The following is a 92,676-nucleotide window of genomic DNA, read 5'->3' on the forward strand; positions in this document are numbered from 1 at the left end:
CAATTTGCCTCACCATATATCGTAGAATAGTGGAGCTGAAGCGATACTTCATACGGGACAGTAATCCGCACTTTTCCTAGTGATTGATTAATGACAATAATTGATTTCCCTTGTGGTAAAATCGTTTCTGTTGTATCAACTGTAATATCTCCAATGAAGCGTTGAATGTGAATGTCACGCCATTGGTAGCTTTCTGTCGGGATGCCCGTAGTGCCAATCAATTTATTTTTTCCGGCCGTATCAATTACTTGATTTTTGATTTCTATAATTTTTTCTTTTTTCGTTAAGTATTGGTAGAGTAAAAAAATTAATGAACCGATGATTAATAGGCGTAATGTCCATAGATGAATTACTGCAAAGAATATTAAGATGAGACCGGCCCAGAGTGAGTATTGTTTTTTCTTTTTAAAGCTGTAGAATAATAGAATTGCACCGACAACGAGTAAAAATACACTGCTATTATTGAATAGTGTCAATTCGATCAAAACGACAAGTGCCATACTAATAACGATTATCGTAAGCTGATCTGACGTAATTTTCGGCATATTGCCTCCTCCTAAAACGAGCAAAATGGAGAAAGCACGACGCCTTCTCCTTTAAAACATTATAGCATTATTTTGGTTGTTCAATGAGCTTTTGTTCTTTTTCCAACTGAGCTAAACGGGATTCAAATGATGTCACTTCATATTTGCGCTCGATATTTTGAGAGAGCTCATCGATATATATCGAAAGTTCATCGAAGTTTTCATTGTTATTGGAAGTTAACACTTTGTCCATCTGATGGTTGGCACGTACAACATTTTCTTTCCCCATTAACTGAAGTTGGCGTACTTTCATATCTTTAATTTTATGCTTCATTGTTTCAAACTTGCGTTCCAAAGCAAAGTATTCCTCGTTTGCTGCATCAATGCTTGTCAGCAATGTGTGCTTACGTGCAGTATAGGCAGCAACTTCTTCCTGTGCAAAAGTAATGAGTTCTACTTCCTCGCTAGCCTGTGCTAAGTGTAGTTGCTTTTCTCGTTTTTCCAGCATCTCTACTGTTTGAGATAGCTGTAACTCCAATTCTTTTTTTAGATGTGCCTGACGTGCAAGCAGTTTGCCAGTTTGCTCCGTTTGTTTTTCTGCTTCACGAATGTAATGATTTAACATCTTAATTGGATTTTTTTCTACTTTTTTATCAAATAAATCATGTAAGTCCGCTTGAATCGAGTATTTAAATTTTGTGAATAAATTTTTCATTATGTTTCGCCCCTTATTTGTTTAAATTTGCCCATTCGCGTTCAAAGTTCATAAATGGATCCTCTTCTTTATTGCTTGTAAAAATTTCGACTTTCTCATTTTTACGTGATTTGTAAATATAAAAAATAATTCCAATTGCCACTAGACCAATAAAACCAGGAATGTTTGAAATTGCACTAACTAATCCTACAAATGCAACAACTAAACTCATTACTTTCCCAAATGTAGATGTGCTTTCCGTGTAATAATGTAGACCGGCTGCTAAAAGTGCACCTGATATTAATAGTGCGACTACTGGTGCCAATAGGCATAGTGCAATAATTGCTGCGACGAAACCAGCAGAATATAAGAAAAACTTTTTCATGTGTGTTCCTCCTTGTATTTGATAACTTAATGTTACTTTAATTACTAAAACTAAATAACGACCTGCAACTGTATTTTCATCTAGGTCTGGAGGCTGATTGGAACTCAGACATATAACTCAAATTAAATATATAGAAACGTAATAACTTTTATTGTATAATGCTTGTTGGAGAGTTTTTCTCGGTACATATGTAATGGAGGAGGTAGTTTAGTTATGACATGGGCATGGATTTTAGGTATTGTAGTTGCATTAATCGCTGGTGTAGCAATAGGTTTCTACGCGGCTCGTCAATATATGTTTAAGTATTTGAAAGAGAACCCGCCAATTAATGAACAAATGATTCGCGTTATGATGGCGCAAATGGGACGTAAACCGTCGGAAAAACAAGTACGTCAAATGATGTCTCAAATGAACAAGTTCCAAGATAAATAATAAATTAAGCTACCTTTTGCATTCTTAAGAGTGATGGAGGTAGTTTTTGTTTTGTGAAAATTTGGTGCTTCATTAAATTAGAGTTAAAAATCTGAATATTCTATTGATTTGGATATGATTCTAGTCTATCCTTATAAGGATTGTAAGTATTGGAGGGACAAAAAGATGACAACAGAAAAAACGAATGTAGAGAGCTTCGATTTAGATCATACGAAAGTGGTTGCACCATATGTACGTTTGGCAGGAACAAAAGAGGGGGCTAAAGGAGATGTCGTGACAAAATACGATATTCGCTTTAAACAGCCGAATAAAGAACATATGGAAATGCCTGCATTGCATTCATTGGAGCATTTAATGGCAGACCGGATCCGCAACCATAGTGATGCAGTAGTCGATATTTCACCTATGGGTTGTCAAACAGGTTTTTATGTAGCATTTATGAATTATGATGATTATGAAGGTGTGTTAGCGATTTTGGGAAAAACATTGGATGATGTTTTAGCAGCTACATCCGTACCTGCTTGTAACGAAGTGCAATGCGGCTGGGCATCAAGCCATAGCCTGGAAGGTGCACAAGAGCTGGCGAAACAATTTTTGGATAAACGTGATGAATGGCATATCGTTTTTAATGAGCAGTAAACGAAAGACCTTATAATATGCGGAATAGAAATAAAGCAGTTTAAATTTTTACGATTAGTAAAATTTAAACTGCTTTTGATTTTAAAGTGGGTTTTATAAAAATATGACCCAAACTATTTGGCGGATTCTGTATTTTACAGCAGTGTTTCCGTTTCATTACGATATGCGGGTACATAATCATGTAAAAACTTTGCGACTGTTTGTTCATAATCTCCTGGGTTTTCATTGAATGATTTCGCATGTTCTCCTTTGTCAAAAATTTTCATCATTTTTGGCTCGGGTTTTTGTTCAAATAGTTCTTTAGTCATTGACGAAGGAATGAAATCATCCGGTTCACTATGAATAAACAGAACAGGTCGTTCAATTTGCTTTACCGCATCAATGGGCATGATTTCTTTGACAGAATAGCCATCGCGAATTCGCATGAAAAAGTCTGCAAAAGGAAGTGTATATTTTGCATCAATCGGCACGACACTTTCGAAAATTCGTTTTAATAGCTGGGGAAAGTTTGAAAAAGCGCAGTCCGAAATATAAAAGTCCGCATTATCAGCCAGAGTGCCGGCATAAAGTAATGTCGTGGCAGCACCCATTGATTCGCCATGAATACCTAACAAAGCATCTTCTCCTGTAAGTTCCCGGACTTTATCGACTACAGCCTGTAAATCGAATTTTTCATAATGGCCATAACTCGTTGTTTTACCCTGTGACTCTCCATGGCGGCGGTGATCATAAACGACTGCGTTAAAGCCAAGACGTTCAAACATACGTGCATACCGCATTGAGTTGATTTTATTTTCAGTTACCCCATGGCAAATAATTACTGTATTATTCGTTTCCAACGGTTTCAGAAAGATGCCGCTAATTGTATAGCCATTTGGGGAATTAATCGTTAATATTTCTTTTGAACAGCCGTCATACCATGCTTCGTCAAAGCGTTTTGCTGTTATTTCACGCTCCCTAATAAACGCATCATCTTTTTTCTTAATATACATAATGCGATTCGTCATGAAGACACCTGTCACTGTAGTAGCGGCGGCCAGCAAAGTTGTTACGATACTACCTGATAATACTAATGTGCGTTTTTTCATGGAAATCACTCCTTATTTAATTTAATATTCAATGAATTTTTAGGATAAATCAAATATTATGTAGGAAATTGGCGGTAGAATATTTTGTGTGAAAAGTAAGGAATATTTGATAAAATTTTGTTAAGCAACTATATATATTGCCTACAAAGGGATTCACATCAAAAAGGGGGATTTTTTCATGACAGAAGTAGTAATTGTAAGTGCAGTCCGTACACCGATAGGGGCTTTTCAAGGGACATTGAAAGATATTTCGGCTCCAGTATTGGGGAGTATCGTAATAAAAGAAGCATTAAATCGTATACAGTTGGATCCAACGACTATTGATGAAGTAATTATGGGGAATGTACTTGCAGCAGGTTTAGGTCAAAATCCAGCAAGACAGGCAAGCATTGCAGCGGGTGTTCCTTATACAGTTCCTGCCATGACTATTAATAAAGTATGCGGTTCTGGGTTAAAGGCGGTTCATTTAGCAGCCCAGGCAATTATTGCTGGAGATGCAGAAGTTATTGTTGCAGGGGGCTTTGAAAATATGAGTCAAGCACCTTATATTATGCAAAATGCGCGGGAAGGTTTCCGTATGGGCGATCAAAAAATTATCGATACACTCATAAAAGATGGGTTATGGTGTGCTTTTAATGATTACCATATGGGTGTAACGGCGGAAAATCTATGCGATCAGTATGGTATTACTAGGGAAGAACAAGATGAATTTTCGGCTCGCTCACAAGCTCGTGCATCAGAGGCTATCGAGAAAAATAGATTTGTAGAAGAAATTGTTCCTGTCGAAATCCCTCAACGGAAAGGGGAACCAATCGTTTTTGCACAGGATGAATATGTAAAGCATGGCACGACTACGGAAAAATTGAATGGATTGCGCCCGGCCTTCAAAAAGGAAGGCTCTGTAACAGCCGGCAACGCTTCAGGTATTAACGACGGGGCAGCAGCAGTTGTTGTAATGTCGAAACAGCGCGCTTTCGAATTAGGGCTTAAACCAATGGCTACGATTGTTGCAAATGCGAGTGCAGGGGTAGACCCCGCCATTATGGGGGTAGGGCCTGTATCAGCTGTGAAAAAAGCATTAGCAAAGGCAAATGTAACATTAGATAAAATGGACCTGATTGAAGCGAATGAAGCATTTGCTGCCCAGGCAATTGCAGTTGATCGCGAATTAGCGTTCAATCATGATAAACTAAACGTAAACGGTGGGGCAATTGCACTTGGACATCCGATTGGTGCGAGCGGCGCACGTATTTTAGTAACATTGCTCCACGAAATGCAAAAGCAAGATGCAGAATTTGGTCTTGCTACATTATGTATCGGTGGCGGGCAAGGGGTAGCCACTATCGTACAGCGCTAAACGGTGGGGTTCAGAAACGCACTGAAAGGGATGAATGCAGACTACATGCAATGTTCAGTATAAAGCCGAATCAGGATGCAATTACCCAAATCGTAATGGATTATATATAGAAGGTGAAAATTATGGCAAAAAAGAAACAACAAAGAAGTACAAATGAAGAATTTAATGTCCCAAAAGAAAAACCGGCAACTTTAGCCGATCAGCTTGGTGGAGACGTGTTGGCCAAATTAAAGGCAGCAAAGCAGGATATGGTTGCCGATGAAAAAGCAAAAGAAGAAGAGCGTATAGCTAAAGCCGCTTTCGAACGGAAACAACGTGAGAAAAACATGAGCTTTGAAGAACTATTAAATCAATACGGGGATCAAGGTTCCAAATTTTAAGCAAAAAGCTAGTGCAACGTAAAGATTGCGCTAGCTTTTTTTAAATACTGCCTGTCCAATTTTTGTTAGTATTAGCAATGTGATTGCACCACAAGCATCGATTACTACATCTTCTATAAGCCCCCTGCGCCCAGGAATCATACTTTGACGATACTCATCCAGGGATGCAATTACAGTTACTGTGAAAAAAGCAAGTACAGTAGGGAATTTCCATTTCAGCCTACTATAGAAAATATAAAAGATGACCGCGAGTAATCCATAGCCCAAAAAATGGACACCTTTTCGGAACAGGAATTCCAAAAACTTATAGTAGCCTTCAGATTCAACCGATATTATTTTCCCCCAATAAGGAATTTGGAATTGACTTAAAAAGTCTTCAAAAGGTTTATCCTCTAAAACTTCTTTTAATAAGGGAATTATCGTTTGCTGTTCATACCTCATATTGGACATGACTGCAACAATGATAAGACCAATTATTACGAATGATATAGCTTTTTTCATCGATGCTCTGTATACCGTTCAGTTTTCGTCCAATTATGGATGTCAGTAATATTGTGCAATGTTTGAGCTTTTTCGTAGGCATCCAGATTTTGTTCCAACTGTGTGATTGTACGTGCACCAATTAATGTAGAGGCAATCGTATGATATTGCAGATTGAATGCAAGCGCAGCAGCATGGACATCGCTGTACTGTTGTTCAATTTTCTGTAAAATTTCCTCGGCAGTAGATTTCTCATAGCCCATATATGAACCCAATCGTTGGCGCCATTCATTAGTAAGTAGTCCTTTTGCAATGGAGCCACGTGTAACGACTGATGCGTCCGTCTTTTCAATTACCTCAAAAAACTCACTTGCTCGTTCATCAAAAATATTAAACTGCATCATATTGCTGACAGCGTTACTTTTTTGTAGAAAAGGAACGAATACATTCGGTCGAATAGAAGAGATACCGTATTCACGAATCAGTCCTTCTTTTTTTAAGCTTTCAAATGTGTCGATTACTTCTTCCAAATTGTCATCAGTTGTTCCGCCATGCAGCTGGTATAAATCCAAATAATCCGTTTGTAAACGACGCAAACTATCACGAATAGCCGCATTAATATAGTCTGGAGAAGCATCCCATTTCCAGCCGTCTTTTCCTTCCTCCCAACGATTACCTACTTTCGAAGCTAAATAAATATGTTGTCGATGCTTCTTCAATGCTATTCCGACATTTTTTTCATTTTCTCCACGATCATATAAATCTGCTGTATCAAAGTAATTGATGCCTGCATCTATAGCAGCGTATATTATTTCTTTTGCTTCTGATAGATTCAGAGGCAATGACATACAGCCTAAACTCAATTCCGAGATATGCAGATCGCTCGTACCTAATTGTCTTTTTTTCATAAATTATCCCTCCAACATTCGATATTTTAGAAAAGCTCTTACTAATGGTACAATGAATGGAAGTAAGAGAACAAGTGGAGGCGTAGTCATGAAAAAATTTGAAGAAAAAACGATCCATTCTGAATCTATTTTTAAAGGAAAAGTAATCTCACTGAAAGTTGATGATGTTAAGCTCCCGAATGGAGAAACGGGAAAGCGCGAAATTATTAATCATCCCGGTGCTGTTGCTGTAATAGCTATTACAGAAAACAATAAAATTCTGTTTGTTGAGCAATACCGCAAAGCTCTGGAGCGTTCAATTGTAGAAATTCCCGCAGGCAAGATGGAAAAAGGTGAGGAGCCAATTGTGACAGCGCGCAGGGAATTGGAGGAAGAAACAGGTTATACGTCAGAGGATTTGAAATTTGTTCAAGCCTTTGCAACTTCACCTGGGTTTGCAGATGAAGTTATCCATATCTATGTTGCGGAAAAGTTAAAAAAATTGGACATTCCCGTGGACTTAGATGAAGATGAGTTTGTAGACCTAATGGAACTATCATTGGAAGAAGCTGAAGCTATGGTTGCTGATGGAAGAATATTCGATGCGAAAACTGCTTTTGCAGTTTTATGGGTGAAAATGAAAATGAATTTAAAACAGTAAATGTTTACGCATAAGGACAATTTATGTGCATAAGTTGTATGGACAAGGAGGCGTCCAAATGCGTAAATATTTATATATTCAATATACATCTATGATAGTCATATGTTTTATTTGTGGTGTAGCATGTTATCAATTGTTTCAAATTGAGCAAGTACAGCAAATTATTAAATATAGTGATCGAAGACTACTTAATCTGGAAAAACCGGAACTGCTTTGGAGTGTTGTTCCTTTCCTAGTTTCTTTAATTATAGTATTATTCTTTTCGACACATAAATATTTACCACGACTAGCCCTAGTTTTTATTTCTATAAAAGTCACTTTCCTAGGGTTTAGTTCGGTTTATTTACTTGTGCAGCATCAATCTATAAAATTGTATGCATTTTGGTGGTTTCCGTTCCAATTGATCTATTGTGTACTATTGATCGCTCTCTATCAAATTACGAATAACAATAGTGGTAGACGAGCTTTGAAAAATGTAATGCCTTGGAAAAAAGTAATATTTCTGTTAATAATGATGGTAGTTTTTTTCGGACTTGAAAATATAGCAATTACTTATTTATTTAAATAATCATTGTCTTGTAATGAGTTTTACTCATTTGGTATAATGAAAAGAGTTTAGGAGGGCGTCACATATGGAGAGCCGTATTGATAGAATTAAAAAGCAACTGCATAGTGCGAGCTATAAGCTGACGCCACAGCGAGAAGCAACAGTAGCGGTATTACTTGAGCATGAGGAAGATCATTTAAGTGCCGAGGATGTTTACTTATTAGTAAAAGATAAAGCACCTGAGATTGGACTGGCTACTGTATATCGTACACTTGAGCTTTTGACCGAGCTGAAAATTGTCGATAAAATTAATTTTGGTGACGGGGTGTCTCGTTATGATTTACGTCAAGAGGGCGCAAAGCATTTCCACCATCATTTAGTTTGTATCGAGTGTGGCGCAGTAGATGAAATTCAAGAAGATTTATTGGAAGATGTAGAAGAAATTGTGGAGAAACGTTGGAACTTTATAATTAAAGATCACCGCCTGACATTCCATGGCATCTGCTGGCGTTGTCATGATCATGATAACTCTGGAGACAGCAATGCATAATCTATAATCAAAAAAGAAGAACAGCGCAAGTGGCTGTTCTTTTTTTGTTTTCTTATAGAACATAAAAGAGACGATTAGGATTTCCTAATCGTCTCAAGTATTACTATTTAAATTAAGTACGTGGATGATGTGCAATAATAAGGATTTTTCCTGCTTCTAAATCATCTTTAGCAGTAGCATGCTCATGTTCACCTATTCCTAAGTTAGACAGTTGATGATGAAGATCATCAGGCGTCATTTGGAAAAAGTTTTTAATCGCTGCCAAAACCCCTTTATCATTTTTGGTTGTTTCCGCCGTTGCTCCGGCATCTACATTGAAAAATTCTGCGATATCTTCTGCACGCTTATTGCTATTCGCAAAAATATGAATGTGATCACGATCATAGCCTTCTGCAACGAAAGATTCAATTACTGATTTAGCCTGTACACCATTTTCCACTGATTTTAAAATTGCCATTTACATACACTCTCCTTAACTTAAGAATAGTTATATGATTCCCTAACATTAGTTAATTAAAACTTTGGGAAAATACTAGTTCTTTTGGAGGGTTGTGAAGAAATATAGGTTACAGCACTGTTTCAATTAAATCATCTAGCATTTTTATCTCTAAAAATTGAATTTGATGTCCATCGATTTCCTGGATTTTAAATAGATAATTTTCATAAATGAATGAATCCTCAATATTTAAATCTGGCATATTTGTAAAGTACCAGCCACCGATTGTATCGACGTTAGGACTTTCAATATTCAAGAACAGCAACTTTGAAACGTCATCAAGTAATACTTTAGAATAGACTAAATAATGATTTTCGCCAATTTTACGAATATCCGGAATTTCATCGTCATCAAATTCATCGCGAATTTCTCCGACTAACTCTTCCAGAATATCTTCTACAGTAATCATTCCGCTCGTTCCACCGTATTCATCCAATAATATCGCAATATGGATTCTTTTCTTTTGCATAATTTGCAATAAACTTTGAATAGGAGTGGTCTCGATCATATGGATTACGGGATTGATGAAGTCCTCAAGCTTAAATGTAGCGGGATTAATTCGGTTATTCATCCCGAGTGTTAAAAAGTCTTTAATATTTAAAAAACCTAATATATTATCACGGTCGCCCTCATAGACTGGATAACGCGTATAGCGCTCTTCAGATACTTGAGTTAACACTTCTTCAAACGTAGCGGATATATCAAATCCAATAATATCCGTTCGCGGTACCATAATTTCACGTGCAATCTTATCGTCGAATTCAAATACATTGTTTACATATTTCAATTCATTCACGTTAATCTCGCCTGATTTATAACTTTCCGATAAAAGTAATCGTAATTCTTCTTCCGTATGTGATAATTCATGTTCACTCGCTGGTTGCATACCGAACACTTTCAATAATAAACGTGCAGAACCATTTAATAGCCAGATTAAAGGGAACATTAGTTTATAGAAAAATTGAATAGGTTTCGCAAATGCCATAGTTACGGCCTCCGCTTTTTGGATAGCAATTGTTTTAGGTGCCAATTCACCAACTACAACGTGGAAAAACGTTGCCAAAAAGAAAGCTCCGCCTAATGTAAACCAGTGAATATAATCTGTACCAATTCCGATGGATTCGAATAGCGGGTGTAATATAAACTCAAAAGTAGATTCACCAACCATACCAATTCCTAATGCTGTTACGGTAATCCCCAGCTGGCAGGCAGATAAATATTCATCTAAATGTGTTGTTACATTTTTAGCTGAGAGTGAACCAGATTTCCCTTCAGCAACGAGCTGATCAATACGTGATTGACGTACTTTTACGATAGCGAATTCAGTTGCTACGAAAAAGGCGGTTAAAGCGATTAAAACCGAGAAAATTATTAAGTTAATGATTGTGGTCAAACGAGCGTTCTACTCACGAAGTAGAACGTTCACCTCCTAGTTATTTAAAATTAATAAAAGTGACTGCATGAGTGCTACACTTTCAGGCGAAACTTTTTTACGAAGCTTTTGTCGCTCCTTCTCATCTAAATGTTCCATTAATACTGTTACATCATGTTCGAGCTTGCGCATTTGTAAACGAATGTCTTGAATATCGATTTCTTCAGGCTCATTTTCTGTAGGAGCAATTAAACGATGGATTTCATCTAAACATTTACCTTGCTTTTTTTGCTCCTCAATCCAGTGGATGCGATTAATCATTTCTTTATCATAATAGCGATAATTGGATGCCGATCTCTCAACTTTTAAAAGGCCTAAATTTGTATAATAATCAATTGTCCGTTTTGTTACCCCAGTAGCAGTGGCAAGCTCTCCAATTTTTAGTTTTTCGATCCCAAGTTATCACCTCAATCATAACGTTTTACTTTCAAGAATAACGCAGAAAGTACATTTTGTAAACATAATCCATATATAAACAGAAAAACAAATATTAGTAAAAATGTATGGAGGCGCAATTATATCGACTGTCTAAGTAAAATGGTAAAATGAGTTTATATAATGCTAGAGGGGCGATTTTTTATGCAAGCTTTGAAAGATTCAATAGACGATTATCTTCATTTTATTAAGGTTGAACGGCAGCTTTCTGATAATACTTTACAATCGTATAAACGAGATTTAATCGCTTATGCTCGTCATATCCATTATGAACAGCATATTAATGCATTTCATGAAGCTGTTCGTGAACATATTTTGCTTTATTTGGAGAGTTTACGGACAGCAGGTAAGTCTTCGAAAACGATTTCGAGACAAATTTCTTCGATTCGATCCTTTCATCAATTTTTACTTAGAGAAAAGGTAACCGATCAAGATCCTACTGTACATTTGGAAATGCCGAAAAAAGAGCAATCATTACCAAAGGTGTTATCAGTAGAAGAAATTGAGGATCTCATAGCTGCACCTTCCATAGAAAAACCACAGGGTGTTCGGGATATAGCGATTTTAGAGATTATGTACGGCTCCGGAATGCGTATAAGTGAGCTTATTGAATTAAATTTGGAAGATATTCACATTACGATGGGCTTTGTTCGCGTATTTGGTAAAGGTGGAAAGGAACGGATTATTCCGCTTGGTCGAGGAGCACTGAAAGCATGCAGCACATATTTAGAAGAAGCAAGACCAAAGCTATTAGGAAATGCTCCTAAAAATGATGCGTTTTTCATCACGCAAAGAGGGAAACGATTTACTCGACAAGGCTGTTGGAAAATTATAAAAGAACATGCGGAAACGGCAAATATTTCAAAAGAAATAACACCACATGTATTGAGGCACTCATTTGCTACTCATTTAATCGAAAATGGAGCAGATTTACGAGCTGTCCAGGAGCTGCTAGGTCATGCAGACATTTCTACAACACAAATCTATACACATGTAAGCAAAACTCGTTTGTCCGAAGTATATAAACAATTCCATCCACGTGCCTAAAAATAAATTCTATCGAAATCGGATGTCTGACCTTTATTTGTTTAGGCCTTTTATGTAAAATAGAGAGGAAGAATAGGAGTGAAAGCATTATGCAACCGTTTAAAAAGATACATGTAATCGTAATGGACTCTGTAGGTATTGGTGAAGCACCGGACGCACATAATTTTGGCGATGCCGGCTCAAACACATTAGGTCATATAGCAGAAAAAATGAATGGCTTAAACATGCCGAATATGGAAAAGATGGGCTTAGCCAATATACGTGAACTTAAAGGTATTAATAAAGTCGAAACACCTACAGCTTATTTTGGCATGATGCAAGAAGCGTCTGTAGGAAAAGATACGATGACAGGGCACTGGGAAATAATGGGTCTAAATATTGATACCCCATTCAAAGTTTATCCGGAAGGCTTTCCACAAGAACTGATTACTCAATTAGAAACGGCAATAGGGCGCAAAGTGCTTTGCAACATGCCGTATAGTGGAACCGCTGTCATTGATGATTACGGTAAGGAACATATGGAAACAGGCGCAATAATCGTCTATACATCTGCTGACCCTGTTTTACAGATTGCAGCACATGAAGACGTTATTCCTTTGGACGAATTATATAGAATTTGTGAAATTGCACGAGAATTAACTTTAAATCCGGAATTTTTAGTTGGTCGTGTTATTGCACGTCCCTTCGTCGGAGTGCCGGGCAACTTTAAGCGTACGGCCAATCGTCATGACTATGCATTAACACCATTTGGGCGTACAACAATGGCAGAAATGAAAGACTCGAATCTAGAAGTAATTGCAATTGGTAAAATTTCGGATATATTTAATGGTGATGGGGTTACCGAATCAATTCGTACAAAAGACAACAGTGATGGTATGGATAAAATGGCTGAAGTTGTTCGTCGTGACTTCCATGGGATAAGTTTCCTGAACCTTGTTGATTTTGATGCGAACTTCGGACACCGTCGTGATCCATTAGGTTACGGTGAAGCATTAGAGGAATTCGATCGTCGATTACCGGAAGTGTTGGATGCGTTATCAGACGATGATTTACTAATCATTACGGCTGATCACGGAAACGATCCAACATTCCCAGGTACAGACCATACACGTGAATTTGTGCCATTAATTGTTTATTCTCCTCGCTTTAATGGTGGAACACAGCTGCCATTACGTGAAACATTTGCAGATATTGCAGCAACAATTGCTGATAATTTTAAGGTTGCAGCACCACAGTTCGGAAAAAGCTTTTTAGAAGAGCTTAAATAAGGGGGACAATCATCATGAGAATGGTAGATATTATTGAAAAAAAGCGAAATGGCGAAGAATTGACGACAGAGGAAATCCGCTTTTTCGTTGAAGGTTATACAGATGGTACGATTCCTGATTATCAGGCAAGTGCTTTATGTATGGCGATTTACTTTAAAGATATGACGGATCGTGAACGAGCGGACCTTACGATGGCAATGGTGGAATCTGGTGACCAAATTAACCTTTCTTCTATTGAAGGTGTTAAAGTAGACAAGCATTCAACAGGCGGTGTAGGAGATACGACAACTTTACCACTTGCAGCAATGGTAGCGGCTGTCGGTGTACCTGTTGCCAAAATGAGCGGTCGTGGCTTAGGTCATACAGGTGGAACAATTGATAAATTGGAAGCAATTGAAGGCTTCCATGTAGAATTATCAAGTGAAGAATTCTCCAACCAAGTAAATGAAATCGGCATGGCTGTTATCGGTCAATCAGGTAACCTAACGCCGGCAGACAAAAAGCTATATGCACTTCGTGATGTAACAGGAACGGTTTCAAGCATTCCATTAATCGCAGGTTCCATAATGTCCAAAAAAATCGCAGCTGGTGCTGATGCAATCGTTCTTGATGTAAAAACAGGTGACGGTGCGTTTATGAAAACAGTCGAAGATTCGGTTAAACTGGCAGAAGCTATGGTGAAAATCGGAAACAGTGTCGGTCGTAAAACGATGGCAATTATTTCGGATATGAGCCAACCTTTAGGTTATGCAATTGGTAATGCATTGGAAGTACAGGAAGCGATTGATACATTAAAAGGTCAAGGCCCAGCAGATTTAAATGAACTATGCTACACATTAGGTTCCCAAATGGTTGTTTTAGGCGGAAAAGCCGAAACAATCGAGGAAGCACGAAAAATGCTGGAGGAAGTTGTAGCAAATGGCGCGGCATTGGAAGTATTGAAAAAGTTTATCGCTGCTCAAGGTGGCGATGCTTCAGTAGTGGATGATCCATCACGCTTACCTCAAGCAAAATATCAAATTGACGTTCCAGCGAAACAAGCGGGCTATATTTCAAAAATTGAAGCTGATGATATTGGTACAGCAGCTATGTTACTTGGTGCGGGGCGTGCTACTAAGGAGTCTGAAATCGATTTAGCCGTTGGACTTGTCCTGCATAAAAAAGTAGGCGATCAAGTTGCACAAGGTGAATCTTTAATGACAATTCATGCTAATAGCGAAAATATAGAACATGTAATGGAAAAAATCTATGCACATGTATTCATTTCCGCTGAAAAAGTAGAAGCACCGAAGTTAATTGAAGCGATTATAACTCAATAATATAGGTAAAGCTTTTTATTGTCCGAAAGGGTAGTAAAAGGCTTTTTTTATGCTTTTGAAAATACATAAATATGGTAAAATATGAATTAAATTACTGTACTATGTACGATAATAACTATATAAATGAATAAATAGTGAAGAAGGGATTGTATGCAAGTTAAATGGTCAGGTAGATTTGAAGGCTATTCATTCGCCCATTTTAAAAAGGATTTACTGTCAGGGATAATCGTAGGGATTATCGCTGTACCTTTGGCTATGTCCTTTGCGATAGCATCTGGTGTTAACCCAGAATATGGGATTTACACGGCGATTATTGCGGGGATTTTGATATCGATATTTGGTGGCTCAAAATTTCAAATTGGCGGTCCGACTGGTGCATTCGTTCCGATTTTACTTGGAATCGTATTAGTCTACGGGTATGAAAACCTGCTCATTGCAGGATTGATGGCAGGTATTATGCTGGTATTAATGGGAGTTTTCAAACTAGGGACACTCATCAAATATATTCCCAGACCTGTTACTGTTGGATTTACGGCAGGTATTGCCATCATCATTTTTGCAGGACAAATCGGGAATTTTTTAGGTTTGTCGAATATGGAGCAGCATGAAAAATTCCATATGAATATTATAGAGATTGCCTCCAATATAGGAACAATAAACTTCTATAGCGTTCTCATAGCGATCATCAGTTTAACCATGATTATTATTACTCCGAAATTTTTACCTAAAATTCCGGGGGCACTCGTTGGAATTTTAGTTTCCTCTCTTGTTGCAGTGCTTTTTTTACAAGGTCAAGTGACAACAATCGGCTCGACCTATGGAGCAATCCCAAATACATTACCGCAATTTCAAATTCCGGAAATAACAATTGAACGGATTTACATGTTAATAGGTCCAGCCTTTGTTATAGCAATGCTTGGGGGGATTGAGTCCTTACTGTCTGCAGTTGTTGCAGATGGTATGACAAACAGCAAGCATCATAGTAATAGGGAGCTTATTGGGCAAGGGATAGCTAATATTGTTACACCATTCTTTGGAGGAATACCGGCTACAGGGGCAATTGCACGAACAGCTACTAATATTAAAACAGGGGCAACTTCGCCAATGTCAGGTATTATCCACGGGATATTTGTTCTTTTGACACTACTAATCCTGGCGCCGTTTGCTGTACATATTCCACTAGCAAGCTTAGCGCCGGTACTAATGATTGTGGCATGGAATATGAGTGAACGTCATCATTTTTCACATATTCTAAAATTGAAATCCGGGGATTCGCTTGTACTTGTAATTACATTTTTGTTAACGGTGTTTACAAGTTTAACTTTGGCAGTTGAGGTTGGTCTTGTTTTAGCAGTGGTGCTTTTTGCAAAAAGAATGAGTGAAATGCTCGTCGTATCGAAAGTATTACCTAACTTAGAGGAAGATGGTAGTAAACTGAAACCCCAGATGGTGTCGGATTTACATGATTGTCCGCAGATTAGTGTATATACAATAGAAGGTCCCCTCTTTTTCGGTGCAGCACAAACTTTTGAACAATCGATATTAAATACTATTAACTACCGACCTGATGTATTTATTATGCGTTTAGGAAAGGTACCTTATATTGATTCGACAGGGGAAGAATATTTCCGCAGTATCGTAAAAAATTTCAAGTCGAATGGCGGTGAAGTCTTCGTTACGGGGGTTAAGCCTAGTTTAGAGGAAATGCTGAGACGTAGTGGATTATACGACTTAATTGAAGAACGGAATTTTTATCAGAATACAGGGGAAGCAATTACGGCAGCTTTTGATTATATTAACATAAAAAAATGTATTGGCTGCAAGCATTTAGCGTTTAAGGAATGCCAAGTTTTATCACAAGGGGAAGGAGATAAACTTTGATCGTCGAAGGCATAAATTGACAGGGGAGACTGATAGGACAAGTGCTACCCAGAAGTTTGTGCTATGAATATGCAATGAGAGACTAAGCAGAAAGTTTAACTTTCTACTTAGTCTCTTTTTTCGTACTATGAATGATTAAAAATTAATTGTAATACCTATACTAAAATCAGTTGTCGCACGAGCACTACTTTTAACGAATTAACACTAGTTTTGTCAGCTGTAAAGGAAATTATCCGACCTTGCCGAATTTGCATGCAAGAAGGAGGCGATGTAGTTGAATTTTAATTTAACAATGTATCCAAATGATATATTGATTGTCCAACTTTTCGGTGAACTGGATCATCATGAAACAGAAAAAGTGCGAACACATATATCAAAAGCAATTTTACAAGGAAATGTAAAGCTACTCGTTTGGAATTTAGAGCATTTAAATTTTATGGACAGTTCTGGTATTGGGTTAGTGCTTGGCAGAATGCGAGAACTCCGAGCTGTCGATGGGGAAACGATACTCTTAAATCCATCAAAAACAATGCAAAAAATATTTCAATATTCAGGGTTAGGAAATTGCGTACAATTTGCATCTGAACAGCAAGTTATTTTACACAGCGAGGGGGATTGTCAATGGATAACGAAATGACGCTAACTTTTCTAGCGCGTAGTGAAAATGAAGGGTTAGCGCGTATTGCAGTTACAAGCTTTATGGCGCAACTTGATCCGACAATTGAGGAACTATCAGAATGTAAAACCATCGTATCTGAAGCCGTATCAAATGCCATTATTCATGGATATGCAAACAATCCAAATGGGATTGTTACTGTTTATGCGGTAAGGTATGGCGCGGAAATTAGCGTAACAATTAAGGACGAGGGATGCGGCATCGAAAATATCGAAGAAGCACGCGAACCATTATTTACAACAAAACCGGAGCTTGAAAGGTCTGGAATGGGCTTTACGATTATGGAAAGCTTCTCGGATTTTTTACAAGTGGAATCCGTAATTGGACAAGGAACAATCGTTACATTTACAAAGCAAATTATGCCAATACAGACACTCGTGACATAACGAAATAAGGGGATGGGGAACATCGAACAGTCATCTGAAACGTTATTAACACAAGCGTATATGCGCGAGTTAATCGCAAAGTCACAAGAGGGAGATCAACTTGCGAGAAAAACGATGATTGAAGGAAATACTAGACTTGTTTGGTCTATCGTTCAACGCTTTGCATCAAGAGGGGTTGAGCTGGAAGATTTATTTCAAATAGGCTGTATTGGCTTAATGAAATCGATTGATAAATTCGACTTGTCCTATGAAGTAAAGTTTTCTACGTATGCAGTACCGATGATTATTGGAGAGATTCAACGCTTTTTAAGAGATGACGGAATGGTAAAAGTAAGTCGATCCATTCGGGAATTGAATTTTAAAATTCGGCATGCAACGGATGATTATTTAAAGACAAATGAAAAGCCGCCTTCTATCGCGGAGTTAGCGGAAATACTTCAAGTATCACAAGATGATATTTTATTAGCGACAGATGCAATGCGGGACCCGGCAAGTCTGCATGATCAGCTATTTGAAAATGATGGTGATTCCATTACATTGATGGATCAAATGCGAGATGATAAATCTGAGCTGGCATTTGACTATGTACCATTGAAAGATATGCTAAAACGCTTAGGGAAACGAGAGCAGTCGATTATTTACTTCCGTTATTATTTAGATTTAACGCAAACGGAAATCGCCGATCGTCTCGGGATTTCCCAAGTACAAGTTTCGAGATTGGAAAAGAAAATATTGGCCCAATTGAAAACCTGGATGGAACTATCAACTATGAGTAAGCCGGTGAAAAAATGACGAATCAGCTTTTTACATCTAAGGATATTGCAAGAGGTTATTTTGAGTCCCAGTTCGATACAGGAAAAACATTTGATCTTTGTGTTAAGGATATTACGATAAAGAATTTACCCACGCTTATCGTATACGTTAGTGGTCTGGTAAATGGAGAAAGCTTAGCTGAGATGCTTGCAAATACCCAGTGGGATCAAGAAGAGGAAATTGATGACGAACAAGATTACTTCCACTACCATTTCAATTATCATGGTAAAGAAGATGCAACATCAGTTGATGCTTTTATGCTCGGTGTTTTAAGCGGCAATGTAGGATTTGTTACAGAAAGCGGCTATTGCTATTTAGCGGAATTCCGCAATTATCCCGGTCGTAGCCCAGAAGAACCCGATAACGAAAAAGTTATTCGAGGATCCAGGGATGGTTTTTCTGAAAATATTATTACAAATACGGCATTAATCCGTCGTAGAATAAGAAGCGAGAAGCTAAGATTTGAAATGCATCATGTTTCAACTTACGGGCAAACAGATGTTGTTCTTTCCTATATGAGTGATTTGGTTAATGAGTCCCATTTAAAATGGCTTATTGAGCGGCTACAGCAAATTCAGCATGATGGTTTAACAATGAGCGATAAATCGTTGGAAGAATGGCTGTTTAAGCAGAAATTCCATCCATTGCCTTTCGTTCGTTATACTGAGCGTCCTGATATTGTCGCAGCCCATGTATTAGAAGGTCATATCGCGATTATGGTAGATACCTCGCCTTCAGTAATGTTGATTCCTGTAACAATGTTCCATTTGCTGCAGCATGCTGAAGAATATCGGCAGGCACCGTTAGTCGGGACGATGATGCGGTTCCTTCGTTTTGGAGCGGTCATTCTAAGCTTTCTTTTGCTTCCTTTCTGGTATTTACTAGTTACACATCCGGATTTACTCCCCGATAGCTTAGCCTTTATCGGGATAAATGAAAAAGGCCAAATTCCAATATTTCTGCAAATATTATTTGCGGATATCGGAATTGAATATTTGCGGATTGCAGCAATTCATACTCCGACACCGTTATCAACTGCAATGGGTTTAATCGCCGGTATCATCATCGGACAAATTGCAATTGATGTAGGGCTATTTTCAAGTGAAGTAGTATTATATACCGCAGTTACGGCCATCTTTACGTTTGCCATTCCAAACTACGAATTGAGTATTTCCGTTAAAGTATTCCGATTAGCGCTTTTAGCGGCAACCGCATTGTTTGGTGTAAGTGGATTCTTTATAGGTATCTTTATTATTTTCACATATTTATGTTCATTAAAGCCGATGAAAGTGCCATATTTGTGGCCTCTTGTTCCGTTTTTCCCAAAAGCATTTGCTCGGGTCATTATCCGAACACCAATGTCACAGGATGCACTTAGACCGTTTGTAGTAGGTGCAAAACAGCGAAAACGAGCTTGAACACACATTGCATCAGTAAGTCTCCTATGTTAAAGTTCTCATATGATATATTTGATTTTTGAGAATATTAGCTCGAACAGGCTATAGTTAGGGGAGAAAACTATGCATTTATACGGAACACAGCAAATTAATGAACAAGGCCATTTAACAATAGGTGGTATAGATACAATTGAGTTGGCCCAACAATATGGTACACCGCTATTCATTTATGATACAGCGCTTATTCGTAAACGTGCACGTGGCTTTATCCAGACGTTTGAAAATCTTGGTGTAAAAGCGCAGGTTGCATACGCATCAAAAGCATTTGCCTGTGTTGCGGCATATCAGTTAGCAGCTCAGGAAAACCTATCTTTGGATGTTGTATCCGGCGGCGAGCTTTTCACGGCAATTAAAGCAGGTTTCCCAGCAGATCGCATTCATTTCCATGGGAACAATAAATCAATTGCTGAACTTGAGCTAGCGTTTGAAACTGAGATTGGTTGTATTGTTGTGGATAACTTTTATGAAATCTCTTTACTTAAAGAGATGGCAAAACAAAGAAATCAAAAAATGAAAATTCTGTTGCGCGTGACACCAGGTGTTGAAGCACATACTCATGACTTTATTACTACAGGTCAAGCTGACTCTAAATTTGGCTTCGATTTAAATAATGGACAAGCTGATGAGGCATTTAAACAAGTAGTATATGATGAAAATATCGAACTATTGGGTTTACATTGCCACATCGGCTCTCAAATTTTTGAAACAGAAGGCTTCAGTTTGGCGGCGGGTAAAGTAATGCAAAAAATGGGTGCGTGGAAAACACAATATGCTTTCGAAGCACAAGTATTAAATTTAGGTGGCGGCTTTGGAATCCGATATACAGAAGAAGATAAGCCACTGGAACCTCATGAATATGTAGCAGATATGATTCAGACAGTGAAAGCCGAAAGTACAAAACTTAATCTGGCAATGCCTGAAATTTGGATTGAGCCAGGTCGTTCTTTAGTAGGGGATGCGGGTACTTCGCTTTATACAGTAGGATCACAAAAGACAGTACCGGGTGTACGTGAATATATTGCAGTCGATGGTGGTATGAGCGATAATATTCGCCCTGCACTATATGATGCAAAATATGAAGCGGTTATTGCCAACAGAGCTAATGAAACTAAAACAAGTACATATACTGTTGCCGGAAAATTATGTGAGTCAGGCGATAAGTTAATCATTGATGCAACTTTGCAAAAAGCAGAGACAGGCGATATTTTAGCAATGTTCTGTACAGGTGCATATGGCTATTCAATGGCTTCCAACTATAATCGAGTTCCAAGACCAGCAGTAGTATTCGTTGAAAATGGTGTGCATCAACTTGCGATTAAGCGAGAAAGCTATGAAAATCTTGTAGTAAATGATCTGCCGTTAACATTGGTAAAGGGTGAATAATCGTTGAAATTATCGAAGCAAGCGAAATGGGGTTTCGGCCTGTTAATGGGAATTATCATTTGGTCACTCCTTTTCATATATATTATTAGTCCATTTATTTACAAATTCTCAAACTAGTATAAGTGCCTTTTACATTAGACGTTGGAAAATTGTGTTATTGCATTTCCACTGGACTTTTGTTAGGATTTGCAATGGTAGAATTGAGGGAATGTTAAAATGTTAGTTAGATATAAAAAAGCACTTGAAAAGATTGCTATGGGATTGATTTCGTTAATGCCGCAGGAAAAAGACATTAAACGTTTAATGGAAACCATTCACCAATATGAGCAAAATGAAAATTGGACGCTTTTTTTATGGAAAAAAGGTGACGAATATGTGGGAGCAGTAGGAATCGCGGAAGAAAATGATGCCGCAGTAATTCAACATATTACTGTCATCCCATCCTATCGTGGAGAAGGTGTTGCCTTGACCATGCTAAGACAGCTCCAAGAGATGGGATTCAAAAATATTCAACCAAACGAAGACACAAGTGCATTTGTCCAAAAGTGTATAACTATACTAAAAGAAGTCGACTAGTTCAGTCGACTTCTTTTTTTAAATTGTCTTGCTTCAAGTATTTCTGTGCGGTCTCTAAGCATATGTTTATTGAAAATAAAGTGTGAATCCATTGGTGTGCATGTACTTATTTTTTGTTGAACCAAGGATTGTAGCTGCTCATTTTTAAGAGGAAGTGCAAATTTCAGAAACGGTTCATTTGCCTGCATTTTCTGTAATCTATCTTTCAAAATCAAAAGGAGTTGCTTGAAATCAATGTAATCAAAAAACTCGCTTTCTCTATTTTGCTCAAAGTTTAAGACTGCTTTACTCATCATACGTGTTGCACCATTAAAGTTAGCCCGTCTCCAATGGTACATACTTGTCGCAAGTTGTACATAGCCAACAAGCGGATGAAGCTTTTCTTTTGGGGCAATCTCTTTCCAATACTCTTCCAATACTTCGTGACATTCAAAGTAGTCCTCATTGCCATTGAAATATGCACAATAATCGATAAACAGTGGGTGAAACAAAGGATGCATTGTGATCTCCTTTCATCTATACTTAAATAGGTTCTGCTTGTTTTTGTAGAACGATGTCGAATAAAAATAACTAGTAAATGCAAATTTCAATTATAGCTTAATTTACATATTTATGATAAATTTCGATTCAACTTTTCCGGTAATTATTTTTCTTGAAAAGCGATTAAGGCACAATTGATTAGGATAGGTGGTATTTTATGTCTTACGAAGTGAAACTAGATGCCTTTAGTGGGCCACTAGATTTATTATTACATTTAATTCATCGCTTGGAAATTGATATCTATGATATTCCGATGTCGGAGTTAACAGAACAGTATATTGATCATATCCATGCGATGCAAACATTGGAACTAAACGAAGCAAGTGAATATTTAGTAATGGCGGCCACATTATTAGCTATTAAAAGCCGCATGCTTATCCCCATTAATGAAGGTGAAATCGATACAGCTGAACTAGAAGTGGATGAAGCCGATCCACGTGAAGAGCTTGTCGCCCGTTTAATCGAATATAAAAAATATAAGGAAGCAGCTGTACAGCTTCAGGAGCTTGAAACTGAACGCGGGCACGTCTTTACAAAAGCGCCAAGCGATTTATCTGAATTTATACCGGATGAACAGATGGTACTTTTTGATCAAAATGTAAATGTTTATGACATGCTTAGTGCGTTTCAGAAACTAATGCGCCGCAAACAATTGAGAAAACCATTGTCCACTCGAGTAGCTAGGCAGGAGATTTCTGTAAAAGACCAAATGCGCTCTGTTGTAAAAATATTAAAAAATTCAGGCGGAAGAGTAATGTTTACTCAATTGTTTGAAGCAGACGATAAACCAATGCTTGTCTTAACTTTTTTAACATTATTAGAATTGATGAAGCGCCAAATCGTTGTCGTTGAACAACAAAACAACTTCGACGATTTATCGGTATTACTGCAAAAGGAGGACATAGAGGATGAATTCGAACAAATTATTGAGTAGAATCGAGGCACTGTTATTTGTAGCTGGTGATGAAGGTATGACCGTAAAACAATTGACACAATATATAGAAGTGGAACCAATGGATATCGAGGCAGGATTAAGTGAACTCCAATCTCAGTATAATGATGACGAAAAGCGCGGAATAGCTTTAAAACAACTTGCTGGAACTTATCAATTAACAACAAAGCCAGAAGTAAACGACACATTGAAGAAGCTGATTGAAAATCCCACAAATCAAGTATTAACTGCAGCCTCATTGGAGGTATTGGCGATTATAGCCTATAAGCAGCCAATTACACGTGCAGAAGTGGAAAATATACGGGGTGTTAAGAGTGAACGACCGATAGCCAAGCTAGTTTCACGTGCACTTGTACAGGAAGTGGGACGCGCAGAAGGGACAGGGCGTGCAATATTATATGGAACGACAAAAGAGTTTTTAAATTATTTTGGGTTGAAAAGTATTAAAGAATTGCCGCCGTTACCGGAAGAAGTCGATCAGGAAGATGATCAGCCTACAGATTTATTTTTAACGAAGTTCCAGGAAACATTTAATCAAAATTAAAGGAGTGACTTGTTGAAAAAGTGGTTTGTATCTATTGTTATGTTGTTTGTGTTTTTTAGTAGTACCATGCAAATAGAGGCTGCGGGAAATAGCTATGTTGTTATCGATGCAGAAAACGGCCGTACATTAATGGGGGTCAATGAACATGCTCGATTGCCGATAGCCAGTTTAACGAAAATTTGGACTGCGTTAATTGTTTTGGAGAATAGTGAACTTTCCGATGAAGTAGTTATTTCAAAAGAAGCTGCAATGGTCGAAGGCTCCTCCATTTATTTATTGGAAAATGAGACATATACAATTGACTATCTGCTTCACGGCTTAATGATGCAGTCAGGAAATGATGCGGCAACTGCGTTGGCGGAGCATGTGGGTGGATCGGTCGAAGGCTTTGTGAAGCTAATGAATGAAAAGGCTCAGCTTTATCGTCTGCATGAAACGACTTTTACAAATCCTACAGGGTTACACAATGAAGCCCACCTTTCCTCAGCATACGATACGGCAAAAATGCTGCAAATTGCGATGATGAACCCGCAGTTCAAGAAAATTGCATCCACACAAAATTTTTCGGATGGCAGGCAGTGGAAAAATAAACATCGCCTTATGCATGAAAAAATTGGGGCTATTTCTGGAAAAACAGGCTATACAAAAGTTGCAGGGCGCACACTTGCGACATTTTTCGAACGGAAACAAAAATCATTTGTTATCGTTACAATCAATGAAGGAAATGATTGGAATGTTCACCGGAATTTGGCGGACTTTATCGACAAGAATTTTGATCGGGAAACAATTGTAAAAAAAGGGGAATACAAGGCGAATGGATTATCGATAGAACTGGATGAGCCATTACAAATGCTTCTTCATAAGAAGGAAAAACCAAACTTTCAGCATATCGTAAAAATTTCAAGACTTAAGGATTCAAATAGAGGAGTATGGCTTTTGTATGCAGATGATGTATTAGTCGCCTCCAAATTAGTTACGATAAGGTGACCGGATGTATTGTTGGAAAAGCGAAATTTCTTTAATAAGTATTGAAAGTATGCCATAATTTTTATTCGTTAAGGAAATTTATGGCGTACGTAATGTGGATGACGAGTCATAGATTTAATTTACATCAAATTATTTATAGCAATAAAGGAAAAGTGCAAATTCGAATGCTGTAGAAGCGTGCGTCTTTGCAGTTTATCAATCAATGAGGTGAACTTATGGAAAGATTACAGAAAGTAATTGCATATGCAGGCGTTGCATCACGACGTAAAGCAGAGCAATTAATCGTAGAAGGTAAAGTAAAAGTTAATGGAGTAGTGGTAAAAGAGCTTGGAACAAAGGTTTCAAATTCGGACACGATTGAAGTAGAAGGCGTAAAGCTTGAAAAAGAGGATAAAGTATATTTCCTATTATATAAACCACGTGCCTATATTTCAGCTGTTACAGATGATAAAGGACGTAAAACAGTAACGGATATTTTCAAAAAGCATGTTCATCAACGTATATTCCCAGTAGGTCGTTTGGACTATGATACGACAGGCTTATTATTATTGACGAATGACGGGGATTTTTCAAACTTAATGACACACCCGAAATTTAAAATAGACAAAACATATATTGCACGTGTTAAAGGAATACCTACAAAGCAAGGGCTAATGAAGCTTCAAAATGGAATTAAGCTAGAAGACGGGAAAACTGCTCCAGCAAAAGTAAGCATGACAAGTTTTGATGAAAGTGCTGGGAAAGCAATTTGTGAAATTACAATCCATGAAGGGCGTAACCGTCAAGTGCGTCGTATGTTTGAAGCAATTGGGACACCGGTTGTGAAGTTAAAACGTGAGCGCTTTGCATTTTTGGATTTAACAGGATTGTCGCCTGGGGAATATCGTCAGCTAACAAAGCATGAAGTAAAACTATTGCGGGTACTGGCTGAAACAGGAAAAATAGATTACAACAATTAAAATAGTGGAAACGTTCATAAATCATTCATAATTAAAATAATTATCATTTTGTAATTATTTGCTATAATAGGCAACAGTAGTTGCTAAAAGGAAGGAGGTTTTTTGTTTGGAAAAAAAAAGAAAACGTTCTGTGACACGTGGCATTATACTAGCAATTTTAGCAATAGCGATTGGATATACAGTTTATGGTGCTGTAACGAAAGATAAACTAGAGGTAGTAAAGGCAGGGGCACAAGCGCCTGATTTTGAAGTAGTAGATTTGAATGGTGAAAAACATAGATTAAAAGATTACGAAGGAAAAGGTGTCGTTTTAAATTTTTGGGGAACATGGTGTGAACCATGTGAACGAGAATTCCCTGCTATGACACGCCAATATTCAGCATTTGCTAATAAAGGTGTACAAATTATTGCTGTCAATTTTGCACAGTCCGAATTTGAGGTTAAGAAGTATGTTGCCAATATGGGGATGACGTTCCCGGTTGCGATCGACAAAACGAAAAGCGTATTTACAGCCTACAGCATTGGGCCTCTTCCTACATCAATATTTATTAAACCAGATGGTACTATTGACCGTATTATAACTGGTGAAATGAGCGAGGAAAAAATCGCACAGTATATGGAGTCAATAAAGCCGGAATAGGAGTTTTAACGCAATGAATATAATACTTTGTGAATGCGGGCATGAAAATCCTGAAGGTACTAATCTCTGTCAAAAATGTGGATCTCCTTTAACATTGGAGGAAAAAAGCAAAAAAATTGCAGACATGCGGTACGAAGGGACAGCCATTCGTTCAAAAACTTACAACAAATCGATTATTGATAAAATATGGAATTTTTTCTCAAGTGTAAAGGTCGGCATTTCACTTATCATAATAAATTTAGTGGCAGCTTCCATCGGGACGATTTTACCACAGGAATTTTACGTTAGTGTAGCGACGGATGCAGAGAAGGAAAAATACTATTCAGATGTATATGGCTGGTTTGGAGAAATATATTATGCGTTAGGGTTATCGGATCTTTATTCTTCCCTTTGGTTCCAAATACTAGTATTAATGCTGGGCGTTTCTATTATTATTGCGAGTATTGACCGTGGTATCCCATTACATAAATCTTTAAAAAATCAGCGAGTAAAAAGACATACGAGCTTTATGAAGCGTCAACGCATTTATAGTGAAGGCAAGCCGAGTGAGAATACTGACCAAACATTACAGCTTGCTGAACAAACTTTAAAAAATCTAAAATATAATGTACGCCGTGAAGATGACGCGATATTGGCAGAGCGTGGGCGTTTTTCTCGCTATGGCGCTTATATAAACCATGTCGGACTTATCATATTTATAATAGCTGTTATGCTCCATTTAGTTCCTGGCTTCTACGTAGATGAGTCTATCTGGTTACGTGAAGGAGAAACACGGGCAATTCCGGGTATGGATGGTTATTTTTTGAAAAACGACCAATTTATATTGGAAACATACGATAATGATCCACAAGGTGAGCAAATTAAACAAGGAATTAATGTTGTCGCAAAAAATTACCAAACAGATGTTACATTATATAAACAACAGGAAAATGCTGTTCCAGGACAAGCTGAAGATTTGGAAGAAGTGAAGCAGTTTAATATCCGTGTGAATCATCCATTAAAGCATGAAGGTTATGCAGTTTACCAGATGGACTTCAGGCTGAATGAAATTAAAACAATGGTTTTTGACTTAACGCTTAAAGAAACTGAAGAATCACTTGGACAGGTTAGTATAGATTTAACAAATCCTCAAGACGAATACTTATTGGATAATGGAGCAAAAGTAGAATTAATGGGCTTTTATCCTGATTTTTCTGGGTTTAAGGAAGGTGTGCCGCAAACTGCTACACAAACACCGAATAATCCGGCATTTATATTTAAAATGAGTACTCCTGAGAAACCAGAAGGGGAAACAAGTTTTGTAGCTATTCAGCAAACCTTGGAGCCAGAAGGTAACAACATGTACAAAATGAAATTTGCAAATGTTGAAACACGTCATATGTCGGGCTTAATGGTCCGATACGATCGCACAATCCCTCTACTTATAGTCGGAGCGATTATCTTCATGGTCGGTGTAGTGATTGGTTCGTATTGGAATCACCGTCGTATATGGATTGAACAGTTGGAAGACGGTACAGTTCGTTTAGCAGCCCATACAAACAAAAACTGGTTTGGTATGAAGAAAGATTTAGACGTCTTAAAGAAGCATGCCCATATACCACAATACGTAGATCAGCTGGAATCAGAAAATAATGAACATGTTGAAACAGAAAAGGATGGTAAAACCTTATGAGTTTAATAGATTTAAGCGGTTATTTACTGTATGTTGCATTTTTTTGTTATTTATTTGGCACATTCCTATTTGGAGGGGCAATTAAAGAAAAAAATGATACAGCGGCAAGTCGAGCAGACAAATACGGTAAATTAGCAATCACCGTTACAATTATCGGCTTTGTTGCACAATTAGGTTATTTCATAACACGTTGGATTTATACAGGACATGCACCAGTTAGTAATATGTTTGAATTTACGACAGCATTCGGTATGTTCATCATCTTGTCTTTCATAGTTATTTTCTTTATGTATAAAGTGTCTGCATTGGGTGTTGTAGCGTTACCAATTGCACTTCTAATCATTGCATATGCTTCGATGTTCCCGACAGAGGTAAGTCCGTTAGTACCATCATTACAAAGTCATTGGTTAACAATTCATGTAATTACGGCAGCAATAGGTCAATCCATTTTTGGAATCAGTGCGGTAGCTGGTCTAATTTATTTACTGAAAAATGTAAATATGAATGAACGCTCAAAAGAGAGTTTTTGGCTGGAAACTGTTATGTTCTGCTGTGTATTAATTGTAGGTTTCGTGGCAGCTACTGTAACATTCAATGTCATGGATTATGAAGCGAAGTATGAATATGTCGATACTTTGGATAAAGTAAGTACTTCAACATATATGATGCCGCCGATTTTTGGTATGAATGAGTATGTAGAGCTAACAGAGGATCGCATGACTCCATTAGTAGAATTGCCTGCACTGATTGATGCGCGTAAATTAACAACAGTAGTATGGTCCGTTCTATTTGGTACGGTTATATATATTTTGATCCGCCTCATCTTTAGAAGAAAGGTAGCAACTATGTTCCAGCCGTTGGTAAAGCGAGTAAACTCTACGTTAATGGATGAAATTGCATACCGTACAGTTTTAATTGCATTCCCAATATTTACGCTCGGAGCACTGATTTTTGCAATGATTTGGGCGCAAAAAGCATGGGGACGCTTCTGGGGCTGGGATCCAAAAGAAGTTTGGGCACTTGTCACATGGCTATTCTATGCAGCGTTTTTACATTTACGTCTATCAAAAGGCTGGGAAGGTAAAAAAACTGCCTGGTTAACGGTAATAGGATTCCTAATCATTTTATTTAATTTAGTTGTCGTAAACTTAGTAATTGCTGGGTTACACTCTTACGCATAAAAATATTAATATGTCAAAAAGTTATAAAAGTTCAATCATTTTGGTTGAGCTTTTCTTTTCAATTGTACTTTTAAAAGGTACAATGGAGTAGAGAAATAGAGTTTTGAAAGGGGCAACATCAGTGTCAGAAAATATTTCTGTATTAATTGTAGATGATGAAGACCGCATTCGACGTTTATTAAAAATGTATTTAGAACGCGAAGGCTACGCAGTAGAAGAAGCAGAAAACGGAGAACAGGCACTTTCAATGGCGCTAGAAAAAGATTATCATTGTATTTTACTAGATATTATGATGCCTGAAAAAGACGGTTTGGAAGTTTGCGCTGAGCTGCGTGAAAAGAAAACAACACCGATTATTTTGTTGACAGCAAAAGGAGAAGAAGCAAACCGGGTTCAAGGTTTTGAACTAGGAGCTGATGACTATATTGTTAAACCATTTAGTCCACGTGAAGTTGTGCTGCGTGTAAAAGCTATTTTACGACGCTCAGCTGTATTTTCACCAGTATCGAATGCATCTTCATCAAAGGATTTAGTTGTATTCCCGCATTTAACAATCGACCACGATGCACACCGTGTAACGGCGGATGGTACAGAAGTAAATTTAACACCGAAAGAATATGAATTATTATACTTTTTAGCGAAATCTCCTGATAAAGTATTTGACCGTGAACAACTGTTAAAAGAAGTTTGGCATTACGATTTCTTTGGTGACCTCCGTACAGTAGATACACATGTTAAACGTTTACGAGAAAAGTTGAACCGCGTTTCTGAAAATGCGGCGAAAATGATTGTAACTGTTTGGGGTGTAGGCTATAAATTCGAGGTTGTAAATGATTAGAATAGCAACAAGTATTGTCGGGAAGCTATGGGTAACCATTTTGCTTCTCGTTTCATTTGTCCTGTTTATTTTCACGGTATTTATGCTGGAGTTTCTAGAAAGCTATCATAATGAACAATCTGAAATGTCTTTGAGACAAACTGCTGCAGCCATTGCTAGCATTGTTGATGAGGATGAATTGGATGATAAACAATTCGCAATCATTTCGGAGCTGTTAACAGAAACGACGAATGTCTTAATTGCGAAAAATCCAAATGAAGTGTTGTATTCAATGCAAGAAGGATTGAATAAAGAGGAAATACAGAAAAATATTATTTCAAACGAAGAATTAAGGGAAGTTTATGCAACCAACGAGCCAATTGTCAAAGAGCTCCTTCTGCCTTCGAATATTGATGAAAATAAAAAAATGAAATATATCGTTCTTGGCTTTCCTTTAAAAAGTGAAGAAGAGTTACACGGGGCGGTATTTATTTATAAAAACCCGGACGCATTAAATCAGACAAGTAATGAAACAACGAAAATTGTTTTTTTGGCAGCGGCTATTGCATTCATATTAACAACTATTTTTGCGTTTTTCCTTTCCTCCAAAATTACGTTGCCATTACGTAACATGCGTGAGCACGCATTTGAATTGGCAAAGGGTCGATTTGATTCGAAAATTGAAATAAAGCAGAATGATGAAATTGGTCAGCTAGCAGTAGCCTTTAACCAAATGGGGCGCCAATTAAAGCACCATTTAGAAGTGATTAATCAAGAAAAAGAGCAATTATCCAGTATATTAACATCGATGACAGATTCTGTAATAACTTTTAATCGTGATAAAACAATTTTGGTCAGTAATCCTCCTGCAGAGCGCTTGCTTCAAAAATGGTTTATCGAAAAAGGCTTAAACAGTTCAAAGCCGATTCCTGAAGAGCTTTATCAAATGCTTGACCATGTCCTAAGTTTTGAAGATCAGCTTGACGAAGAGTTACAGATGGGAAAATCTTATTATAGTATTACTATTAGCCCCCTCTATAGCGGAGATTCGATTCGTGGTGCAGTCGCTGTTATACGAGATAAAACAGAGGAGACAAAGTTGGAAAAGCTGAAGTCGGACTTCATTGCCAATGTTTCGCATGAGTTGCGAACACCGATAGCGATGCTACAAGGTTATTCTGAAGCCATTATAGATGGTGTTGTCACAACAGAAGAGGAACGCACTGATATGATTCGCATTATTTATGATGAGTCCCAACGGATGAGCCGACTCGTTACGGATTTACTGGATTTGGCACGAATGGAGTCAGGTCATATGAGTCTTTATAAAGATGATGTGCCATTAGTATCGGTAATTGAACGTATGACACATAAGTTTGATCAGACGGCAAAAGAAAACCATGTCCATCTTCTTTTTGAAACCGACTTTTCGGAAGATGCACTCATTCCGATTGATGAAGATCGCATTGAGCAAGTGTTAACGAATTTAATCGATAATGCAATCCGCCATACGCCGGCTGAAGGCTCAGTTACAGTATCGATAACAAATGAGCAGAAATTTGCTAAGGTTCAAGTGAAGGACACTGGTCGAGGAATACACCAAGATGACTTACCTTATGTATTTGAACGCTTTTATAAAGCGGATAAAGCACGGACGCGTTCAAAAGGTGGAACAGGCTTAGGGTTAGCGATTACAAAAAATATAGTAGAAGCGCATAACGGTACGATTTCTGTGGATAGTGTGGAACAGCAAGGAACAACCTTTACATTTTATTTACCATTAAATTAACAAAATCGTAGTAGGAAAAGTTTATCATTTTGTTCTCAAAGTGGTAAACTTTTATTTTTAACAAGTTAATTCATAATTATATTCCATGGTATTGTAACTTTTACTGTTTGAAAACGACAAATAATTAGAACGGAGGTGGGATGGGTGCAACAGTCCATTTTCCATCGATTATACGATATGTATCATCAGGATGTTTTTAATTTTCTTTTTTATTTAGTGAAAAACCGGACAGCGGCGGAGGATCTTTCTCATGAAGTGTACGTACGTGTACTGAAATCGTATGAACGTTTTGAAGGGAAAAGCTCTGAAAAAACGTGGCTTTTCTCAATTGCGAAAAATGTGGCAATTGATTATTTCAGAAAAAAACAGGTTCGGGATAAGCATGCATTTACCGCATTTGATTGGGAAACGGAGCAGCTTGTAAGCCCCGTACCTTCACCAGAACAGTCTATGGAATTAAACGATGAACTAAGTCGATTACTGCTTGCATTGGAACGATGCTCGGGGGATCAGAAAATGGTGATTATTATGCGCTATCTTCAGGAACTTACGATACAGGAAACGGCTGATATATTAGGATGGACCACAGGTAAGGTTAAAACGACACAGCACCGGGCATTAAAAAATTTAAGACAGCTATTGGAAGCACAAGATGGAAAGGAGGCGAATTCATTATGAAAAAGGAGCGTTGGGATGAGGAAAACCTGGAACAACTCCTAAAACAGGCCCCGAAAGTAACCGATCATCGAACAAAGGATGAAATATTCAATCGTTTAAAGGATGATGGAGCATTTAATGAACAGCCGCCTCAAATACAACAGCCTAATCAAAAAGGGATTCGCTGGGCACCGCTTCTAGTATCGATCGCATCCTTATTTATTATAGTTTTGATTGGTGCACAGTTTTTAGGGAATGATCAGTCCATCTCGATGGAACAGAATACATTTGATATGGCAACTACAGAATCGGAAGAAAGCGCCAAAATGAGTAGGACCGAGGATGTAAGTGACCCATCGACAATTTCTAATTTTTCATTGGATGCACAAGCTGAACAGACGTTAATTTATGAAAGCCAGCTTGAAGGAGTAACATTATTTAAAATTGGTCTTGCTGGTGATGATGCAGAAAGCGTTCCTGTCAGTATATTAATACCTAATGAAGTTGTGGTAGATAAGCTTGGGACCGATAACCCGACAACATTGGAGCTTTATAAAACCTTTAGTCCATTACTCGATGAACATATGATGGGGTTTAATGAGTATCACCCGTTAAAAGGCGAATTGCGTGAAGAGGGAGATAAGCTTATTCACACATTACCTGATGACCACGGATATGATACAAGTTCTGCTACACTATCTAATTATTTCGGTTCCCTTGTGGATACATTCGGAAATTCGTACGAAGAGGTACAAATTGAAGATGCAAAAGGGGAAGTCGTTTATTTTGATTATGTTGGTGAAACGGCACAGTCTTTTCAATTGAAAGGGGAGCAGACACAATACAATTATTTTATGTATCAAATGAGGGATGGGGCAGTTTATTTAAGTCCTAATTTTCGTATGACCTTTCCTAACGTGACTGAGGCGATCGATAATATGACGACGGAAGCAAACGATATATATCGTACTGTCATTTTACCTGGAATTTCATTAAAAGTAGAGGATGAAGGGGATATCGTTACTGTAACATTCGAACAAGCACTTGATTTGGAACAATATGATGCTGCCCAAGCAATGCGTATGATAGAAGGATTAATTTTAACGGCAGCAAGTTTTGATAAACAAATTAAATTTGAAAAAATTGTGCAAGAAAATTGGAGTGGTTTTGACTTCACGAAGCCTTTAGAGAAGCCAATCGCGGGGAACCTATTGTTCTATAACTTTTAAATAAAACAAATGAATTTACTCGGAATTGTAAGCAATGGTCTTTACAATTCCGTTTTTATATATATAATAGAAATTGTAACAAGAATTTTGTTGCACAATTTCATATTGATTCATCTTCGGGGCAGGGTGTAATTCCCGACCGGCGGTAATTAAAGTTGTAGCCTCTGACCATTTACTTGGAGGACGTTACAGTAAACTTTTCGAGCCCGCGAGCCACTTTTTGTGTGCAGGATTTGGTGCGATTCCAAAGCCGACAGTATAGTCTGGATGGGAGAAGGTGAAGGTACGGTCGTCATTTTATGAAAATGTCGTGCTTTTGTAGTACCGTTAATAATTTCCTTAACTATGAGCGGAATGTCTTTCGTATACATATTTTTAAGGGGATTTACTACAAAATGCATAAGTAGACTTTTATTTAAGTGTGCCTATTTCTCCCTTATGCTCTTTTTTGCATAAGGGTTTTTTCATGAATGATTTGATACGTCCTTTCTTCTTGCGAGATGGAATCAGCAAAGAGGAGAGATTTCTATGCAAAAGAGAAGTTTGAAGTTACGGTCATTCGTAACAATCGCTATGCTAAGTGGGATTTCATTTATATTAATGCTACTGAATTTCCCATTACCTTGGTTTCCTGTATTTTTGCAGATTGATTTTAGTGATGTACCTGCATTAATAGCGGCGATTACGATGGGACCTGTCGCAGGTATTCTTGTTGAATTGGTTAAGAATGTACTTGATTGGATTTATACGGGAGCTCCAGAAGGAATTCCGGTAGGTCACATGGCAAACTTTGCAACAGGCGTATTATTCATTTTACCAGCTTACTATATTTACAAAAAATTCCCTTCTGCAAAAGGGTTAATTTCTGGCTTAGTTGTTTCGACGGTTGTAATGTCGTTGGGGATGGCTGTATTAAATTACGTAGCGTTCCTACCACTATATACGTATTTACTGGGCTTTGAATATGATATGTATGAAACGATAGTATTGGGTATTTTACCGTTTAATATAGTTAAAGGAATTATGATGCTAGTTGTCGTGACGATGATTTACCGTTCGATGCGTGTATGGATTGAACAACAGCGCCGACAATATTTAGCTTAACTAAATAAAAGCACAAGGAGTTATGTCATAAAGGATTGTTTTTATGACATAACTCCTTTTTATTTGCTGGAAGATTGTTAGTTTATGTGTCTTAAGTTATATGGAAATAATTATTACTATTGTAATCATAGTAATTCACTGTTATCATAATGTACATTGTTGTGAAAAATCTGGCTATTTCGTCAAAAGACCAACATTATATTACTTCTTTAGGAGAGATGACGATGGAGAAAAAAATACCATTTTCAACATACGCAGTAATCGGGACGATGCTGTTCGGTATGTTTTTTGGTGCGGGTAATTTAATTTTCCCGATACAAATGGGCCAGTTAGCAGGTACGAATTATTGGCTGGCGTTAATTGGTTTTTTAATAACGGCAATAGGGCTGCCGTTTTTAGGTATTCTTGCAATTGGCCTTTCTGGAAGTAACGGATTGCGTGATTTAGCGAGTAAAGTACACCCAGTATTTGGTTTATTATTTGCATTGGCATTATATTTAACTATTGGACCATTTTTTGCTATTCCGCGTACTGCAACGGTACCTTTTGTAGTTGGATTTGAACCTTTTATCGATCCGTCTCAAATAACATTATGGCTAGCTGTATTTAGCTTTGTATTTTTTGCTATCGTATTTTATTTTTCATTAAATCCAGCGAAAATTATGGATATTATCGGGAAATACTTAACACCGGCATTCTTGATTTTTCTGTTTGTTTTAATCGGGATCAGTTTATTTTCGCCAATGGGTGATTTTGTAGAGCCTGTTGGGGCATATATAAATGATGCGTTTATGACAGGGTTTAAAGAAGGTTACAATACGATGGACGCGCTGGCTTCACTTGCATTCGGTATTGTAGTTATTCATGCGATTAAGCGAACGGGTGTTACCGATAAAAAAGATATTGCAAAAGCGACTTGGAAATCGGGTATTTTTGCGATGGCTTTAATGATGCTTATATATGGTCTCATTACTTATATGGGTTCATCAAGTGTAACGGCGATTGGAACTTATGAGAATGGTGGTCAAATTTTCGCAGCTGTAGCGGATTATTACTTTGGTTCGTACGGGGCAATTTTACTCGCTATTATTATTGTGTTGGCATGCTTGAAAACAAGTATTGGGTTAATTACATCGTGTAGTGAATTTTTCCATGAAGTATTTCCGAAAGTGAGCTATAAAGCATTTGTTGTACTGCTGTGTCTTGTATCGTTCGTTATTGCGAATGTCGGATTAACAAATATTATTACATATGCAGTACCGGTGTTAATGTTCTTATATCCTTTGGCAATTGTCTTAATTATTTTAGCGCTTTTCGGACCGTTGTTTGGTTATAAACAATCAGTTTTTGCGACAGCTATTTTATTTACATTCTTTATTAGTGTTATCGATGGCTACAATGCATTAATCGAAAGTGTCCCAGCGTTTAAAGGAAACTTATTATCATCAATTTCAGCTGTATATATGGATTATTTACCACTTTATACAATCGGTTTAGGTTGGATTGTTCCAGCGTTAATTGGAGCAGTTATCGGATTGTGTATTCCGTATAGTATTAACAAAAAAAGTTGAATAGAAATGGGTGTGTAAAAGTTGAAAATCTTTTACACACCCATTTTTCGTTTCTAATGTACATTTTGTTTTTTGAAGCTGCCACCTTTTACTTCTACAACTTCATAAACAGTGACAAAAGCATTAGGGTCAATTTCACGAATGATAATTTTCATCTTACTTTCTTCCATTCGATTAATTACACATGTAATTTCTTTAAACTCTTGGTTGGAATAAGCGCCGTATACGGTATTAAAAGTAGCGCTACGTCCTAAACGATCTCGGATTGTCTCCACCATATTTACAGGTTCGCTTGTAATAATTTTATACGTTTTAGAACCGCTTAACCCTTCCTCGACAACGATAATAACCTTCGACGCGATATAGTAGGCAATTGCTGATAATAAAGCACCCTTAAAGCCGAACACAAACGAAACAATAATGAAGACGAAAAAGTTTAAAAATAAAATTAAATCACTCGTACTAAACGGGAGCTTTCTAGAAAGTAATACTGCAAGCATATCAATACCATCCAATGCACCACCATTACGTAGTGCCAGCCCCATACCGATACCTAAAATAATCCCGCCAACAACGGTAATCAATAACGCGTCCCCGGTCACGATTGTCGGGACATGGTGCATAAGGGATGTACCAATTGCTAAAGAAGCAATTCCGAGAATAGAATTGATTGCAAAGGTTTTACCGATTTGTTTATAACCTAAGTAAACGAATGGAATATTAAGTAAAGCAATTAACATACCTAAAGGTAATGGTGTTAATTGTGAAATTACGATACTAATCCCTGTAATTCCTCCATCGGAAACGTTATTTGGAATTAATACGGATTCTAAACCGTAAGCGGCGATAAAACCTCCGATAATAACAATGATTTTTTGTCCGATAGACTTTGCGATGTTTTTTTGCTTTGACATAAATCTCCTCCTCAAATATATCGTAATAATTATACATGAATAATACTACGATTTCTTTTCAACACTATAATAATTTGAAATTTTGTGATTAAACCAGATAATTTCTCAATTTTATATTTCAAGGATTCTTGAATTTCATATTTCCATTTTCATGAAATTTAAAAGGAAATCAGCAGTGGGGTTATATATAAAAGTATTTTAACCTTTAATTTGGATAATTTACCGATGTCATAAAATTTTTATGTCTGAATTCGTTGGTTGTATTATATTATTTATCTGAACGAGCTGGATTTAGTGAATAAAAAAGCTATCTGGAAAAAATGCTTTTTCCAGATAGCTTTTATTAAAGAATTGGAGTTTATTGACCCGCTGAATCTAATGCGTCTAAATCTTCAATTGGTTTTGCGTTTTTCAGTACTTCGGCAGGGATTGTAATTGTTGTTGCTGCATTGAAGTCTGAATATTTTATTGTTGATTTACTTTCAATATCCATAACAACACCTTCAATATTTATGCCCATTCCGAAGTCCATTACCATTTCTTCGATGTCAAAAGTTTTTTTGTTAATTTTAATTTCATAGTTGAAATTACCGAACTTCATGTTTTTCATTTCAGCTAGAACTTCTTCATCCAATCCTAAGTTCATAGCAGATAACTGCTCTTCAACTAACGCGGTAAATTTATCACCAGCTCCTGTTAATTTTAAAGTATAGTAATCTTCATTTTCTTGAATTGTGAAATGAGTAGCAAATTGTTGTAGCATTTTTAATTGATCCGCTGCATTAATTTGTGTGCCGGATTGAGCTAATAACTCCTCATACATATCTGAAGGGAATTTCATCCAAGATTTTGTCGTTCCTTCGTACAAATACATGCCATCTTTTTCAGTCATATACATTTTCAATGGCATTTCAATAGATTTTCCTGTCGTTGGATCAACCGTAGAGATTGTACCATCAGCAAAGAACTGCATAGGTTTGTTGACAATCGACATATCCATTTTTGTGTTAGTATCGATTTTAATTTGTTCTTCGCCTTCTTCGATTTCCATCGATTGTGTCATTGTCATTGTAGCCTTCATGCTAGTTGTAGTTTGCTGTTTTTCAATAGCCTTTGTAAAAACAGTTTCTAATAGCGCTGTATCTTGAGAAGTTGTTGAAGGTTGTTCTTCTTTTGGTTCAGTTGGCTCAACAGTTTCTGTATCTTCTTCTATAAGTTCGTTCATTACATTGAAAATAACAGTTGCTAGCTGACCGCGTGTAATAGAGTTCTCAACACCAAATTCCGTGTCACTTACACCGTTTATAATACCATATTCATATAATGCTGATACGTAATAATAGTATTCATTGTCTTCTGGTACATCATCAAATGAGCTACCCTCTTCAGCTTCTAATTCTAATACTTGTGCAAGCATATAGGCGAATTCGCCACGTGTAATTGTTTCGTTTGGCTCGACTGTGTTATCTTCATAAATTTCGATTGCATCAAACGCTGCTAATGCTGCAATAGGACCGTAATATTGGTGGGATACTGGGATGTCTGCGAATTTCGGATTTACTACGTTTTTTGTATCAAGACCAAGTGCACCAGCAAGCATTTTCGCTGCTTGTCCACGTGTCACATCCTGAGCTGGTTTATATGTGCCATCTGAATAACCGCTAATAATTCCAGCTGCATGTAATTCTGTGATTGCCTTAAAATGTGCGTTATTCTCAGTCACATCTGTAAAAGCACCTGATGCTGAAGCTGGAGCTACCGCTACTGCAGTCGCTGCTAATGAGGCAACTGCTACTGTGTAAAATTTCTTTTTCATATTCATATATCCTCCTAGAATCTATTGTGCCTCAGCCGAACTACACATAAATTATGCATAAGCTGCTAAAGGCTTTATCTAAATTCATTTGCTGTTTTGAGCAGCAAGCGAATTCGAAACAAAGTAAGTCGTAAACGTCAGGAAAGATAAATATCTCTCAAACTTCAGTGACGGTCCGATTTGGTTGTTTTATATAGTTGAAAGGAGAAGGGATGTACTGTTTTCAGCTATCCTCTTCTTTTACTTATTCAGTCGAAATCCACTATAAAGTATTTTACATAATTTTTTCAAATAAATCCATAATTATCTAATTTTTATCTTTTAAGTATCTGCTGATAAAGAAATAAGAAAATTAAATATGAAGTTCATTCAATAACGAGGAACTATAGTCAGAATTACATAGGCGCTTTGTATAGCTGCGTAATTCGGTTGGGGAATCATGTAATCCTAACGGAAATTAGATTTTTAAAGAGTGACCCGCTTATTGAATAGGTATCCAAAATTGCCGTACTGTTAATTATTCTATTATATCGGCGCTATTGTATTACTAATTAATGGTAATTTACATCAAGTTCACATAAATGAGTGAATATTCGAATTCTGAGATTAATTTGTTCTAATATTCATATGTTAGTTTTTATAACATTGAATTGACAAAGTACCTAACATTGATTTAAAGTTAAATCAAGAAAGGGAGGCGAGAGGATGAGTCGAGAATTTCGAAGAGCGATGCCGTTATTGCCGATTAGCATGGTTATGCAACTAACCGACTTAACGGCAAGACAAATCCGTTACTATGAAGAACATGAACTAATCGTCCCTGCCAGATCAGAAGGAAATAGGAGAATGTTTTCTTTAGATGATATTGATGCCCTATTGGAAATCAGAGAGTTACTTGACCAGGGTATTAATATGGCAGGTATAAAAAAGGTATTTGCCATGCGGACGAAAGACTATGTTACGAATACTGACATTGTGCGAATGTCCGATACAGAACTAAGGGCAATACTGCGTGAAGAAATGCAACAAGCTCAGCGAATGCAAAAAACTTCGCTACGACAAGGCGACTTATCGCGTTTCTTTCAATTCTAAAAAAAGATAAAAACATAATTAGGGGAGTGTTGAATAATGGCAAATACAGTTATTAATAAAGCGGGCAAAGCAACTAAAGAGAGTATCAAAAAAATTGTGGCTGACAAGAATGTGAAGTTTATTCGTCTACAATTTACGGATATTTTAGGTACAATTAAAAATGTTGAAATTCCAGTAAGTCAATTAGATAAAGCTTTAGATAATAAGATGATGTTTGATGGATCTTCAATTGAAGGATTCGTTCGTATTGAAGAATCTGACATGTATTTACGTCCTGATTTAGATACTTTCATGATTTTCCCTTGGACGGCTGAAAAAGGTAAAGTAGCTCGTTTAATTTGTGATATCGCACGACCGGACGGCTCACCTTTTGAAGGAGATCCCCGTTCAAACTTAAAACGTATGTTAAAGGAAATGGAAGAGCTTGGATTCACAGGCTTCAACTTAGGGCCGGAACCAGAATTCTTCTTATTTAAACTAGATGAAAAAGGTAATCCAACATTGGAACTTAATGATGACGGTGGCTACTTCGATTTAGCGCCAACTGATCTAGGTGAAAACTGTCGTCGTGATATTGTGCTTGAGCTTGAAGAAATGGGCTTTGAAGTAGAAGCATCTCACCATGAGGTAGCGCCTGGTCAGCACGAAATCGATTTTAAATACGCTAATGCGATCGAAGCGTGTGATAACATCCAAACGTTCAAGTTAGTTGTAAAAACAATTGCACGTAAACACGGCTTACATGCAACATTTATGCCAAAACCGTTATTTGGTGTAAACGGTTCAGGCATGCACTTCAACTTATCGTTATTCCAAGGCGACAAAAATGCGTTCTGGGATGAAGGGGCAGATTTACAGTTATCAAAAACGGCTAAGCACTTCTTAGCGGGTGTATTAAAGCATGTTCAAGGTTTCACTGCAGTAACTAATCCAACTGTAAACTCATATAAACGTTTAGTACCTGGCTATGAAGCACCTTGCTATGTTGCATGGTCACCGAAAAACCGTTCACCATTAGTACGTATTCCAGAATCTCGTGGTCTATCAACTCGTATTGAACTACGCTCAGTAGATCCATCAGCAAACCCATACTTAGCAATGGCAGTTATTTTAGCGGCAGGTTTAGATGGCGTGAAAAACGAAATCGAACCACCAGCACCAGTGGACCGCAACATATATGTAATGAATGCACAGGAGCGTGCGGCAAACGGCATTGATAGCTTACCAGGTTCTTTAGATGCAGCATTAGCGACTTTAGCTAAAGATGAAGTCATTATAAACGCATTAGGCGAGCACATTTACGCTAACTTTAAAGAGGCGAAAGAAGTAGAGTTCGATATGTTCCGCACATCTGTGCATCAGTGGGAACGCGATCAATATATGAAAATGTACTAAGAGGAAAGCGTTGGGGCTATAGGCTCCAACGCTTTTTTTTGCCCACAAGCTGAGTTTAGATTGCCTTAATTTCCCCATGTATTCATCGAAATTATGAAGGGTATTTCCTGCATGTTTATGCGATATATGCGCATAAGTATTAATCGTGGTAGTAGCAGATTCGTGACCAAGACGATCAGCAATGGACTTCATATCCCATCCAGCTTCAATAAGCATGGCCACGTGAGTGTGGCGGCTAGAGTGAATCGGGATTGGTTCAAGTTCTAAATGTTCCTGAGAAGATTTAAAAGCATTCCAAAGTGTGGATTTTGAAATAGGATTTCCATCATCGCGAGTGAATACAAGATTTAAATCATGATTGTAAAGACTACCGACAAGCATCTTCTGTTCAGTACGATACTTTACATATGTTTTGAGCTTTTGCATATATTTCGGACACATTTTGATGACACGGGAAGAGGAATAGGTTTTCGGATCACCGAGGAGAGCTAATAGAATATGCTCACAAGGTTAATAAAGTAGAAGAGGATAAAGGTCTTATTACAGTCCGTGAAATCCTTGAGAAACATTGGAAAGGTGAACCGTTTATCGCAGTTACAACAGGTAGTTACTAGGTAATCCGGAAAAAGGGTGATAAATATGGCGGCAGAAGTAGAGGAAATCGTGAAAGTTGGTCGTGAGTACTTTGTTTAATCGATTTTGAAAGCGAAGAACCATCCTTCTATTACAATTCACTTAATGAAAGTTTCGAGCGTAATTTTAGCAATTAATGCGCTTATTGGAGTAGGGAATAATGCGAAGTCAAAGAAAGTGAAGTAAATATCGTTGGTTTGGAGATTGTAAAAGGGACAATGGATGTTCCAAGAGATTTATTAATTGATTCTATTATAGAAACTTTTGATGAACTTGGCTTAATTAAAAATAAAGATAGATAGGTGAAATGTTTTTGATATAGAAAAAAGCTACGGTTGCAACCGTAGCTTGGATTTAGACCAGCCCTTTGATCTGTACAATAATATTATATCAGAGGGGTGTCTATATGAGAATGCAAGATTTGGAAATAAATGTTGAAGGGAGACTTTTGGTTGATATAATGGAGTTAGCTGACAGTTGTGTGATTATTATGTCACAAGGTAAAGCCAAAGTCGCCGAACTCCCTGCATTTGCCGAAACTAAAATAGTTACACATCAAGGGCAGGTGAAAAGAGTTAGATGGGAAGAGGGTGAAGAGTTTTGATAATAAATAAATTTTTATTACTTATTTGTTTGGTTTTACTTATTTGTATATTTATCGCGCAAATTGTACATTATTATTTCGATAGAGAAGAAATAAATTTTAATGAGGATTTACAAAATCAAATAAAAGGATTAAAAAATAAAAAAATAAGTGTAAGTAAATATTGGGAACTAATAACTAAAATCGATGGCTTAAAAGGGAGTTTGAATAATAAATTAGAGAAATTAGATTATTTAAATAACTATCACGAAGAAAAAGAGCTTATATATATGAAAAATATTTTGGAGAAGCAAGTTTCATTCAATATATTTTTACAAACCTTGTCTATTTCATTTTTTATTGCCTTTTTTACAGTTGGGTCTACATTAATTTTTAACTTTACAAATCAAGTAGGTACTGCATTAAATGAATATACTAATGAAACATTGGAAACTTTTAATTCAGATGAGATGGTAGGAGATAAAGAAAAATACTTTGAAAAATTAAATCAAAGTATGGATATTAAAATAGATACTATCAAGAGTATGTTTAACTATGGTTTAATAGGAATATCTATTTTTATTATTATATTTTTAATTTATAAAGCTTACTATGATAATAAAATTTCAAAAGTAAAAGAATATCTTTCTTGGGTTGAATATCTAATCGAAACCAAAAAATGATTTTTGATATATTTTAATATAAAGGCCTACCAGTCATCTGGAGGACAACGATTGATAGCAGTGTACAGCTGCATCTTTTGTTGTCCTCTTTTTTATTGTACGAAATTCAAATTGACATAGCTATTCCATTTCAGAATAAAGGGGTGAATGAATTTGAGAACGATTCAATCAGAATTTAAAAGACAAAGCATTACAAAGCAAAAGAATACAACTTCATGGGTGAAGCAGCCAAAGGAAAAAGAGCAGTTAAGCAAGTGGGAACTTGAAGAATTGATGGTTGTTAGGCGGGACACATACAAACGAGCCGGCAGTGTAATTCGCAGAAGATAAGGAGTGGAATAATGATGGAAATGTTAAAAAATATAGACGGGAAAGCAACGCAAAAAGCAATTGAGAAAGTATTAAGGCAATACCGCACATATCAGTTGACTACACCAGAAGAGTTATTGCCAACGATTACTCCTAAATATACTTTAGAGATGACTTCATTTGATGGAGGTGTGAATTCAAAAGTTGAAAATGCTGCTATTAGAAACGTGGAACATTATAGGCAAGCAGAAAAGTTTTTTACTCGTTTTAATCATGGATTTTATAAGCTAACAAAAAAAGAACGTCAATTGATCATTAACGGGTTCGGTTGATGGGGAGAAAGATTCTAAAAACAATGAAAATGACACTCTGATTAGCATTAAATTTAGACAGTAAATTCTCTATGTAAATGACGATTAAAAACGCTCAAATTATTTCTGAGCGTTTTTTGATGAAATATTATACTCTAATTAAGGTTACTTCTGAAAAATGCAAAGTTACAACTATAAGAATATACACGATTTTATTCAGTAACAACAATGACGCAGCACTATCTGAAACACGCTCAAACTGTTGCTAAAACTACATTTGTAGAAACTTGCATAAGATCGCGTATAAATAATGTTCCATTTAAAACCACAAACGTTGATTTCACAACATTCGTGGCATTTTAGCGTATGCCCAAACTTTGATTTGGGGACGTTATTTTCGTTTTTTTGAGTAATGTATACATGAAGCAGAACTTTCCAATTTTTAAATAATTAAGCTTCGCTAATTCCCATGGCTAATAATAATAGAAAAGCAAAAAATAAAACCGCTAGATTTGCGATTAACCCAATCAATCCAATTAATAATTTGCTAATACGTCCTTTAGACATCCATGAAGATATTACAGCTAGTATAATACCTATAATTGATAAAACGCTATAAATAGTAATTAAAAGGTAAATATCAGCATTGGGTCCTCTTTCTGTATAGAAAAAAATAATACTTACTATCACAGGCAATATAGATAAAATCCCTAAAATTGTCGTTACCTTACTTTTATTCAAAATCAATACCCCTCCCATGCCTATTGTAATTCAATATTCTATAAATACATAGTTATCCCCTTTAAAAACCTTCCCAAAGCGATGTTTGGTCGCTTTGTTTTGCTTAGCGTTGTAAATCCGTATAAATCTATCGGACTCTCATATTCCAGAAAAGATCAATTAAATGAAATAAGTATTGTTGAATTAACGGGAATAGTGCGACAATATATCAATTTCAAATTTATCCCTTGAACCTCAAGTTACTTGAGGGTTTATAATGAACTTATACTTTTGTTGGGAGGAATTTTGATGAATAACAATAACAAGTTTTCCGTTGGGGAGTTTTCAGAAAAAACAGGAATACCTATTCCTACTTTACATTACTATGATGAAATTGGTTTATTACGACCAGAAAAGAATCCTTCTTCAGGGCATCGCATTTACAATTATCAAGATATTATAATATTACAAAAAATTCTAAGTTTAAAATTCCTAGGATATAGTCTGGATGAAATAAAAAATTTATTAAATAAAACAAGCTTTACAGTTGATTTAAATGAAAGCTTGTCTCTCCATTTGCAAGCTTTAGAAAAAGAGAAAATACAAATCGAACAGTCAATGAAATCTATTAATAGAGTAATTAGGTTAATTGAGGAAGAGGGAACAGTGGATAGTAACTTAATACTTAACCTTATTCACAGTATGCGTACTGAACATATACAAAAAGAATGGATGGATCGCCATATGTTAACGGATGTCGTGGATGTCGTGGAAGAGTTAGAAAAGAAATCCGAAGAAGATAATTTCTCTTTAGATAAAACGATTTATCAAGTGTCTAAAGAAGTGAAACAATTATATGGTAAACCCGTAGAGGACCCGAAAGTACAACGAATGATTAAGAACTATGTAGAAGAATATTTTTCATTGCTTAGTGAGGATTTGATGCAAAAATTCGCTGATATGAATATAGAAGGAGAACTTGATTTTCAAGAATTTGAAAATATGACACCTTCTCCTTTTACAGAAGATGAACAAAAATGGTTTGATCAAGCGATAGATTATTATATTCAACAAGAAGAAATAGAATAGATATTAATGAGCTATACTCTAATTATATTCCAACTCCGTTCTTAAAATCGTATTTGAGAACATCTCTGGGCTTGAGATTATAAATAATTAAATTTGATGCCAACCTTATGCAACAATCGGGCGCTTTCCTGGAAAAAAGGAAGACCCTAAAGTGATTTTATAAGGGATTTAAGAGCAATAAGATAAAACAAAAAACCACTGAGATCATTCTTCAGTGGCTTCTTTTTGTTTCTTTGATTCAAGAATTTTACGGTTTTGCTCTATTACTTCTTTATTCTTCTCTATTGTAACCTTGATGTTTTCAAGCATTTCTTTATCTTCATTACTACTAGTTTCAGAATTATCCTTTAGGTGTTCATCTAAGTGGGATGATTTATTATCTTTAATAATCTAAATTCACCTCTCATAATGACTATATTTTTAGTATAAATGATTGAAAGTAACTTTTATATTAAAATTATGTATCATTTTCGGAGTTTTGGTTATTCTACTCGTTTACTGGGTATAGGTTTGCTGTTTTCCGTTATAGGACCATATTGTGAAATAAATTCATTTTATACAATGTTACCAAACGACCATTTTGGGAAGTTAAGTTTGATGGAACTGTCAAAATTGGACTTATGAATGATTTAATATGAGTTTCTTTATGTGAAAATTGGATGAGGGGGATTTAAGTGATTAACGAAGTTTTAATTGGTGAAATAAAAGAAGCTCAAAAATATACGAATTTCGTAATATTAATGCCTACATTACATGAAACGTATAATTTTAAAAATATTACGTTAAAAAAAGAAACAAATAAGCAACGTTCTTCAATTCGTTTTGAAATACATAGTAAAGGAAAAGTCCTTCGCATTAAACAATTTTTTTATGATTGGGCGATACCTGTAATTACAGCGGATACGAATTTAATACAGCAAGGGAAGTCTTTTGAAATAGAAGGTATAGTCGGTTTTATTGGTATCGATTACAAAGGTAATCAAGCTGCTTGTTTTTGTAGATGGTTCACTAATATTGAACTCTCTGTAATAGAGGGTACTTTTGATGAAAAAGAAATTTTAATAATATTAGAAGGTTTAAAAGCAGTTGATAACGATTCAATTCGCACAATAGGTGAACAGTCTTTTACTACCTGTAGTTACACCGCTCGTTATAATAGATCCAAATGGAATACCGATGACGAAGTTTCTCGTGTAGCTTGGTACGAGGCTAACAAGAAAATACAAATTGAAGAAAACCTAGGAATTAAGATACCTAAAAATCATAATGAATTTATTTTAGACTCAATAGGTTATAAAGAATATGAATCTGATACAGAGTATCATTTTTTATATCGTTCTCAAGAAGACTTTACTAACGGGTTTTGGATATGGATTGCCCCTAGAAAATTCTCAGATCCGCTTCCTCAATTTACAGGTAATAAAATTGGAACTAGGCAGAGTTGGAATATCAAAAAAGTGAGTGGATCTATTTTACACATCCCAGTTAATGAAATTATTTTATGTCGCCAAAATACCAAATATAAAAGCTGGATGGTCCATTGGGAGAAAGATAACTATATTTATCACTTTTATTCTAGAGCTAGTATAAAAAATAATATTCGGGAGTTCCAATCATTTTTTTCGGAATTATATTCTCAGTAAAGAAATATTCTTCTTAAAAGTAAGTAACGACCCATCCCGCTAAACGATCTTCCAAAATCTGGCGCGATTCTTGAAAAAGAATTGTGCTTTTTCAGTAATAAAGACAGATTGTAGAAGTATGCCTTAGGGGGAATTGTAAAGCTATGCTCTTAAATTAACGGGTTAAATTATTTTTCAATAAAAGAGGAATTTAGGTATAGAAAGCTAATTTATATCTTCAAACTACTTTATAAAATGGGAGTGCTTTAATGAAGAATTTTTTTGAATATAACTGGAATGTAAGAGATGAATGGTTTGAATGGTGTAAGCAATTAACTGCTGAAGAGTTGTTAAAAAAACGCAAAGGTGGAGTAGGAAGTATTTTATATACCCTTTTTCATATTGCTGAAGTGGAATATAGTTGGGTACGTGGTATTCAAGGAAAGGAAGATGTAGTAGTTCGGTTTTCAGATTATAGTTCACTTGAAATGGTTAAGTCTCTTTCGGAATCATTCCAAAAAGAAATAGCAGAATTTTTAAATGTAAATTTAGATGAATTAAAGGGGGAAGTTGTAAGTGTTCCTTGGGATAAAGATACATACACTGTGGATGAAATACTTCACCATATTATTGCACATGAAATCCATCACATTGGTCAACTCTCTGTTTGGTCAAGAGAATTAGAAATCATCCCCGTGCCTGCTAACTTTATTGGAAGGAAGTTTAATTCCATTCATACATATTAAATTAAAGGGTTGAAATATAGCGAATATACGATTAAATTCGGGAGGCAATATGAACTATACTGATAAGTTCACAAATACCGGCATTAATATCCATTATATCGAGACAAATGACCATGTTCCTGACTTATTACCTCTTGTATATATCCCTGGAGCTTTAGGAAATGCAGAACAATTTATTGAAGAAACGAAGTCTTTTTTTCCTAGACATTGTATTTCTTTAAATTTAAGAGGAAGAGGAAAAATTGGAGTTCAAACGTTATTGACTAGTAGTACTATATTGGATGTGAATTATAACGTTAACTCTGCAATTATATCGATGGTTAGTTTATCAATTAACTAATATTAAAATTTCTTTATTGTTAAAGTGGTTAGTAAAGACATAAAAATCAAACTTATATAGTTTTAAAAATAGGATATAGTCTATGTGGCGGAAGGAGAGAGAAATGAAAAAAAAAATAATTATCTTTAATCTCTTATTTTGTATAGTAGTTATTTTTGCTAATTACAATTATTTTAATTCTAAATCTCGAAACGCTATCGTTTATAACTACGTGGAAAACTATATTGAAACTAACTATGGCATTGGTAGAGAAAATTTAAAATCAGATGAAAACAATTATCGAAGAGGAATGGGGTTGTGGGAAATAGAGGTTAAAGATATAGAAACAAAAAATTATTACTTTTTTGAAGTGGATATTAGAGATGACTATTCATTAATTTATATAAGAGATCTTACTGAGATTTATCGTAAAAATCAGGTTGATTAAAGAACGTTTATTGCAACATGCATCAGCAATATTTTAAGGAAATAACAATATATTCTGACTTATAAAGCATTCTTGAGGGAATGCTTTTTTTATATTTAAAATTAGAATGAGAAGATAAATAGATAAATGACCGTAACCCTTATGCATATTTTCTTGTATAAAATTTGCCCACAAATGATTTTCTGCTTTGCCCACAAACTAATAATTTTCTTCTACAGTGTTTTATAATGTACGAACTCCACGAAACATTGATTTATCATTATTCTTATTGAACTAAATTTCCACCTATTATATAGGAACAGAATCCACACTTCTGTTCACCAGTAGGAACGCAATCAAATATGAAGATGTACTAAGAGAAAAGCGTTGGGGCTGTAGGCTCCAACACTTTTTTTGTTTTACTGACCAATACTCTCTCAAGAATTAAGCGGCACAGTACGCTAACGGAGAGAGAACATGATTAAACACGTCTTTTTTTACAATATAATATGTTTTTTCATCATATGTAACGATTACTTGCCCAGGCTTAACAAATACTTTGGCAGTTTCTAAATTAGCGTATTTAGCACCTAAAATTTTTGAAATGTTCATTTTAAAAACTCCTTTAATGTTTCTATTATTGTTGTTCCCCCAAAAATAGAAGTCTAAAAGTATTTTTAAAAAAATTTAATAACCAAATTATAGGAATAGATAAGTGTAATATCTAAAGATTTTGATTGGGAAACAGGAAGTAGTATAGATGTGCTACGTTAACTTTCCGACATTTGTATAAAAAGTTTTATTAAAATAGAGTCGTAAAAGGCAGGAACGTTAATTTTGAACAAGACTCGTGCCTTTTTGGTGTATTCCCAAAACTTTGATTTAGAAACATTTAAAAACGTAAAAACGTAAAGGCATACAAATGTATTGCTTTTTTACAATACTTTTAAAATATCATATTAATTTGTTTTTGCATTATTAGAAGTACATAGTAAAAGAAAAGATGAAATCATTTACTTTTTTAAAATAATAATATACTATACTTTATACTAAGTACTTTAGTTAAAGTACTTTGACTATTTATATAGGGAGAATTATTTAATGCCATTTAATAAATTTATGAAAAATCAAGGTTTTGGTGCATCTGTATTTATGGGTATCTTTTATGCAGTTGCGATGCTTTTAATTTTTTTACTAGGATATACAGCGCTACCAGGAAATATGGATAAATTAAAGATTGCCATAGTTAACGAGGATGCTGGTAAATCTGGTGCGCAAATCGTCACGCAGTTAGGGGAAAGTTTACCATTTGAGATTCAGTCTAATTTATCTAATGAAAAAGCGTTAAATAAATTAGAAGATAATAAATTAGCATTAGTCATTCACATTCCAGAAAACTTTACGGAAAGTGCTCAGAACGGGGAGTCAGCTCAAATTGACTTCACCGTAAACGAAGCATCTGCTACAATGGTATCATCGTCAATGAGCGCGATTGTAACAGAAATTAATAATCAATTAAGTACAAGCTTTTCAACACAAACTGCTCAAGGGATTTTAATGAATATGAATGTGCCTGAGGAGCAAGCTGCACAATTGGCCCAACAAATTGATCAAGCATATATAGGGAATTATGTCATTACAAATGATATACCAGATGGAATGCACAATAGTATGCTGCCAATGTTTTTAACAATGTCAGCCTATGTAGGGGCAATGATTGCAGCAATGCAGTTAGTTCAAGCTTATAAACAAAGTCGTGGGAAAGCATCTCGCTTTAAATTATTTGGTTATGTTCAAATTTCAGCATTAATTATTGCCGTTGTATCCTCAATTCTTGCAGTAGGTATTTCCTTCTTAATTGCTGATTTAAATAGTGATATTTTATTGCAAGTTTTTGGCCAACAGACTTTAACGTATTTTGTAGCCTTTAACTTCTGCGCAATCTTCACATTCTTAGTGGGTGAAGCGGGTATGATTTTAAACATACCTGTATTATTAACTCAAACGATTGCTAATGGTGCTACAATGCCACGTGAAATGATGGATGGCTACTTTTATGTCGCTTCTTACATCACGCCGATGTATCACGCTGTCCAATCGAATCTTGCAGTGATGTTCGGTTCAACAGCTCAATCACCATTTGTATGGGGCTTAGTGTTAGTGGGATTAGGAGCGCTATTCATTAACTTCTTAATCGTTACATTTCTACACAAAAAAGAGCCAACAGAAAAGCAAATCATTCAATAATACAGAAAGGGCTTCAATCAATGATTGAGGCTCTTTCTTTAGGGGGAGGATATTATGTCGATTCAAATTTACATTTTAAGCATGCTTATGGAGGAAAAAAGCTATCCATATAAATTGAAAAAGCAGCTTTCGGAACCACTTCCATTAGACAAACTTGGGAATTTAACAGAAAGTAAGCTTTATTATCACTTTGATTCTCTTTCAAAGTCCGGCTTAATTGAGCAAGTAGAAGTGATTAAAGAAGAACATCGCCCTGATAAACAAGTATTCGCAATTACAGAGAAAGGAAGAGAGATGTTACCGAAAAAAATTTATAATCTTTTTGAGAAAGGTGAGGACGTTAAGGAATTTGTAATAGGGCTTTTCTTTTTAAGATTTGTTGATAAAGCACGAATAATAAGAATTCTAGAGGGAAAGCTTGAAGAGATTGGCCAAAAGGAAAATCAGTTTAAAATTCTTTGTGAGCGATTAGATGTAAGCGAAGTGTATAAACCGACGATTAATATTACAAATAACTATATGTTGTCTCGTTTGGACATTGAAATCAAAACGATTAAACAAATCCTTGAGCAATTAAGTAAAGAACTAGACTAAAACCTTTTTTAATTATTGGGCGCAATTCTGTAAGCCTAAAGTTAATAAGTGAATTTGATAATGTGCAAAGCATCTTGTAATTTACAGGGTGCTTTTATTTTGTCGTTTTTAGGAAGTGAAAAACATTTCAAATTGATTCAATACTTTAGTACCAGGACTTAAGCTCTGGTGGTTTTTGGTATTGTAAATACCGAATAATTAGATTATTCTAATATAAGATACTTAATTTTCCAAAAAATGAAATATAAAGGGCGGTGTTGCATTCGTGTTACGAGCGTTAAAAGTTGGGTTGTTGATTGAACGTACGAATCGTAAAAACTTGGTGGCGCTATTAGCTGTCGTAGTTGTCGTGTTTGGTATGATGTTTTTCATTAAGGCACAGGAGGTTGGGCAGCAGCTAGATGAAAAGAAGAGTGATTTTTATAATGGTCGCGCAGCACTGTCAAAGTTTCAGGTAAAAGATGCTTCTGAAGATGGGGATGGTAGTGATCTTTTTAAAAATTTGACGAAGCAAAACAGGTCGATTGCCTTACAAATAGCGGCATTAACAATGGATAATTATCAGTTGTATTATGAGGCTTCAATGACTACAGCAGAGCTTCGAAAAGAGGCATTTGATCTGGAGGACTATGAAAAAGTTGCAGATTTATTGCCTACTAAGCTAGAGAATACACTGAACTATATGTATTTTAAACAGATGGTAGATTCCGAGAAACAAACAATCAGTGATTTATCACATTACATACCGTTCCTACTTTATTTCTTCAGTATTGCTGGCTTTGGTTGGTATATTTTTATTAGCTTTTACACGAGCTCAATCTTGTTGGATGACTTTGAACATACGAGTTTAGTGAAAGGTTATCCAGTACGATTTGACCAATACATCCTCTCGAAATGTGTCATTGCGTTTGGATATGTGCTCGCATTTATTGCGCTCATCTTTATGAGTGCGCTTGTAAGTTTGAGAAATGGCTTTGGAGATATAACAGAACCTGTTCGTGTGTTTTTAGGTGAACCGACACTCGTCTCAAGTATTTCCTATATTGGACGTGCTGTACTGTACATGATTGTCATATCAATTTTTATCATGCTACTATCGATTATTTTGAACGTACTCCTTAAAAACATGTATTTAACTTTATTTGTTCACTTTATTTTGTTCTTTTTACCGATTTTATTCCCATCACTGATTAGTCTGTTTCCATATAATCCGTTCAATTTTATGAGCTTTAATGAAATTTTAGCTGGTGTTCCGGTTGATTTAGAAAAGTCAACAACGATTACGATGAATCAAGGGCTTATTGTTATGGTCATTTGTATTGTGTTGATGCTGGTTATTATACAGCGCTTCTTCACTACTGGGAAAATAAATCGAGCGTAAGGGGGGACGGATATGCGGAGATATTTTGTTTTTGAATTGAAGCAATTTTTTACGAGCAAGAAAAATATTGCAGTGTTTGCTTTACTGACATTTGCGGCTCTCTTTTATGCGTTTAAACTTGCGCCGGCTTATGACCCGATAGAAAAGGTAGACTATGATGAAATTGAGGCGAGGTATTTAACTCGTGCGGAATTTTTAGACTCGATGTTTGGTAAAAGTTTATATGGTTATCATGAATCTGTTGGACACGCTGTCAGTATGTTTGGTTTCCTGAATCCTTATGATGAGCGACGTCTACAAGCTCTTGATGAAGGGGACTTACGTAAGTATGCAGATGAAACGAGTGCTTGGTACTATTACACCAATGTCTATACTTATCGTAACGAATTACTCGCATACAATCCACGCTATTATATGGAAGACAGACGATTTGCTGAAGAGGAAGCTTACTATGCCTACTTTGAACAATTTCAGCGTTATGATACATATAAACGTGTATGGTACGATTTAACGATTGAAATTTTAGAACAACGAACGGCACTTCAAACATTAGAACGCTTATTGAAGGGACCTTTACCATACATTCTATTAATTGCCACGCTATTACTGACAATTGATATCGTAACGAAGGATCGTCGTCATCCATCTGTTTTAAAGGGTTTTCCAATTGCAGACTGGAAGCGGCTATTGGTTAAGGTATTTGTTGGATTAATAGGCAGTGTGTTTCTATGGATTCCGATTATCGTTGGTCTGATGATTGTTGGCTTCCAATTTGGCTTTGGGAACCTTGATTTACCAGTTCCTGTTTATGGCTATGAATTGATTGCAAATGAGCAAGGTAAATTTGTTCATATGTCTATGGGGATATTTTTATTCCGCTGCTTCTTATTATTAGCAACTTGGATGGTAGTAATTGTTTCAGCAGTACTATTATGCAGTATTATATTCCGCCAAGAAATGTTTAATTTGTTGGTGGGAGGATTACTTATTTTTGGTGATCGCTTTTACGCAAGTCGTGGTGTCGGCTATTTCTGGAATGTCGAATATTTTCCAATATCTTATGTCCAGGTTGGGAATATTGTATCGAAATATCAAAATTTCTATTTTACAAGTGAAGGATTACACGACATGCTCGGCTTGAAATTATTGTTAGCGAGTGCAGCAATTATCCTTGTTTTAACATTACTTATTTCACTATCGAAGCGCTTTAGATTGATTAAATAGGAGGGGTAACATGATTGATATTCAAAACATAACGGTGCAATTTGGAACACGTACAGTGTTAAATGACATTGAGATAAAGTTTAATCAAGGAGAAATGATCGGCCTTGTTGCACCAAACGGAACAGGGAAATCGACGCTAATGAATGTCATTATGAACTATTTGCAGCCAACAAGAGGAAAAGTATTATTTAACGGTAATTTAAGCTATTCAAGCAAATCAAACGAAGTAAAGATTCATCAGTTCGTGTCCATGATGCCGGACCAAAGCGACTTGTACAACCATTTAAGCGGACGGACACATTTGAAAATGTACGCTGCCATGTGGAAGTCGGATCCAAAGCTAATTGATGAAACAATAGAAGCGTTGAATATGGGGCATTATGTGAATAAAAAAACAGGGACTTACTCCCTCGGAATGCGGCAGAGGTTATGCTTTGCTATGCAAATTGTGGCAAATACGGATATTATGATGATGGATGAAGTAATGAATGGCTTGGATCCGAACAATGTAGAAATTATCTCGAAAATTTTATTGAAGAAAAAAGCAGAGGGGAAAATGATTATCATTGCTTCCCATTTACTCGATAATCTGGAGAAGTATGCAGACCGGATTTTCCTGTTTAATGAAGGCAAGTTGGTCAATACGAATGAGATTATTGAAGGATTTAGTCAGGCAAAGATTAAAACAATCCGTGTGAAAAATATGGATGATTCTGTTAAAGAGCTGCTGAAAACAAAATATCCGTTGATTAAGCAGCAAACGTTGGTTACAGAGATGACTTTACTCCATCTTCCAAGCTCGGAACAGCAACTATTAAGCGATTTAACTGCCTTTTTAGTTGAGAATAATGTAATGGACTTTGCATTTGGTAAGGTAACATTAAATGATTTATACGCTCTGTATTATCATGAAGTTGTATAAAGGAAAAGCCTTCGTCATTTCAATTTGACGAAGGCTTTTTTGAAGTTGAAAATCGTGTTCAAAATATTAATTGGATATCTAATTATCCGCTATTTAAATCGAACATATTTCCGTAGCATTTTGGTCATTTTATTAATGAAGGGGATGGTGTACATGTAATGGTGGAGGGATTAGCCAGCCTTTTTCTTTATTTAGGCGTAATAGCTTAGCTCCAAGCTGTGCTTTAGCTGTATGGAATTGAGCATACAATAAGCCAATATCTTCTCTAATCGCCATACCCATAACTTGACTGCAGCTTACTAAACCTGCAGCGACATCCATAGATAAGGCTGCACTAATTTCCGGATCGTTAAATCTTGCGCCTGGTGGAATATTTTCGATTCGTGCTTCAGGGCGTTCCGGTGGTGCAGGAGGAAGGGCAACACCATTTGTTTTAAGTATTTTTTCCAATTGCTTCACTTCATCTCGTGCACATTGAATAAAATCCTCGATAATTTTTTTCAAGTCCTGGTCACCGGCGTGATTATAGAATGTTTGATATCCTGCTATCATTCCGTAACCGGTAGCTAAATTTGTCCAAATACTAAAAACCTCACCATAATGTAAAGGTTCATCTTTTGGATTGCCAGTAAATATACCCACAATTACACTTCCTTTCAAAATTAGGTGAATCACATACAACGGTAGTATGAGACAATTAAAGAAATTTAATTCATATGTAATTAAAGAAGTGCCCAAGAAGTATCAAAAGTCATTAAAAAAAGCCAGCTCGCATCGGCGGGAGCTGGCGTACATAAATAATTATTTTTTAAATTAATTGTTGCATCGAATTTTACTTAGACGATATGTAAAAACCAACTTTATTTAAGCTGGCACTCCGTGAACTCTTTTGTATATTTCTTTCTCGATTATATCTTTTGGCTGCTTTAAAGCAAGTTCCAATACATCCAAAATAATTATTGAAATTTGTTGTAAAATTTGTGAATCTTGGGAAGTTATTTTTTTTTCATTTTTTTGTAATTCAATATCTTTACGTAGGAGCGTGTTCATTAATTGGGCAGCTTCAAGATGATTACTCGTATTTAAAATTATTGCGTGGTTTCTTTGACGATTCGTATTACGGTCATTCCATTGGGTAGGTTCATTCGAAAAACAATTCATAATTTGCACTGCTTCACTATGGCTTAAAAGTTTTTCGAGTTGTGAGTTACTGCTTTCGACAGGATGATATAAAGTGACGCCTGGTTTAATTTTTGATTTCATAACATAGTAAAGCATAGGTTTTCCTGTGAAATTTTGTTCCATAATGCCGTCGATCCGACAAATACCATGCGATTTATAATTAGTTAAGTCACCAATTTTATACATTCATACGCCTCCAAAGATAGTTATAATTTCAATTCTATAGTAAATAAGCATTTAAGTCAACTTAGTTGACTTAAACGCTCAGTGTTGTGACTTGAATAAATGTTTTTCCTTTAGTATGATGCTTCATGGTATTTAATAAATAGGTAGATAGAAAGAAGGATATTTGAATGATTGATTTTATTGAATTATTATATCGACAACATAAACAGTTACGCCAACGGGCAGAAATAATGTGGATTGAAAACAATGAACTTCATTTAACAAGCTCGGAATGGTTCGTGCTTAAAAATATACATGAAGGTTATGTAACAGTACCTGAGTTAGTGAAACAGTTGGATATTTCTAAACAGGGGGTTCATAAATTCATTATTTCTCTTCAAGATAAGGGGCTAATCACTACCGAATTAAAAAAAGAATCGAAAGTTCAGAAAGTCTCTCATTTAACGGTAGAAGGAATAGATATAATTAATAAGAGCAAAAAGATGGAGTTGGAAATAGAAGAGATGGTAAGGGGAACTATAGGGGATAAGGAATATGAAATGCTGTTGGAGATGCTTAAAAAACCTCTCGTGAAAAATTAATATCTATCGCCATTTACAATAAGGAAGCGTATACCTCACTTAAAAGGAGAGATATAGAGGTATACGATTTTGATTTTTTCGTTTTAATTTATTATGTATATTCGATTTTGTTGACCTGGATTATGGAATGACCATACCAAGTAGAATTGTTTACGAATAGAAAGAATTAATTGAAAAAAATTATTAAAAGAAAATGAATTAAAACTTTGTAATAGACAGATGAGTTTTTTTGTTGTATAGTTAGTGTAATGAGATTGGTTACAAGACAATAATAAATTCACCTATTACAAAGAGTATTAGTGTTTTATTTTGTGCTTTTTGTAATATGTGAATTTTTTTCTTTGGAAGAATTGCGATCTTATTAAATTTAATTAAATGGAGGTCATTTATATGACACAAGGTACAGTAAAATGGTTTAACGCAGAAAAAGGTTTCGGCTTTATCGAAGTTGAAGGCGGTTCTGACGTATTCGCTCACTTCTCAGCTATTCAAGGTGAAGGTTTCAAATCACTTGAAGAAGGTCAAAAAGTTGAGTTTTCAGTTGAAGACGGTCAACGTGGCCCACAAGCTACAAACATCGTAAAACTTTAATTTTAATGATGTAACCATAGAAGAGCTATCCTATATTAGGATGGCTCTTTTTTTTGTTTGTAAACCGATACAAATAAAAGAAGACAAACCCTTAGAAAAGAGTTTGTCTTTATTCATGTACATATAGCCTTTTCAGCTGTATATTTCAGTGTTTAACCAAGCAGTTTATGTTTTACTACTTCATATGCTTGGCAAATATTTACGTATGCATCTTTATGCTCAGCAATCATTTCAACTGCAATTTCATATAAATCGGAAGTATCTGTAGTGACTAAATCGTTTAATACGGTTGCTTCCATTTTTTCAACAAATGTTAAAATTTCTGTATTCATATATTTCATCTCCGAATCGGTGTTTGTTGTTACTCTAAATATACAGTAAGTAGATGTCTGACCTCAAAGAAAATGATTAAAAAATGCGGGGATTTGTTAATAATTTGACGATAAAATGAACTTAAACAATATTAGCTCTTTGAAAGCGTTTTTCTAAAAATAATCAAAATATTACAAATGAAAAGTCTGCTTCAAAAAATTATTTGAAACAGACTTTTCATTAATTTATATTTTTACTACATCGGAGAACACTGCCTCAACCCCCAGGGCCTCCATTTGACTGGCCATTTTTTCATCGTTGACTGTATAGGCTCTTACAATAACACCGTTTTTAATAGCTCGCTGTATAATTGATCGCATGCCATAGTAGTAGGGGATATGGATGGCATCACTCTTGAAGTTCTTCACATATTCCTCCAGATTAACTACAAGCGACGCAAATAACAGCGCGGTTTTAACATTAGGCATAATTTGCTGGAAGCGTGCGATGCTTTCATGGTTAAAGGAAGAAATAATGACACGCTTTTCTAAATCAAAAGCATGAATCTCGTTTGCGATAAGTGCCTCAATACCAGGATATTCAAAAATATCTGATTTTATCTCAATATTAATAATGTGATGTGTAGGCTTGAATATATTTAAAACTTCAGTAAGGGTAGGGATTGTTTGTCCTGCAAATTCAGAAGCAAACGAAGCGCCAAAATCAAAAGCACGAAGTTCCTGCAATGTCATATCCGTTACAAAGCCTTTGCCGTTTGACGTACGATTAATTTTTTCATCATGAATGACAACTAATTGATTGTCTTTAGTTAAATGAACGTCAAACTCCACACCCCAAACATCTAACTTTGCCGCTTCTTGAAAAGCGATTATTGTATTTTCAGGATAGTTTGCACTGAATCCGCGATGGGCAATAATATTCATGTATTTACCTACTTTCCTATTTTTCGCAAGCGATGCCATCTTTATCACGGTCACTTTTGCTGTTTAATTTATATAATTCAGCAGAGACGAACGGTTGGTGCTTCGTTTTACCGCCTTTATTCTTAACATTTGCCGCTTTTGCCACGCCGCCTTTATAAACAGCATTAAGATCCGTACAATTTTTGTATTCAACTAACTTTATTTTGCCCTTCGTACTAGCTTCGACTTCAATTGTTGAAATAGAAAGAGATCCGATAAGTGTGGCACTTAGTAAAATGGATAAAATATATTTTTTCATAGTAAATTCCTCCTGAAAAATCCTTTTCCAATATTTTACCAAATAAATAAGCGAATTCACAAGGGAGGCTGTGAATTCGCTTATGTCTAACCCATAATATGATAACCGCTATCGATATAAATCGTTTCGCCTGTCACGCCCCGAGATAGCTTGCTTAACATAACGATTGTCATATCAGCAACTTCTTCTTGGTTCGTGTTGCGTTTTAACGGAGCTGTTTCTTCGATTTTGTGTAAAATTTGATTGAAGCTAGGTACACCTTTTGCTGCTAATGTCCGAATGGCACCAGCTGAAATGGCATTTACACGGATATTATCCGCACCAACATCTGCTGCTAAGTAGCGCATAGAAGCTTCAAGTGCAGCTTTTGCCACGCCCATCACATTATAACCATCAAGAACACGCTCGGCACCTAAATAAGTCATTGTCACAACAGATCCGCCTTCCGTCATGTAAGGCTTTGCTGCTTTTGTTACGGCGATTAAAGAGTATGCACTCGTATCCTGTGCAAAAGCATATCCTTCACGTGTTGTTTCAACAAAACGGTTATGCAAATCTTCTGCATGTGCAAAAGCAACTGAATGGACGATTCCGTGAATGACTTTATATTGTTCCCCAATTAGAGTGAATGCCTTTTCGATGCTCTCATCACTATTTACATCACATTCAAAAACAGCTGTATTGTGATCCTCATAACCTACTAAAAGTTTTTCGATTTTCCCTTTTGAACGCTCTTTGCGATATGTAAAAATGACATTAGCGCCTACTTCAAAAAGCTTTTTCGCGATCCCCCAGGCAATACTTCGCTCATTGGCAACGCCCATTACGACTATATTCTTCCCTGTTAATTGCATTAAATCCATAACGACACCCCTACAATAGTTAGTTATTATTAGTACCTACTACTAATAATAACTATAACATCTCTAATCATGATCCGCAATATGAAAAAAGAAAAATAAAAAGTGACCCTTTAATAAAAAATTAAAGAATCACTTTCATTGACTTACGTTTTATTCAAATTTTAAAGAATCGCCATCAAACGTTTCGTCAGCCACTTTAATAGAATCTGTTGGGCAGCCTTCAAATGCATCTTGCATGTCTTCTAGTAGATCCTCTGGAACTTCGGCAGTCCCCATGTTATCATCTAAAATAACGAAAGCGATACCTTCATCATCATAGTCATAAATATCTGGTGCAGCAGCGCCACAAGCGCCACAAGCAATACATGTATCTTTATCTACGATTGTATATTTTGGCATTGTTACCTCTCCTTTATCCGTTCGTTTCCATAAAGCTCTTATTTATTCTAAATGTGTTTTCAGTACTTTTCAACCTAATACTACGAAAATGAGGGATTTGATATGCTAATCCAACAAATTCTTTTGAAAATATTATATACATTCCAACAAGAAAGAACAGTTTCTGCTGCTTTTCATCTTTTAAAAGGCAAGAGGTCAGGGCAGACCATTCATGATGTAGGGCTATATAATTTATACCCTTTCTTTGGTCTGCTACCAAAACTTACACGTCAAAAATTCGATGAGCAGATTGATTTGTTGTTTGCTAAAAATGCTATTTTAATTGAAGAGAATGGTTATTATAGTATCACGGAATATGGAAAACAACTTGCTGCACAATCATTACCCATCTCTTTTGATAGTTGGCATTACCGTGGGAATGAACATTTGTTTTTTAGTCGGGTATCACTTATTGTGCAAAGTTTATCTCATCAGCTACACCAAAAAAACACGTTTATTCCCATCGAAAGGAATGAACAAATACAGCAATGGGTCCGTCAGTTTTTACTGCGCCATCAATACCAAAAGCAATTGCTGCAGCAGGCATTGCATAGTGAAATATCAGTAAGCCTGTCGATGCTTACAATAGAAGAAAAGATAAAAGATTTAATGATCTATCGATTATCAGGCTATAACGAACCTGGTTTTACATGGCAACAGCTGGCATTTGGTTATGAAATGCATGAAATGGATGTACAGCTTCTTTATATAAGCGGACTACATGCATGGCTAAATGAACTGTCTCATAAATCAGCTCAATATCCATTATTACATGATATAATGCAAAACATTCGTGTTGAAGTTCTGTTGACTTCTTCAGCCAATGCAACTGCAAAGCTTTACAAGGTTGGAAGAACCATTGAGGAGATTAGCCAAATTCGCCGTTTGAAAATCAATACGATTGAAGATCATATTGTTGAAATGGCAATGAATGAAACAAATTTTTCCATCGAGCCATTTATAACGATAGAAGAACAGCAGCAAGTTTTAGCGGCAGTCGAAGATTATGGAACGAAACGTTTAAAAACATTGAAGGAAATATTACCACATTTAAGTTATTTTCAATTGAGGCTAACATTGGCGAAAGGAGCTATTACAACATGAATTTACAAGGCGCATTAAAGCAATATTTTGGATATGATACATTTCGGTCGGGGCAGGAAGAAATTATCGAAAATATTTTAAAGGGAAAAGATGTTGTCGCCATTTTGCCAACTGGAATGGGGAAGTCACTTTGCTATCAATTGCCAGGGTATTTATTTCAAAAACCTGTTTTAATTGTGTCGCCGCTTTTATCACTTATGCAGGACCAAGTTGACCAATTGAAACAACGGGGGGAAAAACGGGTTGTCGCCCTTAATTCTTTCTTAACAATGGAACAAAAAAAATATGCACTTCATTTTCTGCAGGAGTATCGATTTATTTTTGTCTCTCCGGAAATGTTGCTGCAACCTCAGGTAAAGGCACGTATCCAGGAGATGGAGCTGTCACTGATTGTGGCGGATGAAGCACATTGCATTTCACAATGGGGCTTTGATTTCCGTCCAGACTATTTGCGTATTGGAGAAGTACTTCCCGAATCGAACCGACCGCCAATACTTGCACTATCTGCAACGGCTACTGATTCAGTGCTAAGAGACATTAAATCGTATTTAAATATGGATGAGCCTTTTCAATATATGCACACTGTAAATAGAGAAAACATTCATTTAGTGAAAAAAGCTTTTATGAATAGAGAAGAAAAGATTGAGTGGATTATTGAACATGTGAAAAATACAGCGGGACCAGGAATCATTTATACACAATCCAGGGCGAAAGCCGAAGCAATTAGTTTGCAGCTTATCCAGCAGAATGTTGCCGCCGCTGCTTACCATGCCGGAAAGGAAACACAGGATCGCCAATTTATCCAACAGCAGTTTTTAGCAGGGAAACTAGAGTGGATTGTTGCAACAAATGCATTTGGAATGGGTATCCATAAAGAGAATGTACGACAGGTAATTCATGAAACAATGCCTGCTACTTTGTCCAATTACATGCAAGAAATTGGTCGAGCAGGACGAGATGGAAATTCCGCTGTTGCCTTTTTGCTATATTGTGATGGAGATGAGCAATTTGCTAAATTTATCGCCACGGAAGATCTGCCAAAAGAAGTGCATATTGATCGATTTATGCAAACCGTTGCTGCAGGTGAACACCCAGAATCTCTATATACAAAAGGGGAGCTGTCGGAAGTTGTGTTTCGAGTTTTAAGTTATTGGTTAGCGCGGGAATCTGCAGAAAAAGTAAAAAGTAGAATGCTTGATTTACAACTGAAAAAGTTTGAAGAAGTGGAGCTTGTTTTAAATCTCATTTCACACCAGGAATGTATGCGAAGACAAGTAGTTCGTTACTTTGGACAAGAATTATTGGAGCAACAGGAAAATTGCTGTACAAACTGTGGAATAGAACTCTCTAATCTTGTTCAAAAGAGAGATGCATCTAAAACAACAGTGAAAATGACAAATTGGCAACAGCGCTTAGACAAATTACTAGCACGAAACTTGTAATATACTCATGAACCGTTGCCTTTTTTGGAGAAATTCGTCATAATAAAGTTATATTTTTAGTAGTTGGAGGGGTGCAGAACATGGCAAAAGAAGATTACCGAGAGAAGGTAGAAGAGCATCGCCAAGAGATTGACCTACATAACGAGTCAGGTTCAAAAGCGTCGCGTGTTAGCAGACACGGAAAAAAGAGTGCCAAAAAACAATCAAACCCAATGATGACAGTCTTAACGGTTGTCTTAATTTTTATTCCTTTAACAATTTTAGGGTACGTATGGCTTCTATATGAACCAAGCACATCTGCAAAAGAAGGCGCAAGTGGCGGTGGGCAGGAAAATTTAGTAGAAATTCAAAAGCAAAATCCGCAAACTCCTGCCTCTATTAGCAGCGATGATGATAAAGAAGAAACAGACACTGAAAAAGCATCTGAAAATGCCAAAGTCGATGATGAAAAGGCAGAAAAAGAGAGCTTAGCAGCGGAAGAAGCAAAAAAGGCAGAAGAAAAATTAGCTAAGGCAAAAGCAGAAAAAGATACTGCAGAAGCCAAAAAAGCCGAAGAAGCGCAAAAAGTTGCTGCTGCAAAAGCAAAAGAGCTTGAGGAAAAGAAAAAAGCACAAGAAGCAGCTAAAGCTGAGCAAAAAACACATACAGTTTCTTCATCGGACAACTTATATCGAATTGCGTTAAAGTACTACGGTAACGGTAGCCCTGCATATATTGAAAAAATAAAAGCTGCCAACAATTTATCATCTGATAGTATTTCAGCTGGGCAAGTTTTAGTAATAGTTCCATAAGAGCAGTAAAACATTTCGTATATCGATATGTAAAAAGACGATCCGTTTTGGCGCTCGTCTTTTTATTTGTTAAGAAAACGTTGAAAATGGATAATGTATAAACAGTATTTGCTTTTATATTGGAGGATGGCGCATGGTTTTTATTGGTATAATCGGGAGTATTTGTATTGTATTGCTGCTTTTTATGTATATGCAGGCACATGAAAATAACCTTCGTATGCATGAAGTACATACAATCGGTAAACAACAGGAGAAGGTTCATATATTTTTTATTTCCGATACACATGCTCGCAAAATTGATGACACGATGATTACATCGATAAACAAAAGAGTAAGTGCTGTCATAATTGGCGGAGACTTTGTAGATCGCCGTACAACTGAAGAAACTTTGCTTCATAATATAAGACTCATCAAGCAACTCGGGCCAACCTATTTTATATGGGGGAATAATGATGTAGAATTTGGGGAACATAAGCTTCGCCAAATATTAGCAAAGCACGAAATTAGTATACTTGAAAATGAATCAATAAAACTGGAAAACGAAAATGAGTTAACGATCAGCGCGGTTTCCTATCGACCAGGAGAAGGAAATATTCAACGTGCGATTGAACATTGTGAGGAATCGCAGACAGTATTTATTGCTCACAACCCAGAGTTATTTAAAAAAATCCATCATAAATTCCAACCAATACTTAGTATTGCTGGACATTTGCACGGAGGCCAAATTCGGTTGGGAAAATTGGGATTCCAACCGCATGGATATTTCAAAAAGATTCGTAACCGCTATGAACTAGTAAGCAACGGCTATGGTACTACTCTATTACCATTGCGATTCGGTGCAAAGCCTGAGTGCCATTTAATAGAAATAAATTTCAAAGAGAAGTCCTCGTAAAATAAGAAAGAGCAATATAATAAGGTTATTGTATTTGATTAAGGAGCTGTTACTATGCAAAAGGTAGATGCAATCATTGTCGGTGGAGGTCCATGTGGATTATCAGCAGCGATTGAACTACAAAATATCGGACTGTCACCACTTGTAATTGAAAAGGGAAATATCGTCAATGCAATATACAACTATCCGACACATCAGACATTTTTCAGTACAAGCGAGAAGTTAGCTATTGGCGATGTGCCATTTATTATTGAAGAACGAAAGCCAAAGCGTAATCAGGCACTAGTCTATTATCGGGAAGTGGTGAAAGCTAAAAAAATTCAAGTCAATCGATTTGAAATGGTGAAAAGTGTAGAAAAAACAAATGATTTTTTTACCGTACAAACAGATAAAGAAATTTATGAAACACCTTATGTAGTTATTGCTACAGGATATTATGATCATCCGAACTATTTAAATATTGCGGGTGAGGACTTGCCGAAAGTTCATCATTATTTTAAAGAAGGTCATCCTTTTTTTGATTTAAACGTTCTCGTTATTGGAGGCAAAAATTCAGCGATCGATGCTGCGCTGGAGCTTAACAAAGCAGGGGCACATGTAACGGTCATTTATAGAGGCAATGATTATTCACCAAGCATTAAGCCATGGGTACTACCGGAATTTTTGGGGCTTGTTCGCGAAGGTGAAATTACGATGCATTTTAATACAGAAGTAAAGGAAATCCGTGAGACAGAAGTAATTTTAGATATAGAAGGAGTTACCGAAACAGTAGGCAACGATATTGTCTTTGCAATGACTGGCTATCATCCGGACCACCGATTTATTCGTGCAATGGGTGTTCATATTGATAATGAAACAGGCAGACCTTCTTTTAATCCCGAAACGATGGAAACGAATATCGAAAATTTGTTCATTGCCGGAGTTATAGCAGCAGGCAATAATGCAAATGAGATTTTTATTGAAAATGGTCGCTTCCATGGTGGGTTAATCGCAAAAAATATTGCACACGAAAAATTACATAAGGGGTGAATTTTTTGAAGAAAAAAGTAGTGCTAATCACAACAGGTGGAACTATTGCCAGTACGCGAAACGATAAAAATAAGCTAGAATCCGGTAAGCTTGATGGACAGGCTATTTTATCGATGTGCCAGCTTGAAAATGATATCGATATTGAATTAATTGATTTATATCAAATCCCGTCAATGCATATGACATTTGAAAATTTAAATCACTTGAACAAAACAATTACAAAAGTTTTTCAAGATCCTTCTGTAAGTGGAATTGTGGTGACACACGGAACAGACAGTCTAGAGGAAACTGCATATTTTTTAGAGCTGACATTACATGATGAGCGTCCGGTTATTGTGACAGGATCCCAAAAATCTCCGGGGGACATCGGAACGGATGTATATTCTAATCTACGGAATTCCTTATTGGTGGCATCGAGTGATGAGGCAAAAAATATTGGTATTTGCGTAGTATTTAATGAAAAGATTTTACATTCAAAATATGTAAAGAAAACCCACTCTTCAAGCATTAATGGGTTTGGTGCAATTGGTTACGGTATGTTAGGCTTTATTGATAATGATGAGGTAGTAATTTATCAAAAGCCAACGCATAGAGAAGTATACGCAATAAAAGAAAGTTATCCGACGGTAGAAATTGTATTTGCTTATTTAGGAGCTAGCTCTATCATTTTAGATGCTCTTTATGAAGCGGATATTGATGGGGTGATTCTTGTTGGTGCGGGACGTGGTCAAGTTGCACCGCAAATGATGGGTGCAATTGAAAAACTTTGCCAAAAAGGGTCAAAGGTCGTTCTGACAACATCAACAGAGGAAGGACGCGTATTCCCTACATATGATTATTATAGTAGTGCCAATAACCTGAAAGATACTGGTGTTATTATGGGGGGTGACTTTGATCCTAAAAAAGCTCGTTTAAAGCTACTATTAATGCTCGCAAATGGCGATACAAATTATGCTTCTTTTATGCAATGATATTTAAAACTCGGTTAGAAATTACCGAGTTTTAATCGTTTTTATACAAATATTGGATAATGGTAACTGTGAATAAATAAATAGTGCTATACTATTTAGAAGTTAAGAATCGAAAGGAGCCGGCCACATGTTTATAGTTTTATCTGCAGCAATTGCGCCGGGTCTAGCCCTTTTAAGCTACTTTTATTTACGAAATGAAATGGATACAGAGCCGCGGCGTACATTATTTCAATCGTTTATTTATGGAGCAATTATTACGTTCCCCATTTTATTCTTACAATTCGTTTTAAAAGAAGAGGAAACATTTACGAATCCCTTTTTTATTAATGTTATTTTTACGAGTTCGATTGAAGAGTTGGTAAAATGGCTCATAATTCTAGCTGTTATTTTACGGCACGTCGAATTTGATGATCCGTACGATGGTATTTTATATGGCGCAGCCGTATCACTAGGGTTTGCCACTGTGGAAAATGTGATTTTTTTGTTATCTTTTGGTGTGGACCAGGCGTTCATGCGTGCACTATTACCTGTTTCAAGTCATGCTTTGTTTGGCGTGGTTATGGGATACTATTACGGGAAAGGGAAGTTTTCAAGCGAAACAATCAAGAAAAAATATATTGCACTCGCTTTATTTGCACCAATTGGACTTCACATTATATATAACTCGATATTATTGTTGGAAGAGTATTTCATGTATGCAATGTTGCCGTTTATGCTATTCCTTTGGACGTTTGCATTACGCAAAGTCAAACAAGCGCATGAGCATTTAATAGATCACTTATCCCAAAGCGGTGATACATAATAGGTTTGATACAGATTTTTTTGTATCAGACCTTTTTTGTTGCGCGTAGAAGTTCTCTATTTTATATACCAAATATATTTTTCGAATGTATAAACTTTTTAATTAACTCCATCCTACTAAAAAAGGAGTGGAAATGTCATTGAAAAAGATTGTATTATTCATACTCATTTTGTCAGGTAGCTTTGCGAGTCATACAATTGCATTTTCAGATCAAGAAGTGCAGCGTGGTGCTTTTGGGGATGATGTGGTTGAACTACAGGCACGATTACAATATTTAAGCTTTTATCATGGCAAAATTGACGGGAAATTTGGATATGGAACGTATTGGGCTCTGCGTAATTTCCAGGAACAATATGGACTTCCGGTAGACGGAATCGCAGGTCAAAAAACGAAAGAAAAGCTTGTAAATAACTCTGATTTTGATCGAGCTTTTGTGCATGAGCAAATTAATGCCGGAAATCAGTTTACGTACTATGGAGGTATACCTCTGAAAGACCAAGTGAAAAAGAGCGGTACAGCTGCAGGCACAGGCTCGAACAAGGAGTCTGGAAAAGGATCTAATTTGACGGATTCAATGCAATTACCACCAGGATATTCGGAACAGGATTTGCAAATATTGGCTAATGCTGTTTACGGAGAAGCACGGGGTGAGCCATATGAAGGACAAGTCGCTGTAGCAGCGGTAATTTTAAACCGATTGGAATCTCCAGAGTTTCCGGATACAATTTCGGAAATTATATTCCAGCCTTTAGCTTTTACAGCAGTAGCAGATGGACAAATTTGGCTAACTCCAAATGAGCGTGCTAAACAGGCTGTTCTCGATGCAATTAATGGCTGGGATCCGTCTGAAAACGCTCTTTACTATTTCAATCCTGTAACAGCGACAAGTAAATGGATATGGTCAAGACCACAAATTAAACAAATCGGCGAACATATATTTTGCTTATAAAAGGGTGTGAAACATGAGAAACTTTGCTTATTTATTAGGTTTATTCATCGTCATATTGGGATTTGTCTCATTTGATTTATTTACTCAAAATAAACAACTTGAACGTTCGGTTTTTGCAGCTCAAACAAGAGATTTGTCTGCAGCAACTGAAAAATTGTCAACATTACATTCAACAGTCGAGCAATCTTTACTATTTCAAGATGAAAAAGCGTTGAATAATGAATTAGATTCGATTTGGCGCATGAGCAGTGATTTAAGAAAGTCTGTAGCCAATTTGCCGATACAGCCGGAAGTTCAAAATGAATGGATGCGCTATTTAGGGAGAATCGGTGATAATGCAAAGCAAGCAGCACAAACGGGAGATTATGAAAATTGGCGCAATAAAATGACTACCGTTGCAGCCAATTTACATGCATTTGCAGAAGAGTGGAATACAGCAACAGTAGCATTTTATGAAAATGATGGTGACATGAAAAAATGGTCGACAAACCATACAACAGATTTAAGTGAATCACCATTTATGAATGTTTCCAAACAACTAAAAACATATAATGAAACCGATTTCCCTTTAACTGCAAGTGAGTCAGATTATGAAAAAAAGCGAGACTTACAACATATAAAGGATGAAAAAATCACAAAAAGTGAGGCAATAAAGAAATTCAAAAACTTCTTCCCGAATATTGATGATGCACTTGTTACGGTCACAAAAAGCAGCGATGATGCCCCATATCCTTTTTATCATATCCAGTTTATCCATGGTTCGAAAATTGGTTATGCCGATATAACAGAAAATGGCGGTCATCTTCTCTCGTTTTTACTTGAAAGACCAGTGAAAAAACATCCACTATCACATGAGGAGATTTTGAATACTGCCGAAAGATTTATGAAAAAAGTCGGTTATTCCGACGTGAAACTTTCCGAATCAAGAGAAAACCATGAAGCATGGCATTTCGTATTTTCTAGAGTACATGGTGAAGATGAAGCGCTAGTATATCCAGACAGTATTCAGGTGAAAGTAGCAAAAGACAATGCGGAAATTTTAGGGGTCAATGCTATGGAATATATACAGGAGGAAAAAATAACGGCTCAGGGTGAAGTACCTATCGATTGGGAAGAGTTCTTTTCCGACCAGGTCTCTGTAGAGGAAATGAAAAAAATCTATACAGCTAACAAAAATCTGCAGCTGCGCAAATGTTATGAAGTAATTGCAAGGCTAAATAATCAATCCAACGATACTTTTCGTATTGTAATCGATGCAGAAACGCATGAAGTAATAAAAAATGAAAAGCTAAATTAATTAACCAATTGTAAAAATATAGCTAAATTTCCTTTCCCGTGAGATAATGGATTATCATTATATTTGTAACGGAGAGAGAAAAAATGGAACTTAAAATTGGAACACAATTAACATTAGAACCAACATATACGGAAAAAATTGAAAAATTCAAATGTCGTATTGTAGAAAAACAAAACAATATGATTTATATTGATTATCCGATTAATGTAGCAACGAAGAAAACAGCTTTTTTAATAGATGGTGCACAATTTCGAGTAACATTCAGTAGCGATATGGATACCTATTCTTTTAACACGGAAGTTTTAGGGCGTAAAGGCGGGGATGTACAGATGATCATCCTCGCACATCCTGCTGCTGATGAATTCATAAAAATTCAACGTCGACAATATGTTCGTGTCGAAACACCTGTAGATATTGCAGTGGAGCATAAAGGACAGAAATTCCAGCTCGTTGCTGATGATATTAGCGCGGGCGGCAGTTTAATTCGGTTAAAAACCCCAGTGAATTTTAATGAAGGTGACACGGTAAATTCTTTAATCGTGCTACCGTTTGTAAATGGAGAGATCCGGTACGTTGAGACAAACTCTGAAGTAGTCAAAATTTTCGAGCGGGATGGAATTCTAGTGGCGTCATTACAATTTGCAGATACCGAGGATTTTGATAAACAACAAATTGTGCGCTTCTGCTTTGAGCGTCAAGTGTTAATCAGGAAAAAAGAATTGAACGAAATATAATAAGCAATGTGAAGATCTAAAAAGTATCCCACTTTTTAGATCTTTTTTAAATATATATTTGCCTTTTTTATAAAATCGCGAAAAAAATTCTAAGTAAAAATTAGATTGAAATGAAGGTAAATATTTTTCAGGTTATGATACAATAACTACGGAAAGTAGGGATTTAATTATGGTTAAAAAAATTCAAATTGCAATTGATGGTCCAGCAGGGGCAGGTAAAAGTACAATTGCAAAAATAGTGGCCGAGGCACTTCAATTTACGTATATCGATACAGGAGCAATGTATCGAGCTGTTACGTATAAAGCATTGAATGAAAACATACAATTACATGACGCAAAGTCTATAGAAACAATGCTGCAAAACACAGCAATAACACTAAAGCCATCAGAGCAGGGGCAAATTGTTTTTGTAGATGGACAAAATGTGTCTGAAGCAATCCGTTCAAATGAGGTAACTGCAAATGTTTCGGAAGTCGCGGCACATGCGAATATTCGTGAAATATTGGTCTCAATGCAACAAAGGCTGGCAGCAGATGGTGGAGTTGTAATGGATGGACGAGATATTGCAACACATGTATTAAAAGATGCAGAGCTTAAAATCTTCATGTCGGCAACTGTTGAAGAACGAGCACGCCGTCGCTTCCTTGATAATGAACGACGAGGAATCCCTTCTACAATTGAAACATTGCAACAGGAAATCGCACTCCGGGACAAGCTAGACAGCGAACGTGAAGCATCACCACTTATCCAGGCAGAAGATGCACTATTTTTAGATACAACACATTTATCAATTGAAGAAGCTGCACAGGAAATTATAGATTTAGCACAGCGAAAAATGAGCTAAATTATATGGTTATCCTTTGTAACGCATGAAATTTCTGAAAATAAAGGGTTATTTTTTGTCTTTGTTGAACATTTGGAATAAAATAAAGGTGGATAATGCGAAGGAGGGCTACATATGTCTGAGGAAATGAATTTAGGGTTAAACCAAAAATTTCAAGAAGGAGATATTGTGAAAGGTGTTGCTGTACAAGTTGAAGAGAAGTCAGTGACAGTTTCTATCGAGGGGGCACCTTTTGATGGAATTATACCTATTAGCGAACTTTCAAGCTTACACATTGAAAAAGCTTCCGATATAGTTTCAGTTGGAGATCAGCTTGAGCTAATGATTACGAAAGTTGAGGAAGAAAATTTTGTTTTATCAAAGCGAAAAGTCGATGCACTTCAAGCATGGGATAAGCTAAAAGTGAAATTCGAATCCGGGGAAATTTTCGAAGCGGAAATAAAAGATGTTGTAAAAGGCGGACTTGTCGTAGATTTAGGCGTTCGTGGTTTCGTTCCCGCATCACTGGTAGAGGATTACTTTGTAGAAGATTTTGAAGACTATAAAGGAAAGACTTTACGATTAAAAATTACAGAATTAGATAAAGACAAAGGTCGACTTATTTTATCTCATCGTGCGGTACTTGAGGAAGAAAAGGCTTCGAAAAAGCAACAGGTTATTCAAAACATCAATCAAGGCGATGTATTGGAAGGCACGGTGCAACGTTTAGCAAAATTCGGTGCTTTTATTGATTTAGGCGGCATTGACGGCTTAGTCCATATTTCGCAAGTTGCTCATGAGCATGTAGAAGATATTTCTACCGTTTTACAGGAAGGACAACCTGTAAAGGTTAAAGTCCTGTCAGTTGATATTCAAAATGAGCGTGTATCGCTATCGATTAAGGATACATTGCCTGGTCCATGGACAAACATTACGGAAAAGGCTGCAAAGGGTTCTGTATTAACAGGTACTGTTAAGCGTCTTGTTACGTTTGGTGCGTTCGTTGAAGTATTCCCGGGTGTAGAGGGACTAGTTCATATTTCTCAAATTTCACACAAGCATATTAATACACCACATGAAGCATTAAAAGATGGACAAGAAGTGGAAGTTAAGGTGCTAGAAGTGAATGCTGATGAAAAACGTCTTGCTTTAAGTATTAAAGCATTACAGGAAGATTCAGCTGCAGAAGAAGATTTCGATTATGAGCTTCCGGAAGAAAATAAAGGCTTCTCATTCAGCGACGTGATCGGTGACCAATTAAAGGGTTTTAATAAAAATTAACTAAAATAAAGCTTTAGACCAACTTAATCTTAAGCCAACTAAAACATCTTTGGAATAGGTATGTAACCATACATTATTCTAAAGGTGTTTTTTCTATAATTAATTATAAAAGAAAATCATATAATACCCTCCTAAAATTATATATATTGACAATATATGTGAATTAAATAAAAATTAATCTTGAGTCAGTTTTATATAAATAGTTTGAAAATATAAGGGGAAGGAGGCTAGCTCGTTGGAAAAAATAAGGGATGGGATAACTTTAAGTATAAATTGTATTTTAAATAATCTTTATAAAATTGAAATGATTATTTCTGTAAGTGAAGTTTCAATTGTTTATAAAGGTAAAAATATTTTAACAGAAGATCAAATCATAATTAAAGAATTTTATCCAAAATCAATTGCCATACGTGATTTAGATAATAAAACGATAATTAACCGTTTGCCATCTTCTAAGGGGAAATTTGATGCGCTGAAGCAAAATTTTTTACATGAGGCAATCATTCTGCAACAACTATCTCACGATAATATTATAAAGTATATATCACATTTTGAAGAGAATAACACTGCTTATATAGTTACCGAATATTATGATGGGATTACATTGAACCAGTATTTAAAAAGTATTCCTTTACATAAGAGACATAGTTTATTTAATAGTATTTTTATACCATTAATAAATGCATTACATTATATTCACAAGAAGGGGATTATTCATCGGGATATAAAACCTAGTAATATTATGATAGATTCGAAAAAAAATGTCTTTTTATTGGATTTTGGTTCAGCTATTTTTTATAAAAATAATGAGGAGGCTTCTATTTTTACAACACCAGGATATTCAGCATTAGAACAATATTCTAAAAAAGCAAAACAAGGTATAAAAACTGATATATACGGCTTTGCTGCTACGTTATACTATTCTTTAACGGATGTCGTACCGATTGATATTTCCCAAAGATTAATTACAGGAAAAATAAGTAGTGTAAAATCAAATAATCGGAAAATCACTTTACTGTTATCTATGATAATTAGTTGGAGTTTGGCATTAGCTCAAAGGAAACGGTGTTTTTCCTTAAATTTTATTAAATTGGCGCTTTTGATTGATAAATATTTTAAGTAATTGTACTAAATCCATAAAAATGTTAAAAATCGACATTTTTAGGGTTAGATATGAAATTCTTAAAATTGAAAATTAGGGAAATAATATTATTTTCCATCAATATTATCTCTCAGTATGGTAAAAAAATACATTTATAACAATTGACAATAATTAGTTATATTGTATATTTAGGTAAAAGTTGGATGTTTGAAACGCATTTATTAACCTATATACAGTATTAATTTTTATTGTTTATTTTTTTGTACTAATTACCTTATTTTGGTATAAATTCAAATAAATTGTTTATAAATATATCCAACTTAGCATGAACAAAATTTTTTTGCCTTTTCTAAGTTAATAAGTATAAGGAACCATTAATCAATTTATGAATTGGAGGGATGGCTGTGGAATTGTGCAGCCGTATAAATGGAGATTATTAATCAAACGAACAGAACAATGCTTTTTGAAGAAATTAATCCAGAAAAATTAGATTTAATTACGCTTGTTGGTGACGTAAAAGATATTGATAGTCTTAGTGATGAAAAAATTAAAGAAATTAATCAGTACCTGCTTGTTAAAAGTTTTGATGAATTTTTAGACAAGTTTTCTCCAACGGTTTATTCGTTTTATAATGCAGCAAACCAAAAGGTCATGTATACATTAAAAAAGCCAGAAGGAATTCAGGAAGATTGTATTTCAGAAATTCCTATTGATCAAAATAATGATTTTTTAAAAATGCTATTTACGCTTATCGATACAAAAAGAAGTCAAGGAATAACAAACGTTGATTTTAAGTTTGAAAACTTATTAGATATGATTTCCCCTAAAAAAGTAATGGATGATATTCGCCAAGTGAGAAAAGAAATCCACTATCTACACGGGGAATACGAAAAATTAGAAGAGAATGACCCAAAGAAGTTAGATATGGGAGATAAGCTTAACTTAATGTTTGAAGTAGCAAGTAAAAATTATAATAATGTTATGGCCATGTTACCTTTAGCGATTGAAGATATAAAAACGAGATTATTATTAGGTGCTAATCAAGAAGCAGATGCATCTGAAAAATTTCAAATAGGGACCCTTTCGATTGGAGAAAAGGGTGAATTAAAAATCATTGAAGCACCTAAACCAGATAGTTCAGAGCTAATGGTTATTTCAGGTGACGGAAATAATGGTTTAAGTACAATTTTTGAAGAAGATTATGAAGCAATTTCTGAGTCAAATTCTTCATATGTTAAAGATTTGGTAGTAAGAACTTTTGCTCCATTGCCAATGATTCAAAATAGCATCGATGTAGAGACGGAAGTTCAAAACTATAATACATATTTAGAGTTTTACAAAGATGCGAAGGACGAATTCGTAAAGACCGTTAAGCCTTTAGTAGAGAAGATTTTAGGTGTGAAAATGTACTTCGATCAGTATGCAACGAAAAACAGAGGGATGCAGCCATCATTAATTGTTACGAATACAAAGTTAGATATGCTTGTTAAAAGTAATAATCTTCCACGTCTAAGAGCCTTTTTAAATACGGTTAACTCTAAAAATGACTTTACAGATACTATCTGGTATGGCATTGTGCCGGCAATTGAGTTAGAGGCTTCCGGTAAAGCTAAAGTTAGTAGAGCAAGATTTAAAGGCAATGAAAAGGTTGCAAAATTAGAAGGAAATACAATGGAATCGCTATCTATGCTTTTAGATACGGTAAAGGATTATAAATTACAAATATTCTTCAACTTTATAGCAGAAGAAACGACAACTTTTAATGCAATCGCAACTGCTGGTATTGATCGTTTAATTGATAAATGCGCACCTTTAATGAGAAAAGATTATAGTGAGTTTGCTATTCCTTGTTTACCTAACTTCACAATTATTCCTAAAGATAAATCAGGAGTAGTAATTGATACAAAAATGGAAGCTCTTGAAAATGGAGCGCGATTATCTAAGGAAAAGGAAGACATTTTAAAGCTTTGGATAGAGGGGGTTTATGTAGGAGCTAGCTATGTAGCAGCTGGTCTTGCATCCGCTTATCAGTGCCCAGAATATTTAAAAGAATCTTTCAGAAATGTGAAAAGAGGTTACCCAGGAGTTCGATTTGATATTGAAGCGGGTGACAATTCATTAAAAGCCGTAACGACAATGGCCAAGGAAATTTCTGGCTTCACAAATAATATTAAGGATTCTATTAATAGCAAAAACTTTGGCTTTGTATTCTCATCAGAAAATGCACAGTTACAAGGAAAAGATATTAAAAGAATCACAGTATATAAAGCTAGAAGCTTAGCTATGGAAGAAGATGGATTCGACTCCATCTATAAAACACAAGTAAGTACTTATATTGAAAGAATACTCCGGTTCCAATCAGGTGACTTTAAACACGAGAATATTGTTCGCTTCTTTAGTAACAATCCATCTAGTCAAAAAAGTCAGTGGATAAATGATAAAGGCTATGTAAACTCCGTTATTCAAGAGGGCGATGATATAGGCTACATTATCGATGAAAAGACTAGTTTATGTCAGATTGATTTGGTGTTCAATGGAAATGTTAAAAATCTTGAGGTCTCGATTACAAAAGGGACAAGTGCTGTTAAAGCATAAAAAAGGATTCTTAAAGTCTACAGTAATTAGTATGTAAAAGGTTTATATCATATAAGCTTTTTAACATAAATATGAATTCCTTGCCGTTTTACTAGATGAATTTGTACATATTTCATAATTTTATATTATGAAATGGTTGAAATTCGTAGGATAGATTCTATTTATGTATAACGGTAGAGGTAATTCAAATAAAAAAACTTTGGAGGAATATGAATGGGCTTTGTATTAAAAGTAGAAGGATCAGAAGCAATTGAATTAGGGTTAGACAGCATTATTGCTGTTGAGTATGAAACAGATACTCCAAATGACTCAAATGCACGCTCTACAGATGTAGGAGCAACATTAAAAATTAAAGGGAAAATTCTTACAGCGACAGATGGTGATAATGCTGATGATACGATGAAGTTAGCATTATGGTCATTAGTGCCAGCAGAAAAAGCAGATTGCTATCGAAAAGTAACACTTGAAGTTATTTCAGCTGATCAAGTAGTACGAAAAGTTAATTTCCCAAATGCGTTTGTTGTTGATTACACGGAGCGCTTTGGTGATACAGAAGGTATTGGAGAATTCACTTTATTCATCAAGCAGAAGAAAGACAAAACAGATTTAGCTAAAATCGAAGGCGGTTATGCTGTTTAATAACAGCCATCTTCTTATCTAAGGGGCTTAAAACGCTCCTTAGATAATTTTAATAAGGGAACAAAAAGGAGAGAGCTACTATGAAAACACATTATGAAACGTTAAGTGTTTCAAAGGATGCATCACAGGATCAAATAAAGCTTGCTTATAGAAAGCTCTCAAAAAAATATCATCCAGATGTTAATGGTGGTAGTAAGGATGCAGAAAAGATTTTTTTAGAAGTACAGGAAGCCTATACGGTTCTAAAAAATAAAACATCTAGAGAAGAATATGATAGGCAGTTAGAAAATGCTTCCCATAATCACGATAAAAGAAAAGCTAGAAATACAGCTAATAAACAGACTTCCGAAAGTAAACAGGCGTTTAATATACATGATATGGAAAAGAACTTTGAACAATTTTTTGGATTTAATCCTAAATCAAAAGAAATGCAATCGAAATCTCATAAAGGAAAAAAGAATCCTATAGATACAAGTGATTTATTTGAACGTTATTTCAATAAGTAAAGTAATAATTTTTTTATGGGAGAGAGCATGTATGAAAGATGAAAAAGTTTCAATAAGTGCATATACAAAAAATAAGAGAAATCAAAAAAGAAATCAAAAAATAGTTAAAAGTATAGATATCGCAATAGTAGTGATAGCGTGCTTTTTTATTTTTTTTGTTTTCATAATAGGTGAGAATATGTTGTTGAAAGTTATATTAGGAAGTATTTTTGTGATTGTCATGTGTATTTATGGAGTTATTTTGTATGAAACAAGACCGGTAACATCTAGTAATACTAAAATTAGGAAGATTGTCCTCCTTAATAATCAAGGAGATGAAATAGATGAATGGATTATAGAAGATGAAACAGCTCTAATTATTGGAAAAAGCTCTCAAGATAATAACGTGGACATCGATTTAACTGGGACAGATTACGAATCATTAATTAGCCTCGAACACGCTGTTTTAAATTGCGTGTCAGGAAAATGGTACATCGAAGATATAGACGCTATAAACAGTGTAGGTATTAAAAAAGCAAATAAATTGATGAAAAATCAGTTAAGTGAAGGTAGTCCACATCCAATAAGCAGCGGAGACACAATATACATAGCAAATACTAGGATGTTAGTGAAATAGAGATAAAAGCGATAGCAAAGGGAGATAATAATATGAGTTTAATTAGATGCACAAATGGTCATATGTTTAGTTCAAGAAGACACCGAAATATTTGTCCTTATTGTAATGTCATAGTAGATGAACCTAAAATGGCCAGTCAATCTGTAGCTGTTGCTGAAGCTGATGATAAAACAATGCCGTATTTAGGGGAAATGGATGGAATTAATCCAGTAACAGGATGGTTAGTTTGTATTGAAGGACCACAATTAGGAAGAGATTATCGAATTCTATCGGAGAAGAATTTTATCGGCCGAGATGAGGATATGCATATTCGAATTATAGGGGATAATACAATTTCCAAACGCAATCATGCGGTAATTGTCTATGACCCTAAAAAGAGAAACTTCTATCTCCTTCCTGGAGACGCTTCAGGATTAGCTTACCTTAATAATGAGGCGGTATATACCCCTACGGAACTAGCTGCATATGATGTAATACAGTTAGGAAGCAGTATATTCCTATTTATCCCTTTATGTGGTGTTCATTTTGAATGGGAAAACAACCAAAATGGGGAATGATGAGAGGTGGAAGTATTGTCTTATATAATATTAATTCTTTTAATTCTCATTATAATCTCCCTATTGATGATTCGAAATATTCTCATAAATAAAGAGGAGAATAGACATATAGAGATAGGAAATGCTCAAACGATTGGAGCTAGAGAAGAACAAGATGATTATTTTGCAACTTGTGAAACAAAAAATGGGACAATGGCTGTTTTAGCAGACGGAATTAGTGGCTTGGCAAATGGTCGTATGGCAAGTACAGTGGCTGTCACTACATTTATAGAGGCCTTTACTGCACTAGGAAATTTAACAAATATACAGGAATTTTTTAAAGCTACAGCTGTAAAAAGTAATAAACAAATTGTTCAAAATTTAAATGGTTCGAATGGTGGAACAACATTAGTAGCAGTAATTATCGATGAAGAAGGTTATCTTCATTGGGGAGCTGTTGGAGATAGTATCATTACGATATTCCGAAAAGGAGAATTTCTTGCATTAAATGAAAAACATATTTTTGAAAATGTGTTAAAAGAGCGTTATATAGCAGGAGAAATTTCGCAAATAGAAATACAGGAAAATCCTTTAAAAAAGAGACTGATTAATTATTTAGGCTATGAAGGGTTTAAAAACTTTGATGTTGGTAAAAAACCTATTCAACTATTTACAGGAGATAAAATTTGTCTTTTTAGTGATGGAATTTATGATGCGTTAACAGAAGTAGAACTGGAAGCATTACTTTCTCAGAATGCTGCTCCCTATGATATTGCTAGTAACATTATTCATGTCATTGAAAAAAAACATTTGAAAAACCAAGATAATGCAACAATCGTTATACTCGAAAAAGTGTGATGAATAAATGGGCGTGTAATAAGGAGGTACATTGTGAGAAGGGAAAATAGTGATTTCAAAACTAGCTTTTTATCAGAAGCAGGCTCATTCATGCAAAATAGAGATTATTTTGCCTTTACAGAGTTGGACGACATGGTTTGTTGGGTAGCTGTAAAAGGATTAGATACTGATCAAGAAATGAAGAGTGCCCAACTTGCTGTAAAGACCGTGCTCGAGTCATTTATGGAAAAACCATCGCTATCAAGAAGTAGCGTAAAAAGATATTTGAAAAAAGCACATCAGCACCTACAAGCACAGAGTTTAAGAGTTCGATTAAAAGCCAGTATTGTTATTGTTGTTTCAGATTATTCAAAGTTAATCTATGCAGTGGCAGGTAATTCACGGTTCTATCATTTTCGCAACAGTACTCTTTTACATAGGAGTAATGATCAAAGTCTAGCACAAGAAATCATCAATGAAAAGAATCGTTCGTTTAAAATAAACATGCATGACGAAAAAAGTAATTTATTAAATTATTTAGGAAAACCGAATGATTTTAAGCCTTATATTTCTAAGAAAATGAAGTTAATGGATGGAGACGTGTTACTCCTTGCTACACCTGGATTTTGGGAGGATGTCAATGAAATCGAAATGGCAGATGCCTTAGAGCTAGCGAAAGATCCAATTCAATATACAGACATATTAGAAGAAGTACTATTAAGTAGGCAAAACAAAGTCATTAACAATTATACAGTTGCTTCAATATTTGTAAATAAAGTATATGTAGAGTCAAATAAGAAAAAATCGAAATATATCAAAATTATTGCTGCAGCGTTAATAGCCACATTAATTGTTGGTGGTAGTACGTTGTTTTATCAAGCGAAGCAAGCAAAGAAGTTAGCAGAGTTAGCTGTAGACATGAGAGACCATGATGAGACAGGAAATATTTATTTTGGGGACGCTAGCTTTGATGAGGCGTTGATGGAATACAGCAAGGGAAGAAATATAGCCAAACAGCTAAAGGATCCTGTACATAGAAATTTATTAGGTACAAAGCTGAGAGTAACACAGTTGATTATTAACGGTGATAAAGCAGCAGAAGCAGGGAAATTTTCTGAAGCAATGGAGCAATATGAAAAAGCAAGTCAAGAAGGAAAAATAGTTAAGAATTTTGGGAATGACGTAATTGATCAAAAAATAGCGAATATGGATTCCATCGTTCAAATTGTTGAAGCCACAAAGGATGGAGATAATCATTTTAATACAGAAGATTATTTTAAGGCGTTAGCTGCTTATGAAAAGGCTAGAAAAAGAGCAGTTGCAATCTCATTTAGCGGTGAATCACAAATAAAGACAAAAATAGATGAAACTGAAGAAAAAATAGCAGAATTGAAGAAGGCTCAAAAGGAATTGAAGGCTGAGTCCTTAGAAAAAAGTGGAGACAACAGCTATGCCAAGCAGGACTATGCAAATGCATTAAATTCATATGTATTAGCACAGGAAATTTATCAAGAGACAGAATTATTAGCAAAAGTATTAGGCCTCGAGCGAAAAATTATGAATGTAAATGAAAAATTAAATCCGGTGCTTCCGAATCCAGTAGCAGATGTGTCGTCAACCCTAGATCCACTTGATAATGAAGACATTTTTAGTGAAGACATTGAGAAGGGAGGGGAATAATGTGTTAAAGGAAATCATGTATGAGAGACTACGTAAAATTGATGATTTAGAACAGCGTCAATTATTAAAGAATATTATGAGCGGCGTTTTTGCCAATTTAATTGATTATCAAACGGAATGGAATAATCGACTTGAGGAACGTATCTTTAATGAGATTGATGATGCTGAAAATAAATATGATGTTTATGTCACGCTGAATACAAGAGATGACATTGATCCTATACACGACTATTTATTCCCTATGCTTCCATCTGACCTTGAAAATAAATCAATCGAGACAAAACAAATAATCGAATTGATTCAAAATAACGATAACGTAATCGTAAGTAATATATTTTTAGCATGTGATTCTACTCAGATTCAAAAAATAATCGAAACACCAAGGGAATTCAATGGGAAGTTTTTAACTTCAGATGGGCCAATGAATATAAAAGTTAGGCTTCAAAAAAATACAGTATATTTGCAAGAAATTGAAAAGCTATATATTACATACCAAGTAAATGGCATACCTTGGCGAACGATAAACCATCCGTATATTCACAAATGTTTCGATGTTGTTTTAACGGAGTGGCCTTTTTTATCAGAAGATTTAGAAATATATAAGGTTGAATGTGATTTAGAAGAGTATGAACAAATAAAGCATGTAAATATGGTGCCATTATGGAATATTGAGCGACATGAAGTGAAAAATAGTGGATTTCCCGTTCCTTCCATTGACAAAGTTAATTACGAACATACTGTTTCAATCAGGAAGTTGGGGACGCAACATGGCTATCTTATTGATTCGGATGAGCAAAGTGTACGCTACATTCAGCGAACGGAAGATGAATTGACAATTGTTTCACCACTGGATAAATCCGGGGTGTGGTCCTTATTAAAAATTACACAATTTAATTATGAGAAGCTTCCTAAGGGTGCCAAATATGAGGTGCTGTCAAATCAAAGAGTCAATAATTTCACCAATAAATTTGTTAGAAATTACAATGCCAATGTAAAAACAAAAGGTGAAATTATTCGACTAATAAATTCTTTTGAAGTAAGTCATAGGCTGGAGCTGATTGATATTGAAGTGAAGGAAATCCCACCGGATGATTGTGTCAGTTACCCTGTTAATACATTTTTAATAGAAGAGATGGAATCACAGCATAAGAAAATCTTACTGTTATCCTTTAAAAACAATGAGCAGGAAACGTTTATCTCAAACGATCTATTGAGTTTCCTTGTTTCAGAAGTGCAACGATATTTCTTCGAATATAGATGTATGGGGAAATGGCTATGAATTATATATGGGAATTGCTCATTAAGGCTGAAAAACAAGGGATACCAAAAAAAGAAATTCATTTTACGCAAGCTCAAAATTTTTCACCTTATATGGAATTAAGCGCTCCAATTATTAATACGCAATTAATAGAACACGAACATCCGATTGAAGCAAATTTATATTATCGATATTTTGAAATTTTTAAAGAGATATTTCATCCAGATTGCGAAATAAATGAAGAAATCAAAGAATATTTAGTGGATATTGTCATCCATTTTCTTGCAGAAATTGATCGGATGCAAGGAATGAATAAACGTGAATATTATATTCGATTTCTATCGAGAGAAATTTTAGGCAATGTATTTGGCAAACATATGAGTGACATTTTTTTTACGCTTTCAAAGGTGGAGCAGGAATTAATCCTTTTCAATATTTTACGATTGTACCGAACGGGAGAAACACTTTATTTACTGAAAGATACTCTAAAAAGACTTTTTAAAAATTGCACAATATATACAAAATCAGAGAAGGCAGACGAAGTTCTACTCTATATAGGCAAGGAAGAAAATATTATCGACCAGGGAAAGATACAGTTTGTTCAAACACTTTTTTTACCTATAGGTTTCAATTTGGAAGTATATTGGAAAAATCATTTCGGTATTATCGATGCCGAAGAGACAATGCAAATAGATCGGATAGCCTTGTATTAAAAGGTGAAAGGAGAGGTCGAGATGAGTAAATACTCTTATAAATTGTATACAAATAATCGTTTGACAGAAAAGAAATACATGACTTATACACATGTAGAATTATTGGAATTAACGACTTTTCAACTTCGGAACATATGCTACAAAGAAAAACTCGTTACTGGGTTAGTTAACAACTTAACAAGAGATGATTTAATACAAACAATTCTTAGATATCGTGGCACTGAGGAAAATTTATTAATAAAAGATAAAAAGGAAGGTGGATTTGAAAGAATAGAAGCAGCGTTACAAGCCTATTTACAAACACCACTTTCTGATAATGGCGAGATAAAAATTCCAGCGAAAATGACACTATATAGTGGATTGAAAATGGACGAGCGAGATCAATATTACGTAAAAACAGGCGGATTATTAGCAGAATCCAATGTCTTTCTAATAAATGAGCATTTTGAATTATGTGGTATTTTTAACATTTTAAAAAACCAAACATCCCCAAATCAGTTTTACTTAGCTACTGAGGAAGCAATAGGCATTCGTGAAACGAACAATAAAAATTATAGTTTTATTTTTTTGAGAAAACAAGATTCAGAGTATCTGTATAAATCCTACTATCAGGAGAACCCACTTCCACCGACTAATCTTCACTACTATAAAGTGCCTGTCCCTGACTTGGAAATTAAGCAATTAGAAACGACAAAGGCTATCCTTGCAATTGATTTTGGAACGACAAATACTACTGCTGGTGTCTATTTGGATCGTGATTATGTTTCGTCGCCATGTAGTCAAGATTTATTGAATCAAAGAATTCAATTAGACAGCATTAATTTTGTATCATTTCCAGATTCAATGCATCATGACGAATGGGTAGAAGTAGTCCCTACCGTATTAAGTGTAGCAGATTGCTCAAACCCAGATCGACCAAGCTATCATTTTGGATATGAATCATTAAAAGTAATGAAAAAAAACAGCTATACATCCCTTGCAACGAAATTTCAAGGAATAAAACGGTGGATTAATAATTATGCCAAATTAGAAGAAATAATGGATGCTAATGGAAATACGGCGCTCGTTCCCCGTAGCCAAATTTTAAGAGAATTTGTTCTATATGTGATCCGTATGGCAGAACATCAATTTAAATGTCGTTTTAAATATTTGCATATTTCAAGTCCAGTCAAGTTGAAAACTCAGTTTACAGAGATGTTTCAGTCCATTCTTCCAGAGTATCAAATCGAATCAGAATATGCTTTAGACGAAGGAATGGCAGTTCTTTATAATACAATTGCCAATCAAATAGAAAACAATAGCTTTATAGAAGGGAAAGAGTATAAAGCGCTTGTTATTGATTGTGGTGGTGGAACAACGGACTTATCTTCCTGCAGATTTCAAATAGAAGATGGGCATATTTCTTATAAAATTGACATTCATACAACGTATGAAAATGGAGATACGAATTTCGGCGGGAATAATATAACTTACCGGATTTTCCAATTTATGAAAATTGTCTTTGCGAATTATTATAGCCGTGGTAAAAATGCCTACGATATTGATACGTTGATCAACATACCAGGGAAAGATATTTATCGACATGTAGATGAATATGGTGTGGCCACAGTTTATGAACAATTTGAAAAAATCTTCTTAGAGGCAGAGCGTGTAATCCCGACAAGATTTAAGGAATATGAAAACCGAACACGAGATGAATACCTTCGTGTACGCAACAATTATTACTTCCTTTGGGAAATGGCTGAAGAAATGAAGAAAGAATTTTATAGAAGAACCGGCATCTTAAGAAGTCGATTTAATTCGGAAAGTGATGCACAGCAGGATAGCGACATAAATGTAACAGCTGTGGAGCGCTGGAGCCTATCGATTGTCGATAACAATCAGTTCCAGGATATTTATGATTATCCGAATGTCTTTTTTAATATTAAAGAGATTGACCACCTTATAAAGGGAGACATCTATAATATTGTTCGAGAATTTTTAGAACAGTTTTATGAAGAGGGCACGTTAAATGATTATTCCATTATCAAACTAACGGGGCAATCTTGTAAAATCGATGCCTTTCGAGAGGCTTTGAAAGAGTTTGTTCCAGGGAGAAGTATTGAGTTTCGACAAAAGGCCGAAACTATTGGGAAAGTACCAGAATTAAAATTAGCGTGTTTAAGAGGGGCAATTCGATACTTAAATGCGAGAAGAAACGGTGTCATTGAAATAAATATGACAAATCATGCACCTGTTATCCCTTATGCGGTAAGTGCTCTTACACATAACCGACAAAATAAAGTATTAATTAGCTATCAAGAACGTTTAAATCAAATCCATGGTTCGATTTCTCGTCCGTGGGGTGTGTCAGAAGTTGAATTCTTCTTATGGAGAAGTGATGATACACCGTCTCTGAAATTTATTTATTTTAATAATATAGAAAATTTTGTACCCGTTCTATATGAGCAAATTGAAAGCTATTATACAGCAGAAAAAATTCCGCAGGAAGAAACGGATTCTATTGCAAATGGTGAAATTAAGTTCTTTGTTTTTGCTGGAGAAAATCATTGGGGCTTCCACGTTGTACCGATAGCAAGACGAGATGAACAATTACTAATTGGTAATAAAGAATTCTTTGCTTTTGAAACGGATCTGTCGGAATTAGACTTTTTTGATGGACAAAAATAAAACTAAAAATTGGCAATGAAAGAAGAGAGGTGAATAGATAGTTGTTTATCCATCAGTATCCGCATTTTCAAAAGGGACGAGTTTTAAAAAGTAAAATGTTAGAAAACTTACGTGATTACCCTAGAGATTTAGCAGATTTACAGTTTCAAAACTACTCTGACGGCATTATTGCAGGTGTAGAAGTTACTGTAAGAGGAGAAAATCTTGTGATTTCAAAAGGAATCGTGAAGTATAACGGAAGACTTTATATGTTACATAGTGACTATGAGGTTGCTTACTTGCATTCAAAAAAGGAGAGTTTTTTAAAAATTCGTTTTGCAGAAGCGGAATCGGATTTAGATTTCACCAGCTCTACTGCAGAAATCATATTAGAGGATGCAGTTGAATGTGCACGAAACGAGATAGAATTAGCTCGCTTTAAATTAAAGCCAGGTGCTCGCCTGCGCTCTGAATTTACGGAGTTTTTTGATTTTGCTACAGAATTTAATACAATCAATCACCTTCATTGTCAGTATGCAGGAATTCAACATAGTACGTATCATCCAATGATTTTACGTCAATTTGCACGAGAACTCTTAAAAAGTAAACCATCAAATCCGTACGACATTGCTTTTACACTGGACTGTTTAAACCAAGAACGTGTGGAACGGGAGGCAATTGAATTTTATATTAGTAATCGTTTAGAGCTTGCAGATCATCGACTTTCTAATAGTCAAATTCATCGATATTTGTCTCGTATTTTAGTTGAAGTAAAAAATGGTGGTCGAAAAACAGGAATTGCGCCATTACGTCAAAGGATGATTGTTGATTAAGAAATGTAAAAGAAACGGAAGGTGAATGGGTTGAAATTTCTAGATGAAAAAATTATTGCACTTAGAAATGAAATGAGAGAGCAAGAAAAACATGAATTAGCCCAAAAGGAAGCGGCTTTACAACAAGAGCTAGAGCCACAACAGGAAAATCAGCAAACATCACAGCAAGTCGACCTTACTCAAGATTTTGTCAAAATAAATGAACTTAATATTCCTGTAATTAGTCAATCGGTATTAAAAGGAAATATGATTATTCGAATGCCGAAACTATTCTCAATTATGGCTAAGGAGTTAGCATCCTTAAAGTATCCGTCAGAAAGAAGACCAAATGTAATTTACACCGATGAGACATCGACGATTAATTTAGCGCTCAATTTGACGGATTATCCTTTGCGAGAATCAGAGGTGGTAGATTTCCAAGAAAATATGATCGAAGTACTTGAGCAGGCGCATCCTTCAGCGAAATGGTTGGATACAGGAATGATGGAAGTACAAGGAAAAACAATTGCCTTTATTGAAGTCATCACACCAGCTATTGATGGAGAAATTTTTAATTTAATGTTTTTTGCAGCATTAGATGGTCAAACGCTTATCGGAACCTTCAATTGTATGGAAGGGGATCTTGAGACTTGGCGCCCTATAGCAAAAGCAATGGTAGAGACATTGCAGTTTCCCTCAAATGATAAAAATGGGGTGAGAAAGGCATGAATGGAGTCGTAACAACTTATGGTAATTTACAAATCCAACCATTTAAGCTAGTGAGCATTCAAGATTTAATATTAACAAAGAAAGTAAACGAGCATGCAAGCCTTCGTTTTACCGGCATTGTACCTGAAGAAGTGAAAGATCAATATGTAGAAATGACAGAGGTTTACTCGAATATTGAATTAAATCAAATCGATCATTTAGGCGTACCGACTCCATTGTTTAAAGGAATTATTTTATCTGTGAAAGTAAGCGCGGTTCATGGTGTTTATTATTTGGAAGTAGAAGCAGCTTCAGGTACCTATTTACTCGATGTAAAAAAGAAAAAGAGTTCATATCAGGATAAAGATATGACGTATGATGCATTATTCAAACAAATAAGCCCCCTCTATCCAGGTCTCGATATTATCGATGAGGTAACAAAAGGTTCAAAATTAGACAAATTTACTCTTCAATACCAAGAGACCGACTGGCAATTTTTAAAACGGCTAGCGTCTCGTTTTAATGTAGGGCTTGTTTCTGCTGCGACATTTAACCAACCGAAGTTTCATTTTGGCGTTCCAAATGGCAAAGGAAAAGGAAAGCTTGAAGATTATCATTATACGGTAAGGAAAAAGTTAGCCGACTACCTGCTATATACGGAAAACGGAAATGAAGGTATGGCGGAAAGTGACTTTTTATATTATGAGGTAGAAACCGATCAAGTACTGGAAATTGGTGATTACGTATCATTTAATGAACAAACACTGTACGTCTATGAGGCTTCTACAGCTATGAAAGATGGGTTATTAAAACATCAATACATTCTGTCGTCAAAAAATGGCATGAATCAACGGGAGATTTTTAATCAGGATATATCAGGCGTATCTCTTGAAGGAAAAGTATTAGAAGTTGCGAAAGACCATGTGAAGGTCCATTTGACTATTGATGAAAAACAGGAAATCGCTAAAGCGCACTCATTTCTCTATTCAACGGTATATTCAGCAGAAGGGCATAGTGGCTGGTATAGCATGCCTGAAGTGAATGATTTTGTGCATATTTACTTCCCAACACATCGTGAAGAAGAAGGAATTGCTAGTGGCTCAATCCGTAAAAATCGGGACAGTAGTGCCACGAATAAATTGGATGATCCTTCTACGAAATATTACCGAACGGCATTTGGTAAAGAAATTAAACTGAGTCCAACTGAAATTGTTATTACTGCACAAGATGGTGATATTTTTATTCGTTTAAATGAAGACAGTGGAATTGAAGTTTTTAGCAAAAAAGCCATTCAATTTATTTCCGAAGCAGATATTTCTGTTAATGCGAGCAAAAAGATAAGTTTAACAGCTGAGGACGAAATCTCACTGAAATGTAAGGAAAGTAAAATCGTCATGGATGGGAATGTGCAAATTTTTGGTAAAGAAGTGAAAGCCAATTAAAGAGCAGCATCATAGTCCTCTTAATAAAGGGAAAAAAGGAGACATCTATGCAAACACAAGAAATTTTACAGCATTTTTATGAAAAAGAAGTAGAGAAAAGAAGGCAAAACCACTTACTGGCAATGGAAGTCTATTTTCAAGCTTCGAAGGATTCGCTCGCTGAGGATTTTAGAAAAGCCTTTCAACGTATTTGCCGACAGTTACAGCAACAACAAGTTGCTCAACAAAAGGGTCCCCTTGCACATATTACTTTTTCTTTACTACGCACAGCATTGCTAGAGAAGAAATATATTTATTTGGTGGAAGGAACTGATGAAGAGTGGTTCTTTGATATTCAACCGATTCTAACGGCCTATGATGCAACTTGGGCATTTCGCTTTTTCGAACAGTTCATAGATGAATTAACCACCTATAGTAAAACATTTGCAGGTGCAATTACCCAAGCTGATATTGAATCGATTAAGCTGCAAGAAGTAACTCATTTTCATCAATATGTTATTAGTTTGGCAAGGTATGCTCTCGCTGATATTATACAATGCTCAGAATACATGTCTTTAAGTCGTGAGCCGCAGCTTGAGATTCGTATTGGCGAATATTTAGATGTGAATGAGGTTGTTTATAATGAAGATTTTACAGTTAGAGATAGAGACGAAATAAAAGCTTGGCTAGAGCAAAATTTAGACGACGAGTATCCATATGAAGTATTTAACAATCTAAATTTATCTTCAGGTAATTATGAAGGAATTGATATTCGATATGCATTCTTTTTAAAAACTAATTTAATACAAAGTCAGCTACGGGATAGTTTGTTAATCGGTGCAAACTTTAGCGAAAGTAAATTAATAGATGCTGATTTAAGTTTTAGTACAATTCATGAGGCGAATTTTAGTCATAGTCAAATGCAAGGAGTGAATCTACAGCAAGTACAGGGAGCAATTGGACTTCTAAATCAAGAAGGTTGGGAAATGCCAGGCTACTTACCTGTTCTTTTTACAGGAGCCAATTTAGAAGGGGCAAATTTTGAATTAGCGGATTTACGAGGCGCATGTTTTATCGGTGCGAATGTAAAGTATGCAAATTTCACAGGTGCGAATTTGGAAAAGGCCATGTTCTCCAAGGAGGCACAGGAGCATGTATCATTCGATCCCATACAGGCAACCAGTATCATTTGGAAAGAATGAGTGACGGAAAAAGGAGAAATAACAATGAATTATTTTATATTATCCCAAGATGAACGTATTTTAAATGCTGTAGAGCCAGTTGGAATCACTCAAACAATAAAGAAAGAATGGCTAACGGTTGAAAAAATGGGTGAGCTTGATGCAATTGATAGTCAATTTCCGATATTAGACAAAACTGAACAGGACTATATCGATTTTATTAGTAGACCGATCGCTTTGTTAGCAGATCCATTGAAACAACTTGTCGAGAAATATAATCCGCAAATGCCTTTTAAACCGTTAGTTCTTGTAGATATTCCTAAAATAAAGCAAACATTATATTGGATGGTCATACCGCCAAAAGTAGCATGTCTTTCACCTAAAACAGAGTATCATCTTGATGGAACGGTAAAAAAGCTTGTCATTGATGAGGCGTTGGCTGCTCCCTATACTTTTTTTAAGATTGATGGAATAAAAGAAGATTTTATTCTAGTCAATATTGAATTAGCAGAAAGTATGTTACGTCGATCATTCCGAGGCTTACGCTTAGTGAAAGTACAAACTGAGGGAAGATGGAATGATATCTTCATAAATTTATAGACGATTTGTAAATTATGGTATGTGTAGCGGGTTGTACATTTTTTGAAGAAAGGATGTTTTCGATGTCAGAGGAAATGCAAACAAAAGGTGATGAGCAACGAAGTTATGTAGTAGCAGGTGCCAAATTGTCATGTTCAAAGGGTGATCAATCGAGCACTTTGAAGATGCCAATTAGTCATGGTGTGTTCACAAAAAACAAAGCCCAAATGAATACAATGGATTTTAAACCTCAAGTCAATATTCAGCCTTTCGGTTTATGTTCGTCTTTAGCGAACCCAACAGTTGCAGCAGCTACAGCGGCTAATAATGGTATTCTGACGCCCCAACCTTGTACACCTGTAGTTACGATGCCGTGGATTAATGGGAAAACGGATCAATTGATTGAAAATTATCCTGCATTGACAAATCAATCGACAAATATGTGTCTTTATAGCGGAACCATTAGAGTAGAAGACGATGGGCAAGAGTAATTCAAAATCATCCTCCTTTAGAAAGGAAGGGAAGGCATGTGAACACGTATAATGAAGTAATTGGATATGGCAATTTAGAGCTCGTATCCCCTTATGAGGTACAAACGTTGCATGATCTCTGTCTAATACAAACGGTAAATGACCATGCAAAATTATCGATAATAGGATTCATCCCGGAAGCAAAGAAGGCAAGCAGTTTGCAAAATGCCAGTACAACAGATCGGATCGAGTTGTATCAGAAAAAAGAAGGACGTCGTGTACAAGCTCTTTTTAAAGGCTATGTAACAGAAGTTGCTGTGCAGATGGTAAGGGGCGTCTATCAAATTAAGATCGAGGCAGTATCTGCTACGTTTCAATTAGATTGTAAGCGGCGTGAAAGATCTTTCCAACATGCCCAAATGCTCTATAGTGAAATGATGCAACAAGTTCTTGCAGAATATCCTGGTGCAGATGTGATTGACACCGTGTCAAAAGCTACTCCTCTGAATCAATTTATATTACAATATAAGGAGACGGATTGGCAATTTCTTCAACGAATGGCATCGCATTTTCGTACCGTCCTTATACCAGCAATTGATGCGGAACAACCGAAGTTTTGGTTTGGTCTACCTGAAGGACGAGTGGATTCTATTTCTGCAACCAATTACACTTTATCTAAAAATCGTGTACAATTTTTGCAAATTGTCCAAAATGACTCGGATCGCCCCATTGCTGAATCCAATTTGATTACGTATAGCATTGAGTCTTACCAACCGTTGCAGCTAGGTGCTCGTGTGTTGTTTCAAAAGAAGGAACTTATTGTTGCGCGGTCGATCGCTCGTATGAAACAGGGTGTCCTAATCTTTGACTATGAGCTACTTCCAGAAACGGGTGTTCGTCAAGAGCGAAGAACAAATCCGTTACTTACAGGAACATCCATTGAAGGAACTGTATTAGCTATTCAGAAAGATCGTGTCCAACTGCATTTATCGATTGATTCCGTACAAAAAAAGGAAGAGGCGGTCTGGTTTTCCCTTGCGACACCGTATAGTGCAGAGGGGCATAGTGGCTTTTATAGCCCACCTGAGGAAGGGGATAAAGTACACCTTCTTATTCCGACGAACCAAGAAATGACAGCATTTGTTCGGCAAAGTGTACGGCAAGGGGGAGACACCAACCCTAAAATAGCCGATCCGAAAACGTCTTACTGGGGAACAACGAAGGGGAAGCATGTAAAACTTGATCCTCAATCCGTCACTATGACAGCTACTGAGGGCACTGTTTTTCTTCAACTTCATCAGGAAAGTGGCATCACGATACATAGTAAGCATTCGATCGTTGTGACAGCGAATGAGGACGTAACCTTTGCAGCAAAAAACATGGCATTCAGCGCAACCGAGTC

The 92,676-nt window shown here is 35.8% G+C and carries 100 protein-coding genes and 1 riboswitch (1 of these 101 cut by a window edge); of the genes, 78 read left to right on the forward strand and 22 right to left on the reverse strand.

The window, feature by feature from the left end; translation table 11 throughout:
- From liaF to SNE38_RS10500, 3 genes are all read right to left on the reverse strand, one after another.
- Positions 1-545, reverse strand: partial view of a cell wall-active antibiotics response protein LiaF gene (gene liaF, locus SNE38_RS10490; RefSeq protein ID WP_336046462.1) — the 5' portion only. The gene continues 130 nt to the left of window position 1, outside the view; the window shows 545 of its 675 coding nt (coding positions 1-545); it begins with the start codon at positions 543-545; the stop codon falls past the left edge of the window.
- 67 nt (positions 546-612) lie between these two features.
- Positions 613-1,239, reverse strand: a complete 627-nt coding sequence (locus SNE38_RS10495; RefSeq protein ID WP_191702532.1) for a PspA/IM30 family protein — start codon at positions 1,237-1,239, stop codon at positions 613-615.
- 13 nt (positions 1,240-1,252) lie between these two features.
- The gene (locus SNE38_RS10500) at positions 1,253-1,603 is read right to left on the reverse strand and encodes a lmo0954 family membrane protein (RefSeq protein WP_191702533.1); all 351 of its coding nucleotides are present in this window, start codon (positions 1,601-1,603) and stop codon (positions 1,253-1,255) included.
- A gap of 213 nt (positions 1,604-1,816) precedes the next feature.
- Here SNE38_RS10500 and SNE38_RS10505 point away from each other — a divergent pair, with 213 nt between their 5' ends.
- Both SNE38_RS10505 and SNE38_RS10510 read left to right on the forward strand, forming a co-directional pair.
- On the forward strand, positions 1,817-2,035 hold the full coding sequence (locus tag SNE38_RS10505) for a YneF family protein (protein ID WP_191702534.1): 219 nt from the start codon (positions 1,817-1,819) through the stop codon (positions 2,033-2,035).
- Positions 2,036-2,200: 165 nt separating this feature from the next.
- Complete coding sequence (locus SNE38_RS10510) at positions 2,201-2,674, forward strand: S-ribosylhomocysteine lyase (RefSeq protein ID WP_336046463.1); 474 nt, start codon at positions 2,201-2,203, stop codon at positions 2,672-2,674.
- Between the two features lie 134 nt (positions 2,675-2,808).
- Here SNE38_RS10510 and SNE38_RS10515 read toward each other — a convergent pair whose 3' ends face one another.
- A complete protein-coding gene (locus SNE38_RS10515) occupies positions 2,809-3,762 on the reverse strand; it encodes an alpha/beta hydrolase (protein ID WP_191702536.1) in 954 nt (317 codons plus the stop codon).
- Positions 3,763-3,940: 178 nt separating this feature from the next.
- Between SNE38_RS10515 and SNE38_RS10520 the strand changes: the two genes are divergently transcribed.
- Positions 3,941-5,119 (forward strand): acetyl-CoA C-acetyltransferase, encoded by a 1,179-nt coding sequence (locus tag SNE38_RS10520; RefSeq protein ID WP_336046464.1) that lies wholly within the window; start codon positions 3,941-3,943, stop codon positions 5,117-5,119.
- A gap of 122 nt (positions 5,120-5,241) precedes the next feature.
- Positions 5,242-5,499 (forward strand): YqkE family protein, encoded by a 258-nt coding sequence (locus tag SNE38_RS10525; protein WP_191702538.1) that lies wholly within the window; start codon positions 5,242-5,244, stop codon positions 5,497-5,499.
- A gap of 30 nt (positions 5,500-5,529) precedes the next feature.
- Here SNE38_RS10525 and SNE38_RS10530 read toward each other — a convergent pair whose 3' ends face one another.
- Positions 5,530-6,000: a VanZ family protein gene (locus SNE38_RS10530; protein WP_336046465.1), complete on the reverse strand. Its 471-nt coding sequence runs from the start codon at positions 5,998-6,000 to the stop codon at positions 5,530-5,532.
- Positions 5,997-6,887 carry an aldo/keto reductase gene (locus tag SNE38_RS10535; RefSeq protein WP_336046466.1) on the reverse strand — a complete coding sequence of 297 codons (891 nt, stop codon included), beginning with the start codon at positions 6,885-6,887 and terminating at the stop codon, positions 5,997-5,999. Before SNE38_RS10535 ends, SNE38_RS10530 begins: the two co-directional genes overlap by 4 nt.
- Before the next feature lie 88 nt (positions 6,888-6,975).
- Here SNE38_RS10535 and SNE38_RS10540 point away from each other — a divergent pair, with 88 nt between their 5' ends.
- The 3 genes from SNE38_RS10540 to fur all read left to right on the forward strand — a co-directional run bounded on the left by SNE38_RS10540 (position 6,976) and on the right by fur (position 8,624).
- Positions 6,976-7,527 (forward strand): NUDIX domain-containing protein, encoded by a 552-nt coding sequence (locus SNE38_RS10540; RefSeq protein ID WP_191702541.1) that lies wholly within the window; start codon positions 6,976-6,978, stop codon positions 7,525-7,527.
- A 58-nt stretch (positions 7,528-7,585) separates the two neighbouring features.
- On the forward strand, positions 7,586-8,095 hold the full coding sequence (locus SNE38_RS10545) for a hypothetical protein (RefSeq protein ID WP_191702542.1): 510 nt from the start codon (positions 7,586-7,588) through the stop codon (positions 8,093-8,095).
- 64 nt (positions 8,096-8,159) lie between these two features.
- Positions 8,160-8,624 carry a ferric iron uptake transcriptional regulator gene (fur, locus tag SNE38_RS10550; RefSeq protein WP_191698236.1) on the forward strand — a complete coding sequence of 155 codons (465 nt, stop codon included), beginning with the start codon at positions 8,160-8,162 and terminating at the stop codon, positions 8,622-8,624.
- Between the two features lie 112 nt (positions 8,625-8,736).
- On the opposite strand, the gene SNE38_RS10555 is transcribed toward fur, so the two are convergent.
- From SNE38_RS10555 to SNE38_RS10565, 3 genes are all read right to left on the reverse strand, one after another.
- Positions 8,737-9,081, reverse strand: a complete 345-nt coding sequence (locus SNE38_RS10555; protein WP_191702543.1) for a general stress protein — start codon at positions 9,079-9,081, stop codon at positions 8,737-8,739.
- Between the two features lie 109 nt (positions 9,082-9,190).
- Complete coding sequence (locus SNE38_RS10560; protein ID WP_191702544.1) at positions 9,191-10,513, reverse strand: hemolysin family protein; 1,323 nt, start codon at positions 10,511-10,513, stop codon at positions 9,191-9,193.
- Positions 10,514-10,549: 36 nt separating this feature from the next.
- Positions 10,550-10,945, reverse strand: a complete 396-nt coding sequence (locus tag SNE38_RS10565) for a MerR family transcriptional regulator (RefSeq protein ID WP_318247663.1) — start codon at positions 10,943-10,945, stop codon at positions 10,550-10,552.
- A 186-nt stretch (positions 10,946-11,131) separates the two neighbouring features.
- Between SNE38_RS10565 and xerD the strand changes: the two genes are divergently transcribed.
- From xerD to SNE38_RS10615, 10 genes are all read left to right on the forward strand, one after another.
- Positions 11,132-12,034, forward strand: a complete 903-nt coding sequence (gene xerD, locus SNE38_RS10570) for a site-specific tyrosine recombinase XerD (RefSeq protein WP_191702545.1) — start codon at positions 11,132-11,134, stop codon at positions 12,032-12,034.
- An 89-nt stretch (positions 12,035-12,123) separates the two neighbouring features.
- Positions 12,124-13,302 carry a phosphopentomutase gene (gene deoB / locus SNE38_RS10575; protein WP_336046467.1) on the forward strand — a complete coding sequence of 393 codons (1,179 nt, stop codon included), beginning with the start codon at positions 12,124-12,126 and terminating at the stop codon, positions 13,300-13,302.
- 14 nt (positions 13,303-13,316) lie between these two features.
- Complete coding sequence (locus tag SNE38_RS10580; RefSeq protein WP_191702547.1) at positions 13,317-14,621, forward strand: pyrimidine-nucleoside phosphorylase; 1,305 nt, start codon at positions 13,317-13,319, stop codon at positions 14,619-14,621.
- Between the two features lie 150 nt (positions 14,622-14,771).
- Positions 14,772-16,502: a SulP family inorganic anion transporter gene (locus SNE38_RS10585; RefSeq protein WP_191702548.1), complete on the forward strand. Its 1,731-nt coding sequence runs from the start codon at positions 14,772-14,774 to the stop codon at positions 16,500-16,502.
- A 274-nt stretch (positions 16,503-16,776) separates the two neighbouring features.
- Positions 16,777-17,139: an STAS domain-containing protein gene (locus tag SNE38_RS10590; RefSeq protein ID WP_191698229.1), complete on the forward strand. Its 363-nt coding sequence runs from the start codon at positions 16,777-16,779 to the stop codon at positions 17,137-17,139.
- On the forward strand, positions 17,124-17,564 hold the full coding sequence (gene spoIIAB, locus SNE38_RS10595; protein ID WP_191702549.1) for an anti-sigma F factor: 441 nt from the start codon (positions 17,124-17,126) through the stop codon (positions 17,562-17,564). Before SNE38_RS10590 ends, spoIIAB begins: the two co-directional genes overlap by 16 nt.
- Positions 17,565-17,576: 12 nt before the next feature.
- Entirely contained in the window at positions 17,577-18,356 is a 780-nt protein-coding gene (locus SNE38_RS10600) for a SigF/SigG family RNA polymerase sporulation sigma factor (protein WP_191702550.1), read from the forward strand.
- The gene (locus SNE38_RS10605; RefSeq protein WP_191702551.1) at positions 18,353-19,795 is read left to right on the forward strand and encodes a spore germination protein; all 1,443 of its coding nucleotides are present in this window, start codon (positions 18,353-18,355) and stop codon (positions 19,793-19,795) included. Before SNE38_RS10600 ends, SNE38_RS10605 begins: the two co-directional genes overlap by 4 nt.
- A gap of 102 nt (positions 19,796-19,897) precedes the next feature.
- Positions 19,898-21,217: a diaminopimelate decarboxylase gene (gene lysA, locus SNE38_RS10610; protein ID WP_191702552.1), complete on the forward strand. Its 1,320-nt coding sequence runs from the start codon at positions 19,898-19,900 to the stop codon at positions 21,215-21,217.
- A gap of 216 nt (positions 21,218-21,433) precedes the next feature.
- Entirely contained in the window at positions 21,434-21,793 is a 360-nt protein-coding gene (locus SNE38_RS10615; protein WP_191702553.1) for a GNAT family N-acetyltransferase, read from the forward strand.
- Here the strand turns inward: SNE38_RS10615 and SNE38_RS10620 are convergent.
- On the reverse strand, positions 21,790-22,293 hold the full coding sequence (locus tag SNE38_RS10620) for a DUF309 domain-containing protein (RefSeq protein WP_191702554.1): 504 nt from the start codon (positions 22,291-22,293) through the stop codon (positions 21,790-21,792). The genes SNE38_RS10615 and SNE38_RS10620 overlap by 4 nt on opposite strands.
- A 197-nt stretch (positions 22,294-22,490) precedes the next feature.
- Here SNE38_RS10620 and SNE38_RS10625 point away from each other — a divergent pair, with 197 nt between their 5' ends.
- The 13 genes from SNE38_RS10625 (at position 22,491) to brnQ (ending at position 36,435) form a co-directional block, all read left to right on the forward strand.
- Positions 22,491-23,267 (forward strand): segregation/condensation protein A, encoded by a 777-nt coding sequence (locus SNE38_RS10625; protein WP_191702555.1) that lies wholly within the window; start codon positions 22,491-22,493, stop codon positions 23,265-23,267.
- Positions 23,242-23,829 (forward strand): SMC-Scp complex subunit ScpB, encoded by a 588-nt coding sequence (gene scpB / locus SNE38_RS10630; RefSeq protein WP_191702556.1) that lies wholly within the window; start codon positions 23,242-23,244, stop codon positions 23,827-23,829. The genes SNE38_RS10625 and scpB overlap by 26 nt, the downstream gene beginning before the upstream one ends.
- Positions 23,830-23,841: 12 nt before the next feature.
- Entirely contained in the window at positions 23,842-24,816 is a 975-nt protein-coding gene (locus tag SNE38_RS10635; RefSeq protein ID WP_191702557.1) for a D-alanyl-D-alanine carboxypeptidase family protein, read from the forward strand.
- Positions 24,817-25,031: 215 nt separating this feature from the next.
- Entirely contained in the window at positions 25,032-25,775 is a 744-nt protein-coding gene (locus SNE38_RS10640; RefSeq protein WP_191702558.1) for a pseudouridine synthase, read from the forward strand.
- 106 nt (positions 25,776-25,881) lie between these two features.
- Positions 25,882-26,415, forward strand: coding sequence for a thiol-disulfide oxidoreductase ResA (gene resA, locus SNE38_RS10645; protein WP_191702559.1), 534 nt, complete (start codon positions 25,882-25,884; stop codon positions 26,413-26,415).
- Between the two features lie 13 nt (positions 26,416-26,428).
- Positions 26,429-28,087, forward strand: a complete 1,659-nt coding sequence (locus SNE38_RS10650) for a cytochrome c biogenesis protein ResB (RefSeq protein ID WP_191702560.1) — start codon at positions 26,429-26,431, stop codon at positions 28,085-28,087.
- Complete coding sequence (gene ccsB / locus SNE38_RS10655) at positions 28,084-29,268, forward strand: c-type cytochrome biogenesis protein CcsB (protein WP_191702561.1); 1,185 nt, start codon at positions 28,084-28,086, stop codon at positions 29,266-29,268. Before SNE38_RS10650 ends, ccsB begins: the two co-directional genes overlap by 4 nt.
- 121 nt (positions 29,269-29,389) lie before the next feature.
- Complete coding sequence (locus SNE38_RS10660; protein WP_191702562.1) at positions 29,390-30,106, forward strand: response regulator transcription factor; 717 nt, start codon at positions 29,390-29,392, stop codon at positions 30,104-30,106.
- Positions 30,099-31,874, forward strand: coding sequence for an ATP-binding protein (locus tag SNE38_RS10665; RefSeq protein ID WP_191702563.1), 1,776 nt, complete (start codon positions 30,099-30,101; stop codon positions 31,872-31,874). The genes SNE38_RS10660 and SNE38_RS10665 overlap by 8 nt, the downstream gene beginning before the upstream one ends.
- Before the next feature lie 144 nt (positions 31,875-32,018).
- Entirely contained in the window at positions 32,019-32,552 is a 534-nt protein-coding gene (locus SNE38_RS10670; protein WP_191702564.1) for an RNA polymerase sigma factor SigX, read from the forward strand.
- A complete protein-coding gene (locus SNE38_RS10675) occupies positions 32,549-33,760 on the forward strand; it encodes a hypothetical protein (protein ID WP_336046468.1) in 1,212 nt (403 codons plus the stop codon). The genes SNE38_RS10670 and SNE38_RS10675 overlap by 4 nt, the downstream gene beginning before the upstream one ends.
- A 108-nt stretch (positions 33,761-33,868) precedes the next feature.
- Positions 33,869-34,043, forward strand: a riboswitch (FMN riboswitch).
- A gap of 245 nt (positions 34,044-34,288) precedes the next feature.
- Entirely contained in the window at positions 34,289-34,864 is a 576-nt protein-coding gene (locus SNE38_RS10680; RefSeq protein WP_225223622.1) for an ECF transporter S component, read from the forward strand.
- Positions 34,865-35,088: 224 nt separating this feature from the next.
- Positions 35,089-36,435: a branched-chain amino acid transport system II carrier protein gene (gene brnQ / locus SNE38_RS10685; protein WP_336046469.1), complete on the forward strand. Its 1,347-nt coding sequence runs from the start codon at positions 35,089-35,091 to the stop codon at positions 36,433-36,435.
- Between the two features lie 53 nt (positions 36,436-36,488).
- Here brnQ and SNE38_RS10690 read toward each other — a convergent pair whose 3' ends face one another.
- The gene (locus SNE38_RS10690; RefSeq protein ID WP_191702567.1) at positions 36,489-37,349 is read right to left on the reverse strand and encodes a YitT family protein; all 861 of its coding nucleotides are present in this window, start codon (positions 37,347-37,349) and stop codon (positions 36,489-36,491) included.
- Positions 37,350-37,707: 358 nt separating this feature from the next.
- Positions 37,708-39,165 carry an S-layer homology domain-containing protein gene (locus SNE38_RS10695; protein WP_225223623.1) on the reverse strand — a complete coding sequence of 486 codons (1,458 nt, stop codon included), beginning with the start codon at positions 39,163-39,165 and terminating at the stop codon, positions 37,708-37,710.
- Between the two features lie 705 nt (positions 39,166-39,870).
- Here SNE38_RS10695 and SNE38_RS10700 point away from each other — a divergent pair.
- Entirely contained in the window at positions 39,871-40,257 is a 387-nt protein-coding gene (locus SNE38_RS10700; RefSeq protein WP_191698209.1) for a MerR family transcriptional regulator, read from the forward strand.
- A gap of 36 nt (positions 40,258-40,293) precedes the next feature.
- Positions 40,294-41,652, forward strand: a complete 1,359-nt coding sequence (gene glnA / locus SNE38_RS10705; RefSeq protein ID WP_191702569.1) for a type I glutamate--ammonia ligase — start codon at positions 40,294-40,296, stop codon at positions 41,650-41,652.
- Here glnA and SNE38_RS19290 read toward each other — a convergent pair.
- The gene (locus SNE38_RS19290) at positions 41,542-42,150 is read right to left on the reverse strand and encodes a tyrosine-type recombinase/integrase (protein WP_408022378.1); all 609 of its coding nucleotides are present in this window, start codon (positions 42,148-42,150) and stop codon (positions 41,542-41,544) included. The genes glnA and SNE38_RS19290 overlap by 111 nt on opposite strands.
- Before the next feature lie 541 nt (positions 42,151-42,691).
- On the opposite strand from SNE38_RS19290, the gene SNE38_RS10710 reads away from it, so the two are divergent.
- The 4 genes from SNE38_RS10710 (at position 42,692) to SNE38_RS10725 (ending at position 44,192) form a co-directional block, all read left to right on the forward strand.
- Positions 42,692-42,889 (forward strand): XtrA/YqaO family protein, encoded by a 198-nt coding sequence (locus SNE38_RS10710; RefSeq protein ID WP_191702571.1) that lies wholly within the window; start codon positions 42,692-42,694, stop codon positions 42,887-42,889.
- Positions 42,890-42,918: 29 nt separating this feature from the next.
- Positions 42,919-43,551: a hypothetical protein gene (locus tag SNE38_RS10715; RefSeq protein ID WP_336046470.1), complete on the forward strand. Its 633-nt coding sequence runs from the start codon at positions 42,919-42,921 to the stop codon at positions 43,549-43,551.
- Positions 43,552-43,704: 153 nt separating this feature from the next.
- Complete coding sequence (locus SNE38_RS10720; RefSeq protein ID WP_191702573.1) at positions 43,705-43,881, forward strand: hypothetical protein; 177 nt, start codon at positions 43,705-43,707, stop codon at positions 43,879-43,881.
- 11 nt (positions 43,882-43,892) lie between these two features.
- Positions 43,893-44,192 carry an ArpU family phage packaging/lysis transcriptional regulator gene (locus SNE38_RS10725; protein WP_191702574.1) on the forward strand — a complete coding sequence of 100 codons (300 nt, stop codon included), beginning with the start codon at positions 43,893-43,895 and terminating at the stop codon, positions 44,190-44,192.
- A gap of 429 nt (positions 44,193-44,621) precedes the next feature.
- Here SNE38_RS10725 and SNE38_RS10730 read toward each other — a convergent pair whose 3' ends face one another.
- A complete protein-coding gene (locus tag SNE38_RS10730; RefSeq protein WP_336046471.1) occupies positions 44,622-44,912 on the reverse strand; it encodes a hypothetical protein in 291 nt (96 codons plus the stop codon).
- A gap of 288 nt (positions 44,913-45,200) precedes the next feature.
- On the opposite strand from SNE38_RS10730, the gene SNE38_RS10735 reads away from it, so the two are divergent.
- The 5 genes from SNE38_RS10735 to SNE38_RS10755 all read left to right on the forward strand — a co-directional run bounded on the left by SNE38_RS10735 (position 45,201) and on the right by SNE38_RS10755 (position 49,115).
- On the forward strand, positions 45,201-45,980 hold the full coding sequence (locus SNE38_RS10735; protein WP_191702575.1) for a MerR family transcriptional regulator: 780 nt from the start codon (positions 45,201-45,203) through the stop codon (positions 45,978-45,980).
- Positions 45,981-46,654: 674 nt separating this feature from the next.
- Positions 46,655-47,623 carry a hypothetical protein gene (locus SNE38_RS10740; protein ID WP_336046472.1) on the forward strand — a complete coding sequence of 323 codons (969 nt, stop codon included), beginning with the start codon at positions 46,655-46,657 and terminating at the stop codon, positions 47,621-47,623.
- A 248-nt stretch (positions 47,624-47,871) separates the two neighbouring features.
- The gene (locus SNE38_RS10745) at positions 47,872-48,348 is read left to right on the forward strand and encodes a DinB family protein (protein WP_191702577.1); all 477 of its coding nucleotides are present in this window, start codon (positions 47,872-47,874) and stop codon (positions 48,346-48,348) included.
- Positions 48,349-48,397: 49 nt separating this feature from the next.
- Positions 48,398-48,688 (forward strand): alpha/beta fold hydrolase, encoded by a 291-nt coding sequence (locus tag SNE38_RS10750; protein ID WP_191702578.1) that lies wholly within the window; start codon positions 48,398-48,400, stop codon positions 48,686-48,688.
- A 103-nt stretch (positions 48,689-48,791) separates the two neighbouring features.
- Positions 48,792-49,115 carry a histidine kinase gene (locus SNE38_RS10755; RefSeq protein WP_225223626.1) on the forward strand — a complete coding sequence of 108 codons (324 nt, stop codon included), beginning with the start codon at positions 48,792-48,794 and terminating at the stop codon, positions 49,113-49,115.
- Between the two features lie 423 nt (positions 49,116-49,538).
- On the opposite strand, the gene SNE38_RS10760 is transcribed toward SNE38_RS10755, so the two are convergent.
- Complete coding sequence (locus SNE38_RS10760) at positions 49,539-49,706, reverse strand: hypothetical protein (RefSeq protein WP_191702579.1); 168 nt, start codon at positions 49,704-49,706, stop codon at positions 49,539-49,541.
- Between the two features lie 489 nt (positions 49,707-50,195).
- Between SNE38_RS10760 and SNE38_RS10765 the strand changes: the two genes are divergently transcribed.
- From SNE38_RS10765 to SNE38_RS10785, 5 genes are all read left to right on the forward strand, one after another.
- Complete coding sequence (locus SNE38_RS10765; RefSeq protein WP_336046473.1) at positions 50,196-51,341, forward strand: YhgE/Pip domain-containing protein; 1,146 nt, start codon at positions 50,196-50,198, stop codon at positions 51,339-51,341.
- Positions 51,342-51,395: 54 nt separating this feature from the next.
- On the forward strand, positions 51,396-51,935 hold the full coding sequence (locus SNE38_RS10770; RefSeq protein WP_191702581.1) for a PadR family transcriptional regulator: 540 nt from the start codon (positions 51,396-51,398) through the stop codon (positions 51,933-51,935).
- Positions 51,936-52,200: 265 nt separating this feature from the next.
- Complete coding sequence (locus SNE38_RS10775; RefSeq protein WP_191702582.1) at positions 52,201-53,316, forward strand: ABC transporter; 1,116 nt, start codon at positions 52,201-52,203, stop codon at positions 53,314-53,316.
- A 12-nt stretch (positions 53,317-53,328) separates the two neighbouring features.
- On the forward strand, positions 53,329-54,540 hold the full coding sequence (locus SNE38_RS10780; RefSeq protein WP_336046474.1) for an ABC transporter permease: 1,212 nt from the start codon (positions 53,329-53,331) through the stop codon (positions 54,538-54,540).
- Positions 54,541-54,550: 10 nt separating this feature from the next.
- On the forward strand, positions 54,551-55,462 hold the full coding sequence (locus SNE38_RS10785; protein ID WP_191702584.1) for an ABC transporter ATP-binding protein: 912 nt from the start codon (positions 54,551-54,553) through the stop codon (positions 55,460-55,462).
- A gap of 132 nt (positions 55,463-55,594) precedes the next feature.
- On the opposite strand, the gene SNE38_RS10790 is transcribed toward SNE38_RS10785, so the two are convergent.
- Positions 55,595-56,104 (reverse strand): DUF3231 family protein, encoded by a 510-nt coding sequence (locus SNE38_RS10790; protein WP_191702585.1) that lies wholly within the window; start codon positions 56,102-56,104, stop codon positions 55,595-55,597.
- A 222-nt stretch (positions 56,105-56,326) separates the two neighbouring features.
- Positions 56,327-56,830 carry a CarD family transcriptional regulator gene (locus tag SNE38_RS10795; RefSeq protein WP_191702586.1) on the reverse strand — a complete coding sequence of 168 codons (504 nt, stop codon included), beginning with the start codon at positions 56,828-56,830 and terminating at the stop codon, positions 56,327-56,329.
- Between the two features lie 167 nt (positions 56,831-56,997).
- On the opposite strand from SNE38_RS10795, the gene SNE38_RS10800 reads away from it, so the two are divergent.
- Positions 56,998-57,411 (forward strand): MarR family winged helix-turn-helix transcriptional regulator, encoded by a 414-nt coding sequence (locus SNE38_RS10800; RefSeq protein WP_191702587.1) that lies wholly within the window; start codon positions 56,998-57,000, stop codon positions 57,409-57,411.
- 390 nt (positions 57,412-57,801) lie between these two features.
- Complete coding sequence (locus SNE38_RS10805) at positions 57,802-58,002, forward strand: cold-shock protein (protein ID WP_191698200.1); 201 nt, start codon at positions 57,802-57,804, stop codon at positions 58,000-58,002.
- A 152-nt stretch (positions 58,003-58,154) separates the two neighbouring features.
- On the opposite strand, the gene SNE38_RS10810 is transcribed toward SNE38_RS10805, so the two are convergent.
- The 5 genes from SNE38_RS10810 to SNE38_RS10830 form a co-directional block, all read right to left on the reverse strand.
- A complete protein-coding gene (locus tag SNE38_RS10810; protein WP_191702588.1) occupies positions 58,155-58,334 on the reverse strand; it encodes a hypothetical protein in 180 nt (59 codons plus the stop codon).
- A 225-nt stretch (positions 58,335-58,559) separates the two neighbouring features.
- Entirely contained in the window at positions 58,560-59,258 is a 699-nt protein-coding gene (locus tag SNE38_RS10815; RefSeq protein ID WP_336046475.1) for a glycerophosphodiester phosphodiesterase, read from the reverse strand.
- A gap of 16 nt (positions 59,259-59,274) precedes the next feature.
- Positions 59,275-59,556, reverse strand: a complete 282-nt coding sequence (locus SNE38_RS10820; RefSeq protein WP_191702590.1) for an excalibur calcium-binding domain-containing protein — start codon at positions 59,554-59,556, stop codon at positions 59,275-59,277.
- 86 nt (positions 59,557-59,642) lie between these two features.
- The gene (locus SNE38_RS10825) at positions 59,643-60,419 is read right to left on the reverse strand and encodes an enoyl-ACP reductase FabI (protein WP_191702591.1); all 777 of its coding nucleotides are present in this window, start codon (positions 60,417-60,419) and stop codon (positions 59,643-59,645) included.
- A 150-nt stretch (positions 60,420-60,569) separates the two neighbouring features.
- The gene (locus SNE38_RS10830; protein ID WP_008404945.1) at positions 60,570-60,818 is read right to left on the reverse strand and encodes a ferredoxin; all 249 of its coding nucleotides are present in this window, start codon (positions 60,816-60,818) and stop codon (positions 60,570-60,572) included.
- A gap of 102 nt (positions 60,819-60,920) precedes the next feature.
- Between SNE38_RS10830 and SNE38_RS10835 the strand changes: the two genes are divergently transcribed.
- The 30 genes from SNE38_RS10835 to SNE38_RS10980 all read left to right on the forward strand — a co-directional run.
- Entirely contained in the window at positions 60,921-61,961 is a 1,041-nt protein-coding gene (locus SNE38_RS10835; protein WP_336046476.1) for a helix-turn-helix domain-containing protein, read from the forward strand.
- Positions 61,958-63,403, forward strand: a complete 1,446-nt coding sequence (locus SNE38_RS10840; RefSeq protein ID WP_336046477.1) for a RecQ family ATP-dependent DNA helicase — start codon at positions 61,958-61,960, stop codon at positions 63,401-63,403. The genes SNE38_RS10835 and SNE38_RS10840 overlap by 4 nt, the downstream gene beginning before the upstream one ends.
- Before the next feature lie 80 nt (positions 63,404-63,483).
- Positions 63,484-64,194 carry a LysM peptidoglycan-binding domain-containing protein gene (locus SNE38_RS10845; protein ID WP_336046478.1) on the forward strand — a complete coding sequence of 237 codons (711 nt, stop codon included), beginning with the start codon at positions 63,484-63,486 and terminating at the stop codon, positions 64,192-64,194.
- A gap of 133 nt (positions 64,195-64,327) precedes the next feature.
- A complete protein-coding gene (locus tag SNE38_RS10850) occupies positions 64,328-65,086 on the forward strand; it encodes a metallophosphoesterase (RefSeq protein ID WP_336046479.1) in 759 nt (252 codons plus the stop codon).
- 54 nt (positions 65,087-65,140) lie between these two features.
- A complete protein-coding gene (locus tag SNE38_RS10855; RefSeq protein ID WP_336046480.1) occupies positions 65,141-66,115 on the forward strand; it encodes a YpdA family putative bacillithiol disulfide reductase in 975 nt (324 codons plus the stop codon).
- 5 nt (positions 66,116-66,120) lie between these two features.
- Positions 66,121-67,086, forward strand: a complete 966-nt coding sequence (locus tag SNE38_RS10860) for an asparaginase (protein ID WP_336046481.1) — start codon at positions 66,121-66,123, stop codon at positions 67,084-67,086.
- 127 nt (positions 67,087-67,213) lie between these two features.
- Positions 67,214-67,888 (forward strand): glutamic-type intramembrane protease PrsW, encoded by a 675-nt coding sequence (gene prsW, locus SNE38_RS10865; RefSeq protein WP_191702598.1) that lies wholly within the window; start codon positions 67,214-67,216, stop codon positions 67,886-67,888.
- Positions 67,889-68,021: 133 nt separating this feature from the next.
- Entirely contained in the window at positions 68,022-68,837 is an 816-nt protein-coding gene (gene sleB, locus SNE38_RS10870; protein WP_191702599.1) for a spore cortex-lytic enzyme, read from the forward strand.
- A gap of 13 nt (positions 68,838-68,850) precedes the next feature.
- Positions 68,851-70,134 (forward strand): PepSY1/2 domain-containing protein, encoded by a 1,284-nt coding sequence (locus tag SNE38_RS10875; RefSeq protein ID WP_336046482.1) that lies wholly within the window; start codon positions 68,851-68,853, stop codon positions 70,132-70,134.
- 83 nt (positions 70,135-70,217) lie between these two features.
- Positions 70,218-70,868 (forward strand): flagellar brake protein, encoded by a 651-nt coding sequence (locus SNE38_RS10880; protein WP_191702601.1) that lies wholly within the window; start codon positions 70,218-70,220, stop codon positions 70,866-70,868.
- 169 nt (positions 70,869-71,037) lie between these two features.
- Positions 71,038-71,712 (forward strand): (d)CMP kinase, encoded by a 675-nt coding sequence (gene cmk, locus SNE38_RS10885; protein ID WP_191702602.1) that lies wholly within the window; start codon positions 71,038-71,040, stop codon positions 71,710-71,712.
- A 114-nt stretch (positions 71,713-71,826) separates the two neighbouring features.
- A complete protein-coding gene (gene rpsA / locus SNE38_RS10890; protein ID WP_191702603.1) occupies positions 71,827-72,972 on the forward strand; it encodes a 30S ribosomal protein S1 in 1,146 nt (381 codons plus the stop codon).
- Between the two features lie 235 nt (positions 72,973-73,207).
- On the forward strand, positions 73,208-74,095 hold the full coding sequence (locus SNE38_RS10895; protein WP_225223627.1) for a serine/threonine protein kinase: 888 nt from the start codon (positions 73,208-73,210) through the stop codon (positions 74,093-74,095).
- 405 nt (positions 74,096-74,500) lie between these two features.
- Complete coding sequence (locus tag SNE38_RS10900; RefSeq protein ID WP_191702604.1) at positions 74,501-76,669, forward strand: transcriptional regulator; 2,169 nt, start codon at positions 74,501-74,503, stop codon at positions 76,667-76,669.
- Between the two features lie 213 nt (positions 76,670-76,882).
- Complete coding sequence (locus tag SNE38_RS10905; RefSeq protein WP_191702605.1) at positions 76,883-77,308, forward strand: membrane-associated protease 1; 426 nt, start codon at positions 76,883-76,885, stop codon at positions 77,306-77,308.
- A gap of 80 nt (positions 77,309-77,388) precedes the next feature.
- Positions 77,389-77,814 carry a J domain-containing protein gene (locus tag SNE38_RS10910; protein ID WP_336046483.1) on the forward strand — a complete coding sequence of 142 codons (426 nt, stop codon included), beginning with the start codon at positions 77,389-77,391 and terminating at the stop codon, positions 77,812-77,814.
- 31 nt (positions 77,815-77,845) lie between these two features.
- Positions 77,846-78,430 carry an FHA domain-containing protein gene (locus tag SNE38_RS10915; RefSeq protein ID WP_191702607.1) on the forward strand — a complete coding sequence of 195 codons (585 nt, stop codon included), beginning with the start codon at positions 77,846-77,848 and terminating at the stop codon, positions 78,428-78,430.
- Positions 78,431-78,462: 32 nt separating this feature from the next.
- Positions 78,463-78,987, forward strand: coding sequence for an FHA domain-containing protein (locus tag SNE38_RS10920; RefSeq protein ID WP_191702608.1), 525 nt, complete (start codon positions 78,463-78,465; stop codon positions 78,985-78,987).
- A 66-nt stretch (positions 78,988-79,053) separates the two neighbouring features.
- Positions 79,054-79,824, forward strand: a complete 771-nt coding sequence (locus SNE38_RS10925) for a PP2C family protein-serine/threonine phosphatase (protein ID WP_191702639.1) — start codon at positions 79,054-79,056, stop codon at positions 79,822-79,824.
- 33 nt (positions 79,825-79,857) lie between these two features.
- On the forward strand, positions 79,858-81,483 hold the full coding sequence (locus tag SNE38_RS10930; protein WP_336046484.1) for a PP2C family protein-serine/threonine phosphatase: 1,626 nt from the start codon (positions 79,858-79,860) through the stop codon (positions 81,481-81,483).
- Position 81,484: 1 nt separating this feature from the next.
- Entirely contained in the window at positions 81,485-82,762 is a 1,278-nt protein-coding gene (locus SNE38_RS10935) for a normocyte-binding protein (protein ID WP_336046485.1), read from the forward strand.
- Complete coding sequence (locus SNE38_RS10940; RefSeq protein ID WP_336046486.1) at positions 82,753-83,454, forward strand: iron-dependent peroxidase; 702 nt, start codon at positions 82,753-82,755, stop codon at positions 83,452-83,454. Before SNE38_RS10935 ends, SNE38_RS10940 begins: the two co-directional genes overlap by 10 nt.
- Positions 83,455-83,475: 21 nt before the next feature.
- Positions 83,476-86,124, forward strand: a complete 2,649-nt coding sequence (locus SNE38_RS10945; protein WP_191702611.1) for an acetate and sugar kinases/Hsc70/actin family protein — start codon at positions 83,476-83,478, stop codon at positions 86,122-86,124.
- A gap of 95 nt (positions 86,125-86,219) precedes the next feature.
- Complete coding sequence (locus tag SNE38_RS10950) at positions 86,220-86,936, forward strand: DNA and RNA helicase (protein ID WP_336046487.1); 717 nt, start codon at positions 86,220-86,222, stop codon at positions 86,934-86,936.
- Positions 86,937-86,957: 21 nt separating this feature from the next.
- A complete protein-coding gene (locus SNE38_RS10955; RefSeq protein ID WP_191702613.1) occupies positions 86,958-87,644 on the forward strand; it encodes a hypothetical protein in 687 nt (228 codons plus the stop codon).
- Entirely contained in the window at positions 87,641-89,065 is a 1,425-nt protein-coding gene (locus SNE38_RS10960; protein WP_336046488.1) for a hypothetical protein, read from the forward strand. The genes SNE38_RS10955 and SNE38_RS10960 overlap by 4 nt, the downstream gene beginning before the upstream one ends.
- A 47-nt stretch (positions 89,066-89,112) precedes the next feature.
- Positions 89,113-90,246 carry a pentapeptide repeat-containing protein gene (locus SNE38_RS10965; RefSeq protein ID WP_336046489.1) on the forward strand — a complete coding sequence of 378 codons (1,134 nt, stop codon included), beginning with the start codon at positions 89,113-89,115 and terminating at the stop codon, positions 90,244-90,246.
- Positions 90,247-90,270: 24 nt separating this feature from the next.
- Positions 90,271-90,825 carry a serine protease gene (locus SNE38_RS10970; protein WP_336046490.1) on the forward strand — a complete coding sequence of 185 codons (555 nt, stop codon included), beginning with the start codon at positions 90,271-90,273 and terminating at the stop codon, positions 90,823-90,825.
- A 62-nt stretch (positions 90,826-90,887) separates the two neighbouring features.
- Positions 90,888-91,295 (forward strand): DUF4280 domain-containing protein, encoded by a 408-nt coding sequence (locus SNE38_RS10975; protein ID WP_191702617.1) that lies wholly within the window; start codon positions 90,888-90,890, stop codon positions 91,293-91,295.
- Between the two features lie 38 nt (positions 91,296-91,333).
- Positions 91,334-92,676, forward strand: a 1,343-nt coding sequence (locus SNE38_RS10980) for a contractile injection system protein, VgrG/Pvc8 family (RefSeq protein WP_336046491.1), incomplete at its 3' end; no start/stop codon positions are given.

The organism is Solibacillus ferritrahens (assembly GCF_037027585.1).
In the GTDB taxonomy this organism is placed as follows: domain Bacteria; phylum Bacillota; class Bacilli; order Bacillales_A; family Planococcaceae; genus Solibacillus; species Solibacillus ferritrahens.

What these genes read in the sequence shown, in the direction of transcription:
- SNE38_RS10495 (WP_191702532.1), bottom strand. Translation starts at nt 1,239, where the DNA reads ATGAAAAATTTATTCACAAAATTTAAATACTCGATTCAAGCGGACTTA.
- SNE38_RS10500 (WP_191702533.1), bottom strand. Translation starts at nt 1,603, where the DNA reads ATGAAAAAGTTTTTCTTATATTCTGCTGGTTTCGTCGCAGCAATTATT.
- SNE38_RS10505 (WP_191702534.1), top strand. Translation starts at nt 1,817, where the DNA reads ATGACATGGGCATGGATTTTAGGTATTGTAGTTGCATTAATCGCTGGT.
- SNE38_RS10510 (WP_336046463.1), top strand. Translation starts at nt 2,201, where the DNA reads ATGACAACAGAAAAAACGAATGTAGAGAGCTTCGATTTAGATCATACG.
- SNE38_RS10515 (WP_191702536.1), bottom strand. Translation starts at nt 3,762, where the DNA reads ATGAAAAAACGCACATTAGTATTATCAGGTAGTATCGTAACAACTTTG.
- SNE38_RS10520 (WP_336046464.1), top strand. Translation starts at nt 3,941, where the DNA reads ATGACAGAAGTAGTAATTGTAAGTGCAGTCCGTACACCGATAGGGGCT.
- SNE38_RS10525 (WP_191702538.1), top strand. Translation starts at nt 5,242, where the DNA reads ATGGCAAAAAAGAAACAACAAAGAAGTACAAATGAAGAATTTAATGTC.
- SNE38_RS10530 (WP_336046465.1), bottom strand. Translation starts at nt 6,000, where the DNA reads ATGAAAAAAGCTATATCATTCGTAATAATTGGTCTTATCATTGTTGCA.
- SNE38_RS10535 (WP_336046466.1), bottom strand. Translation starts at nt 6,887, where the DNA reads ATGAAAAAAAGACAATTAGGTACGAGCGATCTGCATATCTCGGAATTG.
- SNE38_RS10540 (WP_191702541.1), top strand. Translation starts at nt 6,976, where the DNA reads ATGAAAAAATTTGAAGAAAAAACGATCCATTCTGAATCTATTTTTAAA.
- SNE38_RS10545 (WP_191702542.1), top strand. Translation starts at nt 7,586, where the DNA reads ATGCGTAAATATTTATATATTCAATATACATCTATGATAGTCATATGT.
- fur (WP_191698236.1), top strand. Translation starts at nt 8,160, where the DNA reads ATGGAGAGCCGTATTGATAGAATTAAAAAGCAACTGCATAGTGCGAGC.
- SNE38_RS10555 (WP_191702543.1), bottom strand. Translation starts at nt 9,081, where the DNA reads ATGGCAATTTTAAAATCAGTGGAAAATGGTGTACAGGCTAAATCAGTA.
- xerD (WP_191702545.1), top strand. Translation starts at nt 11,132, where the DNA reads ATGCAAGCTTTGAAAGATTCAATAGACGATTATCTTCATTTTATTAAG.
- deoB (WP_336046467.1), top strand. Translation starts at nt 12,124, where the DNA reads ATGCAACCGTTTAAAAAGATACATGTAATCGTAATGGACTCTGTAGGT.
- SNE38_RS10580 (WP_191702547.1), top strand. Translation starts at nt 13,317, where the DNA reads ATGAGAATGGTAGATATTATTGAAAAAAAGCGAAATGGCGAAGAATTG.
- SNE38_RS10585 (WP_191702548.1), top strand. Translation starts at nt 14,772, where the DNA reads ATGCAAGTTAAATGGTCAGGTAGATTTGAAGGCTATTCATTCGCCCAT.
- spoIIAB (WP_191702549.1), top strand. Translation starts at nt 17,124, where the DNA reads ATGGATAACGAAATGACGCTAACTTTTCTAGCGCGTAGTGAAAATGAA.
- SNE38_RS10600 (WP_191702550.1), top strand. Translation starts at nt 17,577, where the DNA reads ATGGGGAACATCGAACAGTCATCTGAAACGTTATTAACACAAGCGTAT.
- SNE38_RS10605 (WP_191702551.1), top strand. Translation starts at nt 18,353, where the DNA reads ATGACGAATCAGCTTTTTACATCTAAGGATATTGCAAGAGGTTATTTT.
- lysA (WP_191702552.1), top strand. Translation starts at nt 19,898, where the DNA reads ATGCATTTATACGGAACACAGCAAATTAATGAACAAGGCCATTTAACA.
- SNE38_RS10615 (WP_191702553.1), top strand. Translation starts at nt 21,434, where the DNA reads ATGTTAGTTAGATATAAAAAAGCACTTGAAAAGATTGCTATGGGATTG.
- SNE38_RS10620 (WP_191702554.1), bottom strand. Translation starts at nt 22,293, where the DNA reads ATGCATCCTTTGTTTCACCCACTGTTTATCGATTATTGTGCATATTTC.
- SNE38_RS10625 (WP_191702555.1), top strand. Translation starts at nt 22,491, where the DNA reads ATGTCTTACGAAGTGAAACTAGATGCCTTTAGTGGGCCACTAGATTTA.
- scpB (WP_191702556.1), top strand. Translation starts at nt 23,242, where the DNA reads ATGAATTCGAACAAATTATTGAGTAGAATCGAGGCACTGTTATTTGTA.
- SNE38_RS10640 (WP_191702558.1), top strand. Translation starts at nt 25,032, where the DNA reads ATGGAAAGATTACAGAAAGTAATTGCATATGCAGGCGTTGCATCACGA.
- SNE38_RS10650 (WP_191702560.1), top strand. Translation starts at nt 26,429, where the DNA reads ATGAATATAATACTTTGTGAATGCGGGCATGAAAATCCTGAAGGTACT.
- ccsB (WP_191702561.1), top strand. Translation starts at nt 28,084, where the DNA reads ATGAGTTTAATAGATTTAAGCGGTTATTTACTGTATGTTGCATTTTTT.
- SNE38_RS10665 (WP_191702563.1), top strand. Translation starts at nt 30,099, where the DNA reads ATGATTAGAATAGCAACAAGTATTGTCGGGAAGCTATGGGTAACCATT.
- SNE38_RS10675 (WP_336046468.1), top strand. Translation starts at nt 32,549, where the DNA reads ATGAAAAAGGAGCGTTGGGATGAGGAAAACCTGGAACAACTCCTAAAA.
- SNE38_RS10680 (WP_225223622.1), top strand. Translation starts at nt 34,289, where the DNA reads ATGCAAAAGAGAAGTTTGAAGTTACGGTCATTCGTAACAATCGCTATG.
- brnQ (WP_336046469.1), top strand. Translation starts at nt 35,089, where the DNA reads ATGGAGAAAAAAATACCATTTTCAACATACGCAGTAATCGGGACGATG.
- SNE38_RS10690 (WP_191702567.1), bottom strand. Translation starts at nt 37,349, where the DNA reads ATGTCAAAGCAAAAAAACATCGCAAAGTCTATCGGACAAAAAATCATT.
- SNE38_RS10695 (WP_225223623.1), bottom strand. Translation starts at nt 39,165, where the DNA reads ATGAAAAAGAAATTTTACACAGTAGCAGTTGCCTCATTAGCAGCGACT.
- SNE38_RS10700 (WP_191698209.1), top strand. Translation starts at nt 39,871, where the DNA reads ATGAGTCGAGAATTTCGAAGAGCGATGCCGTTATTGCCGATTAGCATG.
- glnA (WP_191702569.1), top strand. Translation starts at nt 40,294, where the DNA reads ATGGCAAATACAGTTATTAATAAAGCGGGCAAAGCAACTAAAGAGAGT.
- SNE38_RS10710 (WP_191702571.1), top strand. Translation starts at nt 42,692, where the DNA reads ATGAGAATGCAAGATTTGGAAATAAATGTTGAAGGGAGACTTTTGGTT.
- SNE38_RS10725 (WP_191702574.1), top strand. Translation starts at nt 43,893, where the DNA reads ATGATGGAAATGTTAAAAAATATAGACGGGAAAGCAACGCAAAAAGCA.
- SNE38_RS10735 (WP_191702575.1), top strand. Translation starts at nt 45,201, where the DNA reads ATGAATAACAATAACAAGTTTTCCGTTGGGGAGTTTTCAGAAAAAACA.
- SNE38_RS10745 (WP_191702577.1), top strand. Translation starts at nt 47,872, where the DNA reads ATGAAGAATTTTTTTGAATATAACTGGAATGTAAGAGATGAATGGTTT.
- SNE38_RS10750 (WP_191702578.1), top strand. Translation starts at nt 48,398, where the DNA reads ATGAACTATACTGATAAGTTCACAAATACCGGCATTAATATCCATTAT.
- SNE38_RS10755 (WP_225223626.1), top strand. Translation starts at nt 48,792, where the DNA reads ATGAAAAAAAAAATAATTATCTTTAATCTCTTATTTTGTATAGTAGTT.
- SNE38_RS10760 (WP_191702579.1), bottom strand. Translation starts at nt 49,706, where the DNA reads ATGAACATTTCAAAAATTTTAGGTGCTAAATACGCTAATTTAGAAACT.
- SNE38_RS10765 (WP_336046473.1), top strand. Translation starts at nt 50,196, where the DNA reads ATGCCATTTAATAAATTTATGAAAAATCAAGGTTTTGGTGCATCTGTA.
- SNE38_RS10770 (WP_191702581.1), top strand. Translation starts at nt 51,396, where the DNA reads ATGTCGATTCAAATTTACATTTTAAGCATGCTTATGGAGGAAAAAAGC.
- SNE38_RS10780 (WP_336046474.1), top strand. Translation starts at nt 53,329, where the DNA reads ATGCGGAGATATTTTGTTTTTGAATTGAAGCAATTTTTTACGAGCAAG.
- SNE38_RS10785 (WP_191702584.1), top strand. Translation starts at nt 54,551, where the DNA reads ATGATTGATATTCAAAACATAACGGTGCAATTTGGAACACGTACAGTG.
- SNE38_RS10795 (WP_191702586.1), bottom strand. Translation starts at nt 56,830, where the DNA reads ATGTATAAAATTGGTGACTTAACTAATTATAAATCGCATGGTATTTGT.
- SNE38_RS10800 (WP_191702587.1), top strand. Translation starts at nt 56,998, where the DNA reads ATGATTGATTTTATTGAATTATTATATCGACAACATAAACAGTTACGC.
- SNE38_RS10805 (WP_191698200.1), top strand. Translation starts at nt 57,802, where the DNA reads ATGACACAAGGTACAGTAAAATGGTTTAACGCAGAAAAAGGTTTCGGC.
- SNE38_RS10810 (WP_191702588.1), bottom strand. Translation starts at nt 58,334, where the DNA reads ATGAATACAGAAATTTTAACATTTGTTGAAAAAATGGAAGCAACCGTA.
- SNE38_RS10815 (WP_336046475.1), bottom strand. Translation starts at nt 59,258, where the DNA reads ATGAATATTATTGCCCATCGCGGATTCAGTGCAAACTATCCTGAAAAT.
- SNE38_RS10820 (WP_191702590.1), bottom strand. Translation starts at nt 59,556, where the DNA reads ATGAAAAAATATATTTTATCCATTTTACTAAGTGCCACACTTATCGGA.
- SNE38_RS10825 (WP_191702591.1), bottom strand. Translation starts at nt 60,419, where the DNA reads ATGGATTTAATGCAATTAACAGGGAAGAATATAGTCGTAATGGGCGTT.
- SNE38_RS10830 (WP_008404945.1), bottom strand. Translation starts at nt 60,818, where the DNA reads ATGCCAAAATATACAATCGTAGATAAAGATACATGTATTGCTTGTGGC.
- SNE38_RS10835 (WP_336046476.1), top strand. Translation starts at nt 60,921, where the DNA reads ATGCTAATCCAACAAATTCTTTTGAAAATATTATATACATTCCAACAA.
- SNE38_RS10840 (WP_336046477.1), top strand. Translation starts at nt 61,958, where the DNA reads ATGAATTTACAAGGCGCATTAAAGCAATATTTTGGATATGATACATTT.
- SNE38_RS10845 (WP_336046478.1), top strand. Translation starts at nt 63,484, where the DNA reads ATGGCAAAAGAAGATTACCGAGAGAAGGTAGAAGAGCATCGCCAAGAG.
- SNE38_RS10850 (WP_336046479.1), top strand. Translation starts at nt 64,328, where the DNA reads ATGGTTTTTATTGGTATAATCGGGAGTATTTGTATTGTATTGCTGCTT.
- SNE38_RS10855 (WP_336046480.1), top strand. Translation starts at nt 65,141, where the DNA reads ATGCAAAAGGTAGATGCAATCATTGTCGGTGGAGGTCCATGTGGATTA.
- prsW (WP_191702598.1), top strand. Translation starts at nt 67,214, where the DNA reads ATGTTTATAGTTTTATCTGCAGCAATTGCGCCGGGTCTAGCCCTTTTA.
- sleB (WP_191702599.1), top strand. Translation starts at nt 68,022, where the DNA reads ATGTCATTGAAAAAGATTGTATTATTCATACTCATTTTGTCAGGTAGC.
- SNE38_RS10875 (WP_336046482.1), top strand. Translation starts at nt 68,851, where the DNA reads ATGAGAAACTTTGCTTATTTATTAGGTTTATTCATCGTCATATTGGGA.
- SNE38_RS10880 (WP_191702601.1), top strand. Translation starts at nt 70,218, where the DNA reads ATGGAACTTAAAATTGGAACACAATTAACATTAGAACCAACATATACG.
- cmk (WP_191702602.1), top strand. Translation starts at nt 71,038, where the DNA reads ATGGTTAAAAAAATTCAAATTGCAATTGATGGTCCAGCAGGGGCAGGT.
- rpsA (WP_191702603.1), top strand. Translation starts at nt 71,827, where the DNA reads ATGTCTGAGGAAATGAATTTAGGGTTAAACCAAAAATTTCAAGAAGGA.
- SNE38_RS10900 (WP_191702604.1), top strand. Translation starts at nt 74,501, where the DNA reads ATGGAGATTATTAATCAAACGAACAGAACAATGCTTTTTGAAGAAATT.
- SNE38_RS10905 (WP_191702605.1), top strand. Translation starts at nt 76,883, where the DNA reads ATGGGCTTTGTATTAAAAGTAGAAGGATCAGAAGCAATTGAATTAGGG.
- SNE38_RS10910 (WP_336046483.1), top strand. Translation starts at nt 77,389, where the DNA reads ATGAAAACACATTATGAAACGTTAAGTGTTTCAAAGGATGCATCACAG.
- SNE38_RS10915 (WP_191702607.1), top strand. Translation starts at nt 77,846, where the DNA reads ATGAAAGATGAAAAAGTTTCAATAAGTGCATATACAAAAAATAAGAGA.
- SNE38_RS10920 (WP_191702608.1), top strand. Translation starts at nt 78,463, where the DNA reads ATGAGTTTAATTAGATGCACAAATGGTCATATGTTTAGTTCAAGAAGA.
- SNE38_RS10925 (WP_191702639.1), top strand. Translation starts at nt 79,054, where the DNA reads ATGATTCGAAATATTCTCATAAATAAAGAGGAGAATAGACATATAGAG.
- SNE38_RS10940 (WP_336046486.1), top strand. Translation starts at nt 82,753, where the DNA reads ATGGCTATGAATTATATATGGGAATTGCTCATTAAGGCTGAAAAACAA.
- SNE38_RS10945 (WP_191702611.1), top strand. Translation starts at nt 83,476, where the DNA reads ATGAGTAAATACTCTTATAAATTGTATACAAATAATCGTTTGACAGAA.
- SNE38_RS10950 (WP_336046487.1), top strand. Translation starts at nt 86,220, where the DNA reads ATGTTAGAAAACTTACGTGATTACCCTAGAGATTTAGCAGATTTACAG.
- SNE38_RS10960 (WP_336046488.1), top strand. Translation starts at nt 87,641, where the DNA reads ATGAATGGAGTCGTAACAACTTATGGTAATTTACAAATCCAACCATTT.
- SNE38_RS10965 (WP_336046489.1), top strand. Translation starts at nt 89,113, where the DNA reads ATGCAAACACAAGAAATTTTACAGCATTTTTATGAAAAAGAAGTAGAG.
- SNE38_RS10970 (WP_336046490.1), top strand. Translation starts at nt 90,271, where the DNA reads ATGAATTATTTTATATTATCCCAAGATGAACGTATTTTAAATGCTGTA.
- SNE38_RS10975 (WP_191702617.1), top strand. Translation starts at nt 90,888, where the DNA reads ATGTCAGAGGAAATGCAAACAAAAGGTGATGAGCAACGAAGTTATGTA.